The organism is Ruegeria sp. K3 (assembly GCF_056531845.1).
The window spans coordinates 277,493-391,055 of record NZ_JBQFMM010000003.1 but is presented as its reverse complement, the minus strand read 5'-3'; the positions used below and the strand labels follow the sequence as shown (position 1 = coordinate 391,055).

At 56.9% G+C, this 113,563-nt stretch carries 110 protein-coding genes and 2 tRNA genes (2 of these 112 cut by a window edge); 56 read left to right on the top strand and 56 right to left on the bottom strand.

Annotation, left to right across the window (positions count from 1 at the left end):
• Positions 1-772, top strand: the 3' portion of a protein-coding gene (locus ACR0MP_RS08500; protein ID WP_480886357.1) for an SDR family NAD(P)-dependent oxidoreductase. The gene continues 29 nt to the left of window position 1, outside the view; 772 of the gene's 801 nt are visible here — the last part of the coding sequence; its start codon lies off the left edge, out of view; the stop codon is at positions 770-772.
• 5 nt (positions 773-777) lie between these two features.
• On the top strand, positions 778-1,662 hold the full coding sequence (gene hemF, locus ACR0MP_RS08495) for an oxygen-dependent coproporphyrinogen oxidase (RefSeq protein ID WP_170664081.1): 885 nt from the start codon (positions 778-780) through the stop codon (positions 1,660-1,662).
• A 3-nt stretch (positions 1,663-1,665) separates the two neighbouring features.
• Here hemF and ACR0MP_RS08490 read toward each other — a convergent pair whose 3' ends face one another.
• Positions 1,666-2,082, bottom strand: coding sequence for a hypothetical protein (locus ACR0MP_RS08490; RefSeq protein WP_480886355.1), 417 nt, complete (start codon positions 2,080-2,082; stop codon positions 1,666-1,668).
• 188 nt (positions 2,083-2,270) lie between these two features.
• Here ACR0MP_RS08490 and ACR0MP_RS08485 point away from each other — a divergent pair, with 188 nt between their 5' ends.
• Both ACR0MP_RS08485 and ACR0MP_RS08480 read left to right on the top strand, forming a co-directional pair.
• Positions 2,271-2,783, top strand: a complete 513-nt coding sequence (locus ACR0MP_RS08485; protein WP_480868881.1) for a toxin-activating lysine-acyltransferase — start codon at positions 2,271-2,273, stop codon at positions 2,781-2,783.
• Complete coding sequence (locus ACR0MP_RS08480) at positions 2,780-3,703, top strand: Hint domain-containing protein (protein WP_480886354.1); 924 nt, start codon at positions 2,780-2,782, stop codon at positions 3,701-3,703. The genes ACR0MP_RS08485 and ACR0MP_RS08480 overlap by 4 nt, the downstream gene beginning before the upstream one ends.
• Positions 3,704-3,706: 3 nt before the next feature.
• On the opposite strand, the gene modC is transcribed toward ACR0MP_RS08480, so the two are convergent.
• From modC to modA, 3 genes are read right to left on the bottom strand one after another with little or no spacing between them, the layout of a single operon-like run.
• Positions 3,707-4,798 carry a molybdenum ABC transporter ATP-binding protein gene (gene modC / locus ACR0MP_RS08475; protein ID WP_170396032.1) on the bottom strand — a complete coding sequence of 364 codons (1,092 nt, stop codon included), beginning with the start codon at positions 4,796-4,798 and terminating at the stop codon, positions 3,707-3,709.
• Positions 4,795-5,487 (bottom strand): molybdate ABC transporter permease subunit, encoded by a 693-nt coding sequence (gene modB / locus ACR0MP_RS08470; RefSeq protein WP_170408879.1) that lies wholly within the window; start codon positions 5,485-5,487, stop codon positions 4,795-4,797. The genes modC and modB overlap by 4 nt, the downstream gene beginning before the upstream one ends.
• 4 nt (positions 5,488-5,491) lie before the next feature.
• A complete protein-coding gene (modA, locus tag ACR0MP_RS08465; RefSeq protein ID WP_170408878.1) occupies positions 5,492-6,256 on the bottom strand; it encodes a molybdate ABC transporter substrate-binding protein in 765 nt (254 codons plus the stop codon).
• Between the two features lie 408 nt (positions 6,257-6,664).
• On the opposite strand from modA, the gene ACR0MP_RS08460 reads away from it, so the two are divergent.
• The 3 genes from ACR0MP_RS08460 (at position 6,665) to ACR0MP_RS08450 (ending at position 9,930) form a co-directional block, all read left to right on the top strand.
• Positions 6,665-6,740: transfer RNA gene (locus tag ACR0MP_RS08460), tRNA-Val, on the top strand.
• Between the two features lie 130 nt (positions 6,741-6,870).
• On the top strand, positions 6,871-7,878 hold the full coding sequence (locus ACR0MP_RS08455) for a tyrosine-type recombinase/integrase (protein WP_480659387.1): 1,008 nt from the start codon (positions 6,871-6,873) through the stop codon (positions 7,876-7,878).
• A 540-nt stretch (positions 7,879-8,418) separates the two neighbouring features.
• A complete protein-coding gene (locus tag ACR0MP_RS08450; RefSeq protein ID WP_480659385.1) occupies positions 8,419-9,930 on the top strand; it encodes a hypothetical protein in 1,512 nt (503 codons plus the stop codon).
• Between the two features lie 591 nt (positions 9,931-10,521).
• Here the strand turns inward: ACR0MP_RS08450 and ACR0MP_RS08445 are convergent.
• Positions 10,522-11,472 (bottom strand): hypothetical protein, encoded by a 951-nt coding sequence (locus ACR0MP_RS08445; protein WP_480659383.1) that lies wholly within the window; start codon positions 11,470-11,472, stop codon positions 10,522-10,524.
• Positions 11,473-11,475: 3 nt separating this feature from the next.
• The gene (locus ACR0MP_RS08440; protein WP_480659382.1) at positions 11,476-12,396 is read right to left on the bottom strand and encodes a restriction endonuclease; all 921 of its coding nucleotides are present in this window, start codon (positions 12,394-12,396) and stop codon (positions 11,476-11,478) included.
• Between the two features lie 456 nt (positions 12,397-12,852).
• Between ACR0MP_RS08440 and ACR0MP_RS08435 the strand changes: the two genes are divergently transcribed.
• Positions 12,853-16,302 (top strand): class I SAM-dependent DNA methyltransferase, encoded by a 3,450-nt coding sequence (locus ACR0MP_RS08435; protein WP_480659381.1) that lies wholly within the window; start codon positions 12,853-12,855, stop codon positions 16,300-16,302.
• Positions 16,303-16,424: 122 nt separating this feature from the next.
• On the opposite strand, the gene ACR0MP_RS08430 is transcribed toward ACR0MP_RS08435, so the two are convergent.
• From ACR0MP_RS08430 to ACR0MP_RS08415, 4 genes are all read right to left on the bottom strand, one after another.
• A complete protein-coding gene (locus ACR0MP_RS08430; protein WP_480886352.1) occupies positions 16,425-17,033 on the bottom strand; it encodes an amidohydrolase family protein in 609 nt (202 codons plus the stop codon).
• Between the two features lie 70 nt (positions 17,034-17,103).
• Positions 17,104-18,282: a carbohydrate porin gene (locus ACR0MP_RS08425; RefSeq protein ID WP_170514100.1), complete on the bottom strand. Its 1,179-nt coding sequence runs from the start codon at positions 18,280-18,282 to the stop codon at positions 17,104-17,106.
• Entirely contained in the window at positions 18,279-18,983 is a 705-nt protein-coding gene (locus ACR0MP_RS08420; protein ID WP_480886350.1) for a DUF3299 domain-containing protein, read from the bottom strand. Before ACR0MP_RS08420 ends, ACR0MP_RS08425 begins: the two co-directional genes overlap by 4 nt.
• 86 nt (positions 18,984-19,069) lie before the next feature.
• The gene (locus tag ACR0MP_RS08415) at positions 19,070-20,467 is read right to left on the bottom strand and encodes an amidohydrolase family protein (protein WP_170408874.1); all 1,398 of its coding nucleotides are present in this window, start codon (positions 20,465-20,467) and stop codon (positions 19,070-19,072) included.
• Between the two features lie 139 nt (positions 20,468-20,606).
• Between ACR0MP_RS08415 and ACR0MP_RS08410 the strand changes: the two genes are divergently transcribed.
• On the top strand, positions 20,607-21,611 hold the full coding sequence (locus ACR0MP_RS08410; protein WP_480886348.1) for an AraC family transcriptional regulator: 1,005 nt from the start codon (positions 20,607-20,609) through the stop codon (positions 21,609-21,611).
• A gap of 111 nt (positions 21,612-21,722) precedes the next feature.
• On the opposite strand, the gene ACR0MP_RS08405 is transcribed toward ACR0MP_RS08410, so the two are convergent.
• Positions 21,723-22,058 carry a hypothetical protein gene (locus ACR0MP_RS08405; protein ID WP_170395976.1) on the bottom strand — a complete coding sequence of 112 codons (336 nt, stop codon included), beginning with the start codon at positions 22,056-22,058 and terminating at the stop codon, positions 21,723-21,725.
• A gap of 440 nt (positions 22,059-22,498) precedes the next feature.
• Between ACR0MP_RS08405 and ACR0MP_RS08400 the strand changes: the two genes are divergently transcribed.
• The gene (locus ACR0MP_RS08400) at positions 22,499-22,741 is read left to right on the top strand and encodes a TFIIB-type zinc ribbon-containing protein (RefSeq protein ID WP_170408258.1); all 243 of its coding nucleotides are present in this window, start codon (positions 22,499-22,501) and stop codon (positions 22,739-22,741) included.
• A gap of 225 nt (positions 22,742-22,966) precedes the next feature.
• Here ACR0MP_RS08400 and ACR0MP_RS08395 read toward each other — a convergent pair whose 3' ends face one another.
• The 4 genes from ACR0MP_RS08395 to ACR0MP_RS08380 form a co-directional block, all read right to left on the bottom strand.
• A complete protein-coding gene (locus tag ACR0MP_RS08395; RefSeq protein ID WP_170408259.1) occupies positions 22,967-23,356 on the bottom strand; it encodes a PIN-like domain-containing protein in 390 nt (129 codons plus the stop codon).
• Entirely contained in the window at positions 23,349-24,026 is a 678-nt protein-coding gene (locus ACR0MP_RS08390) for a hypothetical protein (protein WP_170408260.1), read from the bottom strand. The genes ACR0MP_RS08395 and ACR0MP_RS08390 overlap by 8 nt, the downstream gene beginning before the upstream one ends.
• A gap of 56 nt (positions 24,027-24,082) precedes the next feature.
• Positions 24,083-26,269, bottom strand: coding sequence for an excinuclease ABC subunit UvrB (gene uvrB / locus ACR0MP_RS08385; RefSeq protein ID WP_480737035.1), 2,187 nt, complete (start codon positions 26,267-26,269; stop codon positions 24,083-24,085).
• A 77-nt stretch (positions 26,270-26,346) separates the two neighbouring features.
• Positions 26,347-26,817 (bottom strand): SRPBCC family protein, encoded by a 471-nt coding sequence (locus ACR0MP_RS08380; protein ID WP_170566440.1) that lies wholly within the window; start codon positions 26,815-26,817, stop codon positions 26,347-26,349.
• Between the two features lie 154 nt (positions 26,818-26,971).
• Between ACR0MP_RS08380 and ACR0MP_RS08375 the strand changes: the two genes are divergently transcribed.
• Together ACR0MP_RS08375 and ACR0MP_RS08370 are read left to right on the top strand one after the other, a co-directional pair.
• The gene (locus ACR0MP_RS08375) at positions 26,972-27,283 is read left to right on the top strand and encodes an ETC complex I subunit (RefSeq protein ID WP_010442452.1); all 312 of its coding nucleotides are present in this window, start codon (positions 26,972-26,974) and stop codon (positions 27,281-27,283) included.
• Between the two features lie 13 nt (positions 27,284-27,296).
• Complete coding sequence (locus ACR0MP_RS08370; RefSeq protein ID WP_170736645.1) at positions 27,297-27,779, top strand: GNAT family N-acetyltransferase; 483 nt, start codon at positions 27,297-27,299, stop codon at positions 27,777-27,779.
• A gap of 102 nt (positions 27,780-27,881) precedes the next feature.
• Here the strand turns inward: ACR0MP_RS08370 and ACR0MP_RS08365 are convergent.
• Positions 27,882-27,959 (bottom strand) — tRNA-Arg (locus tag ACR0MP_RS08365).
• 211 nt (positions 27,960-28,170) lie between these two features.
• Here ACR0MP_RS08365 and ACR0MP_RS08360 point away from each other — a divergent pair.
• A complete protein-coding gene (locus ACR0MP_RS08360; protein ID WP_255612009.1) occupies positions 28,171-28,881 on the top strand; it encodes an ORF6N domain-containing protein in 711 nt (236 codons plus the stop codon).
• Positions 28,882-28,886: 5 nt separating this feature from the next.
• Here the strand turns inward: ACR0MP_RS08360 and ACR0MP_RS08355 are convergent, their stop codons facing one another.
• From ACR0MP_RS08355 to ACR0MP_RS08340, 4 genes are all read right to left on the bottom strand, one after another.
• Entirely contained in the window at positions 28,887-29,240 is a 354-nt protein-coding gene (locus ACR0MP_RS08355) for an MmcQ/YjbR family DNA-binding protein (RefSeq protein WP_170408264.1), read from the bottom strand.
• Between the two features lie 397 nt (positions 29,241-29,637).
• Positions 29,638-30,117, bottom strand: coding sequence for an excalibur calcium-binding domain-containing protein (locus ACR0MP_RS08350; RefSeq protein ID WP_480454280.1), 480 nt, complete (start codon positions 30,115-30,117; stop codon positions 29,638-29,640).
• A 36-nt stretch (positions 30,118-30,153) separates the two neighbouring features.
• Positions 30,154-30,561, bottom strand: a complete 408-nt coding sequence (locus tag ACR0MP_RS08345; protein WP_170408266.1) for a universal stress protein — start codon at positions 30,559-30,561, stop codon at positions 30,154-30,156.
• A 65-nt stretch (positions 30,562-30,626) separates the two neighbouring features.
• Complete coding sequence (locus tag ACR0MP_RS08340; RefSeq protein WP_170395957.1) at positions 30,627-30,953, bottom strand: antibiotic biosynthesis monooxygenase family protein; 327 nt, start codon at positions 30,951-30,953, stop codon at positions 30,627-30,629.
• Between the two features lie 155 nt (positions 30,954-31,108).
• Between ACR0MP_RS08340 and ACR0MP_RS08335 the strand changes: the two genes are divergently transcribed.
• A complete protein-coding gene (locus ACR0MP_RS08335) occupies positions 31,109-31,771 on the top strand; it encodes a hypothetical protein (RefSeq protein WP_170408267.1) in 663 nt (220 codons plus the stop codon).
• 38 nt (positions 31,772-31,809) lie between these two features.
• On the opposite strand, the gene ACR0MP_RS08330 is transcribed toward ACR0MP_RS08335, so the two are convergent.
• From ACR0MP_RS08330 to ACR0MP_RS08315, 4 genes are all read right to left on the bottom strand, one after another.
• Positions 31,810-34,095 (bottom strand): glycosyl hydrolase family 28-related protein, encoded by a 2,286-nt coding sequence (locus ACR0MP_RS08330; protein WP_480572227.1) that lies wholly within the window; start codon positions 34,093-34,095, stop codon positions 31,810-31,812.
• 136 nt (positions 34,096-34,231) lie between these two features.
• Entirely contained in the window at positions 34,232-34,633 is a 402-nt protein-coding gene (locus tag ACR0MP_RS08325; protein ID WP_170512952.1) for a DUF4864 domain-containing protein, read from the bottom strand.
• A 48-nt stretch (positions 34,634-34,681) separates the two neighbouring features.
• Entirely contained in the window at positions 34,682-36,256 is a 1,575-nt protein-coding gene (locus ACR0MP_RS08320) for a lysine--tRNA ligase (RefSeq protein WP_480886343.1), read from the bottom strand.
• Positions 36,257-36,492: 236 nt separating this feature from the next.
• On the bottom strand, positions 36,493-37,371 hold the full coding sequence (locus tag ACR0MP_RS08315) for a LysR substrate-binding domain-containing protein (protein ID WP_480886341.1): 879 nt from the start codon (positions 37,369-37,371) through the stop codon (positions 36,493-36,495).
• A 118-nt stretch (positions 37,372-37,489) separates the two neighbouring features.
• Here ACR0MP_RS08315 and ACR0MP_RS08310 point away from each other — a divergent pair, with 118 nt between their 5' ends.
• Entirely contained in the window at positions 37,490-38,239 is a 750-nt protein-coding gene (locus ACR0MP_RS08310) for an SDR family oxidoreductase (protein ID WP_170736652.1), read from the top strand.
• 93 nt (positions 38,240-38,332) lie between these two features.
• On the opposite strand, the gene ACR0MP_RS08305 is transcribed toward ACR0MP_RS08310, so the two are convergent.
• The gene (locus ACR0MP_RS08305; RefSeq protein WP_480886340.1) at positions 38,333-39,907 is read right to left on the bottom strand and encodes an arylsulfatase; all 1,575 of its coding nucleotides are present in this window, start codon (positions 39,905-39,907) and stop codon (positions 38,333-38,335) included.
• 154 nt (positions 39,908-40,061) lie between these two features.
• Between ACR0MP_RS08305 and ACR0MP_RS08300 the strand changes: the two genes are divergently transcribed.
• Positions 40,062-40,964: a LysR family transcriptional regulator gene (locus tag ACR0MP_RS08300; RefSeq protein ID WP_480893724.1), complete on the top strand. Its 903-nt coding sequence runs from the start codon at positions 40,062-40,064 to the stop codon at positions 40,962-40,964.
• A gap of 325 nt (positions 40,965-41,289) precedes the next feature.
• Complete coding sequence (locus ACR0MP_RS08295; protein ID WP_170395941.1) at positions 41,290-41,712, top strand: tellurite resistance TerB family protein; 423 nt, start codon at positions 41,290-41,292, stop codon at positions 41,710-41,712.
• Here the strand turns inward: ACR0MP_RS08295 and dacB are convergent.
• The 3 genes from dacB to ACR0MP_RS08280 all read right to left on the bottom strand — a co-directional run bounded on the left by dacB (position 41,709) and on the right by ACR0MP_RS08280 (position 44,378).
• A complete protein-coding gene (gene dacB / locus ACR0MP_RS08290) occupies positions 41,709-43,187 on the bottom strand; it encodes a D-alanyl-D-alanine carboxypeptidase/D-alanyl-D-alanine endopeptidase (RefSeq protein WP_170408275.1) in 1,479 nt (492 codons plus the stop codon). The genes ACR0MP_RS08295 and dacB overlap by 4 nt on opposite strands.
• A 67-nt stretch (positions 43,188-43,254) precedes the next feature.
• On the bottom strand, positions 43,255-43,875 hold the full coding sequence (locus tag ACR0MP_RS08285; protein WP_480886338.1) for a nicotinate-nucleotide adenylyltransferase: 621 nt from the start codon (positions 43,873-43,875) through the stop codon (positions 43,255-43,257).
• Between the two features lie 32 nt (positions 43,876-43,907).
• Positions 43,908-44,378 (bottom strand): MOSC domain-containing protein, encoded by a 471-nt coding sequence (locus ACR0MP_RS08280; RefSeq protein WP_170408277.1) that lies wholly within the window; start codon positions 44,376-44,378, stop codon positions 43,908-43,910.
• Positions 44,379-44,516: 138 nt separating this feature from the next.
• On the opposite strand from ACR0MP_RS08280, the gene ettA reads away from it, so the two are divergent.
• On the top strand, positions 44,517-46,184 hold the full coding sequence (gene ettA / locus ACR0MP_RS08275; protein ID WP_480886337.1) for an energy-dependent translational throttle protein EttA: 1,668 nt from the start codon (positions 44,517-44,519) through the stop codon (positions 46,182-46,184).
• Positions 46,185-46,236: 52 nt separating this feature from the next.
• Positions 46,237-46,773: a hypothetical protein gene (locus ACR0MP_RS08270; protein WP_170514035.1), complete on the top strand. Its 537-nt coding sequence runs from the start codon at positions 46,237-46,239 to the stop codon at positions 46,771-46,773.
• 201 nt (positions 46,774-46,974) lie between these two features.
• Here ACR0MP_RS08270 and ACR0MP_RS08265 read toward each other — a convergent pair whose 3' ends face one another.
• The gene (locus tag ACR0MP_RS08265; protein ID WP_480886336.1) at positions 46,975-47,502 is read right to left on the bottom strand and encodes an REP-associated tyrosine transposase; all 528 of its coding nucleotides are present in this window, start codon (positions 47,500-47,502) and stop codon (positions 46,975-46,977) included.
• A gap of 327 nt (positions 47,503-47,829) precedes the next feature.
• Between ACR0MP_RS08265 and ACR0MP_RS08260 the strand changes: the two genes are divergently transcribed.
• Both ACR0MP_RS08260 and ACR0MP_RS08255 read left to right on the top strand, forming a co-directional pair.
• Entirely contained in the window at positions 47,830-48,036 is a 207-nt protein-coding gene (locus ACR0MP_RS08260) for a cold-shock protein (RefSeq protein WP_010442474.1), read from the top strand.
• Positions 48,037-48,203: 167 nt separating this feature from the next.
• Entirely contained in the window at positions 48,204-48,758 is a 555-nt protein-coding gene (locus tag ACR0MP_RS08255; RefSeq protein ID WP_170408281.1) for a L,D-transpeptidase, read from the top strand.
• On the opposite strand, the gene ACR0MP_RS08250 is transcribed toward ACR0MP_RS08255, so the two are convergent.
• Positions 48,755-49,369 carry an SOS response-associated peptidase gene (locus tag ACR0MP_RS08250; RefSeq protein WP_170408282.1) on the bottom strand — a complete coding sequence of 205 codons (615 nt, stop codon included), beginning with the start codon at positions 49,367-49,369 and terminating at the stop codon, positions 48,755-48,757. The two genes, ACR0MP_RS08255 and ACR0MP_RS08250, sit on opposite strands and share 4 nt — an antisense overlap.
• 9 nt (positions 49,370-49,378) lie before the next feature.
• On the bottom strand, positions 49,379-49,999 hold the full coding sequence (locus ACR0MP_RS08245) for an arylesterase (RefSeq protein WP_170408460.1): 621 nt from the start codon (positions 49,997-49,999) through the stop codon (positions 49,379-49,381).
• Between the two features lie 69 nt (positions 50,000-50,068).
• Here ACR0MP_RS08245 and ACR0MP_RS08240 point away from each other — a divergent pair, with 69 nt between their 5' ends.
• Complete coding sequence (locus ACR0MP_RS08240; RefSeq protein ID WP_170395925.1) at positions 50,069-50,764, top strand: ATP-binding cassette domain-containing protein; 696 nt, start codon at positions 50,069-50,071, stop codon at positions 50,762-50,764.
• Entirely contained in the window at positions 50,761-53,289 is a 2,529-nt protein-coding gene (locus tag ACR0MP_RS08235) for an FtsX-like permease family protein (protein WP_170736661.1), read from the top strand. Before ACR0MP_RS08240 ends, ACR0MP_RS08235 begins: the two co-directional genes overlap by 4 nt.
• A gap of 2 nt (positions 53,290-53,291) precedes the next feature.
• On the opposite strand, the gene ACR0MP_RS08230 is transcribed toward ACR0MP_RS08235, so the two are convergent.
• Complete coding sequence (locus ACR0MP_RS08230; protein ID WP_170395922.1) at positions 53,292-53,738, bottom strand: RrF2 family transcriptional regulator; 447 nt, start codon at positions 53,736-53,738, stop codon at positions 53,292-53,294.
• Between the two features lie 94 nt (positions 53,739-53,832).
• On the opposite strand from ACR0MP_RS08230, the gene ACR0MP_RS08225 reads away from it, so the two are divergent.
• Positions 53,833-54,444, top strand: a complete 612-nt coding sequence (locus tag ACR0MP_RS08225) for a gamma-glutamylcyclotransferase family protein (protein WP_170736663.1) — start codon at positions 53,833-53,835, stop codon at positions 54,442-54,444.
• A 15-nt stretch (positions 54,445-54,459) separates the two neighbouring features.
• Here ACR0MP_RS08225 and gltX read toward each other — a convergent pair whose 3' ends face one another.
• A complete protein-coding gene (gene gltX / locus ACR0MP_RS08220) occupies positions 54,460-55,785 on the bottom strand; it encodes a glutamate--tRNA ligase (protein WP_170408285.1) in 1,326 nt (441 codons plus the stop codon).
• Between the two features lie 60 nt (positions 55,786-55,845).
• The gene (locus tag ACR0MP_RS08215) at positions 55,846-56,280 is read right to left on the bottom strand and encodes a DUF1801 domain-containing protein (protein ID WP_480886333.1); all 435 of its coding nucleotides are present in this window, start codon (positions 56,278-56,280) and stop codon (positions 55,846-55,848) included.
• Positions 56,281-56,396: 116 nt separating this feature from the next.
• On the opposite strand from ACR0MP_RS08215, the gene ACR0MP_RS08210 reads away from it, so the two are divergent.
• Positions 56,397-57,329 (top strand): MBL fold metallo-hydrolase, encoded by a 933-nt coding sequence (locus tag ACR0MP_RS08210; RefSeq protein WP_170408287.1) that lies wholly within the window; start codon positions 56,397-56,399, stop codon positions 57,327-57,329.
• A 3-nt stretch (positions 57,330-57,332) separates the two neighbouring features.
• Here ACR0MP_RS08210 and ACR0MP_RS08205 read toward each other — a convergent pair whose 3' ends face one another.
• The 3 genes from ACR0MP_RS08205 to ACR0MP_RS08195 all read right to left on the bottom strand — a co-directional run bounded on the left by ACR0MP_RS08205 (position 57,333) and on the right by ACR0MP_RS08195 (position 61,032).
• Positions 57,333-58,664: an NAD(P)/FAD-dependent oxidoreductase gene (locus ACR0MP_RS08205; protein ID WP_480886331.1), complete on the bottom strand. Its 1,332-nt coding sequence runs from the start codon at positions 58,662-58,664 to the stop codon at positions 57,333-57,335.
• A 149-nt stretch (positions 58,665-58,813) separates the two neighbouring features.
• Positions 58,814-59,155, bottom strand: coding sequence for a hypothetical protein (locus ACR0MP_RS08200; protein ID WP_170408289.1), 342 nt, complete (start codon positions 59,153-59,155; stop codon positions 58,814-58,816).
• Positions 59,156-59,373: 218 nt separating this feature from the next.
• A complete protein-coding gene (locus ACR0MP_RS08195; protein ID WP_170408290.1) occupies positions 59,374-61,032 on the bottom strand; it encodes an NAD+ synthase in 1,659 nt (552 codons plus the stop codon).
• A gap of 141 nt (positions 61,033-61,173) precedes the next feature.
• On the opposite strand from ACR0MP_RS08195, the gene ACR0MP_RS08190 reads away from it, so the two are divergent.
• Positions 61,174-62,679, top strand: coding sequence for a 2-isopropylmalate synthase (locus ACR0MP_RS08190; protein ID WP_170408291.1), 1,506 nt, complete (start codon positions 61,174-61,176; stop codon positions 62,677-62,679).
• Positions 62,680-62,686: 7 nt separating this feature from the next.
• On the opposite strand, the gene ACR0MP_RS08185 is transcribed toward ACR0MP_RS08190, so the two are convergent.
• Positions 62,687-63,352, bottom strand: a complete 666-nt coding sequence (locus ACR0MP_RS08185) for an SDR family NAD(P)-dependent oxidoreductase (RefSeq protein WP_170408292.1) — start codon at positions 63,350-63,352, stop codon at positions 62,687-62,689.
• Between ACR0MP_RS08185 and ACR0MP_RS08180 the strand changes: the two genes are divergently transcribed.
• A complete protein-coding gene (locus ACR0MP_RS08180) occupies positions 63,333-63,548 on the top strand; it encodes a hypothetical protein (protein ID WP_170408293.1) in 216 nt (71 codons plus the stop codon). The genes ACR0MP_RS08185 and ACR0MP_RS08180 overlap by 20 nt on opposite strands.
• An 80-nt stretch (positions 63,549-63,628) precedes the next feature.
• On the top strand, positions 63,629-65,200 hold the full coding sequence (locus tag ACR0MP_RS08175; protein WP_170408294.1) for a 2-isopropylmalate synthase: 1,572 nt from the start codon (positions 63,629-63,631) through the stop codon (positions 65,198-65,200).
• A gap of 172 nt (positions 65,201-65,372) precedes the next feature.
• Here the strand turns inward: ACR0MP_RS08175 and ACR0MP_RS08170 are convergent, their stop codons facing one another.
• Positions 65,373-66,158, bottom strand: coding sequence for a 23S rRNA (adenine(2030)-N(6))-methyltransferase RlmJ (locus tag ACR0MP_RS08170; protein WP_170408295.1), 786 nt, complete (start codon positions 66,156-66,158; stop codon positions 65,373-65,375).
• Positions 66,159-66,312: 154 nt separating this feature from the next.
• On the opposite strand from ACR0MP_RS08170, the gene ACR0MP_RS08165 reads away from it, so the two are divergent.
• From ACR0MP_RS08165 to ACR0MP_RS08140, 6 genes are read left to right on the top strand one after another with little or no spacing between them, the layout of a single operon-like run.
• Positions 66,313-67,359: a rod shape-determining protein gene (locus ACR0MP_RS08165; RefSeq protein WP_039523195.1), complete on the top strand. Its 1,047-nt coding sequence runs from the start codon at positions 66,313-66,315 to the stop codon at positions 67,357-67,359.
• Between the two features lie 56 nt (positions 67,360-67,415).
• Positions 67,416-68,318, top strand: a complete 903-nt coding sequence (gene mreC / locus ACR0MP_RS08160) for a rod shape-determining protein MreC (protein ID WP_170395896.1) — start codon at positions 67,416-67,418, stop codon at positions 68,316-68,318.
• Positions 68,311-68,847, top strand: a complete 537-nt coding sequence (locus tag ACR0MP_RS08155; RefSeq protein WP_170736858.1) for a rod shape-determining protein MreD — start codon at positions 68,311-68,313, stop codon at positions 68,845-68,847. The genes mreC and ACR0MP_RS08155 overlap by 8 nt, the downstream gene beginning before the upstream one ends.
• Entirely contained in the window at positions 68,844-70,793 is a 1,950-nt protein-coding gene (gene mrdA, locus ACR0MP_RS08150; protein WP_170736670.1) for a penicillin-binding protein 2, read from the top strand. Before ACR0MP_RS08155 ends, mrdA begins: the two co-directional genes overlap by 4 nt.
• On the top strand, positions 70,790-71,929 hold the full coding sequence (rodA, locus tag ACR0MP_RS08145) for a rod shape-determining protein RodA (RefSeq protein WP_170395892.1): 1,140 nt from the start codon (positions 70,790-70,792) through the stop codon (positions 71,927-71,929). Before mrdA ends, rodA begins: the two co-directional genes overlap by 4 nt.
• A 10-nt stretch (positions 71,930-71,939) precedes the next feature.
• Positions 71,940-72,872: a 2-hydroxyacid dehydrogenase gene (locus ACR0MP_RS08140; protein ID WP_170408299.1), complete on the top strand. Its 933-nt coding sequence runs from the start codon at positions 71,940-71,942 to the stop codon at positions 72,870-72,872.
• Here the strand turns inward: ACR0MP_RS08140 and ACR0MP_RS08135 are convergent.
• The 6 genes from ACR0MP_RS08135 to ACR0MP_RS08110 all read right to left on the bottom strand — a co-directional run bounded on the left by ACR0MP_RS08135 (position 72,869) and on the right by ACR0MP_RS08110 (position 79,444).
• Positions 72,869-74,884 (bottom strand): M3 family metallopeptidase, encoded by a 2,016-nt coding sequence (locus ACR0MP_RS08135; RefSeq protein WP_480886329.1) that lies wholly within the window; start codon positions 74,882-74,884, stop codon positions 72,869-72,871. The two genes, ACR0MP_RS08140 and ACR0MP_RS08135, sit on opposite strands and share 4 nt — an antisense overlap.
• 75 nt (positions 74,885-74,959) lie before the next feature.
• Complete coding sequence (locus ACR0MP_RS08130; RefSeq protein WP_170408301.1) at positions 74,960-76,006, bottom strand: molybdopterin-synthase adenylyltransferase MoeB; 1,047 nt, start codon at positions 76,004-76,006, stop codon at positions 74,960-74,962.
• Entirely contained in the window at positions 76,006-76,461 is a 456-nt protein-coding gene (dut, locus tag ACR0MP_RS08125; RefSeq protein WP_170408302.1) for a dUTP diphosphatase, read from the bottom strand. The genes ACR0MP_RS08130 and dut overlap by 1 nt, the downstream gene beginning before the upstream one ends.
• A gap of 26 nt (positions 76,462-76,487) precedes the next feature.
• Positions 76,488-77,684, bottom strand: a complete 1,197-nt coding sequence (coaBC, locus tag ACR0MP_RS08120; protein WP_170408303.1) for a bifunctional phosphopantothenoylcysteine decarboxylase/phosphopantothenate--cysteine ligase CoaBC — start codon at positions 77,682-77,684, stop codon at positions 76,488-76,490.
• A gap of 63 nt (positions 77,685-77,747) precedes the next feature.
• Positions 77,748-78,569 carry a ChaN family lipoprotein gene (locus ACR0MP_RS08115; protein ID WP_170395880.1) on the bottom strand — a complete coding sequence of 274 codons (822 nt, stop codon included), beginning with the start codon at positions 78,567-78,569 and terminating at the stop codon, positions 77,748-77,750.
• Complete coding sequence (locus ACR0MP_RS08110) at positions 78,566-79,444, bottom strand: RNA polymerase factor sigma-32 (protein ID WP_170408305.1); 879 nt, start codon at positions 79,442-79,444, stop codon at positions 78,566-78,568. The genes ACR0MP_RS08115 and ACR0MP_RS08110 overlap by 4 nt, the downstream gene beginning before the upstream one ends.
• 103 nt (positions 79,445-79,547) lie before the next feature.
• Between ACR0MP_RS08110 and cobU the strand changes: the two genes are divergently transcribed.
• The 4 genes from cobU to ACR0MP_RS08090 are packed head-to-tail and all read left to right on the top strand — an operon-like array spanning position 79,548 to position 83,149.
• Positions 79,548-80,069, top strand: coding sequence for a bifunctional adenosylcobinamide kinase/adenosylcobinamide-phosphate guanylyltransferase (gene cobU / locus ACR0MP_RS08105; protein WP_170408461.1), 522 nt, complete (start codon positions 79,548-79,550; stop codon positions 80,067-80,069).
• A complete protein-coding gene (locus ACR0MP_RS08100) occupies positions 80,066-80,644 on the top strand; it encodes a histidine phosphatase family protein (protein ID WP_170408306.1) in 579 nt (192 codons plus the stop codon). The genes cobU and ACR0MP_RS08100 overlap by 4 nt, the downstream gene beginning before the upstream one ends.
• A gap of 58 nt (positions 80,645-80,702) precedes the next feature.
• Entirely contained in the window at positions 80,703-81,587 is an 885-nt protein-coding gene (locus ACR0MP_RS08095; RefSeq protein ID WP_480886327.1) for a glutathione S-transferase N-terminal domain-containing protein, read from the top strand.
• Between the two features lie 47 nt (positions 81,588-81,634).
• Complete coding sequence (locus tag ACR0MP_RS08090; RefSeq protein WP_170408308.1) at positions 81,635-83,149, top strand: YifB family Mg chelatase-like AAA ATPase; 1,515 nt, start codon at positions 81,635-81,637, stop codon at positions 83,147-83,149.
• Here ACR0MP_RS08090 and gshB read toward each other — a convergent pair.
• The 3 genes from gshB to rsmI all read right to left on the bottom strand — a co-directional run bounded on the left by gshB (position 83,146) and on the right by rsmI (position 85,370).
• A complete protein-coding gene (gene gshB / locus ACR0MP_RS08085; RefSeq protein ID WP_170408309.1) occupies positions 83,146-84,078 on the bottom strand; it encodes a glutathione synthase in 933 nt (310 codons plus the stop codon). The two genes, ACR0MP_RS08090 and gshB, sit on opposite strands and share 4 nt — an antisense overlap.
• Before the next feature lie 61 nt (positions 84,079-84,139).
• Positions 84,140-84,511: a YraN family protein gene (locus tag ACR0MP_RS08080; protein ID WP_170664046.1), complete on the bottom strand. Its 372-nt coding sequence runs from the start codon at positions 84,509-84,511 to the stop codon at positions 84,140-84,142.
• Between the two features lies 1 nt (position 84,512).
• The gene (gene rsmI / locus ACR0MP_RS08075) at positions 84,513-85,370 is read right to left on the bottom strand and encodes a 16S rRNA (cytidine(1402)-2'-O)-methyltransferase (RefSeq protein WP_480886326.1); all 858 of its coding nucleotides are present in this window, start codon (positions 85,368-85,370) and stop codon (positions 84,513-84,515) included.
• An 87-nt stretch (positions 85,371-85,457) separates the two neighbouring features.
• On the opposite strand from rsmI, the gene ACR0MP_RS08070 reads away from it, so the two are divergent.
• The 3 genes from ACR0MP_RS08070 to murJ are packed head-to-tail and all read left to right on the top strand — an operon-like array spanning position 85,458 to position 90,947.
• Entirely contained in the window at positions 85,458-86,630 is a 1,173-nt protein-coding gene (locus tag ACR0MP_RS08070; RefSeq protein ID WP_170395865.1) for a penicillin-binding protein activator, read from the top strand.
• Positions 86,590-89,409 (top strand): [protein-PII] uridylyltransferase, encoded by a 2,820-nt coding sequence (locus tag ACR0MP_RS08065; RefSeq protein ID WP_170408311.1) that lies wholly within the window; start codon positions 86,590-86,592, stop codon positions 89,407-89,409. Before ACR0MP_RS08070 ends, ACR0MP_RS08065 begins: the two co-directional genes overlap by 41 nt.
• A complete protein-coding gene (murJ, locus tag ACR0MP_RS08060) occupies positions 89,406-90,947 on the top strand; it encodes a murein biosynthesis integral membrane protein MurJ (protein WP_170408312.1) in 1,542 nt (513 codons plus the stop codon). Before ACR0MP_RS08065 ends, murJ begins: the two co-directional genes overlap by 4 nt.
• A 6-nt stretch (positions 90,948-90,953) precedes the next feature.
• Here murJ and ACR0MP_RS08055 read toward each other — a convergent pair whose 3' ends face one another.
• A complete protein-coding gene (locus ACR0MP_RS08055; protein WP_170395859.1) occupies positions 90,954-91,640 on the bottom strand; it encodes a rhomboid family intramembrane serine protease in 687 nt (228 codons plus the stop codon).
• Positions 91,641-91,726: 86 nt separating this feature from the next.
• Between ACR0MP_RS08055 and trpS the strand changes: the two genes are divergently transcribed.
• Entirely contained in the window at positions 91,727-92,755 is a 1,029-nt protein-coding gene (gene trpS, locus ACR0MP_RS08050) for a tryptophan--tRNA ligase (protein ID WP_170408313.1), read from the top strand.
• Between the two features lie 66 nt (positions 92,756-92,821).
• Here the strand turns inward: trpS and ACR0MP_RS08045 are convergent, their stop codons facing one another.
• Positions 92,822-93,871 carry a Glu/Leu/Phe/Val dehydrogenase gene (locus ACR0MP_RS08045; protein ID WP_170408314.1) on the bottom strand — a complete coding sequence of 350 codons (1,050 nt, stop codon included), beginning with the start codon at positions 93,869-93,871 and terminating at the stop codon, positions 92,822-92,824.
• 129 nt (positions 93,872-94,000) lie between these two features.
• Here ACR0MP_RS08045 and ACR0MP_RS08040 point away from each other — a divergent pair, with 129 nt between their 5' ends.
• The 13 genes from ACR0MP_RS08040 (at position 94,001) to ACR0MP_RS07980 (ending at position 104,958) form a co-directional block, all read left to right on the top strand.
• On the top strand, positions 94,001-94,462 hold the full coding sequence (locus ACR0MP_RS08040) for an Lrp/AsnC family transcriptional regulator (RefSeq protein ID WP_170408315.1): 462 nt from the start codon (positions 94,001-94,003) through the stop codon (positions 94,460-94,462).
• Positions 94,463-94,521: 59 nt separating this feature from the next.
• The gene (locus ACR0MP_RS08035; RefSeq protein WP_480886323.1) at positions 94,522-95,385 is read left to right on the top strand and encodes a branched-chain amino acid aminotransferase; all 864 of its coding nucleotides are present in this window, start codon (positions 94,522-94,524) and stop codon (positions 95,383-95,385) included.
• Positions 95,386-95,458: 73 nt separating this feature from the next.
• Complete coding sequence (locus ACR0MP_RS08030; protein WP_074736907.1) at positions 95,459-95,914, top strand: universal stress protein; 456 nt, start codon at positions 95,459-95,461, stop codon at positions 95,912-95,914.
• A 9-nt stretch (positions 95,915-95,923) separates the two neighbouring features.
• Complete coding sequence (locus ACR0MP_RS08025) at positions 95,924-96,517, top strand: 2-hydroxychromene-2-carboxylate isomerase (protein ID WP_170408317.1); 594 nt, start codon at positions 95,924-95,926, stop codon at positions 96,515-96,517.
• Positions 96,518-96,586: 69 nt separating this feature from the next.
• Positions 96,587-97,150 (top strand): NifU family protein, encoded by a 564-nt coding sequence (locus tag ACR0MP_RS08020; protein ID WP_170395847.1) that lies wholly within the window; start codon positions 96,587-96,589, stop codon positions 97,148-97,150.
• Complete coding sequence (gene tsaB / locus ACR0MP_RS08015) at positions 97,140-97,730, top strand: tRNA (adenosine(37)-N6)-threonylcarbamoyltransferase complex dimerization subunit type 1 TsaB (protein ID WP_170408318.1); 591 nt, start codon at positions 97,140-97,142, stop codon at positions 97,728-97,730. The genes ACR0MP_RS08020 and tsaB overlap by 11 nt, the downstream gene beginning before the upstream one ends.
• On the top strand, positions 97,727-98,158 hold the full coding sequence (locus ACR0MP_RS08010) for a GNAT family N-acetyltransferase (protein WP_170408319.1): 432 nt from the start codon (positions 97,727-97,729) through the stop codon (positions 98,156-98,158). Before tsaB ends, ACR0MP_RS08010 begins: the two co-directional genes overlap by 4 nt.
• A 135-nt stretch (positions 98,159-98,293) precedes the next feature.
• Positions 98,294-99,292 carry a BMP family lipoprotein gene (locus tag ACR0MP_RS08005; protein ID WP_170395841.1) on the top strand — a complete coding sequence of 333 codons (999 nt, stop codon included), beginning with the start codon at positions 98,294-98,296 and terminating at the stop codon, positions 99,290-99,292.
• An 81-nt stretch (positions 99,293-99,373) separates the two neighbouring features.
• Entirely contained in the window at positions 99,374-100,903 is a 1,530-nt protein-coding gene (locus ACR0MP_RS08000; RefSeq protein ID WP_170395839.1) for an ABC transporter ATP-binding protein, read from the top strand.
• A gap of 3 nt (positions 100,904-100,906) precedes the next feature.
• On the top strand, positions 100,907-102,001 hold the full coding sequence (locus ACR0MP_RS07995) for an ABC transporter permease (RefSeq protein ID WP_170513031.1): 1,095 nt from the start codon (positions 100,907-100,909) through the stop codon (positions 101,999-102,001).
• Positions 102,001-103,011 carry an ABC transporter permease gene (locus tag ACR0MP_RS07990; protein ID WP_170408321.1) on the top strand — a complete coding sequence of 337 codons (1,011 nt, stop codon included), beginning with the start codon at positions 102,001-102,003 and terminating at the stop codon, positions 103,009-103,011. Before ACR0MP_RS07995 ends, ACR0MP_RS07990 begins: the two co-directional genes overlap by 1 nt.
• A gap of 260 nt (positions 103,012-103,271) precedes the next feature.
• Positions 103,272-104,192, top strand: a complete 921-nt coding sequence (locus ACR0MP_RS07985) for a sulfite exporter TauE/SafE family protein (protein WP_170395834.1) — start codon at positions 103,272-103,274, stop codon at positions 104,190-104,192.
• A gap of 1 nt (position 104,193) precedes the next feature.
• Entirely contained in the window at positions 104,194-104,958 is a 765-nt protein-coding gene (locus tag ACR0MP_RS07980) for a TIGR02186 family protein (RefSeq protein WP_170408322.1), read from the top strand.
• Positions 104,959-104,961: 3 nt separating this feature from the next.
• Here the strand turns inward: ACR0MP_RS07980 and ACR0MP_RS07975 are convergent, their stop codons facing one another.
• The 6 genes from ACR0MP_RS07975 to ACR0MP_RS07950 form a co-directional block, all read right to left on the bottom strand.
• Entirely contained in the window at positions 104,962-105,690 is a 729-nt protein-coding gene (locus tag ACR0MP_RS07975; RefSeq protein WP_480886318.1) for an SDR family oxidoreductase, read from the bottom strand.
• On the bottom strand, positions 105,687-107,219 hold the full coding sequence (locus ACR0MP_RS07970; RefSeq protein WP_480886317.1) for an AAA family ATPase: 1,533 nt from the start codon (positions 107,217-107,219) through the stop codon (positions 105,687-105,689). The genes ACR0MP_RS07975 and ACR0MP_RS07970 overlap by 4 nt, the downstream gene beginning before the upstream one ends.
• A gap of 60 nt (positions 107,220-107,279) precedes the next feature.
• Complete coding sequence (locus tag ACR0MP_RS07965; RefSeq protein ID WP_480886316.1) at positions 107,280-107,918, bottom strand: acyl-homoserine-lactone synthase; 639 nt, start codon at positions 107,916-107,918, stop codon at positions 107,280-107,282.
• Positions 107,919-108,001: 83 nt separating this feature from the next.
• On the bottom strand, positions 108,002-108,721 hold the full coding sequence (locus ACR0MP_RS07960) for a helix-turn-helix transcriptional regulator (RefSeq protein ID WP_480886314.1): 720 nt from the start codon (positions 108,719-108,721) through the stop codon (positions 108,002-108,004).
• A 367-nt stretch (positions 108,722-109,088) separates the two neighbouring features.
• The gene (gene ccrA, locus ACR0MP_RS07955) at positions 109,089-110,375 is read right to left on the bottom strand and encodes a crotonyl-CoA carboxylase/reductase (RefSeq protein WP_170395824.1); all 1,287 of its coding nucleotides are present in this window, start codon (positions 110,373-110,375) and stop codon (positions 109,089-109,091) included.
• 111 nt (positions 110,376-110,486) lie between these two features.
• Positions 110,487-111,869, bottom strand: coding sequence for a 1-acyl-sn-glycerol-3-phosphate acyltransferase (locus ACR0MP_RS07950; protein WP_170736682.1), 1,383 nt, complete (start codon positions 111,867-111,869; stop codon positions 110,487-110,489).
• A gap of 145 nt (positions 111,870-112,014) precedes the next feature.
• Between ACR0MP_RS07950 and ACR0MP_RS07945 the strand changes: the two genes are divergently transcribed.
• Positions 112,015-113,563, top strand: partial view of a methylmalonyl-CoA mutase family protein gene (locus ACR0MP_RS07945; RefSeq protein WP_480886313.1) — the 5' portion only. The gene runs 419 nt beyond the window's last position; only the first 1,549 of its 1,968 coding nucleotides appear in the window; it begins with the start codon at positions 112,015-112,017; its stop codon lies beyond the right edge, outside the window.

The window sequence follows — 113,563 nt, the reverse complement described above, 5'->3', positions numbered from 1 at the left end:
AATCGTCACCGGGGGTGCCAACGGCATCGGACTGGCCATCGGACGGCACTTTGCCGATGCAGGCGCCAATGTCATGTTCGCCGATATGGATGAAAAGCGCCTGTCCGATGAGCTGGGCGAACAGGCGGATGACAGCAACATCCGTTATTTCGCCGGCGACCTGCGTGAAAAGCTGACCATCGCCAATCTGCTTTCGGCCACGCTGGATGCGTTTGATCAGGTTGATATCCTGATCAATGGTGCGCGGCAGGTGATCCCGTCGGATCCGCTGGACGCCGATGACGATTCCGTGCGCACATTGCTGAACCAGAACCTGATGCCCGCGCTGCGACTGAGCCAACTAGTGGCTAAGCGATTTATCAAACAGGCTGATGGAGACGATGAGAACCCTGCCGGGTCAATCATCAACCTGTCCTCGATTGCCGCACGCCGCACCCATCCCGATCTGATGGCCTATTCCGTTTCGACCGCTGCGCTGGATCAGATGACCCGTTCGTTGGCGGTTGCACTTGCGCCCAGCCGCATTCGCGTAAACTCCATCGCACTAGGATCGGTCATGAGCGCTTCATTGCAGTCAACGCTGAAAGAAAACCGAGATTTCCGGGACGACATCGAAAAACATACTCCGCTTTCCCGGATTGCCGCTCCGAACGAACTGGTCGAAACCGCGCAATTTCTCGCGTCGGACGCTGCGGGCTTCATGACAGGCCAAATTCTAACCATTGACGGAGGCCGCACCCTGCTGGACCCTGTCGCAGCCCCGGCCCACTGATCCCAATGTTCGATAAAGAAAAAGCCACCGCGGCTGCCTGGTTCCGCCAGTTGCGAGATGACATCGTAACCGCCTTCGAAGCGTTGGAAGACAGCCACACCTCAGGCCCCTTCTCGGATTCTCAGCCGGGAAGGTTCGAAGTCAAAGAAACTAAACGGCAGTCTGACGATGGCTCCGACGCGGGCGGCGGGCTGATGTCGGTGATGCGCGGGGGCCGCGTGTTCGAGAAGGTGGGCGTTAATGTCTCAACCGTCTTTGGTACGCTGGGTGAGCGCGCGCAAAACGCGATGGCCGCGCGCAAGGGTATTCCGGGGATGAAGGACGACCCCCGGTTCTGGGCTTCGGGCATCAGCCTTGTGGCCCATATGCAGAACCCGCATGTGCCTGCGGTCCATATGAACACCCGGATGTTCTGGACCCCACATGCCTGGTGGTTCGGCGGCGGCTCCGACCTGAATCCCTGCATCGAATATGACGACGACACCGCCCATTTCCACGCCACCCAAAAAGCGCATCTCGACCCGCACGGACCCGGCCACTACCCGCGCCTCAAAGATTGGGCTGACGAGTATTTTTATATCCCCCACCGAAAGCGCGCTCGGGGTGTCGGCGGGATCTTTATGGATGACTATTGCACCGGCGACTGGCAGGCGGATTTTGCGCTGACGCAGGACATCGGTCGCGCCTTCCTGCCCGCCTTTCTGCCTCTGGTCGAAAAACGCCGGGTGCAAAGCTTTGACGACGCGGACAAAAACACCCAGCTGGTGCATCGTGGGCTCTATGCCGAATACAATCTGGTCTATGACCGGGGCACCAAGTTTGGTCTGGAAACCGGGCACGACCCCGATGCTGTTCTGATGAGTCTGCCGCCCTTGGCCAAATGGGTCTGACCGCTAAAACCCCATATCGATGGAATTATCAAAGCAGTAGTTTTGCGCCGAAGCGGCGGACAGGTTCTCACCCACCCTGTTGACGGTCAAAGAATATCCCGGATTGGTATCCGCACCGGGCGGTGGGGTTAGCGAAAACTGCACTGTGCGAACACCTTTCTCGTAAGCTTTGGAAACATAAATCCGCTGCGAGTTTGAAACTGCCAATGTGCGAACTGCATAATCCCCAATTCCACACCAATAGGTGACCGCGGCCGAGGATCCACCGACAGGCTTCACTTCATAGGTTCCATCCTTAAGCGGCGTGATCTGGGTTCTGAACTGCGGTCTTAGTTTATAGCCAAAACCAACGCCCTGAGACTGCGCAATGGTGGGGGCCAGTATGATGGCTGTCAAAGAGAGGCATGTAAGAAAACGCATATAAAACACCCTATGAAAAACGCGATCACGGCTGAGACGACGTGGGACCAACCAGCCTATACGAATCAATATAGTCAAACCGGGCCTCAGGTCTAACTCAACCCGTAACACATCAGCTTGAATGAAAATTCTTTCTTTGAATATGTGGTGCGCTATGATCTCTGCATCAGCAGTTTCCAGAGTGGCCCGTGGAAAAGTCATTTCCCAAAGACTGGTTCGATCTTTCCGGTGAAAAATACGCCGACTTCGGTGCGTTATTTTATCTGGCTGCCCTGACCAAAACGCATCGTAACCGCAGTTTGGCACAGGTTCTCTATGCGTTCGAAACGCCGCTGAGATTGGGCCAGTATCACATCTTCCGCCAAAACGGCTTTCCGCGCGGATTCGTGACATTTGCCGGTCTCAGCTCGGAAGCCGAATATCGCTATGCGGTGAAGGAAGAGCCGCTGAGAGATGTCGATTTCGCCAGTGGCTCATCCTTCTGGATCATCGATATGGTGGCACCCTTCGGCCAAACTCGTCAGATCGTCGACATGCTGAAACGGGACATCCCGCACCCACGCGTGCGCACCAATCGCCTCAGCAGCGACCTATCCACAAAACGGATCGTCGAATGGACACGCGATGACCAGCAACAGGTGCATATGCGCCTTTACCGCGATGCCGAATTTGCCAGAACGCTTGAGCAGGAAAACGGATGACTTCGGTTGTAACCATATCGGGCGATATCACGGGCGACGTGACCGGCTTTCCTCCTAATGTCGCTTCGGGTGACCTCGATGTCACCGCAACATCGGATTTCGGAACCTTCACCGGGGCCACCTGGGCAATCTCCGATCAACCGGATTTCGGCACCGCCTCAATAGATGCGAACGGTACGTGGACCTATACCGTCGACCCGGCCTTCTTCGATAGCCTCGATGACGGAGAAATCCAATTGGACTCGTTCGAGGTGACGGTCACCGCCAATTTCGCCAATGGTTTCTTCACCTTCAGTGGAACCCAGACCCAGATCATTGATATCACTATCGAAGGCGTTTGCTTTACCTCAGGTACTCTGATCGAAACGGCGGAAGGCCAGCGCGCCATTGAGACCCTGCGCGTGGATGACGACGTGTTGACTGCCGATCACGGAATACAGCCGATCCGCTGGATCGAAAGCAGCACCATGTCGCCCGAGCGATTGCGCGCAAATCCTGCGATGCGCCCGGTGCGAGTGACCGCAGGTAGTCTGGGACCTGGTGTTCCATCCCGCGATTTGCTGGTGTCTCAACAGCATCGCCTCCTGATCCGCGGCCCCAAGGTCGAGATGCTGTTTGGCGCGCCCGAAGTGTTGGTCGCCGCCAAACATCTGTGCTCGTGGCCGGGAATAGATATTGATACCGGTGATGAGCCGGTCGAATACCTGCATATCCTGCTGGACAGGCACGAGATTTTGTTTGCCGAAGGGGCTCAGGCCGAAAGCCTGTTTCTGGGTGAAGAAACCCTCCACACGCTGTCTTCTGACGCGCTGCAGGAACTCGCCGAGATATTCCCCGAGCGCGCCTCGGACGAACATATCGGCTTCGGCCTTGCTGCGCGGCTGATCCTGCGCGAACATGAGGCGCGTGCGCTTGCCTAGGTCCTAGACAACCCGCCCCCCGACATCCTGCGGAGCCAGCGCGACGGTCTTGATCACCGCATAGCATGTACTGCCCTGCTGCAAACCCAGCGCCGCGACCGAGCGTCGGGTCACGCGCGCCAGCACAACACCCGCAGTTGTTTTGACCGACACGATTGCACCGGGCCCCTCACCTGCCCGGATCGCCTCGACCTGCCCCGACAACACATTCAAGGCTGAAAGACCCTCGGGTGGTCTATTGGACAGGATCACCTCTTGCGCCGGAATACGAATACGCAGCTCTTCGCCGATTTGATGGGCAATCCGAGGCAGGTAAAGACGAGCGCCACCGGCATCAAGTTCGGACAGGCCATCGTCGTGATGCGCCGTAACACGGACCCGCAGAACGGCCCCCACCGCGCGCACGCCTGCAGGGGCCACGGATGGGTCCGACAGAACATCGGACGCGGGACCATGCCGCACGACACGCCCGTCCTGCAGCGCAACCACGGACGTTGCAAGCCGGGCAACCTCGGCCGCCGAATGGGTCACATAGAGTATCGGGACTGATACCTCGTCCCGCAACCGTTCGAAATAGGGCAGGATTTCAGCCTTTCGCGCGTCGTCGAGCGCGGCCAGAGGCTCATCCGCAAGGATCAGGCGCGGGCTGGCCAGCAGGGCGCGGCCAATGGCGACGCGCTGTTTCTCACCCCCCGATAGCATGGCTGGGCGGCGGTCCAGCAGATGGCCAACACCCAACATCTCGATCACCCGATCCGGGTTTTCGCGTCGTGCCCCGCGCGGTGCAAACCAGCGACCATAATTCAGATTCTGGCGTACGGTCAGATGCGGGAACAGACGGCCTTCCTGAAAGATATAGCCCAAGCGCCGTCTATGTGGCGGCAGCCATGCCCCACGATCCGTGTCGAACAACACCCAATCGCCGACCGCGACCCGCCCGGCCTCGGGCCTCAATAGCCCAGCGACTGCATTCACTACCGTCGTCTTTCCCGAACCAGAACGCCCAAACAGAACCGTTACACCGGAAGGTGCGTCGAAATCGAGGTCCAGCTTCATCCCGGGTAGCTGGTGTTGCAGGCGGACGGACAGGCTCATGATCCGGCCACGCGTTTGGCCACACGACGGCCCACATATTCCGACAGCAAAAGCGCGCCCATGGCGATGATGATCGAGATGATCACCAGCCGCGTCGCCGCCGCCTCACCCCCTGGAACCTGCAAAAACGCATAGACTGCCGAGGGCAACGTCTGCGTCTGACCGGGTATGTTAGAAACAAAGGTGATCGTGGCCCCGAACTCTCCCATCGCCTTGGCAAACGCCAGGATCGCGCCCGCAATGACCCCAGGCAGGATCATTGGCAGCGTCACCGTTCCAAAGACCAGCAGACGCGACGCCCCCAAAGTGGCGCCTGCCTGTTCCAGTTTTGGGTCTACTGCCTCGATCGACAGCCGGATCGCGCGCACCATCAGCGGAAAAGCCATGATCCCGGCAGCCAGCGCAGCGCCGGTCCATCGGAAAGCAAAAACGATCCCAAGCTCGGCCAAAGGCGCGCCCAACGGCCCCTGAATCCCAAAGGTCAGCAGCAGCAGATAGCCGGTCACCACCGGCGGCAGGATCAGAGGCAGATGAACCAGACCATTCAGCAACTGGCGCCCCGGAAACCGCCAGCGCGCAAGCGCATAGGCAATGAAAATCCCAAAGGGCAACGTGATCAGCGTTGCCCAGAACGATACGCGCAGCGACAGGCGCAATGCCTCCATCTCTGCCGGGCCCAACCATCCCATCGTACTAACCTTCGGGCAGGGAGAACCCCTGCCTCACAAATTCGGCCCGTGCGGAATTGCCTTGCAAATAGGTCAAAAGCGCGTGCGCCGTAGGTTCTGCAGTAGAAGTCAGGGCTGCTGGATACACAATTTTCGGGTGGATATCTGCCGGGATGACACCGATGACCCCGACCCGCTCATCAGCCACAGCGTCCGAGCGATAGACAATGCCCAAAGGCGCCGCCCCCGTCGCAACCAGCGCCAGCGCGGCGCGTACATTGTCCGTCTGGGCGATCTGGTCCTGAACATCGCCCCAAAGTCCCAGACCCTGTAACGCGGCCTTGCCATAGATGCCCGCAGGCACCGCATCGACCAAAGCCATGGCCAGATACCCACTGCCTAGACGGGTGCTCAGGTCAAACCCCGCCTCAATCTCGGCCGTGTCAGCCCCCGGCGCACCAATCAAAACCAGCCCGTTACCCAGCAACTCAATACGTGAAGCGGTATTGATCAGGCCCTCATCCTGCAGCACGTCCATCCAATCCTCGTTGGCCGAAATGAACAGATCGGCGGGCGCCCCCGCTTGTATCTGCCGCGCCAGCACCGAGGAGGCCGCGTACGACACCGTCACCTCTTGCCCGGTCTCAGCCTCATAACTTCTGGCAATCACGTCCAGTGCGGTCTTGAGGCTGGCGGCGGCAAAAACCAGCACGCCCTCGGCCCGAACCGGGACAGCGAGTATCGCGCAGAAGGCCAAAGCTGCGATCAGACAGCGACAGGCGCCCGTCATTCTTTGCCTCCGGATCAGAGGGTTGCAATCCCTCTGGGCATATCGGAGGCAACACGTGGCAGGCAAGGCCCTTTGGCCTTACAACCAAAGCTACGGCCCATATTGAACTCAGAATTCGGTGGAAAACGAGAATCGCCCAACCCAAGATCAATATGCTGTCGCGCTTCTCTAAAACCGGAAACTCCCGAGGTAGAGCGCTCAATCGCTAAACAACGTGTCTGATCCGCCTCGCCTGAACAGCGATATCCGCATTTCGCTATTCAACCACGATATGACACATGAGTTTGCTCGATTGGTAACCGCGCCCAGTTGCCTAAACGCTGATCTGAAACCTTGCGCGATTTTGCAAAAGAAATTGTGCCATACCCTCTTGCACCCACGCACGGGCTTAGCTACATGAGCCCTCACGGGTGATTAGCTCAGTTGGTAGAGCGCTTCGTTTACACCGAAGATGTCGGGAGTTCGAGTCTCTCATCACCCACCATTCTTTCCCCACGATGTATCAAGGCCTTACGCGACTAGCACCTTTTGCTGTGCTGCGCATGAAACTGTGTCCGCTGCGCCTCCGCTGCACTTAGACAGAAAAGATGTCTCCAACACAGGAGATATGGGCCATGGCAACAATCGTAAAACGGCCTAGCGGAAAGTGGCAGGCGACGGTTCGGAAGGACGGGCAATCCCGATCCAAGTCCTTTCTAAAGCGTGCTGATGCGACGAAGTGGGCTCGTAAGACGGAGTTGAGCGCCGACAGGGGATTGCTAACCCCAGACCTCAGTGAGAACGCATCCGAGATGACACTTGGTGAAGTGCTGCGAAAATACCGAGATAACATCACGAGCGAGAAACGGTGCGCGGACAATGAAAGTTATGCAATCAACGGGTTCCTGCGTAAGTACTCCAAGTTAGCCACTAAGAAGGTCGGCAAGCTGCGATCCGCTGACTTTGTCCACTATCGTGACCAGCGCATTAAATCCATGAAGGCGGCGACTGTGGTGAGGGAACTGGGTTGGTTGCAGCACGCCCTGGATGTCGCCTGTGAGGATTGGGGGCAGAACCTGCCACAGGGGAACCCAGTCAAGTCTGTACGGCGGCCCAAGATCGACAACCGCCGAGAGAGACGATTGCGGCAGGGAGAATGGCAGGCTTTGCTGGACGCCGTGAACCAAGCTCGGTCTCCGCTGATGAAGCCATTGCTGACGCTTGCTTTGGCAACCGGGATGCGCCGAGGGGAATTGCTGTCGATACAATGGAAGCATGTAGACCTTGAGCGTCGGACAGTGTTCTTGCCCCAAACCAAAAACGGTCGCGCCCGTACAGTGCCTCTCAGCCCGAATGCCGTTGCCGTTTTGATGAACCTGCCACGCGGGAACGACCGGTGTTTGCCCCTGTCTGGTAATTCTGTGCGATTGGCCTTTGAGCGCCTCAGGCAACGGGCAGGCGTGGTAGACCTTACATTTCATGACATTCGACATGAGGCGGTGTCCCGCTTTGTGGAAAGCGGATTATCGTTGGCGCAGGTCCAAATGATCAGCGGACATCGGGATTTGCGGATGCTGATGCGTTACACCCACCTGCAGACCGATGACATCGTGGCAAAGTTGGCAGCCGTCGAACATGCCTAAATCGGCGTGATGCGGTGCAGGGTGGTCGTAGTCTCTCGATGCGTCAGTTTTTGACCGCCCTGCTCCCTATCAAGCGACAACACTGCTCCCCTAGCCTTTTGGCTGTCCCGTGGCTGGCTTTCTGTCCCGCACACATTTGGAAATGGCATTAACCCTTCCTCTTGTGAACACACAGGCGCTAACCCTCCGTCTTGTGAACTAACAAGCGTTGCCAATCCCTCATTTGTGCAAAACCCCTCCCTCATTTGAGCATACAGGTTTCGCTTGGTCAGTGTTGATCGGGTTACTTTGACAACTTGGACCTACGTCACTCCAATGCGAGTGGAGTAAGTTGCCGTTAAAGGCATAGAAATAAAAGATAAATCACGACAACCTGTAAGCAAAGGTACTGAAAAGAGGGCTATTAATCCCTCTAGTTTAGCCATTGCGTGTTCACCGGGATTTTCTCCCACTCGCCCCAACGGGGCAATTCCATTTGCTCGGTATCCATCAGAGCACATTCCCCAAACTGGTCCAATGGGCCGAACACAGGAGGCTTATATGCCCCATATCACTATTGCCGATAAACCCTGTGGCTATGGCAAATCCACAGAAATCAACCGCAGCTTCAAAAAGTCGGAGAAGTATATCGCCGTTTTACCCTACCTAAGTGAGGTGGAACGCTTTATCAAAGGTGCTCGAAAAGATTCCGACTTCATCCTCACACAGCCTATTTGTAATGGCGGCAACAAAAGTGATCACTGCGAGAAGTTGATCCGAGCGGGCAAGTCAATCGCTTGTACTCACGCTCTTTTCTACCGGCTTGGAGCTATGGCAACCCAAAGCACGGGCGTTGCAAGATGTACTGAGTTCGACGGCAACGGCAAACCGACCATCGAAGTCGATCACTTACTTGATGGATACAACCTCATCATTGACGAGGTCGTAAACCCCTTCGAGGTAGACCAGACAGTCCGAAAGGTTGACTTTGACACAGCTTACCTAGGTCTTGGCATGGCAGTAGAGGAGCCTGACGGACGTATTGTTCCGACGGAAAAGTGGGATGAGCTGTACCGCAAAGGGAACAAGACATTTGACCGATCACTCTATGACAAAGCCAAGTCGGGCGCACTGTATCGCATAAGCGAGGCGCTGTTCGTCCTCGCAATTCCCAAAGAACTTCTGCTCAAGCCCAAATCCGTAACGATTTACACGTACCTTTCAGAAGGATCGGTGCTGCTGCAGTTCCTGCAAAAGCTGCAGAACGACCATCCCGACTCGTTCACTCTGGAGGTGCAGCGTCTAGACAAAGAAGTCGAAGCTGTGTGGCGAGAAGACGTTGCTGGCGCACTGACGGTTCTTTCCATACCGGAGTTGGAGACCCAAAAGTGGACACATAGCGCACAGCTAGACAAGATCAAAACGCATCAACAGTGTACTTCGATTGGCCACAAGCTACGCAAGTTCAAGGATAGAGAACTGTATGGCGTAGACCCCAGAACCGTTATGCTGACCTGCGCACGTGGTCTGTGGCATGACGCAGCGACAGGACAAAAGCCAAAGGCAGGCAGGCTCTCAAAGCATACGCGTATGTTTGGGCGCGCCTTGAAGGAAGAGGTGTACAACAAGGACACAGAGGTTGTTGATGAGATATGGACCACAAACGGCGTTAAATTCGTACCCAACACCACACGTGGGACCAATGACCACATAGGGTGCACAACAGCAGTGTATCTCTATGATCAACACCCCAACCCGCAACTGTTGACCTTCCTAGGCATGAAGCGCGACAGCAAGGAGGCTCATAGCTTCTCTGATGCTTATGCGTTGACCGAACTGGTGCAGTGGCTATTCCGGTCTGCAATACGTGTGGGTGGGCTAAATGGCACCGAACGCGCCTACACACCAAGACGTAGAGTTACGCTCTACATACCATCTCGGAGAATGCGGAACCTACTGCTGAACTGGCTGCTTTCGGGTGAGGTCAATAGTGCACAGGTTTGTGCCAACGGGCAGAGGCAGAAAGAGTTGCTTGCCCGGTTGGAAGGTCGTCAGGTGGCGGCAGCAGCATAATGCCGTTTGACATAGCAGCGGAACAGACGTTCCTAACTCGTGAAGAGGCCGCCTTGCGCGGCCTTTCTCGTTTCTGGACGGGTCGTCCTTGTAAGTATGGGCACATGGCCGAGCGGTACGTCAGCAATCGCCAATGTGTACAGTGCAACGCTGAGAAAACGGTCGAGCGGGATCGGAGGTGTCGAGCAATCGATCCATCTTACCGTATGTTCAGGTCAGTACAGAACCGGTCAGGTCAGGTTTTGAGGGGCGAGGCCAGCCCGTCTCGGGCAGTCGGTTGCTCGCATGCGGCCTTAAAGAGGCACATAGAGGCCCGGTTCACAGATGGCATGACTTGGGACCGGTATGGTCAATGGGAGGTGGACCACATAACCCCACTCTCGGCTGCACAGTGTTTGGAGCACCTCATCGAACTTTGCCACTACAGCAACCTGCAACCTCTTTGGAAGCGGGACAACCTAGCAAAGGGCGGGGCGTAAGCCTCGCCCGTGCGGGTTAGAATCTATCTTCTTTGTTCGCTGGGTGCGTCAGCAATCGGATAGGACCAGCCGCTGCCGACCCAAAAATTTATGGTTACTAAGAAAAACACTTTCACTGACTCAACGACGTGATCACCGCCTTCACTAAATCGTATGCCGCACCGCCGCAGACACCGGTCGCAACAACGGTGGCAACGCTTCGATGGATGAAGGCCCCCAATCGGCTACGTTTGTAATACTCCATTGGTGGAAATAGCCACCTAGCATATTGGAACAAGAACCGGGCTAGCAATAGCGACAGCAGCAACCCGTAGATGCCAAGGATAACGTTGAGGAAAATTGTCTGCTGCTCAAGCCACCCGCTGGCGGACGCCGCATATTTGTAGAACAGCCATATCACCGCAGGCAAGAAAGCGAGATAGATGATGTAGTCATAGGCTCCCGAACCATGGATGATAGGGCGAGCAGCCTTACGCTTTTTGAAGAAGCCATCAATCTTCTGAGCGGTTGAGATTACCCAATCCTCATCCCGCCCAGCAACATTAATCACACTGCGGTTCTCAGTCGGATTGGAAGGTAACGATTGCAAGTCGATCTTCAAAGACGGCTTCTCGAAGCTCAGGAATACTTCAACAGTATTTAAGGGGCGAAGGTTGATCGAACGCTCCGCATATGCCGCGTTCGAAGCGAACAGCGACTGCAGGTCGTCGGGGAAAGCTCTCTCGTCAGTCCTCGGTATTCCTAGGCCCTGCATCGAGTCGCCGTTGCTCGCCACGTAGTTGTACTCGATAGGCACTAGCTCATTAACACGGGTTTTTGCCTGCTCCGGGCTTTCAAAAGTACTGAGGTCGAGCCTGCTATACTCAATCTCCTTGGCTCTTTCATTCACCTCAACGAGCAGTTCGCAGAACTCTTTCAAGTCCTCAGCCGACAATACGAGGTTGGTGGGTTTGAGATCACGCCGATAAACCGGTACTCGGATCGGCTGATCTGCGTGTAACTGTGCCTGCTGTGGCACCTTTTCTTCGACGACATCAGGTAGTGTTTCTTCGTGCTCGTTCATCGGTCAGCTTGCCGCCTCATCGAAGTAGCCTTCGTCAATCTGCTTTATGTGAAGCACATCTTTGTCGCGGCATCCTATATTGTATTTGATCATCAACTTAGCGAGTTGCGGGCCATCAATAAGTACAATCCGCGACCCTAAGTCCTTGGCCGTCTGTTCCGCAGCATCCGTGAAATGTGACGTGGTCACGAAGATACCCTTCGTCGCTTTCTTAAGGTTCAATGCTCCGTAGAAGTCGCGAATATCGCCCGGCCCCACGCTGTTGGCAGAACTATAACGCTTCGCTTGAAGATAGATTTGGTCTACGCCAAGCGGGTCCTGATCAATTACACCATCCACACCATTGTCGCCCGATTGCCCGAGCGCGCGCCCTGCTTCCTCGGACGTGCCTCCGTATCCCATTGCGATCAGCAGGTCTATTATCAGGTTCTCAAAGAACACTGGCGACGCCAACCGCACGTTGTCGAGCAAGTTGGCAGCTAGGGCAGACTCAAGTTTTTTGTGCGCTGCCTGCAAGTCTTCATCGGGTGTATTGGCTGGTGTTTCGGCTCCTGCCTCCGAGCCAGTTTCTTGAGCATTTTCTTTCCCGCGTGCTTTGAATTCCTGAAACTCGTCGAACTGCTCAAGGTACTTTGAGTCCAGTGAAATCGTCGGATCAACCAGAACTGACTTGCCTCGATCCGTCAATTCGTACCAGCCCCTCCGAGTGTTGCGCACCAAGCCCGCTTGTTTCATATACGAGCGCGCCCAATGAACTCGATTTGCAATCGTTGTTTGCTTTCCGCTTGGCAACATTTGCTTGCGTTCTTCATCGCTTAATTCAAGACGCCTTGAAATCTCTTCAACCACGTCGGCCACTTTCCGTGGTCCATTTTGGGCGCACTCCAATACTGGGCGCATAAGCGACTGATAATCGGGGATCATACCTGCTCACCTCAAATTCTTTGTGCACATAATAGGGTGGCACCCGTCGCGCATAAACCTCTGGCGTGCAAGGGACTACCAAAAAAACAACTCAATCTGTACCAGATTCCCGAGTATCGGCAGTGAAGTCGACTAAATGTTTCTTCGCGCAAACACGTTTGCAAGAACATTTGGTCGAGAGGCCTGCTGGACTTCGACTTCATCTACCGTGGCCTCGGCACACACACCAATCCGCATTATACGGTTTGGACTGCCTAATAAAATTCCGCAATTTCCGTCTCTGCAATCTTTCTGGAGTCGCGGAGACCAGCAATACTATGCTGCAACAGCTTCGCCCGCGATGAGGAAAAGATCTTCTTTGAACTTCAAGCCTCGCGCGAATAATCCAAGAATTGCAGTATCCTAAGTTGCGTGTCTTAATGCGGGTTACGGATAAAGACTCTGAAAGTTGAAGATTTGGACATCAACCAATTTATTGAAAGATGGGCAGCGTCAGGAGGCAGCGAGATTGCGACTGCCCAAACCTTCGCCATTGAACTCACCGACCTACTGGGCGTTGCGCGACCCAACGTCTCAGACGCAGACGGGGATTTTCTGGACTACCGCTTCGAACGCCCCGTTACCTTGACCCACACAGGCCGCAAACGGAACGGACGGATCGACCTCTATAAACGGGGGCACTTTATCCTTGAGGCCAAGCAGTTCGTATCTGCCAGCACGTCAGATCAATCCACTCTCGAGTTGTTCCTCGAAAAAGACGCCCCCAAGCAGGCGGGACACGGCAAGCGTGGCACTACCAAGTTTGACGATACGATGCTCAAGGCCCGTAACCAAGCAGACAACTACGCAAGGGCAGTTGCCAAAGAGGACGGTTGGCCACCCTTCTTGATGATCGTTGATGTGGGCCACGTAATCGAACTCTATGCGGATTTCTCGGGACAAGGGCAAGGGTACAACCAATACCCCGACGGGAACCGATACCGAATAAAACTAGAGGACCTGCGCCAAGGTGAAACGCAGGACCTGCTGCGCAAGATTTGGACCGATCCCTACAGCCTTGATCCATCATTAAAGTCCGCCGAGGTCACACGAGAGATAGCAGGACACCTTGCGGAGTTGGGTAAGAGCTTCGAAGCTCAAGGCCATGAAGGACATGCTGTTGCCCGGTTCCTGATGCGCTGCCTGTTTTCCATGTTCGCCGAAGACGTGGACCTGATCCCCGAACGCAGCTTCACTGAGTTGCTGATCAAGCTGCGCGGGCAACCCGAGAAAGCCAAACCTATGCTTGAAGGGCTATGGCAGACAATGAACGCAGGTGGCTTTTCCCAAGCCCTGATGTCTGACCTCAAACGCTTCAACGGTGGTCTTTTCAAAGAGGCAGACGCACTGCCCCTCGACAATCTGCAACTAGGCCTGTTGATAGAAGCGGCGGAAGCGGACTGGAAGCAGGTAGAGCCTGCGATTTTCGGCACGCTGCTGGAACGCGCGTTGGACAAAAAGCAGCGCCACAAGCTGGGCGCGCATTATACCCCTCGGGCTTATGTGGAACGTTTGGTGACACCAACGATTATGGAACCTCTGCGAGAGGATTGGCGCAACGTGCAGGCCGGGGTGCAGCGCTTGACTGCGGATGGTAAGGACGGGGCCGCGCTGAAACTGGTTAAGGATTTCCACCACCAGCTCTGTGAAACAACTGTGCTGGACCCAGCATGTGGATCGGGCAATTTTCTTTATGTTGCGCTAGAGATGATGAAGCGGCTAGAGGGTGAAGTCACGGCCCTAATCCATGAGTTGGGGGAAAGTCAGACCAGTTTCATCACAATCGACCCGCACCAGTTCCTAGGAATCGAGTTGAATCCATGGGCAGCCAACGTTGCGGAACTGGTGTTGTGGATCGGTTATCTGCAATGGCATTTCCGAACTCACGGCACTGCGTCGCCCTCGGAACCTGTGCTTCGTGACTTTAGGAATATCACTAACGCTGATGCAGTGCTGGAATGGGAAGATCGTACGCCCCGTATGGATGATCAGGGCAACCCCGTGACCCGATGGGATGGGGTGACAACGATCATGCACAACGTCACTGGTGAAGAGGTGCCAGACCCTACCGCCCGCGTGCAGGTCTACGACTACAGCAAGCCTAAAGCGACGGTCTGGCCCGAGGCGACGTTTATCGTAGGCAACCCGCCGTTTATTGGGAAAGGCGCAATTTTGCGAGAAGCCTTGGGGGATGGGTATGTAGAAGCCTTATGGGAAGCTTATCCCAAGGTCCCACAAAGCGCCGATCTAGTGATGTATTGGTGGGAAAAAGCTGCACTGGCAACGCGAGCCTATGATTCAAGAAAGGGCGCGGGCACTCGTCGCTTTGGCCTTATCACCACCAACAGCCTGCGCCAGACATTTAATCGCCGAGTTCTGGAGCCGCATCTGAATGACCCGAAAAGGCCGCTCTCGCTGCTGTTTGTTGTGCCTGATCATCCATGGGTCGATACACTGTATGGGGCGGCAGTGCGGATTGCCATGACCGTGGGAGGGAAAGGCAGTCGGGATGGTAGACTTCTAACCGTAACCTCTGAGGGCAAACAGGATCGGGCCGAAGCAGACGGCAAGCCCGTCACATTTGATAGAAAATCCGGAAAGGTATTTGCCAATCTACAAATCGGTGCAGATGTTGCAGGAGCTAAGGCGTTGCAGTCCAACTCTGGATTATCATCGAACGGAATGATGCTAGCTGGACAAGGATTTATCATTAAGAAGAGCAATCGTGCTGCGATCGGTATCGGTCGCCGTTCCGGTTTGGAAAATTATGTCGGGCCATATGTAAAAGGTAGAGAATTTAACCAGCTAATGGCTGGCAACTATGTCATCGACTTTTTTGGGCTAAATGAAGAACAGGTCAGAGATCGATACCCAGAGGCATACCAACATCTCAAAGATCATGTTTGGCCGGAACGATCAGTAAAGTCGGATAAAGCATTCAGAGAAAAATGGTGGCTATTCGGGCGAGTACGAAGTGATTTTCGCCCGGCTTTGGATGGGGTACCCCGTTTCATAGCAACAACAGAGACCTCGAAACACCGCATGTTTCAATTTCTCGATGCAGGCACACGTCCAGATCATATGTTAATCGCGATTGCCTTGCCTAACGCAGAAGCACTAGCAGTTTTATCAAGCAGGCAACACGTTGTCTGGTCCTTAGCAGCAGGCGGACGGTTAGGCGTTGGGAATGATCCTCGCTACAACAAGTCGCGCTGCTTTGACCCCTTCCCATTCCCAGACCTCAAAGACGCCCATAGAGCCAAGCTTCGCACCCTCGGGGAAGAACTAGATGCTCACCGAAAACACCAACAGGCGGCGCATCCCAAACTGACGCTGACGCAGATATACAATGTCCTCGAGAAACTTCGTGCGAACGATGTGATCGAAGGCAAGGACAGAGAGATTTACGATCAGGGTCTCATCGGCATTTTGCGAGATCTGCATGATCAGATCGACGCCGCTGTGGCCGAAGCCTATGGCTGGCCTGCAGACCTCTCGGATGAAGAAATTTTGTTCAAGCTCGTCGCTCTCAACCATGAACGTGCCGAAGAAGAGGCACAAGGTCACATTCGCTGGCTGAGACCTGACTATCAGAACCCATCCGGCGCTGTGGCTGAGGTGGGCAAAACTTCGGAAATGGATTTGGGCGCAAAACCCAAGGCAGAGAAAAAACCTCCATGGCCAAAAACCCTGCCCGAACAAATCGCCTCCGTGCGCGAGGTATTGGAGCAGTTGGGTGAAGCAACCCCCGACCAGATCGCACGCAACTTTGCCAGAGGCCGCAAATCCGCCGTACAGCCCTTGCTGGAGGCCCTCGCAGCATTGGGCGAGGCCGAAGAGACCGAAGAGGGTCGCTACGCAGCTTGAGGGCGCGAGGTGATCATAAATTTCCGGCACATTTTTTCGTGCTCCTATCTATGACTTCCCGCACCCGAGTTTCCCCCATAGCCCCCTATTCCGCTGCGCCTCCGCTGCACTTACGCTGCAATCTAACCGATGGTCGATCCCACACCGAGTGCTCCAAGACGTAGTGCCTCATCCAGCTGGGCAGTGATTTCGTTCATCTGCTCACGGTTGCTTGGTACAGAAGACCACCCCTCGACGCCGTCTTCCACAGATTGTGCCCTCAGTGCGAAGAAGTTCCGGAAGTCTATATCTCCACCTTCAAGCACGAGCCCGTCATGGACCCGCATCCGTGCGAATTCTTGTCCAACCACCGTGCCATAATTTGCCTGCGTTGAGCCCTCTCGTGCTTCATACCATTCATCAATGTTAGCGGCTCCGACCTCAAAATCCATTTGAGTTGTGACGCCATCCCTAAGGTTTACTTTGATACCCCAAGGGTCCAACCCGTGTTGCTCAAGGTCGATAAATCCGGGTGCCACAACGTGCCCTGTCGCATCGATGGACTGGCTGCCGTTAATATCTTCGTCGGTGATCGCAGTGATCCATCCGTTGCTTATTCTAACGTTAGCAATCTGGTCGAACCCGGTTTCCGGGTCCATGACCCGACCGTTGAGAATGACGATGTCGTAAGTCTGCGCGGCGCCTAGTGTCGAAAAAACAGACAACGTGCCCGCCAGAAACAAGGTACGCATGGATGGATCCTCCCTTTTTATCGACAAAACTGAATGTTTTGTTATTTTTGGAGTCTGCTTTCGCCCCACCTCAGAAAACGATCCGAGTTCTTAGACCGAACAGCATAATGCTATCCTGCGTGGGGTTCAGCAGCGGGTCAGAAATGAACTGCAGTGATGGCGTGATCTGCAACTCGGGTGATATTGAAAAACGATAGAATGCTTCGAGCGTGAACTGATCACCGTCTATGCCCCTTGCCTCGGCCCAGTTCAGTCCCAGCCCGGCCAGATCGGTATTACGACCGTAATATCCCAGACCTGCAGAAACGGACCGATCATAAAGCGCCGCTGTCCCTTTTGAGGCCCCTGCCCTGAAGAATGGCATCCATTTATTGCCAACAAACCAAGCCGCTGAGAAGGCAGCCCCATAATCTTCAGGGCGGCTACCATCGTCGGCTGCATCCGCATGCCAAAGGGTCAAATGGATATTGTCAAAGTAGATGCGATCAAAGCCGGAGGTGTAACCAAGCTCGAGTGACTTGAAGAGATTGCCATCGCTAAACACATCAAAGTTTGGATCAGATGGGTCGGCGTTTGCGTCTGAGATGCTCGCAACAGCGTAGAAGTTTTCGCTCAGCTTTACCCCACCGGCAATGCCAAGGCCTTGATTGGGTGTGTTAATAGTCGGATTGGTATTGAAAGACAGGTTCTGGAAACCGCTGTATGGGCTGACCAACCCATAAATGTCCACAAAGTCCGTTACATCAATCTGCCCGACTTGCAGTGTCCACGCGCCGTTCTCGGCCCTTTGCGTCCAGAACAGATTGGTCAGCAGCAAACCATTATCGTTGAAGGCTGTCCCAGTGATCGAAAGTGCTCCGCCATCCAGCCCAAGAAACTGTGGGGCAACATCAGTGTAACTGTGCCGATCTTCGATCTTGAATGTCAAAGAGCCGCGTTCAGTTGCCTGCCAACTACCGTAAAAACGCGCAATTCCGCTTGCCGCTTCGCCGGTTCCAAGATCAGCATTCGTGGATTGGCCCAATGCCAGGTAATCAATATTGAAGCGAAAACCGTCCTCGGCCAGTCGGTCTTTCCACTGAAACCAACCTGGTGCGATATTGCGTGGAAAATCGGAACGGTATTGCGGATCGGTTAGCCCATCTCCGGGCTCTAGATCAGCTTCAACCGAAGATGGCCCGGACAGTCCCTGAGCCGACGCTGCGCCAGCAAAGGCAATACTCAATGCGGCAAACAGAAGTCTTATCATTCAGACGTCTTTGCCCCGCTGGTCTTGCGAGCTCCCGCCGCCCGGATGCGATCGGCGGCGCGCTGCCTCCATTCAAGCCTGTCTGCTTCAGTCTCCAGAGTTTCGACACGTTCCGTCTCCAACTGGAACGTCGCATTCATAGGCATAAGGCCGTCCACAACCATCATGTTCTGAACAGAAGGATTGATGGTCAAAGTGCCCGTTAGCCGAACAGGTTCGTGGAAATAGCTGGGCGTCCAGTCTCCATTCAACCGCACACGGATCATCTGGTTGGGCGGAGGAGGAGGCATGTGACTACACATCCCGCGTTCCGGCACCAGATACGCGACAGGTCGCCCGTCCGGATCACTCGGAGCGGGAATGGCAAAGCCCGCGAGTGTGATTGTTTGACCGTCGAATTGCGGATTTCCGTTTGTACCAGCCTTTCTTCGACGTTCTGTTACGACCTCTCGCTGATCGAGTAGCCAGTCGACATCAATACCATCTGCCACCAAGGCATCCTCAGTCTCGGTCAGAAGCTCTTGCCATTTCTGCCTTTCTTCATCGCTACCAGATTCCCGCTGCAATCTGCCGCGCAGCCTTACGACGTAAAGAACATCGTCGAACTGTTCAGCGCTAAGTTCGCGATAGGGGTCTTCAAAGACCTGCGCGGACGGGTCAGGCAGGTCAGACCAGTCTAACGCGGTTCCTGGCGTCGCCATGACAGGATGAGCACACCAAACCAACCCTGCGAATACTATGGAGCGGAAGCAATGTCGCATAAATACTCTCCGGCTGTTCAGACAGGTCAATCCAGTGTGTTTTTATAGATGACGCCGTCCTTCATGATCAGGCGGATCGTATCTGGGCTTTCAGGCCTCGGGTCGGCACCGAACCATTGATCACCCGTGCCAACAACCGAGAAGTCTTCAAGTGGGTTACCATCGATGAGCAGGATATCCGCATAAGCTCCTTCCTCGATAACGCCGAGTTTTCCGGCGGTATACGGGTTCATAAAGTCACCTGACAAAGCGACCACCTCACCACCCGTCGATGTCAACGTCACCATCGACGTGTAGGGTCCAAAAAACTCATTGTTCAGGTGCTTCTCGTAGGCAATCTGGATATTGCATGCCTCGACCGAACCAACACAGTCGGTCTGGAACCCTCGCTTCACCGGGCATTCCTTCATATTGTCGATGTAGCCCGCAAATGTGGCCGAGGCGGATTTTGCTTTGGCAAGGCTCGACGGGACATTTGCCACTGCCGGAATATCAAGCAATCCGGGATCGAAGGCCGTCAGGTTGGTCGTAATATATGCCCCTTTTTCGTTCATGACTTGGGCAATTTCACAGTCAAACGAGAAGCCGTGTTCGATCGACATCACACCCGCCTCTAGCGCGCTCAGGATTGCTTCCTTCCGATAGGAATGCGCCATGACATAGCTGCCATACTCGTTTGCCACCTGTACCGCAGCTTTGATTTCCTCAGGCGATCCAGCCAGCAACTGCCACGGATCGAAGGCCGATACGACGCCACCAGATTGCATGAACTTCAACTGCGTCGCGCCCATGCGGAAATTGTTGCGTGCGAACTTGTAAACGTCATCAACACCGCTAATTTCCTGCGCCAAGTTCAGCCTGCTCATGTTTGTTTCAGACCCGGGCGGTGCGGTGAAATTCGCGAAGTCAGCGTGACCACCTCGCGTTCCGATAAATGCACCAGATGGAAAGTAACGCGGGCCGTCAATTTGGCCTGCGTCAATTGCGCGACGTAACCCGCCATTGGCGCCACCCGCATCCCTGACTGTGGTGAAGCCCTGCATCAAATACATCTCGGCCATCCGTGCACCGTGTATGGCAAAGTCCTCCCACGTTGTGTTGGCCTCCATCGCAGGTAACGTAGGCCCCATCAGCATGAGATGCGCGTGCAGTTCAATAAACCCGGGGGTCAGTGTCCGTCCCTCTCCGTCAATGACCGTAGCATTGGGGGCATCGATCGCATCGGTTGATACGGCCTTAATCAGATTACCCTCGACCAATACGCTGGCATTCTCGATACGCTGTTCATTGACGCCATCGAAGACATGCACGTTGGTAAACAACGTTTGAGGTTCTTCTTGATCCTGAGCATGCGCGGACGTTGAAAAAGAAAGAGCTGCAGCGACAATTACCGTCGAGCAAAGGGACAATCGTAGGCCGGACATAAGTACTCCCTTCATATTCGTGTTTTGCAAACTGTAGTCCGGAAAATCTTGGCTCGGTTGCCACTTTCGAATTAGGATGTTCGAATGTGATTGAAAAAATGGCCACTTCTTAAAACTAATCCAGACAAGGGTGACGAGCTTGCCTTTCAACTCCACCTCTCAAGAGCATAGCGAGGGCTTTATTCGCCTCTCATTAGCTGCTCCGTTCCTGCAATATCTCACCGAACGTAAGATCAATCCGCAACCAGCATTGGATCAGGTTGGCCTGAAAGCCGAACTGTTGTCTGACCCAGCCGTGTTCGTGCACTCAGAGTTGGTCTACGGTTTGGTAAATGCCTTCTCAGAAGTGTCAGGAGATCGATACCTTGGACTGAAAGTAGGGGAGACGTTTGACCTGCAAGAGTGGCCTCCGTTCGCTCAGGCCCTGCAATCGACAAAGACGCTGTTCGAGTTCTTTACCCGTTTCGTGGGGCTTGTACCGCAGGAATCCAATTCTGTGCGACACAGCCTTGTCGTAGAAGCGGACAAAGCGACTTATCGAATCGAAAGACAACAAGAGCCTACTGTACCGCCGATTCAGGTGACCGGTTTTGGTGCCGCAATCTATGTACGCCTATTGCAGACCGTCGTCGGAGATGCCTGGGATTCTTCGCGTGTGCGATGGGAAAGCAGATACATCAACGGACTACCTATCGATTACAAAGGGATCGAGGTCGGCCTTGGGAACGATCCCGGAATGCAAATTAGTTTCCCTGTAGAATGGTTGTTTTTGCACCATGTCTCTGAGGGCTCTGCCAAGCCCATCGCCTCACCGCGACAAGATGAAGAAGTAACCGTAGTAGCTGCTTTGCGATCTGTTTTACGCGATAAGCTGGATGAAACCGATTTGGGACCAGAGGTGGTGGCTGGATTGTTGGGAATACAGCCGGAACGGTTTCTGAAAGCGCTTCAGCAACAAGGCACAACGCTGCCCCGCGAAATCAAACGGCTGCGTGTCGATGTCGCCAAGGAACACCTCGGAGAAGACAAAATGACAATAGCTGAGATCGGTCTAATGCTCGGCTACTCCGACAAATCCCATTTCACACGCTTTTTCAGGGGCCAGACCGGAATGACACCGACTAAGTACCGCCTTGGCTCGTAATTATGTTGCAAATGCTTGGATCAGCTGTGCGAACTTGATTTCGGAACAAAAGCAAAGGCGCGACCAGACTGCCGTCCCGACCGCGCCTTAAACCATTCTATTCGAACGCCATTATTGGCCGGTGGTCTCTACGCACGTTCCCTTGCCCCATCCGGACTTGCTACCAGAGGCAGAGTAATCAAACGTGCCCTTCTCAGGGTGAACGTTATAATTCAGCGTGTAATCCTCACCGACATACAGATAGGTCAGGGTGTCGAGACCGGGAAACACATCCACATCCTTGTCGATGTCCCCGATCGTAATGTGGCCCTTTTGCTGGCCATCATACTTCACAAGCCGAGCGGCCATTTCCGGGTGTTCCGCATCCGGTGCCTCACATTCAAACACCCGTTCCTCGGCGAATGCGGCTGCAGGCAATAGGGTAAGAAGCAGAGCTGCCTTTTTCATTGATTTCCAATCTGTATTCGATCTGTTGCACTGCGGCGGCTATTGACGATTTTGGGCGGAATTTTGTCCAAACTCGGGTCGTTCTGCGGTCTCGTTACACGCATCTCGTTAGACCAATTCACGTTTGGGTTTCGCCTGCGTTTTGAGGTGAGCCCTAAGCAAATTTCTATCGCGTTTTAGGGAGTATCCAACCCAGCATTGAGGGCTCGAAGACAGAGACAATGGGTCTATGCACCCATCAGCTGCTGAGAAATTTCTTAGGGTTCGTCATGGCAACCATTTGGAACCTCAATTTGTGAATTCCAATGCTGAAGAGGGCAGCGCGGGACCGGGTCAACTCTGCCCTACAGCTTTGCCCATAGAGGGACGTGCGGTCGCAGTAGGGTGAAAAACCCTGCGCGCGCTCCCATCTGTTCAGGACAGAAAAAGGAGAGCGTCTGATGCAATGTCCGATTGATGGAACTCAGCTGGTAATCACCGAACGGAGCGGGGTTGAGATTGATTATTGTCCGCAATGTCGTGGCGTGTGGCTGGACCGTGGAGAGCTGGACAAAATCATTGATCGCTCTGCCGACCATACGCCGCCGCCACCGCCGCAGCGGGGTTATGATGACCGATCTGATCACGGATACCGGAAAAAGAAGAAACGCGGCGGCTTTCTGGACGAGCTTTTTGATTTTTAGGACGTTTCAACAACCCATCACATTGTGACGGAGTCCGTGCGGTCTGATGTAGAGTCTCAGCTACGGCAGAGCGCACCAGTGGATCGAACATTAGCTTTCATGCGTACAGGGCAGGGTGTTGGGGTTCGTCATGGCAACCGTTTGGAATCACAATTTGTGATTTCAAACGTGGAGGAGAGGGCGCTGGGCTGCAAGGGTGGAGTGTTGCTACACTAACGCCGAATTTCACAAGGATTTAAACTTCGACCTGTTTTCAGGTAGTTGAAACAGTCCGCTTTTTACCGTGGATCGTTGCAGGAGAATTTTATCCCAGTGCCACAAAATTGCAGCGGCTTGTTCTCCGACTTTTTTCTTTTGCAATGATGGGGCGAGGTAAAATGCCACGACATTATTCCTCAAAATAGCAGCTCTTTCGGCTTTCTTTTTACTATTTTGAAGGTCTTTTGAAACAACGATCCAATCGCTGCCAAGCCTATTGAAGTAATCAATGTCAGAGATGTTCTTCGGGAAAATATCCCGCAGTGCGCAGGCCTCGTGACTATCGACTTTGATCAGTTCATGAAGCGACCGAGCGATGCAGGGTGGCATGTTATGATCAAAAAGTACTTTAACCATTTGCCTCGTCTAAGCTGCGCTCAAACTTAATGCACTTGCGAATAAGTTTTTCCGGAATTTCGTAAATCTTCGAAAGATAGTTTGTGTCGTTAAACTCACCAAATTCTTTGTAAATTGTGCCCGTCGAAATTCCGAACTCATCTAAAATTGGATCGCCAAAATGACGCGTTGGGTCCAAGACTACATCGACGTGATTTCGCGGTCGCCACCTTGCTACTACTTCTCCCTCGTACTCGAGGTCATTTAGAGACTGTGAAATGATGTCCTTAAAGACCTTTTGACCGGGTCTTTTTTTCGAAAGGCTTACGTATTCACCGTCATTTTCAATCGCTTCCATAAGAATTTCGGAGCCATCAGTTTTGAACGATTGAGACGCCAGTGGTCTCTCAATGCCAAACTTGTCTTGGGCGAACGAAATCGCAAATCGGATGGATTGTAGAGATATGTTTGCGTTTCGCATCGCGGCAACAACACGGACTTCAATTAAGTCCAAAAAACTAATCTCGGTAATGTCATCATCCAAGAACTGATAATGTGCATTCCAAAGCGGTAGGTGGGGGCCACTGCCGCGTGTCCAACGCAGGACCTGCTGCACATTGGTTCCAACCAATCGTGCTGCTTCCCTAGGTGTATAAACACCCTGTCCTAGTATCGCGTGGTCAAGCGGCATCAGTGTCCTCCTGTAGCCTATCTAGCTCGGAAATCGCTACAGGGGAATCCGGTAAATTATCTTTTCCTTCTCTTCACATTCCCACCCCGCTGTCCCGGCCGCCCAGCCGTCGACCGTCCACGCGATTTCACGGCGTCTTCCGAGGCTTTCTCGACCGCCCATTGGCGCGCCATGGGGTCGTCGGCGACGGCCAGATCGACCGCTTCCAGACGTTTGATCTCATCCCGGATGTTGGCGGCTTCTTCGAATTCAAGATTCTCGGCGGCCTTGCGCATCTGGTCGCGCAGCCCGTCCAAGTGCGCTTCCAAATTCGCGCCGTGCATCGGTTTGTCGATGGTGGCGGTGACGCGGTTCATGTCGACATCGCCTTCGTAGAGACCGGCCAGAACGTCCTCGACGTTTTTCTTCACGGTCTCAGGCGTGATGCCGTGTTCTTCGTTATAGGCGAGCTGTTTGGCGCGGCGGCGGTTGGTTTCGCCCAAGGCGCGCTCCATCGAGCCGGTGATCTTGTCGGCATACATGATCACTCGGCCATCTGCGTTCCGCGCAGCGCGACCGATGGTCTGGATCAGTGAGGTTTCCGAGCGCAGGAAACCCTCTTTATCCGCGTCCAGAATGGCGACCAGCCCGCATTCTGGGATGTCGAGCCCTTCGCGCAGCAGATTGATGCCGACCAGCACGTCGAATGCGCCAAGCCGCAGGTCGCGCAAGATTTCGATGCGTTCCAGCGTGTCGATATCCGAGTGCATGTAGCGCACTTTGATGCCCTGTTCGTGCAGGTATTCGGTCAGGTCCTCGGCCATGCGTTTGGTCAGCGTGGTGACTAGCGTGCGGAATCCGTTGGCGGCCACCTTGCGCACCTCGTCCAGCAGGTCGTCCACCTGCATCGAGACGGGTCGGATTTCGACCTCGGGGTCCAAGAGGCCGGTGGGGCGGATGACCTGTTCGGTGAAGACGCCTCCAGTCTGTTCGATCTCCCACTTCGCCGGGGTGGCCGAGACAAAGACGGATTGCGGGCGCATGGCGTCCCATTCCTCGAACTTCAGCGGGCGATTGTCCATGCAGGATGGCAGGCGGAACCCGTGTTCCGCCAGCGTGAACTTGCGCCGATAGTCGCCCCGGTACATGCCGCCGATCTGCGGGACGCTGACATGGGACTCGTCGGCGAAGACAATCGCGTTGTCCGGAATGAATTCGAACAGGGTCGGGGGCGGTTCGCCCGGCGCGCGACCCGTGAGGTAGCGCGAATAGTTCTCGATTCCGTTACAAACGCCGGTGGCTTCGAGCATTTCCAGATCGAAGTTCGTACGCTGTTCCAGCCTTTGAGCTTCCAGCAGCTTGCCCTCGCCAACCAGCTGATCCAACCGGATGCGGAGTTCCTTTTTGATGCCAATGATCGCTTGATTCATTGTTGGCTTCGGCGTGACGTAGTGCGAATTCGCATAGACCCGCACCTGCTCCATCGTTGCCGCGCGTTCGCCGGTCAGCGGGTCGAACTCGGTGATGGTTTCCAGTTCCTCGCCGAAGAACGAGAATTTCCAAGCACGGTCCTCAAGGTGGGCCGGCCAGATTTCCAGGGAATCGCCACGCACCCGGAAGGACCCGCGCTGGAAAGCCTGATCGTTGCGGCGATACTGTTGGGCAACCAGATCAGCCATCACCTGCCTCTGGTCATACTCATGACCCACCTTCAGATCCTGTGTCATCGCTCCATAGGTCTCGACCGAACCGATACCGTAGATGCACGAGACCGAGGCGACGATGATCACGTCATCGCGTTCCAGCAGCGCCCGCGTGGCCGAGTGGCGCATCCGGTCGATCTGTTCGTTGATCTGCGATTCTTTCTCGATGTACGTGTCCGACCGCGGCACATAGGCTTCTGGCTGGTAATAGTCGTAATAGGAAACGAAATACTCGACCGAGTTCTCTGGGAAGAAGCCCTTGAATTCCCCGTACAGCTGCGCTGCCAGCGTCTTATTTGGCGCCAGGATGATCGCAGGCCGCTGCGTTTCTTCAATCACCTTGGCCATGGTGAAGGTCTTGCCCGTCCCGGTCGCACCCAGCAGGACCTGATCTCGCTCACCATCATTCACACCGCCTGCCAGCTCTTTGATCGCCGTCGGCTGGTCGCCAGCCGGTGCGAACTCTGTATGCATGACGAACTGCTTGCCGCCCTCCAGTTTCAGACGCGCGCGCACGTCGTCTGCGGTCAGTTGAGTCTTGTCGGAATGGGCATAAGGCATGGGCGGGCTCCGGGTCAGGCCCCTACATTTGTTCTTATTTTGTCCATCTGCAAGGGCTGATCTGGATTCATTTTCAGCTAAGCGGTCCGGGGTTGGGCGTCGGGGTGCGTTTGAACCTTCGCCGCCAAGGCCGACAGGTTCTCGGCCAGTACGCAACCCATCATCATCTTCAACAGGGTTTGTCCCATTAACCAGCCCAACGGTCCATATTTCATACGAAAATCCATACTCCAGATAACACGGCTGCGCGTGTCGGACAGCGGTGTGATGGCAATCGCCGCCTGTGCTTCGCGCAGAGGCATCGCCATCTGCGACAACCGCACGGTGTAGCCGCGGTCAACCTGCCAATCCGTCACCTCTTCGACCAATGATGTGCCGTTCGCGAAGTGACACCGGCGCTGTGATCCAACACCATCCGATCCGGCAGTCAAAGCATCAACCGATATCACCTGCGGGGCAAACTCATCGATATGCATAAAGCGGCGGAGGATAGCCCAAATCTCATTGGGTCGGGCGTTGATGTCGAGGTGGCGTTCTTGGTGAAGCATCCTGCTGTCCTTTTATGTCTGCGCGCTTTCTACCCCGAACTAATGACAATACCTGTCATTAGGCAGTCCATGCGACCCGCGACAATTGTCATCTTGTCCCGGCGCGCGCTCTGACGCATAAACAGCTTCAGCCAAGTGAGTACGGAGAGGCGACATGCGCGCACGGATTTACCAGCCTTCGCGAAACGCGATGACCTCGGGGATGGCCAAAACCCGCAAATGGGTTCTGGAATACGCCCCGGCTTCTGCGCGTGAGGTCGATCCGCTGATGGGCTGGACCTCGTCCAATGACACCCAAACGCAGGTGCGTCTGAAGTTCGATACCAAGGAAGAGGCGCTGGACTACGCCAAAGACAACGGTATCGACGCGCAGGTAAGCGAGCCGCACAAGCGCAAGCCGAACCTGCGGGCGCGCGGCTATGGTGAGAATTTCGCCACTGACCGGCGCGCTCCCTGGACCCACTGACAAGGCCCAGTGAATGATCGACATCCGCCAAGCAGACCCCGGCGCCAAGGATCTGCGCCCGATCATTCTAGCGCATCTCGCCCATAGCTGGGACGCGACACCGCAAACCTCAAATCATACGCTGGACATTGATGCCCTGCGCGAGCCGGGCATTCGCTTTTGGGCTCTTTATGAGGCGGGTAAGCCCTTGGGTTGTGGTGCGCTTAAGGCGCTGCCGGATGGCACTGCCGAAGTTAAATCGGTGCACGTGGTTGCTGCTGCGCGCGGCCGAGGATTGGCGCGTGTGATCATGAACCATCTTGCCGATCTGGCCCGAGCCGAGGGCGTTTCCGCACTTGTCCTGGAAACTGGCGCAAATCATCTCTCGGAATATGACGCAGCACGCAAGCTATATGAAACATTGGGATATTCCTATTGCGGTCCGATCTATGGCTATGACGCCGATCCAAACAGCGCGTTTATGCGGTTGGACCTTACGTCCAGCCCAAAACGCTGAGGGAAAAGCTGAATGCACCCGCTTGGTGCAGTCTGACCGACCGCTTTGAATTCAGATATAAGGGCCGTACCCTTGCCCCGTTTCGAAAAACATCTGAAAAAATGGCGAGCCGTGGAGGACTCGAACCCCCGACCTGAGAATTAGAAGTTCCCTGCTCTAATCCAGCTGAGCTAACGGCCCGGTCTTGTTCCGTTTGTATCAGTCAATCCATTAGGATTGTCAACTTGATAGGGGGCAAGCTTGTTCTTTCAAAAAGGTTATTTCCATCAGGGTATTGGCCGAATCTGGCAGACCTCTCGGCAAGAGACATCGAACCTACCTGCAGTTCAAACTTGCAGCCCAGCGCGCCCTGCGTCACGTTTGAAATCACAAATTGTGATTCCAAACGGATATGATGACGAACCCGGAAAACCTGCCCAGCCCTCAAGAGGTCCAAAACGCCATTCATCGGGTGCGCGGTGTACGCGTGGTTCTGGCAGAAGATCTGGCGCAGTTTTACGGAAAATCCGTCAGCGCCTTCAATCAGGCCGTCTCGCGCAATAAGGATCTGTTCGAAGGCTACCGCTTTCAGCTTTCCGACGCTGAGGTCGCGGATTTGCAATCACAGAATGTGATCTCAAAACCCGAAGGCCGCGGTGGCCGACGGGTCAATCCCTGGGTCTATACCGACTACGGCGTAGCTATTGCCTCGACTTTGTTTAAAGATCCGCGCGCGATCAGGATCACGCGGATGATCACCGAAGCCTTTGTTGACGGCACCAATGCGCTAGCGGAAACCCCGCGCAACCCGCCTGAGATTCTGCCACCGCAAGATGCCCCTACGCCGTTGCTTCCAAATGGGGATCAACTGCGTGATCTGGCCGAAAACATCCTTGATTCCGGACAGCAAAGCCTTGTGGACTACATCGCCAATCCCACCACCAAACGGCAGCAGGCGGTGGCAGTGATCATGAAGACCCTCGCTGAAACGGCGGGCGAAGAGGTTCGCACACAACATGACCGTCTGCGCCTCAGCATCGCCGAACGGCTGGCCAGCGGAGACTATGCCGACGATGATGACCGGAAAAAACTGCTTGAGCTGCTGCACGCCATGAAAGACTGACCGCCTTAAAGGCCCAGCTCTGCCCGCGCCTTTCTGGTCAGCTTAGCTACGACCAAATCGTATGAGATTACAATATGATCTCGCAGCGACGCGTCGCTCATGCCACGTTCATCGTAAACCTGCAGCCATTTCATACCTCGCGATGCCAGATAAGGCGCTGGGCGGATACCTAGCTCATCTCCGAGGACCTCAAAGGCAAGATCGGTGGCCTTGAAGGTAAACGCATCCTTTCCGTCGTTCCAACCACAGATGGCAAAGACTTTGCCGCCTACTTTCCAGACATCTGCGTTGCCCCACTGCACGACATGGCTGGTGGCTTTGAGGTCCGAGCAAAAGGCATTGAATTCATCACGAGTCATCGCGGCGACTGTGGCGCTCTGGTCAGGACAAGGCAAGACCCGCTTTGCGGGCGCAACTTTCTTTACCCGGCATTAACCTAGCTGCGCCAAATCATAGGTGATGTATAACTGCAATTCTCCCCTCTCGCCTGAGGTTTGGCTCAGTGATCTATTCGCCTCCAAGGCGGTGCAGCAAGGTGGCGTAATCCGTCGCAAGGCGCGCGATATAGAGCGATTTGCCGGGATGGAGCGTTTTATGGCCGAAATCAATCGTCGCGGTTATCAAGTGGCGGAAAACTCGGGCCAGATCGTAATCTTCTGCAACCGCGAACCCTTGCGTTGGCTCACCTGAGCCACGCAACGCTTTCTTGAAAAGAAAGCGCCCCGAAATCTTCTCAAGATTTCGCCCCCCTCCGATTCAAGGCTTCAAAAATTTTGCCGTTCCGACAGTGCGCTGTTTCGGGGTCTGAAGATTCCGGGGATTGGCTTGGATATCTCCCGGCATCGCGACATTGCGTGGTTTCTGCAAGGCAAACGAGCCACAGGCGACACCATCGCCATCGGGATCATTGCGCTTATGGTATCCGGGCCTTCCTTCGCGAAAAGGCCCGAAACCCAGCATCTCCACAGCATCACACCCAGCCAGCGCCACCAGATGGATCACCGCTTCATGACGTTCGTAGTCTGAAACGCGCAGGTAGACACCGATTGCGATCATTCCTGTGGTTAAGGGCAAGGCCAGCACCATCAGTAGAATACGCACCGGAGACAGAGCCTGCCTGCGCAACGCGTCTGCCCGCCGTTGCCGCCGTGTAAGACGAGGGTTCGGATCGGTGTCTTTCGTTGGTTTCCCGGTTGTCATGCCATAGGTCTTACACGCGGTATGTGGCAAAGCCATGGCCGCAATCGGGGTCGGCTTGGAAAAAGCTCGACTTTATCGCACCACATGCACGGCACATTTGGCGTGGCGCACCACATGGGTCGCGGTTGAACCCAACAGCAGGTCCTGCATCCCCGGGCGGTGCGAAGCCAGGATTATCAGGTCAGGCTTATTCACTTCGGCCCAGTCCAGAATCGTTCGCCCGGAATGGCCTTCAACCACCAGCCCCTTCGCATTCGGGACGCGCGCCGCCAGGGCATCAAGCTCGGCCTGGATGGCCTTGCGGGCTTCGGACAGATACTCGGCGGGCATGTACGAGATCGCATAATCCGGAATGTGCTCTACCACATGCAGCAGCGTAACCGCAGCCTCGGGCGTCGACAGTAGCTCTGCCAGCTTCAACGCTGCCGAGCTGTCCCGTTCGGCATCAAAGGAAATGGGAACAAGAATGTTATGATACATGGCTCGCGCCTCCGTAGTTGTGCCGCTATACTGCGCGACCGGTGGTGGCCGTGCATTGACTCAGATCAGGTCTCACCGAAGGTCTCGGCGACGTCGTACATCACGGGTTCAAAGCTCTTGCACAGCTCGTTAACCCTGCGATTCCGCTCTCGCATTTCCGGTGTGCGCAACATCGCCAGGAAATCCTCGCGGCGCTCCCATTGTGAATAATTGGCAATCCGCGTCTGGGCATCATTCACATGCAATCCAGCTGAAATGAAACCCGGCTGTTTCGAAATGAACTCGGCATAAGCATCGGTCAGCGCCTCAAGAAGGTCCTGGCAGGTTCCGGGGGTCATCTCGAAGGTGGTGATGACAGTCTGATAGCTGTTGGTTTTGGAAATCTGCGGCATAAGGCTCCTCCTTTATAGCTGACCCGAGCCTAGCACAGCTTTTGAAAACGCCACCCTTTTCCTGCACATAGACAATGTTTTTGGATCAAAAAATCTTTCTCAAAGATGAACAAGAAACTAACCATCCGTTAACCATGTCTGCCGATGCTGCCCCCATGGCTCGTCTGGTTCTCGTCATTCCGCTGCTTTTTATGGTGTGCACTCCGGCATGGTCCGGTGCGTGGCTCCGCGAGAAGGGGTCAAGCTTCACCGCGTTATCTGTGACCGCTTTCAAAGAGGAAGACGTCTACAAGTACAAATCCTCGCTTTATACCGAGTGGGGATTGCGGCCGAAACTCACGATCGGACTGGATGCCGAGGAGCATCAGGATTTGTATGGGCACGCGCTGGTCTTTGCCCGCGTGCCGGTTGCAGACATGGGGTCAGCAGGGCGTCTGGCGGCTGAGTTCGGCGTTGGCGCGCACCATCGCCAGTACAGTAGTTGGGCAATGTACAAAGCAACACTTTCATACGGCAAAAGCATTCAAACCGGATTGGGAGGCGGATGGATCAATGTCGACGCCGCGCTCGAAAACCGCACCCATGAGGCAGTGATCCGCAAATTGGATTTCACGGCCGGTCTGTCCTCGGGTCGACGGTTTGACCCGCTCCTGCAGATCGAAACTTCTTATGTTTCGGACCGACCATGGTACTGGAGGGTGCGACCTTCGCTGATGTATCGCCCAAAGACGGGCAGACTCACCTGGATTCTGGGTGCCGAGCGCAATTCGGCTGATGATAACATCGGGATCAAATTTGGATTGTGGCGCAGCTATTAAAGATGGGCCGCCTACATTCAGGCGGCCCACCGCATCAATCAGGTATCAATCCGCAGAATGGTCGAAACCGCACCACGCAAGCCTTCGGACCAGCGCAGGCGGATATCGCTCTGGCCCGATCCCTGTCGCAACTCGACATATGGCGCGGTATAGCGCACCGCATTCAACGATGTCCTGAGGCTTCCCAGGGCAACAACCGCATCACACCCGCGCGCCCTGCCCCCGAACGGCAATTGGCCCTGCGAACTGACGGTCCAGGCTGATGACGGTGAGCTTTGCGTGTGCTGCAGCCGCAATGGATTGGCGCAAGGCGTATCGATGCCGTGAAACGTATTGTTCTCGAAACACACCCTCTTGTGCCTTTCCGGGTCGAGATCGGCAAAACTGGTATCGACCCGGTCCACTCGGTCGATCCGCACGTTGTTGACACGGAACTTGTTGCCGGTGACGGTCAGCCCGTTCAAGAAATGCCCTGTGCCATGGGGGCGGATCACCAGATAGCTGAACCAGGGGGCAACATCGCTGGCATAAAAGATGTTATCCGTGATGCTCAGCGCGCTGAACGAGAAGCTGGTGAAGTAATCCGGGTTGGCATCGTGCTCGTTGGTCCATTCGATAAAACAGTTATCGACATAGTTCTCGGCGATGGACGAACTGTTATAGCCGCCGATGATCACCAACCCGGCGTTGCGCACCCCGTTCGCGACGTTGTCGCCCTGGAAGAAGTGGTTGCCCAGCACCAGATTGTTGTCGCCGCTCAGCACCGCGAAATGATGGAACCGCGTGGCCCGGTTGTGGCGCAGCTTGACGTCGTTGGCATTGGCGTTCAGCGCGATTGAGCTTCGGTCCGGCACGTCCAGACTTTCCTCGGTCGATAGGAACTGACAGCCATCGATCAGCATCCCCTGACATCCGCGCCCGATTGATGTGATACCCCGGTCCTTCGGGCGACTGATGAAACAGTCTTTCAGTACAAAAGTGTTCCCGCCCGGAGACAGCCGGATCGCGCTGCACCGACCGTTACACTGGAACTCGATCCCTTCCATGTTGAACTTCTGCAGCGCACTGAAACCGCTGAAATCTAGCAGGTACTTGAACGATGTGAAGGTGAAGGTCTGCGTCCCTGCGGCATCATAAGTCGGCGCACTCAGCGTGATTTCACCGGTGCTTTCGTTTTTCGACCGCACATAAACCTCACGCCCGACCCCGCTGCCGGTGACCAGCGAACCCACCGGTATATTCACCACATTGGCCACGTTGGTCAGCGTATCAGGATCAGACGGGCTGTAGGTCGCGACCGAGGTGAAGGTTTCGGTATCCCAATTCGAACTACTTTTGACGTCAAACTGCCCGTTGCGCACCACTCGACGGGTGGCATAGCCCGTCCGGTTCGGCACTGCTGCCGCCATATCGATGGGCTCAGTCACTGCGATCTTGCGCCCGCCCAGATCCAGCGATTCATGGTCCGAGCTGTTCAGCAACGCCTGAAACGCCTTTTTAAACGCCAGCATTTCATCACCAAAGGCGGTGATATAGGTGGGCAGATCGAAATTCTTGGTCAGCAGCAGCATTTTGTCGACCGGCATCGTGACGGTGCCGTCAAATGCGACCTCGGACGCCATGTTAGTGTTCTCTTCCAGCCGGAACTCACCTTGCGGAATATAAACCTTGCGCCCGTTCGCTGCCTGATCCGCCGCCTCAAACGCTGCCGAGTCATCGGTGACCCCGTCACCCACAGCGCCGAAATCGCGCACGTCGACCAGACCAATCAAATCGCGCAGGAAGACCGAGGTCACATCGGTGATCTCGATATCATCCACCCGCACCACCGCGCCGTTGGTGCCTTCGATATCCAAACCAAAGTGTCCATAAAGCGCCGCATTGCCCCATGGCATGTCCACGCCGGGGCGCAGGCCCGTGCCCACGATGGCCGTCACCTCATGCACGGTGCCATAGCCGGTCAGCTGCACCGCCGGACCCTGCTCGGCCAATCCGTCCACGTGCGCATCTCCGGCTCCTCCGGCCCAGCCGGCAATCCGCACCTCGGGAAGCGGCCCGCTGATCGCCTTCACCCGCGCCTTGATCTGCAGATAGCAGCCCGGCAAAAAAGGTGTTTGCCCCATATAGCGCAGCCGCTGCGGTTCTGCCGTCTTATAAATCTCCAGACAGCCTGCGAAATCCGCATCCGCCGGAACGAACACCCCCGTGCCCGACCCCTCATAGGTCGGAGAGCCCGGCGTGCCGTCGCCACTGGACCAGACCCCAAGACCAGCCGCATAGGCGGGCGGCATGAACACGATGCCGTCGGTGATTGCCTTGTTCATGTAAAATCCCTTTCCCAATCGCGCCAAGCACGCGCGCCAAAACCCGATAACGTCCGGGCCCTGAGCCCAAACGCATGGGTCTGAGTATCGAAAAGGAATTAAGCGCGGCTCTTACCACCGTGACGGTGGTGTTGCCTCAGGCCGCCGGGTCAGAATTGCCCAGCAACTGTACACCGTTGATCTTCCAGCCGTTTTCCTGCTGGATCATCTGGTAGTCCAGCAGATGCACCCGTCCGTCACCATCAGTGATCATGACCTTCTGCCACAGGGCTCCGCTAATCTCGCGCAGCTCCAGAAACCTCACATCCGCAGGCCGCCAAACCATAGGATAGCCGCGGCGCACCATGGTCCCGAAATTCTCGGGATCGCCGAACAGCCGCTGGATATTGGGGCTGGCAAAGGTGAAGGCGGTGGCAAAGTCATCCGCCTTGAAGGCCTGAATCTGCGCCGAGATATTGGCCTCAATCTCGTCACTCTGAGCAAAAGCTCCGGATGCCAGTCCGGCACTCAGGGATACAGCAAGCAATAGTCGACGCATGGGGCCACCTCCTGATGCAAGGGTAGCCCCACACTGGATCAGGTCAAATCAGACTAATTCCCCGGCCAGCGCCTTGTCGATCAGAGCAATCGTCTCTGGCACGCCATAAAGCGCGATGAACCCACCAAACCGAGGCCCCTGCGACGCCCCCAGCAGCACTTCGTAAAGTGCCGTGAACCAGCCGCGCATCGGATCGAACCGCTCACGCCCGATGGAATAGACCACCGATTGCAGTGCCTCGTCTTCCATCGGCCCGTCATAGACTTCCAAGGCCGCCCTCAATGCTTCCAGCGCCTCACGCTCCTGATCCGTCGGCGCGCGATGCTGGCGCGTCGGCTTGACGAAATCGTTGAAGTACCTCACTGCAAAGCCCGCCGCCTGATCCAGATCGGGATGGGTCTCGGCAGTGGCCTCGGGCGCATAACGGCGGATAAAGCCCCACAGCGCCTCCTTGTCCTCGGCCCCAGACACGGACGCCAGGTTCAACAGCATCGCAAACGGAACCATCAGGGTGGATTCCGGAACGTCGCCACCATGGATATGCCAGACGGGATTATTCAGCTGAGCCTTCAGGTCCTGTCCCGGATAGGCCCGCAACTGTTGATGATATTCATCATACGCCTTTGGGATCACATCGAAATGCATCCGCTTCGCGGTCTTGGGCTTTTGATACATGAAATAGGCCAGCGACTCGGTGGGCGCATAGGTCAGCCATTCATCGATCGAAACACCATTGCCCGACGACTTCGAAATCTTCTGCCCGTTCTCATCGAGGAACAGTTCATACGAGAAATGCTCAGGCGCACGACCTCCCAAAGCCCGGCAGATCGCGTCATAGATCTTCTCGTTGGTGGCATGTTCCTTGCCATACATTTCGAAATCAACGCCCAAAGCGGCCCAGCGCGCGCCAAAATCAGGCTTCCACTGCAGCTTCACATTGCCGCCAGTCACGGGCAGCGTCCATTCCTTGCCATCCTCGTCATCGAAGGTGACAGTGTAGGTATCGGCGCAAACCTTCTTCATCGGCACATACAGAACCCGCCCGGTCTCGGGATGGATCGGCAGGAAGATCGAGTAGGTCTGCTGACGTTCTTCGCGCAGGCTTTTCAGCATGATGGCCATCACGTCGTCATACTTCTCAACGGCGCGCTTCAGGATCTCGTCGAACTGGCCCGAGCGGTAAAACTCGCGCGCCGAATAGAACTCATACTCGAACCCGAAAGTATCGAGGAAACGGCGCAGCATCGCATTGTTATGCTCACCAAAGCTGTCATATTCACCAAACGGGTCCGGCACCGAGGTCAGCGGACATTGCAGATAATCCTGCAGCGCCTCGGGGTTCGGCACATTGCTGGGCACTTTCCGCATCCCATCCAGATCGTCCGAGAAACAGATCAGCTTGGTCGGGATATCCGACAGCGCCTCAAACGCGCGCTTGACCATCGTGGTCCTCGCGACCTCACCAAAGGTGCCGATATGCGGCAGACCTGAGGGGCCATAGCCCGTCTCAAACAGCACATATCCCTTTTCCGGAGCGCCCTGCTTATACCGTTTGAGCAACCGCCGCGCCTCTTCAAACGGCCACGCCTTGGACGTCATCGCGGTTTCACGCAGGTCAGACATTTGGATACTCCATCGGGAAACGTGCCAGACACCCCATGCGCCCGGACCGGCCCCTGTTATTGTGCAGGTGCAGTATGAGTCAATAAAGGGTGGTGATTTTCATGCCTCTATGAGCATGAACAGCGTGCAATCCATATCTGGTCTTGGTTACAAGTGTCCGCAGCACGGGGCATTGCGGCATTCTGAAAAACGTAGTCTGTTGATCGCTCTCGCGGATTTGCAAGCAAGGCAAAAGATTAAATCGACATAAGCCATTTCCTGAAAATTCTCACGGTGACCCGTTCCTGATCGCCGGGGCGGCAGACGAAGTAGAGCCCCCGATCCAATGGAACCCGGCTTTCATCGAGGCGGATCAAGCGACCAAGTTCCAAATCCCTCTCCGCCAAGAGATGTCTTGCCAACGCTACACCTTGCCCGTCAATCGCAGCCTCCAACAGAACCGCGCTGTCCACGTACTTGATGCTCTGTGAATTGATCCGGTCAGCGCCCAGCCCTACCTGCGCAGCCCAGCTTTCCCATCCGACATTGTAGGCATCATGCAAGAGTGGAAGATCAGCCAAATTCTCGGCGGGCATCGGCAGTCGGGTTTTACCAACAAGGGATGGCGCTGCTACAACAATCAGGTCCTCTTGTCTTATCTGCTCATGATAGAGCCCGTCCCAACCGGGTTCCCCGAACCGCAGGGCGACATCGACCTCAGACGCATCAAAATCCGCAAATCGATCATTTGTGTCCAGCAGCAACGCGATACCCGGATGTTCTTGCTGAAATGAACTGAGCAACGGGACAAGCCATTTAAGCGCCAACGATGTTGACAACGACACCGTAATCGACTGGCGGTGATGCAGCCGCTTCACCTCCATCACGCCCAGTTGCAACGCCGAAAATGCCCCGCGCGTCGATTGATGCAGAAGCTCCCCGGCACTGGTCAGTTCAACCCCATTTGGGCGGCGATGAAAAAGCGTTACGCCAAGATGCAGTTCCAGCAGCTTAATTTGCCGACTGATCGCCCCGTGGGTGACGTTCAGAACATCTGCTGCCTTGGACAGGCTGGAGTGGGTTGCGGTTTCATCAAAGGCCTGAAGGGCACGTAGATGTCTAAGGTTCTCCGGCATGTGAGAAAACCTAACAGCATTGCCCCAAAAACTCGATAGGTCTGCTTTGTTTCCGGCAGTTACACTGACCACAGATCAATAAACCTCACACACTGTGCGCCCAAAGAAAGGACATACCATGGCCGATACCAAAGTTGCTTTGATGACAGGTACAGGACAGGGAATTGGCCGGGGTTGTGCCATTGAAATGGCGAAAGCCGGCTATAAGGTTTCGCTTATGTCTCCGTCCAACCGCTCGGTTGAATTGGCGGAGGAACTTGAGGGCATTGGCCGTCGCGGCTCTGTATTAGATGTCGATGATTTGCAAGCGATGGTCGACGACACCATGAGCAAATATGGACGGATTGATGCAATCGTCAGTAATATGGGTCACGGTGGAACGGTGCCTGAAGCCATCAAAACCGTCGGTTTCGATCCTGATTTTGACGGACCGCTATTGGAACTCAGCGACGAGTTATGGCACGAAAGTCTGGACATGTATGTGCTAAATGTCGTCAAGATCGCCCGTATCGTCACGCCAATTCTGATCGAACAAGGCGGTGGCGCATTCGTAAATATCTCATCCATGAACACAATCGAACCACGTGCGCCCTATCCCATGAGCATGCTGCGTGGTGCATTGCATAGTTTCTCAAAGCTTTACGGGGACCGATATGCACGGCACAACATTCGCATGAACAACCTGCTGCCGGGGTTCTGCGAAAACGTGAACCTGTCCGAACAGGCTCGCCGGGAAATCCCCGCTCAGCGGCCCGCAACGTTCGAAGAAATTGGACAAGCTTGCGTGTTTCTCGCCAGCGATGCAGCCCGGTATATCAACGGTCAGAGTATACTGTCCGACGGCGGGATGAACCGGGCAGTGCGATAGCAAAGAGGCGGTGAAGCGTGATTTTCGCGGCCCTCGATGAAATCCTTGACACAGATCGGGAGGCAACAGGTGATGCCTCCCGAGGTTTGTTTTCTACTGCGACATCCCACCTTCGGTCGATATCTGCTCTTCGACATGGCCCTGGTTGGTTATGTCCGACCCCCGCGGAGGATAGTCAATGAAGGTAGACAGGTGGTTTTGGACGAATTTAGCAGCAGGGCCAAAGGCCCACATTTTGTTGCCCATCCAACGGGTATACATCCCCGACTCCTCAGCTGCCTTTTCATAGGGATCGCGGCGCAGGTTGAACAGCAGGGGCGCGTTCAGTTCCTCTTTTGGACCTGCCCATCCTTCGGTTTGTATCGTGAAATGTGCTTTCCAATCACCATGGCGTACAGCTTGCAGGTCCGGACCTTCGTAGTAGATAATCTCGTCCCGGTTGCTCTCACCCTCGCCAGTCAGGAAAGGCAGTTGGTTGTAACCATCCAGATGCACCTGATAGCCCTCATAGCCCTTCAGTAGTGATCCAGGCAGATCGTCAGGTCCTCCGGCGGCGGCGACGAGGGTAGGCATCCAATCAAGACCGGCAAAAATACCGTTGCTTACGGTCCCGGCGGAAACTCTTCCGGGCCAGCGAACGATAGCAGGAACGCGGAAGCCGCCTTCCCATGTCGTACCTTTTTCGCCTCGGAACGGTGTTGTTCCACCATCAGGCCAAGTCATGGTTTCGGGGCCGTTATCCGAGGTGAAGACTACAATAGTGTTGTCCGAGATGCCAAGTTCGTCCAGACGGGCCATGACCTTGCCCACGTTGTCGTCAAGCTCTTTCATTACGACATCCTGCAAACCGCGCCCGTCGCCCAGCATTGCCTCGTATTCGGGGCTCAGATGTGTCCAGACATGTGCTCGGGCCGGGGCCATCCAGACAAAGAAGGGCGTGTCGCTATCGACCGCGCGGTTGATGAAGTCCAGAGTATGGGCCGTCACCTCATCGTCGAGCGTTTTTTGCCGTTCGGGCGGAGCTGGGCCATCGTCTATTATACGCTGCTTTCCAACCAGCCCCCAGCGTGGATCTACGGTTTCATCAATTGTATCAGTGGCATAGGCGTGGATGATGTTCCGTGGGCCAAATGTGTCGTTGAATTTCTGATCTTTGGGCCAATCGGGGTCAGAGGTGTATTCCATCGCATTCAGGTGGTAGAGCCAGCCCCAATATTCATCGAAACCTTTCACAGTTGGCAGAAACTTGTTCATATCGCCCAAGTGATTTTTTCCGAATTGCCCGGTGGTGTAGCCTAGAGATTTAAGGATGTTGGCCAGAGTAGGGTCTTTTTCATTCAGACCTTTTTCCAGATCTCCGGGCAGCCCGACTGTGTGCATCCCCGTCCGAACAGGCAATTGTCCGGTGATAAAGGCAGATCGCCCGGCGGTGCAGCTTGGCTGTGCATAGTAATCCGTAAGGCGCATACCATCCGCAGCAAGCTGGTCAAGGTTGGGGGTTTTGATACTTTTCACACCCTGATGATAGCTGCCCAGACTGGCCCAGCCGACATCGTCGGCCATGATGACAAGGATATTGGGCTGGTCGGTTTCGGCCAAAACTGGCAGGGCACAGACCGAAGCTGTAGCCAGCGTGGCGGAAACCACAATAGATCGAAAAATGAACATTTTTACCTCTGCGAACGTAGAAGACGATACCGATGAAGGGAATATCGAAAGTCCGATCAGGGATAGCGGTCGAAACTTTCGCGTCGCAACAGAGCTTTACCGGAATTTCATATTGTGAAATCTAAAGAACAAAACCTGAAATGTGGTTGACGGCATGATGAACGAAAACTCTTTGACCGCTTTTCTTACATTGGCTGAAATCGGCAGTTTCCAAAATGCTGCCCGTGCGATGGGTGTGTCCAACGCATCATTGTCCCGCTATGTCGGGCAGGCCGAGGACTATACGGGGCTTGTTTTGTTTCATCGAAGCCGAAACAACAGCACTCTGACACGCGCAGGGCAGGAGTTCTTGCCAATCGCCCAGGCGCTGCGCGAAGACCTGAACCAGTATGCGACGCGCGTGGCCGCTTTGCGCGAAACCGGGCCGGGCACTTTGCTGATCGGTTGCGGGCCTCTGACCACGAGAACCCTGATCCTGCCCGCCCTGCGATCAGTGCGGCAAGTGATGCCTGATCTTCGTTTCCGAATTCTGGTAAGCGCCTACGCACGACCGCTTGATTTGTTGCAGGCGGGAAAGTTCGACATGTTCCTGGGTGACCTGACCTACACACCCGAAGCTGACAACGTCGAGATTATGGTGATGGAGAAACAACAAATCCAGTTTGTGGCACATCGCGACCATGAGATTCATCAGCGTGGCCCGCAAACGATGGCGGGCATATTCGATTTTCCCTTTGCATCTCCGCATCTCCACAAACACTGGAAAGCCGCTTTGACAAAAGCACTTGGTGGCGGTGCTGAAGCCGTCGAAAAGGTGAATGCACAGCCGCATATCGAATGCGACGACTACAACCTCCTGACCGGATTGTTGGCAGAACCGGACTACATCGTGGGAGGGATGGCGGACACATTTGCGGATCTGATCCATGCAAAGACGGTGAAACCCGTGTCTATGGCACAGAACCTTACGTGGAACATCTGCGCAGCGCGTAAGTCACAGAACACTTCGGATGCTGTAGAATTATTCTGGAGTGAGCTTGCTAAATATCGGGCATGACCGGCGGTGCAAGGCATAGAAAAACGCCCAACTGAAACGCATCTTAGCTAGTGCCTGGTCGTTTCCGTATGGCCAATTAACTTGGCGAAGTTCTGCTTTGGAATGCTGGCGGTGAAAGTCCGAAACGCTTGGTTCGCGACGCGCAGCACATGCAAAGAATAGAAGCCTGGTCGACGGCAGGTGTAAGCTCTCAACGGACGTTTACATCGCAGCCGAAATCACCCACCCTCATCGATCGCATTCATTGCACCCCAAAACTACCAGTTGAACCTCCTTGCACCCGCTCCTATCGTGCGGCAACAAACGTTTCATTCAGGACGACACCATGACCGAGCAAACCCCACATCCGATGTCCCCGCAGGATTGCCTTGTGGCGATCATGGTGGCGATTTCCGCTTCGGACGAGAACATCCGAACCGCAGAGCTGGTCAAGATCGAAGGCGCGGTCAACATGCTGCCGGTGTTTGCAGGCTACGACATCGACCGAACCCGCCGCGTCTCGCAGATCGTGTTTGATTTGTTTGAGCAGGTGGACGGGCTGGATGCCCTGTTCGGACTGATCCGTGACAACCTGCCCGAACGCCTGAACGAAACCGCCTACGCGCTGGCCTGTGATGTCGCCGCCGCTGACGGCACTCTGGCCGAAACCGAATTGCGACTGCTGGAAGAAATCCGATACGAGCTGAGCATCGACCGCCTGCACGCTGCCGCTATCGAACGCGGGGCACGGGCGCGGCATACGACCTAGCTGCCGTAGAGCGTACCCCACCGCTCAATCAGATTGCGCTGCAAAGTGCGAGACCGTCGGTTCCAGGCCCGCGCCCCGTCCGGGCGCTCGCGCGACGCACGCGGGATCGTGGCGCGGTGCGCGGTGTCGGCGGTGAAGATCGCAAAGGCCAGATCCACTCCATCTGCCGTTGTCATGTAACCGCCAAGACCCGAGACGAAGTTCAAAGTACCCGTTTTTGCGTCGACCTTGATCGGATGATCCTTGACCGGCTGCCCGTTTTTGTCGGCCAGCGTAAAGGACCGAAGCAACGGCCGCAGCTCCTCTGACTGCCCCGCCGCCACCAGCGTATTGACCAGACCGAAGGGGGCCATACGTGAGGAACCGCTAAGTCCGGAATGATCGACCATCGCGATCCCATCTGCGCCAAAACGCTCTGCCGCCCATAGGTTCATTTCTGCGGCCGAGTCCTCAAGGCTCTGCGGCGCAACCCCGCGCGCCTTGGTGGCCGCCAAACCCACCATTTCGGCGGTTATATTGGTCGAATATCTCAGCATCCCCTTCAGGATGCTTTCCAACGGATCGCTCTGATGCACCACCAGTTCGGTCCCTTGCGGTGCTTGCCGCGTCACCTGCACCCGGCCCAGCACGATCCCATTCACGCGTGCCAGCGTGCGGAACACATCTCCGGCATAAAGCGCAGGCTTGCGTACCGGCAGCCAGCGTGCCCCGCCATTGCCTAGCGCGCCTTTGGCCACGGTCCAGCGATCCTGCCGCGCGCTTGGCTGATAGGTGTAGATCGGCAGGCTGCGGTTCTCGACCCGCATTGATGCCATATCCACCGACGGCCTGTAACTTGCGCTGCGCGCATCCATGGTCACGTCATAGCCGGTGCCCTCGCGTTTCCACTCGAAATGCACACGGTTGAAATTCAGGGAAATCCCGCTGATCGACGGGCTATAGCCCAGATGATCCGGCTGCCCCGGATCAATGCTGAAGACGTAGGGCAGCGCACCATCATAGACCTTGAACGCGCCCTTCACCTCGGTGATCCCGGCCTTGCGCAGATTGGCTGCCATTGTGGCCAGCGCGTCTGTATCCAGCAGCGGATCACCGCCACCCGCAAGGATCAGGTCGCCTTTCAGAATACCATTTTCCACCGGTCCATCCGCGATCAAGCGGGTTTCGAACCGATACTCCGGACCCAGCACATCCAGCGCATAAAGCGCGGTCAGCGCCTTGGCGACGCTGGCTGGTGGTAGGCTTTGGCCCTCGCCGAACACCTCCAGCGGCGTTCCGGTTTCCACGTCGGCCACGGCAAAAACAACCTCGCCCTTCAACCCCGCCGCCTGAACCAGTCGCTCAGCCCCGCTGGGCTGCGGGCCACGCAGCACAGGGCGCAGAGACACCGAAGGCGCCTCGGCCAGACCTGTGCCCGGAACCAGAGACGCCCCTAATCCACCCAGAAACAAACGACGCGAAATTCGATCGACCATGGGTCTATTAGAATCCCAGAGCTTAAATGCAGACAATCACTTGATTAAGATTATGCGCCAAGTGGAGTCATTCGGGCAACACCCCATCGCTCCAATTCCCGCGATTGCGCAACTCGGTCGAACTGACGTCAACCATCTGCACGTTCACAAAACACCACGCCGGAGCATCCGCCCGCCCCAGCAAATGCCGCGCCTGCCCGTCGATACGGTACTTGGCATAAAGCCGAGCCGCCGGGGACATCCGAGCAGAAATCCGGTCCCCAGGCCGCGCCACAACGCCCACCGGCACGCTGTCCATGATCTGTCGCCAATCTTTCCAGCGGTGAAACTGCGCCAGATTGTCGGCCCCCATCAGCCATACAAACCGAACCTGCGGATAAAGTCGCCGCAGCGCCGCCAGTGTATCCGCCGTCGCCCGCGTCCCCGTCAGCGCCTCAATATCCGTCACATCAACGCGCGGATGCTGCATCACGTCCCGCGCCGCCGCAACCCGCCGCGCCAAAGGCGCAGGCCCCCGCTCCTTCAACGGATTGCCCGGCGACACCAGCCACCACACCCGATCCAGCCCGAACGCCTTCATCGCTTCGCGCGTCACATGCACATGACCTTGATGCGGAGGATCAAATGACCCTCCGAACAACCCCACGACCTGCCCGGGCCCCGCATATGGAATGGTACTGCGTTCCATCCTCTGCTGATGTTCAGAACTGAGAGGTGTTGTCAATCAATCGGCTGCACCACATCGCCAAGCCTGACTTGCCCCGGCTGCACTACTTCGGCACACCAACCCCCATGCCCCCGCACAGCAGAATAGCCGCCTTTGCCCAACGCCTCCTCCATCCGACTGCATGGAGCGCAGATCACGGTAAAGCGTAAAATGGCCTCCCCCACCTGCACCTCCCGCCCCTTTAGCGCCGCCAGATTGATCCCCGAAACCACCAGATTGCGCCGCAGGATCTCAGGCATAACCGATCCTTGCCCCAGATAAGAGCCAATCGCCGCCAGATGTTCCTGCTGGATCAAAGTCACCGCCCGCTTGCCCGCCCGGCTGCGGTCGCCGTCGAGCCCATCGGCTGAGACCCAAACCTCGTTGCGCCCATCCAATTCCGCTCTGCGGCCAGGACGTACACCGATCCATGTCACCCGGCCCGGTTGCGCCCAACCGGCAATCAGTTCCGCAAGTTCTGCCAAAACCCCACCACTCCTTGTCGTGTTGGTTCTACCGGATCAAACGACCACAGAAAATTCACAATACCACCAGCTTGCCCCGCCCGCTCGCCTCGGATATCCAGCGTTCCAACTTGATTTCCCCGACCCAGAGGACGCGACATGGCCGCCTATCAATATGTCTACCACATGCAGGGTGTCTCCAAGACCTATCCCGGTGGCAAGAAGTGCTTTGAAAACATCCACCTGAGCTTCCTGCCCGGCGTGAAAATCGGTATTGTCGGTGTCAACGGCGCGGGTAAATCGACGCTGATGAAGATCATGGCGGGCCTCGACACCGACTTCACCGGTGAGGCATGGGCCGCCGAGGGCGCCAAGGTCGGCTATCTGCCGCAGGAACCTCAACTGGATGAATCGCTGACCGTCCGCGAGAACGTCATGCTGGGCGTGGCCGCGAAAAAGGCCAAGGTCGACCGGTTCAACGAGATTGCCATGGAGATCGCCGAGAACTACTCGGATGAGCTGATGGAGGAAATGACCACCCTGCAGGACGCGATCGACGCGGAAAACCTGTGGGACCTCGACAGTCAGATCGATGTCTCGATGGAAGCGCTGCGCTGCCCGCCGGACGATGCCAACATCGCAAACCTATCGGGTGGTGAGAAACGCCGCGTGGCGCTCTGCAAGCTGCTGCTCGAAGCGCCCGATATGCTTCTGCTCGACGAACCAACCAACCACCTCGACGCCGAGACCATCGCCTGGTTGCAACAGCACCTGATCGACTACAAGGGCACCATCCTCATCGTCACCCACGACCGGTATTTCCTGGACGACATCACCGGCTGGATCCTCGAACTCGACCGCGGTCGCGGCATTCCGTACGAGGGGAACTATTCCGCATGGCTGGAACAAAAAGCCAAACGGCTGGAGCAGGAAGCCCGCGAAGACAAGTCCAAGCAGAAGACCCTGCAACGCGAACTGGAATGGATGCGTCAGGGCCAAAAGGCCCGTCAGGCCAAATCCAAGGCCCGGATCAACGCCTATAACGAACTGGCCGAGCAGTCCGAACGCGAAAAGCTGACCCGCGCCCAGATCGTCATTCCCAACGGCCAGCGCCTTGGCGGCAAGGTGATCGAGGTCGAGGGCCTGTCGAAACATATGGGCGACAAGCAACTGATCGAAGGGCTGGACTTTGCCCTGCCCCCCGGCGGCATCGTTGGCGTCATCGGCCCCAACGGTGCAGGTAAATCGACCCTGTTCAAGATGCTCACCGGTCAGGAACAGCCCGACAGCGGCACCATCACGCTGGGCGACACGGTCGAGCTGTCCTATGTCGACCAGTCCCGCGACGACCTGAAAGACAACGACACCGTGTGGGAGGCGATCACCGGCGGTGCCGAGATCATCCAACTGGGTGACGCGCAGATCAATTCCCGTGCCTATTGCTCGTCCTTCAACTTCAAGGGCGGCGACCAGCAGAAGAAGGTCTCGCTGCTATCGGGTGGTGAGCGCAACCGCGTCCACATGGCCCGCCTGCTGAAAGAGGGCGGCAACGTCCTGCTGCTCGACGAACCGACCAACGATCTCGACGTCGAAACCCTGCGCGCGCTGGAAGACGCGCTGGTCGATTTCGCCGGCTGCGCCGTTGTGATTTCCCACGACCGCTTCTTCCTCGACCGCATCTGCACGCATATTCTGGCCTTCGAGGGTGACGCCCATGTGGAATGGTTCGAGGGCAACTTCGAGGATTACGAAGAAGACAAAAAGCGCCGTCTGGGACCAGACGCGCTGGAGCCCAAGCGATTGAAGCATAAGAAGTTTGCGCGGTGAGGCTGGGTGGCAGCTGTATTGCTGAAAAAGCAGAATTGGGGATGCTTTCTTAATGATTAGGTTTGCGACGCGCTGCGCACAGATTTCTGCTTTCCTAGTTTGCGGCGCAAGTGGCGCATTGGCTGAAGCGCCAAAGAGGGTCACCACCTTTGCCGCGCCAGCGGATTTCACCTATTTCTTGCAGAAGCACGACGGTGAGCAGGAGAAGTTTGATTTCTCAGACAAATGGGTAGATCCAGAAATGTCTGATGTGATTGTTGCTTTCATCGAAAACCGCGAAGACATCGATTTTGTTCCGGCAAAACTGTACAGTTCATTCCAAACTGTCTTGTCAATTGTTGATACGCATTTCTATCAGTTATCGAGCAGGGTTTTCGGCGAAACGTTGGACTCTGACGTTTACATTGTGTCTGTTTCCAGATTGCACGACAAGTTGGTTGAGGACGGATTTTCGATAGAGCAGGCTCAAAAGGGTGCATTTGTTTCCTGCTTCGCAGCTGGCTTGGTCGAGGATTTTTATCGCCGAGGAAATCTAGATGCAAACCATCGCAAAATCGGTGACACATGTGCGGAACTTCTAGAAAAATAGCAAGTAGGCCGGGCTTCAGCCCGGCAAGCCGCGCAACAGCCGCGACTTCAAATTTATTTACTATTGAATGGAATCAAACCAGTTAATCCAAGGTTCATGGTGGATGCCGGGCTTCAGCAAGCGTAGGATGGGTGCTCGCACCCATCACTCCTCAATTCTCCAATATCCCACCACATAAATTGATGGGTGAAATCACCCATCCTACGCTTCCCCAAACGCTCCTTCGGTGACAACGCCACTCCATTCCGGATCAACCCGGCCTGCGCGGATATCACGATAAATCGACGAATACGGCCAATCGGTTGGATGCTCCACCAACCCATGTTTGACCGGATTGCCCCAACAATAAACCACATGATTGCGGTAATCTCGTTCGTCCCGAATGGTGTGCTCCCAAAATCGGCGTTGCCAAATCCCGCGTTCCTGTTTGACAACCTTGGACTCGCTTCGCGGACCGAATTCTCCGACGGCACGCACAAATCGGCTTTTGATTAACCGCCACCGCGTCGAATAATCCGCATCCCCTGGCGGCAAGGTCCACACCGCGTGCAAATGATCCGGCAACACAACAAACGCATCGCACCAGAACGGCCGCTCCCTCTGGGTCACTGCAAAGGCGGCCCGCAAATGCGCCACCTCTCGCACTAACAAATCCGACGACCGGTCGGCCAAAGACACGGTGAAAAAATACTTGGCTCCGGGAATGCGGACGCGTCGATAATCGCTCATGCTGCAACTTGATCATGACCAGGGTTAACGGATTCTGAATGCCACTCCGACGCGCCAGACAAATAACCGGGCCTTATCATTGGCACGCAAACCAATAACCAAAACCATCGGCGGATTCTTGTACAAGTCGGACGATTGCCCCTCAAACCCCTGTACAAACCGTACAATCCGCCCTTGCCACACCGCCTGACCGATGCCATATCCATGAGGCTTACGTTTTTCTATTTCGACCTGCAGTCTCCTTCTACGGCGCTCAGTCTATCGATACAGACAACGACGCCGGGCTGCCGCATCCACGTGGGCAGCACTAAACAGGAGACAACGGATATGCCCGCAGGCACCGTAAAATGGTTCAACACCACCAAAGGCTATGGCTTTATCGCACCCGAAGATGGCGGCAAAGACATCTTCGTACACATCTCGGCAGTCGAGCGTTCGGGCCTCACCGGTCTGGCCGACAACCAGAAAGTCACGTACGAGCTGCGCGCTGGTCGTGACGGCCGCGAAAGCGCCGACAATATCGAACTGGCCTAAGCCGTTCAAAGGGCGGGATTTTTCCCGCCCACTCCGCTATGCCCTTGTTGATTGTGTGGCATAGGGAATACATCACAATCGGGTTATTCCTCCCCGGTGATTGACCAAATCCGCTATCATTTCAAAACTAGCGTTATGATTTCTTTGGTCATTTGAGGGATGTCACCATGTTCACACGCCGCGTATTTCTGGCCGGTACTGCCGTCAGCCTGCTTCCGGGCGTTGTCAGCGCCAAGAAAGCGGTCGAATATGATCCCACGCCACAATTCGTGCGGGTCAAAAAGCAATTCCTACCCGGTCAGCTGCTGGTCGTTCCCCGTTCCTTCTACCTTTACTATATAACCGAACCCCGCAAAGCGATCCGTTATGGCTGCGGCGTCGGCAAGGCCGGACTGGAGTTCACAGGAACCGCAACTATCGACGTCAAGAAGGAATGGCCCACCTGGCGACCGACCGATGAGATGATCGAACGCGACCCGGTGGCCTATGGTCGGTTCAAGGACAACGACTATGTCCAACCCGGAGGGAGCGATAATCCACTGGGCGCGCGCGCTTTGTATCTGTTCCAAAACGGAGTCGACACCTATTTCCGCATCCATGGCACCACACAACCGCAAACCATCGGTCGCGCGGCCTCGAACGGCTGCATACGGATGCTGAATCAGCATGTAATCGATCTGTACAACCGGGTGCCGATTGGAACCGTGGTGACCGTGGTCTAAGCCGCCGACCAATCCACATCGTCGGCTTGTTCAATCCTCAGGCGACCTTCTGGCCATGGGCGCATCAGCTTCTGCGCCTCTTCTTCGGATCCATGTAACCAGCAATCCACATCCTGCGACCCCAGCAACACACCCATACGGTGGTGGATCGGCTTTACATCGGCATTTGGCTCGCAGGTGACTGCGGCGACCTGATCCACACGCTGCCCACCAGGGGCCTCCCAACTATCCGTAATTGCAGCAAATAACAGCGGTATGCCATCCTTCGCTGCGATACGCCATGCAGTTTTGCGCCGTTTCTCTCCGGTCCACTCGTACCAGCCATCAACTGGTATAACTGCGCGCCCAACACCTTCGAATGCGCTTTTGTCAAAAACCGTTTCAGAGCGAGCGTTGATAATGGTCTCCATCACCGGACGTCCGCGCGCATTGACCCTGCCGACCGGGATCATCCCCCAACGCATCATCTTCAAGCCTTCACCGGTCAATACCGTCACCTCCTGACCCGGTTGAATGTTCTTGCGCGGGGGTTGAGGCCCTACGTTATCTTTCACGTTCAGGAACTTAGCAATCTCGCCAATTGGTCGTGTGAGAAAAAACCGGCCTGGCATAGGACCCTCCTAATCGGCAGCGCGCTCCGCTAAAGCCAGTACAATAGGTCCTAGCGCGTCAACGATCAGCGCAACGCCTTGGGCATTTGGATGGATGCCATCAGATTGCATGAACTGGCGCGCGACTGCAGGATCGCCCTCGGTCGTGAGCCCGTCAAAGAAGCTTTCCGCATAGATCGCGCCATACTGCTGCGCCAGTTCCGGATACATGGCATCGAAACTTTGCTTGTAATCCGTCCCATAGTTCCCGGGGGCTTGCATGCCGATCAGCAGAACTTCGACATTCGCAGCTTCAGCGGTGTTCAGGATTGCCTCAAGATTGGCGCGCGACACATCCGGATCGATACCGCGTAACAGATCATTGCCGCCGAGGGCTACAATCATGCCATCGACCTCTGGCGTCAGAGTCCAATCAACGCGGGAGGCTCCTCCTGCGGTCGTATCCCCGGAAACGCCGGCGTTGATAAGCTGAATATCCGCCCCTTCCTCCTGCAACCAGCGTTGCAGTTGGGGCACAAACCCGTCTTGTTGCGGAAGTCCATATCCTTGTGTCAGGGAATCTCCGAGCGCCGCAATCACCACCGGCTCAGCCGTCGCGGCAAATCCGCAACAGATGAACACGCCTGACATCAAACCCTTGCGCAGCTTCTGTATCGCGCCATATCCCAATGGACTGTACCCCTCTTGATGGCCTGATCGATGACGACACCCGTTCTCACCCTCCAAGATGCCGCATTATCGCTGGATGGCAATGCCGGAAGAGTGGATATCCTGCACGACATCACTTTGACTGTGAGCAAGGGTGAAACTCTGGGGCTTATCGGTCCCTCTGGTTCCGGAAAGTCTTCGCTACTGATGCTGATGGGCGGCTTAGAACAGGCAACTGGTGGACGCGTTACCGCATTGGGCCAAGATTTGACGAAAATGAGCGAGGATGCGCTGGCACGGTTCAGAAGAGATGCCATGGGCGTAGTGTTTCAGAATTTCCACTTGATTCCGACGATGACCGCGCTTGAGAACGTGGCGACCCCGTTAGAACTCGCGGGACACAAAGATGCTTTCCAGCGCGCCGCGGCCGAGTTGGAGGCCGTGGGCCTTTCACATCGTATCGATCACTACCCGGCGCAGTTGTCAGGCGGCGAGCAACAGCGTGTGGCGCTGGCCCGCGCTTCGGCCCCGCGCCCGCATATATTACTGGCGGATGAACCAACGGGAAATCTGGATGAAACCAACGGTTCAGCAATCATTGATCTGTTATTCGGACTGCGGGACCGTCACGGGGCAACTCTGGTTCTGGTCACGCACAGCCATACACTGGCTCAGAAATGCGACCGCGTTGTGCGCTTGCGCGATGGGCGTATCGCCGAGGAATCCCAGCGTGAGGCCGCCGAATGAGCCTGCGTCTGGCCGGTCGCCTGGCCCGGCGCGAACTGCGCGGTGGGTTGCGCGGGTTTCGAGTGTTTCTGGCCTGCCTGGCTTTGGGTGTTGCAGCAATTGCTGCGGTTGGCATGGTGCGCCAAGCCATTCAGACCGGATTGCAACAAGAGGGCGCGTCGCTCTTAGGCGGCGATGCCCAGCTGGAGTTCACCTATCGCTTTGCAAACGATGAGGAACGTGACTGGATGGCGGACACCGCGCAAGCAGTGTCAGAGGTCGTCGATTTCAGGTCCATGGCCGTCACGGGTGATGGCGCAGGCGCGCAACGGGCGTTAACTCAGGTGAAGGCCGTGGACGGGGCCTATCCGCTGCTGGGATCGGTGGCTCTGGAACCCGCAGTTTCTTTGCCCGAGGCCTTGGCGGGCGCCGATGGGCTGCCCGGCGCCGTGATGGCTCCGTCCCTGATTGACCGCCTGAACCTTGCGATTGGGGACCAATTTGATCTCGGCACGCAGAGGTTCGTTTTGATGGCCTCGCTGGAACACGAACCGGATGGTGCGGCAGATGGGTTCTCGCTGGGACCGCGCACGTTGGTTCGAACCGAGGATTTGCAATCATCGGGCCTGCTGGCTCCGGGTACTTTGTTTTCCACCAAATACAGGATGAACTTGCCGCAAACCGCCGAGTTGGAGGCGCTGTCGCAGCAGGCCAGGCAGGCCTTCGAGGGAACCGGCATGCGCTGGACTGATGCCCGCAATGGTGCGCCGGGGATATCCGAGTTTGTAGGGCGCCTCAGCGCGTTTCTGGTGCTGGTTGGTCTATCCGGATTGGCGGTTGGGGGGATCGGCGTATCGGCTGCCGTGCGCGCCTATCTGTCCCAGAAAACGGAAACCATTGCGACATTGCGGACTTTGGGCGCTGATCGGGCCACAATCTTTCAGACATACATGATCCAGATCGCCGTTCTTTCAGGCGTTGGTATCGTCATGGGTTTGACCCTGGGCGCGGCGCTTCCAATGCTGCTGGCACCGGTTATCGAAACCCAACTGCCGATCCCTGCTGTATTCTCGCTATATCCGCAGCCCCTGTTCGAGGCCGCACTTTATGGTGTGCTAACCGCGTTCCTGTTTACGCTTTGGCCTCTGGCCAGAACCGAGGAGGTGCGTGCGGCAACATTGTTCCGGGATGCGCTGACTTCGGCAAGCAGCTTCCCGCGCTTGATTTATGTAATTGCGACCGCAATTGGCCTGGCCGTACTGATCGGAGCCGCCGCTTGGTTCAGCGGTTCAACCCGGTTGACTCTCTGGACAAGCGCAGGTCTGGCGGGGGCACTCACTTTGCTGACCCTTTCTGCCTTTGCCATTCGCAAATTGGCCCGCGCGGGCGCTCCTTGGGCCAGAGGGCGTCCAGCCCTGCGGTGGGCGTTGTCCGCCATCTCTGACCCACGCGAAGGCGCAGCGTCGGTGGTCCTGTCCCTTGGGCTCGGCCTTTCGGTCCTTGCGGCGGTGGGGCAGATCGACGGCACGCTACGCAATGCGATTTCGGGCAACTTGCCTGAGGTCGCACCCTCGTATTTCTTCGTCGATATCCAGAAGGATCAGATGCCCGGGTTCAGCGAACGTCTCGACACTGACCCTGCCGTCAGTCGGGTAGAAAGCGCTCCGATGCTGCGTGGGATCATTACCAAAATCAATGGGCGACCCGCGCGCGAGATTGCAGGCGATCACTGGGTTCTGGACGGCGACCGGGGCGTAACCTACTCTGCCCGCCCCCCACGGAATGCCCGCGTGACTGACGGGGTTTGGTGGCCAGAGGACTACAGCGGCCCACCGCAAGTCAGCTTTGCCGCAGAAGAGGCCGACGAGATGGGCCTGAAACTGGGCGATGAGCTGACCGTTAATATCCTGGGCCGCGATATCACAGCTGAACTCACATCGCTGCGCGAAGTTGATTTCTCCACTGCAGGAATGGGTTTTGTCATGTCGATGAACCCCTCTGCCTTGGCTGGTGCCCCGCATAGCTTCATCGCTACCGTCTACGCCGAAGAACAGGCCGAGGCCGCCATTCTGCGTGATTTGGCCGGTCAATTCCCCAACATCACGGCAGTCCGGGTCAGAGACGCCATCGACCGGATATCAGGCCTGCTGGCAGGGCTTGCGGCAGCCACGTCATATGGCGCAGGGGTTTCTCTGTTGACCGGGTTTTTAGTGTTGATCGGTGCGGCGGCAGCGGGCGAACCGGCGCGTAGGTACGAGGCAGCGATCCTCAAGACTCTGGGTGCCAACCGTGGGCGCATATTGCGCAGCTTTGCCCTGCGGGCAATCCTTTTGGGAGCAGCCGCAGGTTGCGTTGCTTTGCTGACCGGAATTCTGGGCGGTTGGGCCGTGGCTACTTATATATTCGACACAGAGTTCGCGGTCATCTGGCCATCCGCGCTTGGGATCGTCATCGCCGGTGTTGGCGTTACCTTAGGCGCGGGGATGGTCTTTGCCCTGCGCCCGCTTTCAGTACGCCCTGCGCGTATACTGCGCGCCAGCGACTGAGTTCAGCGCATACAAGCGACAGGCTGCAATATTTTCAGCAATTGGTCATTGTCGCAAACCAACGCATCGAGCGTGATTTCGTCCAGCGACGCATAAAACACCTCAGCCGCATCTTGCAGCGCCAACCGGAGGCGGCAGGCATCGGTCAGTGGGCAGGTGTTGTCAGCATCCGCAAAACACTCGGCAATCGGCAACCCGCCTTCGACATGGCGAAACACGGACCCGACCCGGATCTGATCCGCCGGGCGTGCCAGCGTCATGCCGCCATTGCGGCCGCGTTGTGTGCTGAGATAGTCTAGCTGGCTCAGTTGGTTGATCACCTGTGCCAGATGGTTTTCTGAAATATTACAGACATCGGCGATCTCGGCCTTCGTGACCAGCCGTTCCTGATGTGCGGCGCAATACATCAAAACACGCACCGCGATATTCGTCCGTTTGGTAATCCGCATTAGGGCCTCCCGAATCTCAAGGTGAAGCTTTATTGCATGTCTCGTAAAAAGACTGTTTGACATACATCAATCGTCAAAGAAGGACGCGACCCGCATGGCAGACCCTTATTTCTTCGGCTATGGCAGCCTCGTGAACCTGTCGACGCATGATTTCCCCGACCCGCGCCCAGCGCGACTGAAAGGTTGGCGACGCGCATGGCGGCACACGGATCTGCGCCCGGTGGCGTTTTTGACCGCTGTGCCGGATGCTGATTCCGAGATCGATGGTATGATCGCCCATGTTCCTAAAAACGACTGGGCCGCGTTGGATGAAAGAGAATGGGCCTATGACCGCGTTCCAGCCACACGGTCGATCACGCACACTCTGACGCAAGAGGTGGAAATCGCTGTCTACGCAGTCCCGCATGATCGACACACCGCGCCCAGCAATCACCATCCCCTATTGCTCAGCTATATTGATGTTGTCGTGCAAGGGTATCTGCGGGCTTTTGGACCAGAGGGCGCCGATCGCTTCTTTGCAACAACCGATGGTTGGGATGCTCCGATTTTGAACGACCGCGCCGAGCCCCGTTATCCTCGTCACCAACAATTGGAGCAGGCCGAGACCGAATTCGTGGATGACCGCCTGCAACGCGTTTCGGCGCAAGTTTTGCGACCCGGAGAACAAAGAAAGGCAGGTGATTTACCTGCCTCCTTCGTATTCTAAGCACTGACCCTGAAGTCAGCCGCGAGCGCGGATCACCTGCAATAGCGGCAGCAAGGTCGCCATTTCGGGCCCGCGCTCCATCCCCGTCAGCGCTTTGCGCAGTGGCATGAACAGGCCTTTGCCCTTGCGACCAGTTGCTTCTTTAACTGCCTTGGTCCATGTGCCCCAAGTTTCCCCATCGAAAGGGCCTTCGGGCAGCAACGAGACAGCCTGAGCGATGAACTCACGATCCTCGTCAGCGATCATGGGTTCGGCCCCATCACGGCACAATTCCCACCATCCCTCGAGATCGCTCAGCGTGGTGATATTTTCGCGCGCCATGGTCCAGAAAGGCTCGGCCAGTTCAGCGGGAACGCCTGCTTCAGCAACGGCATCGGTCACATCGGCCAGCGGCAGCGATTGTAGATGCTTCGCAGTCAGCGGGAACAGGTCCTGCACGTCGAACTTGGTTGGGGCCGCACCGAAGCGTGTAACATCAAAGCCGTCGATCAACTCTGACATATCCGAGCGCAACTCAACCGGATCTGACGACCCCAGACGCGCCATCAGGCTCAGTAAGGCCATTGGCTGCACGCCCTGCTCTCGCAGATCGCGCAGGGCCAGAGTGCCCAAGCGTTTCGACAACGCCTCTCCCTGCGGGCCAGTCAGCAACGAGTGGTGCGCAAAACGCGGACAGGTCCCGCCCAAGGCCTCGATGATCTGAATCTGCGTTGCGGTGTTGGTGACATGGTCCGAGCCGCGCACGACATCGGTTACGCCCATTTCGGTGTCATCGACCACAGAAGCAATCGTATAGAGAACCTGACCATCGCCCCGAATCAGCACCGGGTCGGATACTGAAGCTGCATCGATCGAGATGTCGCCCAAAATGCCATCGTTCCATTCGATACGCTCGTGGTTCAGTTTGAACCGCCAGACGCCATTGCCACGCTCAGCGCGCAGGGCTTCTTTCTCGGCATCGCTGAGGTTCAGCGCGGCACGGTCATAGACCGGCGGCTTGCCCATGTTCAGTTGCTTCTTGCGCTTAAGGTCGAGCTCGGTGGGCGTCTCGAACGCCTCGTAGAACCGGCCCATCTCGCGCAGCTTGTCGGCGGCCTCGGCGTAGCGGTCCAGACGCTCCGACTGTCGCTCGACCCGGTCCCAATGCAGGCCCAACCACTCCAGATCCTGCTTGATCGCGTCGACATATTCTTCCTTCGACCGCTCGGGATCGGTGTCATCAATGCGCAGAATGAACGTACCGCCAGCCTTGCGGGCGATCAAATAGTTCATCAGGGCGGTGCGCAGGTTGCCCACATGGATGTAACCGGTGGGCGACGGGGCAAAACGGGTCGTGGTCATGGAAGTCTCCTGTTGGCGCGGCTCATCTCACATGGGCGCGTTTTTGTCCAGAAGAGGCTTTCAGGTTGGTTCAACCGGCCAAATGCCATCTAGGCGTTCGAGCCCGGCTTTGATGAGTTCACCAAGCACGTCGAGATCGATATCCGGTAGCTTATTCACGTAGAGGCAGGATTTCCCCAGCTTGTGTTTGCCCAGTCGAGACAGGATATTTTCGAAATCAGCATAACCCGGCATGATGTAGATAGAATGCGCCGCCTTACGCGGAGAGAACCCAGTTGCGAGAAAGTCACCCTCACGCCCTGACGCATAGCAATAATGATATCGACCATAGCCAATGATCGACGGGCCCCACATTACGGGCGCATAACCTGTGGTTTCACGAAACAGCCTGTCCAGCACGTGCGCCTCTTCCGCCTTGCGGGTCGGCTGAATGCTCGCCAGTAAATCAGCAACGTTTTGCCCGGTGGGTACGGTTTTATTCGCAGATCGCGGCATGAACAAAAATTAACACGTAATGTTCAACCACGCAGCCCATATAACAGTGCCATAGTATGGCCACAGGCCCAGACTGACCTAATTCAGTCAAACATGCTCTGACAGGGAGAACGACCATGACCATCAGATTGACTCGCCGGGCGGCGCTTGGAACGGTTGCGGCTCTGCCGCTTGCGGCAGCTACTTCGCCTGTTCTGGCCGCAGGTACCGAGACCAAAGCCAACTCTACAATAGCAAAATCGTTTCAACTGGGCGATTTCACCGTCACCACCTTGTTGGATGGCAGCCTGCCTCGTGATGGTGCGCAGGACATTTTCGGCGGCGGCGCCTCGGATGAAGATTTCGCCCGTGTATCGGCTGACAACTTCATCTCGCCAGATGTTGCGCAGTTCTTCTTCACACCAACGCTGGTTAATACGGGGTCCGAGATGATCCTGTTTGATACTGGGCTTGGCCAAGGTGGAATTCAGGCCGCGTTGGCCGACGCCGGCGTAACGCCTGATCAGATCGATGTGGTGGTCATTACCCACATGCATCCCGATCATATCGGTGGTATGACAACCAATGATGCCGCGACTTTTGCCAATGCGCGTTATGTAACAGCAGCACCCGAATACGACTTTTGGTCAGCGCAAGACGCGGGCAACCGAGTGGGTGATATGGTTGCAGCCAAAGTCACCCCGATGGCAGAGAAGATGACTTTTATCGGGGATGGTGGTGAAGTCGCATCCGGCGTCACCGGTATGGCAGCGTTTGGGCATACTCCGGGCCATATGGTCTATCACCTAGAAAGCAACGGTCAGCGTCTGGTCCTGACGGCGGATCTTGCAAATCACTATGTCTGGTCTTTTGCACATCCTGAATGGGAAGTGCGATTCGACATGGACAAAGCCGCTGCCACGGAATCGCGCAGGAATGTGCTGGGCATGCTGGCTGCGGACAAAGTGCCTATGATCGGCTATCACATGCCTTTCCCAGCCGCTGGTTATGTCGAATCCCGTGGCGAAGGGTTCCGGTTCGTGCCGGTCAGCTATCAAATGATGGGCTAGGAGCTAAATACCAGCATCCGGCCGCACTTTTGACCCATCCGTGAAACGGGACAGGCGAAAGGCGGTCGGATCAACGCAAGGCGTGCTTTCCGTAACAAGGTCCGCCACCAATCGACCTGCGGCAGGACCGATGCCAAAACCGTGGCCGGAGAAACCGGTCGCAATATGCAGGCCCTGCACCGCGTCCACTTTCGAGATGACCGGGATCGCATCCGGGGTCACATCGATCAGGCCGGCCCAGCTTTGCACGATCTCCGCACTATCAAGCGCAGGCAACGCCTTGCGGGCGTTGGCCCACGCCCTTCGCAACACTTTCTGGGAAGGTTCCGGGTCGAGTACTCGGCAATGTTCAAACGGTGTCACATCGGTCGGCAGCCAGCTTCGATCCTCATTCGCCTCGACCATCCAGCGTCTCGAAAAGCGAAACCTTAAGGACCGCCACTCTTGCCGGAATGCGGGCAGAAACTGCAACCCGAGTCGGAAACTGTCAGGAACGATATCCACTGTATTCTCGTGACCCGAAGCTATAGTGTATCCCCCGTCCGAGCGCTTTCGAATGGCAAAATCATCACTCCAAAGCGACACCTCTGGCCCTGCTGCAACCGGAGAAGTCCGCATGACCGTATTGAGCACTTTGAGCTGTGGCAGAGCGATTCCAGCGTTCCCCGCAAACAGCCGAGACCAGGCTCCGCCTGCAAGTACGACTTGACTACACCTTACGCGGCCGCGTTCGGTGAAAACACCTGCGATCCGGCCCGCAGCAACATCGACACTTCGCACCGCGCATTGCGTCATGATCGCGGCACCACGGTCGCGCGCCGCCTCGGCGATTGCGGGGGCCGCCCATTGCGGCTCGGCGCGCCCGTCCTGCGGCATGTAAAGCGCTGAGCGCAGTTTCATACTGTTATCCGACAGCAACCCGTCCAGTTTAGGGCCGGATACCATGCGAGCACCTGTTTGCAGCCCTTCAACATGGTCCAGCCATCGCGTCAGGTTTTCATCGTCTCGTGCGCCAGACGCGCCAAACACGATTCCTGATTGAACATAGCCTGTGGCGCGTCCCAATCGCGCATCCAGCCCTTGCCAGATTCTAAGCGCCTCTTGTATCAGGGGGATCTCGCGCGGATCACGTGTCCCAAGGCGCACCCAGCCCCAATTGCGCGAGCTTTGCTCGCCCGCAATCCGGCCTTTCTCGCACAACAGAACGGAAACACCTCGCTCAGCAAGCTCGAAGGCAGCCGAAGCCCCGATGATTCCACCACCTATGACGACAACATCTACGTGTTTGGGAAGTGTGAGATCAGATTCGACGGGTGTCGGTGTGGGGCCTGGCATTAACCGCTCGGTGCTCGTTCATCGGAGCGACATCCAGCCTGAAGGCGATTTCACTGGCAATGTAGAAAACGATTGGTCCCGGGCAATTGCCGGAACCTGTGGCCAATTGGCCAATGCGCGGCGAATTACACCGCGCAGATGCGTTCAGATTACGCCGCCCCGGAAAGTTGCGCCCATTTCTGGCGCAGTACCGTGCTGAGCTTGGGATCGGACTTTGATGCAAGCGATTCCTGTGGCTGCAACACCGGAAATTCCGATCGCAACGGAACCGGGCCTGCCACCGCGTCGGGCGTCGGCTCTTCCTGGCTCATAATGTCTGCAATCGCAGCATCCAGCGCCTGTTCATCCAACTTGCGCGGCGCTGATTCCATAGGCTTCAACTGCAACGGAGAATGAAGCGGCTTATCGTATCCATTCGTCATTTGACCACCAATACCTTTACTGACATCCCAAACACGGATGCCTTTTCCCAGTTCCACAATCCCGGTCATCGGCTCTGAAAATGGCAGGACAACCTACCGGATTGCGTCACATCCGCCCCATATGAGGCAGACCCCTGTCGTAAATGTGGCAAAAAAAGGACGCGCGTACAAGCGAAACATAGTCTTTTCACCGCACAACTGGCTGAAATGGATAAACAAACTGCCGCAGAAATCCGCATTACCATGCACTTTCGAAACAATGGTAAATTCTTCAACCAGAGCGGTGCTTACGTTCTATCCCGCCAGCGATTTACAATCGGATAGCGACGATCCAGCCAGAAGGCCCGTGGCGTCAACCGTGTGCCAGGCGCGGACTGGAAGCGCTTGTATTCACTAATGTAAATCAGATGTTCGACCCGCCGGGCCTCGGCCTCGTCAAATCCGGCTGCAACGCAGTCGGCGATTGAGCCATCCTGATCCACCAAAATATCAAGAATCGCATCGAGAACGGGGTAGTCCGGCAGGCTGTCGCTGTCTTTCTGGTCTTCACGCAATTCAGCACTTGGCGGCTTGTCGATCACCGAAGGGCGTATGACCTCACCCTCGAGACCCATCATCCAATCGCGATGATTGGCGTTGCGCCAGCGGCAGGTCTCGAACACGCGGGTTTTGTACAGATCCTTGATCGGGTTATAGCCACCGTTCATGTCACCATAGATAGTGGCGTAGCCGACTGCGACCTCGGACTTGTTGCCGGTGGTCAGCAGCATCTCGCCAAACTTGTTCGAGATCGCCATTAGCAGAAGACCGCGCAGGCGAGACTGGACATTTTCTTCGGTCAGGTCCTCATTCCGCCCTGCAAAAAGCGGAGCCAAAGTGTTGGTTACCGCTGCGCGTCCCTCAGAGATCGGCACAAAGTCGTAGTGCACGCCCAGCGCCATGGCGACGGCTTCGGCATCATCCAAAGAACTTTGGCTTGTATATTCCGAAGGCAGCATTACGCAGCGTACATTTTCCGCACCGATCGCATCCACGGCTATTGCGGCCACCAGCGCCGAGTCGACGCCGCCCGACAACCCCAGCACAGCTTTGCCAAACCCCGTCTTGCCCATGTAATCGCGCAGAGATTGCACCATCGCGCGATAGTCCTGCTCCCATTCGTCGGGTTGCGGCACGACTTCACCAGCCACAATACGCCATCCGTCATCTTGGCGCGACAGATCGATATGGCTGACGGCCTCATCGAAGACGGGCATGCGGAACGCAAGCTCTCCACCCGGGTTCAATCCAAACGTAGCACCGTCGAAAACCTGATCATCCTGCCCGCCGACCATGTTCAGGTAGATTACCGGCAGACCCGTTTCGACCGTGCGAGCCACCATGTGGTTCAACCGGATATCGTATTTGTTTCGAAAATAGGGCGAGCCGTTGGGGATCAGCAGAAACTCGGCCCCGGTTTCTTCCAGTGTCTCGGCGACATCCTCGTGCCAGCCATCCTCGCAAATCGGGCTACCGATACGGACATTTCCAACGGCATAAGGGCCGCCCATAGGACCCGCATCATAAAGACGGACTTCATCAAAGACGGTTTCATTGGGCAAATGATGTTTAAGAACTTTGCTGACAATCCGCCCACCTTTGAGGATCAGGTAGGCGTTATAAAGCTTCCCATCTTCAACCCAAGGACCGCCGATGGCCAACGCCGGGCCGTCGGCACAGTCTTCAGCCAACGCCTGCACCGCATTCATCGCGGCCCGATGAAACGCGGGCTTCATCACCAGATCCTGGGTATTGTAGCCGGTTATGAACATCTCGGGCAGCGCCACAAGATCAGCCTGCGCCGCGCACCCTTGCTGCCAGGCTGCAGCAGCCTTGGCGGCATTACCGTCGATATCCCCAACCGTTGGGTTCAATTGCGCCAGAGTGATGCGGAAACGATCGGCCATTTTTGCCCTCTTGCCCTCATGTCTTTCAGGGATTTAGCAGATCACACCGCGAGTGAAAGGCAAATGCGCCAAAAGCCGTTGCTCTGCCCTCGGCGGTATCTTAGTTTTGCGCCAACACAAACACCGCAGGCAGGTACAAAAATGAAAGCGATCCGCACATCCCTTACCGCTGCAACGCTTACAATGCTGGCGTCTTTTGCGATCGCCCAACAGGACGGTCAGATTGTCATCGCTGATGATGATGTCGGAGGTGTCTACGAGGGCACGTTCGAAAACGGGCTGCGCCATGGCACCGGCACTTACCGCCTGCCGAACGGTTTTGAATATTCCGGTCAATGGGTCGAGGGCGAGATTCAAGGACAAGGCACCGCGCGCTACGCCAATGGCTCTGTCTATGAAGGGACATTCACCAAGGGCCAACCAGAAGGGCGCGGCAAAATCGTCTATTCTGATGGCCAGTCCTATGAGGGCGAGTGGGCCAACGGCACGATAAACGGTACCGGTATCGCGACATATTCCAACGGCTCGCGATACGAGGGCGGCTTCAAGGACGCCAGATATCACGGTCACGGCGTGCTGACCGGCCCGGATGGCTCGGTTTATGAGGGCGACTGGGTAAACGGCCAGAAAACCGGAAGCGCCAAGATCACCTACGCCGATGGAAGTACCTATGAGGGCGACTTGAATGGCGGGCAACGGCATGGTCAGGGTAGTCAAGTCTGGGTCGACGGCATGACTTATGCTGGGTCCTGGGCCAACGACCAGATGGCCGGAACAGGCCGTTTGGTTCAACCCAACGGAGATGTCTACGAAGGCGAAATGGTCGAAAATCGCCGACAGGGCAAAGGCAAGTCCATATACGCCAACGGTGCGACCTATGAAGGCGACTATGCTGACGACCAGCGCCATGGTCAGGGCACCTACAAGGGCAGCGACGGGTTTGCGTACACAGGTGCCTGGCAAAAGGGCCAGATTGAGGGCCTGGGCGAGATGCTCTATCCCGATGGTTCGGTTTATATCGGCGACTTTCTGGATGACCTGCCTCATGGCAAGGGGCAAACGACATACCCCGACGGATCAGTTTACGACGGCAACTGGATCGCCGGGATTTTTGAGGGCACCGGCACGGCAACCTATCCCAACGGAACGGCTTATACGGGCCGGTTCAAAAACGCCCGCTTCGACGGCAAAGGTATTCTGACCTTTGCAAATGGCTATCGCTATGATGGCGATTGGGTAGACGGCGTCCGACAGGGGAAGGGCAAGGCTACGTTTCCGGACGGGATCATTTACGAAGGCGATTTTCTGAATGGCAAGCGTCACGGCAAGGGAACACTGACCCGACCGGGCGGATACAGCTACACAGGCGACTGGGCCGACGGCAAGATCACTGGCTTTGGAACCGCCACCTATGAGACCGGGGATGTCTATGAGGGCAATTTCCTGGAAAACAAACGCCATGGTGACGGCACGATGCGTTTCGCAGGCGGCGAGGTTGAGACCGGCGTCTGGGAAAATGACACGCTGGCGACCGAAAAAGAGACTGCCCCCGAAACCCCCGCTGCGGGTGCTGAAACCACTGAGCCAGACTCTACCCCCGACGCGCCCGCCCCTGACGCGACAGACCCGGATATAAACGACGGCTAAATCAGCCCTACCAAGGCACGCGCTTGCCAGCCCAATCGTAAAAACTGCCCGAGTCAGCGGGGGTGAGTCCATTGATGACGGACAGCAGATTGGCTGCGGCCTCATTGGGTTCAACAGCCGGGTGGCGGGCAAGGTACTTTTCGGTAAAGGCCGTTTTGACTGTTCCGGGGTGCAAAGCGACACAAACGGCTTGTTTGTGAGTGCGCGCCAATTCGATGGCAGCCGTATGTACTATCTGATTCACAGCCGCCTTGGCCGCACGATAACTGACCCACCCACCCAGCCGGTTGTCCCCGATTGAACCAACTCGGGCCGACAGCACGGCGATCACCGATCTGCGGTCGCGTGGCAGCAGGCGGTGCACGTGCTTCAACACCAAGGCCGGGCCAACTGCGTTCAGTGCGAACTGGTCCATCATCGCCTTCGCGGACAAGGCGCGCATAGATTTTTCCGGACCCATACCGTTAATCTCAAGCGCCCCTGAGGCCACCATGATCAGATCAAACGGATCAGAAAGGGACGCCAGCATACGCTCTGCGCCATCCGGGTCGGTCAGGTCAAACCCATCCGTTGATCTGGCCAGTCGGGTGACTTTGACACCATCCGTTGTCAGGTGATCGTTCAAAGCGCGCCCGATACCGCCAGAAGCTCCGATGATTAATGCAGTTTTCATGCTCGAGAAGTTAGCCGAAAGCTTCATCGCTTCAACTCCACCGTCATTTTTGTTCCCCCTTAAATTTCCCGCTTTTCATTCGCCGCGCGCCCTGTATAAGCTGATCCCCATGATCAACCGCGCAGATATCGCTTTTGCAAACGCCGCACTCAGCGGCGCGTTGCTGCGTGGTCTACTGATCCTAATCCGCCTCTGAGCGTGCCATCCGGCGCGCCCGCTCAGAGGAGGACGCCCGCGCGCCAAGAGGCTTTAGGACAGAAGAAGAAAGAGAACCCCATGACAAACGTGACCGACCAAGACCGCGTCGTGATCTTCGACACCACCTTGCGCGACGGCGAGCAGAGCCCCGGCGCGACCATGACCCATAACGAAAAGCTCGAAATTGCCGAGCTTCTGGATGAGATGGGCGTCGACATCATCGAAGCCGGATTCCCCATTGCATCGGAAGGCGACTTCAAAGCGGTGTCCGAGATTGCCGAGCGCTCGAAGAACAGCCGCATCTGTGGTCTGGCCCGCGCCAATTTCGCCGATATCGATCGGTGTTGGGAGGCGGTGAAACACGCCGAGAAGAACCGGATCCACACCTTTATCGGAACCTCTCCGCTGCACCGGGCGATACCAAATCTGACGCAAGACGAGATGGCCGACAAGATCCACGAAACGGTCAGCCACGCGCGCAACCTTTGCGAAAACGTGCAGTGGTCGCCGATGGATGCGACCCGGACCGAATGGGATTATCTGTGCCGTGTGATCGAGATTGCAATCAAGGCTGGCGCCACCACGATCAATATCCCCGATACTGTCGGTTATACTGCCCCGGTCGAGTCTGCAGATCTGATCAAGCGCCTGATCGAGACGGTTCCCGGCGCGGATGAGGTAATCTTTGCCACCCACTGCCACAACGACCTTGGCATGGCGACAGCGAACTCTCTGGCAGCGGTCGCAGGTGGTGCGCGTCAGATCGAATGCACCATAAACGGGTTGGGTGAACGCGCAGGCAACACCGCGCTGGAAGAAGTTGTGATGGCGTTGCGCACACGCAACGACATCATGCCGTGGCATACTGGCATCGACACCACCAAGATCATGCATATTTCGCGCCGGGTCGCGACCGTGGCCGGATTTCCGGTGCAGTTCAACAAGGCCATCGTTGGAAAGAACGCATTTGCCCATGAAAGCGGCATCCATCAGGATGGCATGCTGAAGAACCGCGAAAACTTCGAGATCATGCGCCCTGAAGACATTGGGCTCTCTGGCACCTCTTTGCCGCTGGGCAAGCATTCGGGCCGCGCTGCACTGCGCGATAAGCTCGAAACGCTCGGGTATGAGGTTGGTGACAACCAGCTCAAAGACATTTTTGTGCGCTTCAAGGATCTGGCCGACCGCAAGAAAGAAGTCTTTGACGATGACCTCATCGCGTTAATGAGCGTCGACGACGAAGCGGACGATCATCTTCAGCTGGTGTCGATGAAAGTGACCTGCGGTACCGGAGGTCAGGCCGAAGCGACGGTCGAACTGGAGATAGAGGGTGCAGACAGGATCGCCACGGAAAACGGTGACGGCCCAGTCGACGCAACCTTCCGGGCGATCCGGGCGATCTATCCCAACACTGCGCGGCTGCAACTGTATCAGGTGCATGCGGTAACCGAAGGTACGGACGCGCAAGCCACGGTTTCGGTCCGTCTGGAAGAGGATGGTATGATCGCCACCGGTCAGTCTGCAAATACAGATACGGTGGTTGCGTCGGCCAAAGCCTATATCCACGCGCTGAACCGCCTGATCATGCGTCGTGAAAAGGCCGGTCCGGGGGCAGATACACGCGAGATCAGCTACAAAGACCTGACCTGATCGAAGGGTAAGGCGAATGGCTCCCGCGCCCGCTGCGGCCCGGCTTCGCCGACCCTTCTTGGGTTTTGGGCCCGGCAGCGCGCCACTGGCGCGCTGCCGGGCCCAACGCGTTTGACGGCATCGTTGATGCGGGCAAACCGGACGGGAGCTTTCCCTGTGTAATTCTTGCTTATCAAAGCTGAGCGAACAGCTCCGACAAGCGGCGCGTTTCGTCTTCGATCCCGAAGGGTGCATTCAACATGAACATACCTGATCCGACCATGCGATGACCTTCCCGCGCCGGAGGGAACGTGGCCTCATGGCAAATCGTTTTGGGATATCCAGCGGATTTCAGAGACGAAATCATAGCCTTGTGACGTGCATCCGTCAGGATTGGATACCAAAGTGCGATCACACCCACATTCCATTTGCGGTGCAGCTTCGCGATCACCCCAGGCAAACGGTCATACTCGGCTTTCACTTCATAACTGGGATCGATCAGCATCATGCCCCGCCTCGGGGTCGGAGGCAGCAACGATTGGGCCAACTCAAACCCATCCTGCCGATAGACCTTCGCCCCGAAAGGAGACAGCGCCAGTGAAAGTGCCGTATGTTCCTGCGGATGCAGCTCGGCGAAATGCAGGCTATCCTGTTTTCGCAGCAGGTTGGCCGCAATCAGAGGTGAACCGGGATACGCTTGCACGCCGTGACTGGCCTGTATGGTATCCAGCACCCGCGCCATTGGATGATCGGAATCAAACCAACCTTCGCGCCTGACGCGCCCGATCCCGGCGACAGCTTCACCCGTTCGAACCGCCTCAGCCGCGTCAAGGTGATATAGTCCACGCCCGGAGTGCGTTTCGATATAGCTGAGGGGTTTGTCCTTTTGGGTCAAATAACGCAGCGTCCACGCCAATAAAGCGTGCTTTTGTACATCAGCCAGATTTCCTGCGTGGTAAATGTGTTGATATGAGAGCATCTTGCCTTCTAAAGTCCCCATCAATAAGGCGGAAAGGTGCTGACTGTCGCGGAATCAGCCCTTTAACCGGGCGAGTTGGCACCCTATAAGGCATCCGTCCCGGAACCGTCGAGTCGCGGGCAGTGGAAATTCTGACAAACGGGATCAGGGAAATATGGGCATCTTTGGCAATCTGGGCGGCCTGTTCACAGCGGACATGGCTATCGACCTTGGAACAGCGAACACGCTGGTTTATGTCAAAGGGCGCGGAGTGATCCTGTCTGAGCCCTCGGTCGTTGCCTACCACGTCAAGGATGGGGTCAAGAAAGTCCTTGCTGTTGGCGAGGACGCCAAGCTGATGTTGGGCCGGACCCCGGGCTCCATTGAAGCCATCCGTCCGATGCGCGAGGGTGTCATCGCGGACTTCGACACCGCCGAAGAGATGATCAAGCATTTTATCCGCAAGGTGCATAAACGCTCGACATTCTCGAAACCCAAGATCATCGTTTGCGTCCCTCATGGCGCAACCCCGGTTGAAAAACGCGCAATCCGCCAGTCGGTTCTGTCCGCAGGCGCGCGCCGCGCGGGCCTGATTGCCGAACCAATTGCGGCTGCGATTGGCGCGGGGATGCCGATAACCGATCCGACCGGCAACATGGTTGTCGATATCGGCGGCGGGACCACCGAGGTTGCGGTTCTGTCGCTGGGCGATATCGTCTATGCCCGCTCGGTCCGCGTTGGTGGCGACCGGATGGATGAAGCGATCATATCGTATCTGCGGCGTCAACAGAACCTGCTGGTGGGTGAATCAACTGCGGAACGGATCAAGACCACCATCGGTACCGCACGGATGCCGGACGATGGCCGTGGCCAGTCGATGCATATCCGGGGTCGCGACCTGCTGAACGGTGTGCCCAAGGAAATCGAGATCAGCCAGGCTCAGGTGGCCGAAGCGCTGTCTGAACCCGTGCAGCAGATTTGCGAGGCGGTGATGACCGCGCTGGAAACCACGCCGCCCGATCTGGCGGCGGACATCGTGGACCGGGGCGTGATGCTGACCGGTGGCGGTGCGCTGCTGGGTGATCTGGATCTGGCGCTGCGCGAGCAAACCGGTTTGGCAGTTTCTATTGCTGATGAAAGCCTGAATTGTGTGGCTTTGGGCACGGGCAAAGCACTCGAATACGAAAAACAACTGCGCCACGCGATTGACTACGAAAGCTAAGGCGCGCACCCTTATGGGGTGAAAACTCGGGCACGAGCAGCACGGGAAGGTAACCTGTGGCAAAGGACCGATCACAGCGCGATGAATACACGACACCTCTGCGTCGACTGTTGCTGGGGATTGTTGTACTGTGCCTGCTTGGTATCTTTCTGGTCTGGCGCATCGACAGCCCGCGCGTCGAAAGGTTCCGCGCACAGGTGGTGGACAAGGTTGTCCCCTCGATGGAGTGGGCAATGGTCCCGGTCACTGCGCTGGTGAACCTGTCTCGTGATTTCCAAAGCTATCAGCGACTCAGCGAGCAGAACCAGGAATTGCGCAGCGAGCTGCGCCTGATGCGCGCCTGGAAAGAGGCCGCGCTGCAGCTGGAACAGGAAAACGCCCGCCTGCTGGACCTTAACAATGTTCGGCTCGATCCGCGCCTGACCTATGTCACCGGGGTGGTGATGGCGGATAGCGGCTCACCCTTCCGGCAATCTGTGCTGCTGAACGTGGGGGAGCGTGACGGGATCGTGGATGGTTGGGCAACAATGGACGGGATCGGAGTGGTCGGGCGCATATCGGGTGTTGGCCCGGATACCGCGCGCGTGATCCTGATGACCGATGCCTCAAGCGCGATCCCGGCGACGATCCAGCCTTCGGGGCAGACGGCGCTGATCGCAGGTGACAATACTTCGGCCCCTGCAGTGGAGTTTCTGGAAAACCGGGAACTCGTGCGCCCTGGTGACCGGGTTGTCACGTCGGGCGATGGCGGTGTGTTCCCCGGTGGCTTGCTGATCGGTCAAATTACGGTTGATCCCGGCGGCAGGCTGCGTGTGCGGCTGTCGGCAGATTTCGAGCGGCTCGAGTTTCTGCGCGTACTACGCTATCAGTCGGCCCCACCGATCACGGAATCCGGTGATATCGTCGGCCCCCGTCAACCCGAAGCATCCTTGACCCCATCCGAGGTCAATGATGGATAGGTCGGTCTCAGATCTGTGGGCCAAGCGCGGTCTCTATGTCGCTCTGGCGGTATTTGTGGTGTTTCTTCACCTGTTGCCGCTGGATACAAAACCTGATCGCCTGCCCTTTCCTGACATACTGATCGCTCTTACCTACGCATGGGTGCTGCGGCGGCCGGAATATATTCCGATCCTGATCATTGCCATGGTCATGTTCATGGCCGATTTGCTGTTGCAACGCCCACCCGGGTTGCTTGCTGCGTTAGTGGTTCTGGGTGCAGCCTATCTTCATTCCACTGCAGCTGGCATGAAAGACAGCGGGTTTGTGGGCGAATGGGCAACCGTCGGGGCCGTGATCACGGTTGTGTTTGTGCTCAATCGCCTCATTCTTGCTATCCTCTCGGTGCAACAGGCAACTCTGGGACCGGTAGTGGTGCAAGTTATTCTGACAATCGCAATCTATCCTGTGATGGTTTTGTTGAGCCAAACTGTGTTTGGCGTAAGGCGCAGATCTGTTGCCGACAGCACGATGCCACGGGTGCGGCCATGAAGCAGCGCAAACCAAAGCCCAAGGGCCTTGCTTACAAACGTTTGCCGCGCCGCGCCTTGATCCTCGGTGGGCTACAAGCGGCCTTTATCGGGGGGCTGGCAGCCCGGATGCGGTTCATGCAGGTGGATCAAGCGGATGAATACCGTCTGCTGGCCGAAGAAAACCGGATCAACATCCGTCTGATCCCACCAACCCGGGGCCGGATATATGACCGGAACGGGCAGATCATAGGATTAAACTCTCAGTCCTATCGCATCGTCATCGTGCGCGAGGATGCAGGCGATATCGACAAGGTCATCGCCAAGCTTTCGGAACTGATCCCGTTGACCGGGGATGAGATCGAGCGTGCCAAAACCGAAATGCGCCGATCGGCCCCGTTTCTGCCGGTCACGCTGGCCGATCAAGTAACGTGGGAGGATATCTCGAAAGTCGCGGTCAATGCCCCCGCACTGCCTGGTGTCACGCCCGAGGTCGGCATGACACGCCAGTATCCGCGCTATGAAGATTTCGCCCATGTAGTCGGCTATGTCGGCCCGGTCAGCGACTATGATCTGAGCCAGATTGAAGACCCCGAGCCGGTACTGCGCATCCCACGGTTCCAGATCGGCAAGGTCGGGCTGGAAGCCAAGCAAGAGATCACCTTGCGCGGCAAGGCCGGGGCCAAGCGGGTTGAGGTCAACGCCACAGGCCGGGTGATGCGCGAGCTGGACCGCCAGGTCGGCGAAGCCGGGGCAGATTTGCAATTGTCAATCGACGCCAATCTGCAGCAATACGCGCAGGCGCGATTGGCTGGGGAAAGCGCCGCTGCGGTCGTGATCGATTGCGAAACCGGCGACATTCGCGCCATCAGCTCGGCCCCCAGCTTCGATCCGAACCTGTTCGTGCGTGGGATCTCGGTGGCGGACTATCAGATGCTAACGCAGGACAAGTATCGCCCGCTTGCCAATAAGACGGTGCAGGGCACCTACCCTCCTGGATCGACTTTCAAAATGATTACCGCCATGGCTGCGCTCGAAGCCGGGGTGATCAGCCCTTCCAGCACAGTGTACTGTCCGGGTCACATGAAAGTGGGCAGCCGCCGCTTTCACTGCTGGAAACGCGGCGGGCACGGGACGGTTGACCTTGAAACCTCGCTGAAGCGCAGTTGCGACGTCTACTATTACGACGTGGCAATACGTGTCGGGATCGACAAGATTTCCGAGATGGCACGCACCTTCGGACTGGGTATCAAACATGACATTCCGATGTCTGCCGTTGCTGCCGGGCTTGCCCCCAATCAGGAATGGAAGCAGCGGGTTCACGGACAGGACTGGCTGGTGGGTGACACTGCAAACGCTTCGATCGGTCAGGGGTTCATGCTTGCCTCACCGCTTCAATTGGCCGTGATGACGGCGCGTTTGGCGACAGGTCGTGCCGTGCAACCACGCCTTGTTCGATCAATCAATGGGGTTGAGCAACCCACGGGCGCGGGTGAACCGCTGCAGGTCAATCGCAACAACCTTGAGCAAGTGCGCAAAGCCATGTTCACGGTCTCGAATAACAGGCGTGGCACCGCGTATCGCAGTCGCATCATTGCCGATGAGTTCCGCATGGCAGGCAAAACCGGCACCAGTCAGGTGCGCAATATTACCAAGGCAGAACGCGCCGCAGGTGTGATTCGAAACGAAGACCTGCCATGGGAGCGTCGAGACCATGCCCTGTTCGTCAGCTTCGCCCCCTATGACAATCCGAAATACGCTGTGGCTGTGGTGGTGGAACACGGCGGCGGCGGCTCCAAAGCCGCGGCCCCAGTGGCGCGCGATATCATGCTGCAGGCACTCTACGATGGCACGCCACCGCTCGAGGCGTATCCGGCCGGAGACCGAGAGCGCATCAAAGAACAACAGAAACGGCTGGAGGGTGACCGTCGCCCCAAAGCGCGTCCTGACGAGAAGGACCGCGCATGAGCTATCTTGAATATGCCGTCAAATCCACGCCGTCGGGGTTTCGCAAGTTCCTTTATATGAACTGGCCGCTCACCCTGTTGCTGATCAGCGTGGCAAGCGCGGGGTTCCTGATGCTCTACTCGGTCGCGGGTGGATCCTGGATGCCGTGGGCGGAACCACAAATGGAACGGTTCGGTCTGGGCTTGGCAGCCATGTTTATCATTGCGCTAGTGCCTATCTGGTTCTGGCGGAACATGTCGGTTGTGGCCTATCTGGGCGCGATCGGTCTACTGATCGTGGTCGAACTGTTTGGAACGATCGGCATGGGGGCGCAGCGCTGGATTGATCTGGGCTTCATGCGGCTGCAACCCTCAGAAGTAATGAAAGTGGCGTTGGTGATGGTGCTGGCCGCCTATTACGACTGGCTGCCGGCGCACAAAACCTCGCGCCCGCTCTGGGTGATTATCCCGGTCATTCTGATCCTGATCCCGACATTCATGGTGCTGCGCCAGCCCGACCTAGGCACATCGATCCTGTTATTGGCTGCTGGTGGTGGTCTGATGTTCCTTGCCGGGGTGCATTGGGCCTATTTCGCTGCCGTGATTGCAGCGGGGGTTGGCCTAATTGCTGCGGTGTTCAACAGCCGAGGGACTGAATGGCAGTTGCTCAAAGATTACCAGTTCCGACGCATCGATACGTTTCTGGATCCTTCAACCGATCCGTTGGGAGCGGGATATCACATCACGCAATCGAAGATCGCTCTGGGTTCGGGGGGCTGGAATGGGCGCGGTTTCATGCAGGGAACGCAATCACGTCTTAACTTCCTGCCCGAAAAACACACCGATTTCATCTTCACCACCTTGGCCGAAGAGTTCGGCTTTGTCGGCGGCATCACACTGTTGATCCTTTACGGTCTGATCCTGATCTTCTGCATGGTCACGGCGCTGTCGACCAAGGATCGTTTCTCGTCTCTGGTGACACTTGGGATCGCGCTGAATTTCTTCCTGTTCTTTGCCGTCAATATGTCGATGGTGATGGGGCTGGCCCCAGTGGTCGGAGTACCGCTGCCGATGGTCAGTTATGGCGGCTCGGCCATGCTGGTCCTGATGGCCGCCTTTGGCATCGTTCAAAGCGCCCATATACATCGTCCCCGCTGAAAGGTTTCCCATGCCTGTGAATGTCCTGTTTTCCGCGCGCCCTGAGTTGTGGCCCGAGTATGAAGCTCTGATGCATCAATACTTGTCGGACGCAGGGCTAGATTTTCATCTGGCCACGGACATCCCTGCAGATCAGGTCGACTACATCGTTTACGCCCCGAACGGAGGGGTACAGGATTTCACGCCCTTCACACGGCTCAAGGCGGTGCTGAGCCTCTGGGCGGGGGTTGAGAAAATCTCGGGCAATGAAACCTTGACCGTTCCGCTGGCGCGTATGGTTGACGGGGGGTTAACGCAAGGCATGACGGAATGGGTGGTGGGCCATGTGCTGCGCTATCACCTTGGGATGGACCAACACATTACGCTACAGGATGGGGTCTGGACACCTGATGCGCCACCACTGGCCCAGCAACGCACCGTCTGCATCTTGGGTTTGGGCGCATTGGGTGAGGCATCGGCCCACGCGTTGGCAGCGTTGAATTTCCATGTCATCGGTTGGAGCCGTACCGCCAAGACTATTCCCGGCGTGACCTGTCTGCATGGTAAGAACGGGCTGCGCGATGCACTGTCCCAGGCCGAGATAGTGGTTTTGCTGCTGCCAGATACTCCGGCGACCGAAAACACGCTCAACGCCGAAACACTGGCGCTGTTGCCGGAAGGGGCCAAGATCATCAATCCGGGTCGCGGGCCGCTTATCGATGATGAGGCCCTGCTGGCCGTGCTGAATTCAGGGCAGGTCGGGCACGCCACGCTGGATGTCTTCCGCACCGAACCCCTGCCGACCGAGCATCCCTATTGGGCACATCCCAATGTGACGGTGACGCCGCATATCGCCTCGGAAACTAGACCTGTTACCGCAGCTCAGGTGATCTGCGAGAACATTCGCCGAGGTGAAGCGGGTGAACCCTTTCTCCACCTCGTCGACCGAAAGCTTGGGTACTAGGCCGCGATCAGCCCGCGGCCTTTCAGCAAGGCTTCGACGCGAGGCAGACGTCCACGGAAGGCCAGATACAGCTCTTCCGCCTCGCGGGATCCGCCAGTTGACAGGATGTGTTCCTCCAGTGCCTTGGCGCGTTCGGGATCAAACGCACCGCCCGCTTCTTCAAAGGCAGCAAAGGCGTCGGCATCCATGACTTCGGACCACATATAACTGTAGTAACCCGCGCTATAACCGTCGCCTGCAAAGACATGGGCGAAATGCGGGGTGGCGTGGCGCATTCCAATGGCCCGAGGCATGCCGATTTCGGCCAGCACCTCGGCCTGTTTCTCCATCGGATCAGCGGGGGCAGCCCCCTCATGAAACGCCAGATCGACCAGGGCCGAGGCAACATATTCCACCGTCTGGAACCCCTGATCGAAATTGGTGACCTGTAGCACCTTCTGCAACATCTCCTGCGGCATCGGCGCGCCCGTTTCGGCATGAGTGGCGAACTCAGCCAATACCTCGGGCACTTCCAGCCAGTGTTCGTAAAGCTGGCTGGGCAGTTCAACGAAATCACGCGCCACCGAGGTGCCCGAGATACTCTCATAGGTCACATTGGACAGCATCTGGTGCAGGGCATGGCCGAACTCGTGAAACAACGTTCGGGCGTCATCATAGGACAAAAGCGCTGGTTCACCTTTGGCAAAGTTACAGACGTTGATCACGACCGGAGCCTGTTCTTTCGGGTATTTCGCCTGCCCGCGCATTGCGCTGCACCATGCACCCGACCGTTTCGATCCGCGCGCAAAGTAGTCACCGATGAACACCGCAATATGCTGCCCTTCACGGGTCACCTCCCATGCACGGCAATCGGGATGATAGAGCGGCACATCAAGCGGCGCGAACACCAGCCCGAACAGCCGTGTGGCGCAGGCGAAAGAAGCCTCGATCATCCGGTCCAGTTGCAGGTACGGCTTCAGCGCCGCTTCATCGAGATCATGTTCGGCCTTGCGGCGTTTCTCGGCATAGTAGCGCCAATCCCACGCCTCCAGCGGGCCATTTACGCCATCCTCTTGCATCATTGCCGTCAGCACCTCGGCATCTGCGTCGGCGCGGGATTTGGCGGGCCTCCACACATCCAGCAGCAGCTCTCGCACGCGATCTGGTGTGCGGGCCATCTCGGTCTCAAGCTTGTAGGCGGCGAAGCTGGCATACCCCAGCAGCTTGGCGCGTTCTTCGCGCAGGCGCAGGATGTCCGCCGCAATCTCGCGGTTGTCGGTCTCACCTCCATTTGCCCCCCGTGCAGTCCACGCGCGATAAGCCTTTGCACGCAAATCCCGGCGGGGCGAGAATTGCAGAAAGGGCACGATAATCGACCGAGAGAGGGTCACCACCGGGCCATCCGCCCCCTTTTCCTGACCCGCTGCGCGCGCTGCATCGATAACAAAATCCGGCAAGCCTTGCAGGTCTTCTTCGGTCAAATCCATGAACCAGTCGCGTTCATCCGCCAGCAAGTTCTGCGTGAAGGACGTGCCCAGAGACGCCAAACGGGCCTTGATCTCTTGCATTCTCGCATCGTCCTCGCCGGTCAACGCCGCCCCCGCCCGCACGAACCCGCGATGAGACAGCATCAAAACGCGCGCCTGTTCATCGGTCAGGTCCAGATTATCGCGCCGGTCCCATAAATCCGCCACGCGCTTAAACAGTGCTTTGTTTGATGAGATGCGCGAGTAGTGTGCCGCCAGCTTGGGCGAAAATTCGCGTTGCAGTTCCTCACGCTTGGGGTTGCTGTCCGCACCTGCAACGGTGAAAAAGACCGATAGAACCTTATCCATCTGCTCGCCTGCAGCCTCCAGCGCTTCGATCGTATTGGCGAATGTGGGCGTGTCCGGACTCGCTGCTATCGCCTCAATCTCGGCATCATGTGCGTGCATCGCCTGTTTCAGCGCGGGGGAAAAAACATCATCCGAGATTGTGTCAAACGGTGCGATTTCGAAGGGCGTGTTCCAGTCAGAAAGGATCGGGTTGGTCATTGAGGTCTCCTTTGACCTCATAGCTAAGACCGCCCGTCGAAATGATCCAGAGCTACCCGAAAATTTGAGCCCGCCTTAATGAGATGCCCCGCAGATCGGGCAATCGGTGCGACGCGCCAGGGTGATCTTGCGGCTTTCGCCGTATAGCGCATCGTAGATCAACATCTCACCTCGCAATGCCTGCCCGGCGCCGGTGATCACCTTGATCGCCTCAACCGCCATCATCGAGCCGACCACACCCGGCAGTGGGCCGATTACTCCAGCCTCGGCGCAAGAAGGCGCAAGGCCGGCGGCAGGCGCTTCGGGGAAAATGCACTGATAGCACGAGCCGGTTGTGGCGGGATCGAACACACTCAGCTGCCCTTCCCATTGCGAAAGCGCCCCCGAGATCAGCGGTTTGCCCAACGCAACGGCCGTTCGGTTGGCCAGGTAGCGGGTATCGAAATTGTCAGTGCCATCAAGGATCAAATCGAAATCAGCGAACAGATCTGTTGCAATCTCTTCGGTCAGACGGCGATGATAAGGCAAGACAATCACATTGGGATTCTGCGCCAACATAGACTGCTGGGCTGAAAACACCTTGGGCATACCGATATCAGCATCGCGGTGAATAACCTGCCGCTGCAGGTTCGCGTTCTCGACCTCGTCATCGTCGATTACGCCGATTGTTCCCACTCCGGCGGCGGCCAGATATTGCAGGGCGGGTGCGCCAAGGCCCCCGGCCCCGATCACAAGCACCCGCGCCTGTTTCATTCGCTTTTGGCCGGGACCGCCCAGTTCACGCAGAACGATGTGGCGGGCATAGCGTTCAAGCTCGGTCTCGCTGAACTGATCGGATGGCTTGGCGGGCTCCGACGTCTGGCCGGACGCGGCGCGATTTCGCAACGCCTTCAAACCCCGCCCATAAAGCAGCACCAGCACAGCCGCTCCAGCGAGGATCAGCCACATCGCTGCCGACCCGCCGGTTGCCTGACGCAACGGGTTACCCTCGGGCAGCAGAAGTTGAGCAATAATCACGCCTGTCAGGAGCGCGCCAACAGAAACCAGCCGCGCGCTGCGCGACACCCCGGCAATATAGCCAACACCCCAAAGCCCGGCAGCAAGGATCAGAACCAGCAGCATCAGCCCCGCCCGGTTGAACCGAACCCGCCCGCGCCGCGATCAGTCTCGGTCAGTGCCTCAACGTCCTGGAACATGGCCTGCACCACCGGTGCGACGATCAGTTGCGCGATACGTTCGCCATGCGTAATCTCGAACGGTTCCTGACCCGCATTCATCACGATCACGCCCAATGGCCCGCGATAGTCGCTGTCGATTGTACCCGGAGTGTTGGGCAAGGTGATCCCGTGTTTCAAGGCAAGGCCCGATCGTGGACGCACCTGAACCTCGAACCCCTGCGGAATTTCGATCCTAAGGCCTGTCGGTATCAGCGCACGACGGCCCGGTTCAAGAATAACAGACTCACCATCCGGCAGATTGGCGCGCACATCCGCCCCGGCAGCACCCGCGGTTTCGTATGAAGGCAATGGCACCAACGGGTCAGCCCCCTCCTCTCGGATCACGCGAATTGCCACCATACCTATACCTCTTGTCGTTATGGCTGTTATCTGGTCAGCGCGCCGGCGATCTTGGCTGCTAACCGCTTTGCCACATCATCCTTGCCCATACGCGGCCATTCTTCGGCACCTTGCTCTGAGATCAGGATCACCGCATTCTCAGAACCGCCCATGATACCTGTCGCGGGACTGACATCATTCGCAACGATCCAGTCACAGCCCTTGCGGGCACGTTTGGCCGTAGCATGTTCGATCACGTTGTCTGTTTCGGCGGCAAAACCCACCACCAAAACGGGCCTGCCACTTCCCATTCGCGCGATGCGCTTCAAAATGTCGGGATTCTCGGCAAACTCTAGCGCGGGCACCCCGTCGCGGCTTTTCTTCAGCTTCCGGTCCGAGGCACTGGATACCCGCCAATCGGCCACTGCAGCTGCAAATACCCCCGCATCCACCGGAAGCGCTGCGTCGACCGCATCCGACATTTGCAGCGCGGTCTCTACACGCACGACCTTTACGCCGTCTGGAGGAGGCACGTCAGCCGGACCCGTGATAAATGTAACATCGGCCCCCAGCGCAGATAGCGCGCGTGCAACAGCTGTTCCCTGAGCGCCCGACGATCGGTTGGCGATGTATCGTACCGGATCAATTGGTTCATGTGTCGGGCCCGAGGTCACCAGAATACGTTTGCCAGCCAAAGGCCCATCCCCGAACTGCGCCTCGATCGCCGCGACAATTTCAAGTGGCTCCGACATGCGGCCCGGACCGTATTCACCGCAAGCCATATCGCCTTCGTTCGGGCCGACAAATCGCACCCCGTCTGCTTCCAGTTGCGCATGGTTGCGCCGGGTTGCGGGATGCTCCCACATGCGGACATTCATCGCAGGCGCACACAGAACCGGCGCATCGGTCGCCATCAAAAGGGTCGAGGCCAGATCATTAGCCAACCCGCCTGCCATCTTACCCATCAGATCGGCCGTTGCCGGAGCAACCACGATCAGATCAGCCGAACGGGAAAGCTGAATATGACCCATCTCAGCTTCATCGGTCAGATCAAAGAGATCTCGATAGACCTTTTCACCGGCCAGGGCAGACACGGATAACGGAGTTACGAATTCTTCGGCAGCACGCGTCAAAACCGGCGTGACCGCCGCACCACGTTCCCGCAACCGCCGGATCAGGTCCAGCGACTTGTAGGCCGCAATCCCACCGCCGATAATCAGCAGAATACGTTTCGATGACAGCATGGCTCGCCCTTCCCGTCCCGGTCGGCCCTGACCTTAGGCAACGCTGGCGGGCAGTTCCAGCAGTTAATTCTGCACCTCAAAGGCTTTGCAGGGGTCTTCTCGCTCGACTGTGGGGCTATCGATAACAGCATCAAAATCCCCGCTCACGACCCCATCTTCGGATTGTCCAAGCACAAAGACCTTCAAACCGGGGCGCAGTCGCGACAGAAAAGTCGGAATTCCGCGATCCTTACGGGCATGGCCATTGCCAGTGATGACCGCGACAGGCCCACCAGTTTCGTCGGTGGCGCGCAGAATGGCTCGGGTCAACACAGCGTCCCTCAGACGTTGAATGGCTACCATCTGCGGTAGAACTTCAGCGGGCAATGCGTCGCAATGTGCCGCCAGTTGATCAGCCTCGCGTGCGGCTTGATCTTCATCCGACAGAGGTACAGTCAATCCATATCTGGCCGCATCAGCCCCCAACGCTGTGGCCGCCCCGCGTTCCATAGCAGCGCGGGCCGCTTCACGCGGAACCATCGCGCCATACACCGGCACATCCGCGGCCTGAAAAATGGGGTAGTACATTCTGAGAGGCGGCCAGCCGGATTCTGCCCAGCGCAGAATTCGGGACAGCTCCTCGGGATTGGTTGCCGCTTTTTGAGCCAACCGCTGAGCACCTTCTTCGGTCACCATCTCCCAGACAACCGCCGTGGGCGTGATTGCCTCAACTGCTTCGGCTTGGACCAGATGATGCTGAGGGTTGTCATGTATCTCGCCCAGAATGACGACATCCGCGGCCCGCATGTCGGCCAACACGTCCTGAGGGATAAATTCAGCAGCTCGAACCGTTTGAGGCAAAGTGGCGAGCAACACAAAAGCTGTAAGAATCGCAAGAGGTTTCATGCGAAGAAGTGTTGCACCTCGCGCGATTGCGCTTCAAGGTTCTTGCGCATCTTTGTGAATGCTGCCGCCTCGAGCTGGCGCACACGCTCTTTCGACAGGCCAAGCTCTTTCCCAAGACTTTCCAGCGTCCGGGCAGGCTCACGCAGTTTTCTTTCGCGAACGATAAACCGCTCGCGATCGTTCAAAGCTTGCATCGCCGCCACCAGCCATTCGCGCAGTTGCTGGTTGTCGTGGCTGTTCTCTACTACCTCAGCGGCTTGTTCGCTGTCATCTTCCAGCGCATCAATCCACTCGCGCCCGTCCTCATCTGCAGACTGCACCGCATTCAGCGAGAAATCGGACCCTGTCAGACGGCCTTCCATCATCTCGACATCACGCAGCGGGACTCCGATTTCGGCGGCAATCTTCTGATGCAACTGATGGCGATCCAGCTCCAGCCCCTCAGTCGCGGCTTCGCGCTCCAGACGCGCCTGTACCCGACGCATGTTGAAGAACAGCGATTTCTGGGAAGAGGTCGAACCAGTGCGCACCATCGACCAATTGCGCATCACGTAATCCTGAATGCTGGCCTTGATCCACCACACTGCATACGTTGAAAACCGCACACCCCGATCCGGATCGAACTTGTCGGCGGCTTTCATCAAGCCCAGTCCCGCCTCCTGAATCAGATCATTCATCGGCGCGCCGTAGCGTTTGAATTTCGCCGCCATTGATATCGCCAGCCGCATATAAGCCGTAATGAGGCGATGCAGCGCCTGTTCATCGCGTTCATCGCGCCAGGCATAGGCCAGTTTCAGTTCTGTCTCGGCATCCAGCAACTCGGCCTTCATTGCCTTACGGGACATCGAAAAATCATGTGCGTTGTCGAGTGCCATGCAATTCTCCCCTTTTATCACAGGCGATGGGCCGGGCTTGCCTTGCCGACTTGTGGTCGATACGCAGGACAAAACCGGGTGGATCACCAGAAAGGTAATAAAAGTGCATGCCGATTTAACCTTTATCCTAGGCGGCGCTGCATCCGGAAAATCTGCTTTTGCGGAGCAACTTGCTGTTTCAACTGGGAAAAGTCGCGTTTACCTTGCGACATCACAAGTGTTTGATGACGAGATGCGCCTAAAAATCAGGCAACATATTGCACAACGCGGCAGCGGGTGGACGACGATCGAAGCGCCATTTGATCTATCGCCGGAACTCGCCAAGCTGACAAATGATCAGATTTGCCTGATCGATTGTGCAACCATGTGGCTGACAAATCACCTGCTGGCAGAGAATAACCTAGAGGAAGCACAGGCCGGGCTGCTTGAGGCGATGAAGACCTGTGCCGCCCAGATCGTCGTGGTATCAAACGAAGTCGGCCACGGGATCGTCCCCGACAACGCCTTGTCCCGTCGATTCCGCGAGGCGCAGGGACGGCTGAACATCGCTTTGGCTGCGCAGGCAGATCGGGTGGTGCAGGTTACGGCCGGGCTGCCGCTGGTTCTCAAAGGGCAACCCCTATGACGCGCCTGCATTTGGTACGGCACGGCCCCACCCATGCTAAAACTATGGTAGGCTGGTCCGACCTTCCTGCCGACTTGAGTGATAAGGCCGCGATTGCACGGCTTGATGCGCATCTGCCTTCCAATGCCGTCGTAATCTCATCAGACTTGTCACGCGCCAGCGATACGGCCAGCGCCATTCAAGGCACGCGACTCCGCCTTCCGCACCACCGCGATCTGCGCGAAATTAATTTCGGCAACTGGGAGATGCGCCCCTTCGCCGAGATCGAGGCGGAAGACCCCGAGCTTTGCTTTGCCTACTGGGATAATCCGGGCGAGGTCAGGCCTCCAAACGGGGAAAGCTGGAATGAGGTCCGCGCGCGTGTCGATAGGGTCGTCGACACCCTGATCGCGGCCCATACCGGATGTGACCTAGTCCTGGTCGCCCATTTCGGAGTGATCCTGACTCAGGTCCAACGCGCTCTGGACGTGGACGCCCAACACGCGTTTGGTCACCGCATCGACAACCTGTCCGTCACCGAGATCACGCGCCATAACGATGGTTGGACTGTAGGTCGGATTAATCACCGACCGTGATAAGGTTGCGCACAAATCTCTGATTTACCGACGCGTCTCTGTCCGACATCGTTGCCGCATGACATATGATCTCTTTATCGGTGACCGGTTGTTCTCGAGCTGGTCCATGCGCGGATGGCTGATGCTTGAGAAATTCGGCCTGCCATACCGCACCCACATGATTGGCCTTTATTCCGGCACAATGGCGGCGGATATGGAACCACTGGCCCCGGCGCGCCTTGTTCCTGCGCTGCGTCTACCAGATGGAACCGTGGTCGGCGAAAGCCTCGCGATGGCAGAGACATTGGCCGAACGCCACCCCGAAGCAGGGCTTTGGCCGTCAGACCCCGCCGCGCGCGCCACAGCCCGGTGGCTTTGTGCTGAAATGGTTGCCGGTTTCACAGCGCTGCGGGGGCAATGCCCCATGCAGTTGAAACGTTGCTGGGAAGGGTTCAAACCTTCACCTGAAACGATGACTGATTTGCAGCGGATCGAAACCCTCTGGGCCCATGCACGGAAGGTCTCTGGCGCCGCGTCGGGCCCGCTGTTTGGTGCCTATTCTCTGGCTGATATTTTCTACACGCCGGTCGCTGCGCGGATTGTCGGCTATGGCCTGCCCGTGTCCGAGGTCAATCGTGCATACTGCATGCACCTGCTCTCTGATATCGCAGTTCGGCAATGGCGCGCCATGGGCATGACGGTCGCGTATGAGCCCTTCCCGTATCCGCAAGACCTTCCCGCACACAGTTGGCCAATTGGCGGGGGTTCAGGGGCATTGGCAGTCAGCACAGGCCCCTCGGTCAACACAGCCTGCCCCTATTCCGGCAAGCCTGTACAAGACTATCTGGAACTCGATGGCAAGATTTGGGGCTTTTGTAATCCGTTTTGCCGAGACCAGACCATTGCCGACCCTGAGGCGTGGCCGAAATTTACGGCGATGGTTGCTGACGTTAACGATTCTTAAACTGCAGCCATGGCAGCAACGTCCTGTTAACCAAGAACAGGATTGCCATGGTCGCCCGCGCCCACACCGTTGCCTTTCAAGGGGTCGATGCCCGCCCGGTCGAGGTGCAATGCGCCGTCTCACCGGGCCTTCCGGCCTTTTCCATCGTGGGATTGCCGGACAAGGCAGTCTCCGAAGCACGGGACCGTGTTCGTAGTGCGCTAAGTTCGATGGCGATCGCGCTGCCGTCGAAACGGATCACGATTAACCTTTCGCCTGCAGATCTGCCCAAAGAGGGCAGCCATTTCGACCTGCCTATCGCCGTCGCTTTGTTGACTGCGTTGGAAATCATTCCAGCGGATGCTGCCGAGGGCGCTGTCGCGTTGGGCGAGTTGTCTTTGGATGGTTCTCTGGTACCCGTCGTCGGCGCGCTGCCCGCAGCCATGACAGCAGCCGCCGATGATCGCAGCTTGCTTTGTCCCAGCGCCTCTAGCGCCGAAGCCGCGTGGGTGGATGCCACGCAGGTAATCGGAGCGGGCTCGTTGGGGGATGTGGTGCGGCACTTTACCGGTCAGTCTGCGCTGCCCGCTGCGACACCGGGCGAAGTGAAACTATCACCCAACGCACGGGACCTGCGGGACGTGAAGGGGCAAGAGCGCGCCAAACGCGCCTTGGAAATCGCCGCAGCCGGGCGGCATCATTTGATCATGATCGGGACACCGGGTTCCGGCAAATCCATGCTGGCGGCGCGTCTGCCGAGTATTTTGCCGCCTCTGAGCCCGGTCGAAGCTTTAGAGACATCGATGATCCAGTCGCTTTGCGGCTTACTGGACGAAGGTGGCATCAGCCGCGCCAGACCGTTTCGCGAGCCGCACCATACCGCTTCGATGGCCGCGATCGTGGGCGGTGGCAAAGGCGCGAAACCCGGTGAGATTTCACTGGCGCATAACGGCGTCCTGTTCATGGACGAGTTTCCCGAATTTCCGCGCACAGTTTTGGAAACCCTGCGCCAACCTATTGAAACCGGAGAGGTAATGGTCGCCCGCGCCAACGCCCATTTGAAATACCCATGCCGCTTTATGCTGGTAGCCGCCGCGAACCCGTGCAAATGCGGATACCTGACGGACCCATCCCGCGCCTGTTCACGCGCGCCGGTCTGTGGTGAGGATTACTTGGGGCGTATCTCAGGGCCGTTGATGGACCGGTTCGATTTGCGCATCGAAGTCCCTCCGGTCGGATTTACCGATCTCGATCTGCCGCCTACCGGCGACAGCTCTGCGACCGTCGCAGAGCGGGTCGAAGCGGCGCGCGCCATACAAGCAGATCGCTTTCGCGACACGCCAAATACCCGTCAAAACGCAGATGTCGAAGGCAATGTGCTGGAAGAAATCGCCGCCCCTGATGCCCAGGGCAAAGAACTATTACTGAAAGCCGCGGAACGCTTTGGCCTGTCGGCCCGCGCCTTTCACCGCATCCTACGCGTGGCCCGCACCATTGCCGACCTCGAAGGTGAGCCGGATGTGCGCCGCCCCCATGTCGCCGAGGCGCTGAGCTTTCGCATCAGCGCCAAAGCAGGAGCTTAAAGTTTCGCCTCAATCGCTTGCCAGATTTTCTCGGCGATGTTCACGCCATTGAACCGCTCAAGCTCCTGAATACCAGTGGGTGAGGTCACGTTGATCTCGGTCAGGTAGTCGCCAATTACATCGATCCCCACAAAGATCTGACCACGTTCCTTCAATAACGGTCCGATCGCAGCGCAGATTTCCATATCTCGCTCGGACAGGCCGATTTTCTCGGGGCGCCCGCCCACATGCATGTTCGAGCGGGTCTCGCCCTCAGCCGGAACCCGGTTGATGGCGCCCACTGGCTCTCCATCGACAAGTATGACCCGCTTGTCGCCATTGCGCACATCGGGCAGGAATTTCTGCGCGATCAGAGGCTCACGAGAAAAGCCGGTGAACAGCTCATGTAGCGATGTCAGGTTGCGGTCATTCGCATCAAGACGGAATACGCCAGCACCTCCGTTGCCGTAAAGCGGCTTGAGGATGATATCGCCATGCTTTTCCTTGAACGCCTTGATGGTTCGCAAATCCCGCGCAATCGCGGTGGGCGGAGTCAGTTCAGGGAAATCCAGAACCAGCAGCTTTTCGGGATAGTTTCGCACCCAAAACGGATCGTTAACCACCAGGGCCTGCCCCTTTAGCCGGTCAAGCAAATGGGTCGAGGTGATGTAGTGCATGTCAAACGGGGGGTCTTGGCGCAGCCAGACGACATCAAATTCAGCAAGGTCCACTTCACGCTCAGGGCCCAACACTGCCGGGTTGCCAGCGACTCGTTGCACCGTCATGTCATGGCCGCGCGCCGTGATCTTGCCTTCCTGGTAAGCCAGTTGATCCGGGCCATAAAAAAACAGCTGGTGGCCGCGCACCTGAGCCTCTTCTGCCAGACGGAAAGAGCTGTCGGCGTTGATATCCACGGCCCCGATTGGGTCCATCTGAAAGGCGATCTTCATGGTGTATCCCTCAATTCCACGCTCGATACATGGCGCAGAGGCTTGACGGGTTCAATGGGGGTCAGTCCAAACCAAAGGCGTTTTCGATGATTTGAACAGTTCCAGTGTCATCAACCAGTGCCGCATCAAACCGAGTATTCGTCAGCTGACCAGCAGGCTCCTGTTCAAGATACTGGGCAGCGGATGCACAAATTCGATCCATCTGTCGGCGACTAATCCGGGCGGCTGCGCGGTCAAAACTACGGCTTTTCTTAACCTCAATGAAGACCAACCCATCTGCGTTGCGCGCGATCAGATCTATTTCACCGCCAGCACCGCGCCACCTGCGTCTTGCGATTGAATAACCCCGTCGCTCGTATTCGGCGGCCACGCAAAGTTCGGCGGATTGTCCAGCGTGATAAGATACAGAACCCCGAACGGATCTCTGTGCCATATCATCCCTTTCCCAGCTTCAGAGCCATCTGATAGACCGGGCGGCGCGGCAGGCTGAACATCTCTGACACCAGATCTGCCGCATCACGCACCGAATGCGTTTGCAATGCTTTTATCAATGCCTCTTCTACGTCAGAGTCCTTAACAGATTGCGAATGGGCGCGATCCACAAGCAGAACCACCTCGCCCTTAACCGATAAGCCCTCGTACTCTGTTGCCAGATCAGCGAGCGTGCCACGACGCGTTTCTTCGAACTTCTTCGTGAGTTCACGGCACAGGGCCGCCTGTCGGTCTCCACCCAAAATATCCGCGAGATCAGAGAGGCAGGCAGCCACACGCTTCGGCGATTCATAGAAGACAAGCGTTCCGGGGACGCTGCGCAGGGATTCGATTCGTGAACGCCGTGCGCCTGAGGCATTGGGCAAGAACCCGGCGAAGAAAAATGCATCCGTGGGAAGCCCCGCCAACGTCAGCGCCGTCAAAACAGCAGACGGTCCCGGTGCACATGTCACGTTGTGCCCAGCCTCAGCCGCCTGGCGGCCTAAATCATAGCCGGGATCGGCGATCAGCGGCATTCCCGCCTCGGACGCGTAAGCCACCGATTGCCCTTGTTCCAGCGCCTCAAGTATTTTGCCCCGCGCGCCCACGCCGCTGTGATCATGGTAGGCCAATATGCGGCGCCCTTTGAGCGGCACGCCATGGATTTCCATCAAACGTCGCAAGCTGCGTGTATCTTCGGCAGCAATCATGTCTGCCGAGGCCAAAACATCGAGCGCCCTGAGCGTAATATCGCGTGCCGTCCCGATTGGGGTGGCAATAAAGTACAGCCCAGCGGCCAATCTGATCTTTTGGAAATTCAAAGCTGGACCCTCACAGCGTGACGTTTATTATCGCGGTTCAATAGACCAAGGTGCCCTCAGACGCCGGATCAGGGAGTTTTCTTTTAGATGTTTACCGTTTGCAAGCCCGCACGCAAACTGGCGAAATCCGCCATTGTACTGGCCACGGCCGCTTTTCTGGCCGCCTGTGAAGTCGGCGGCATCAGCGGAGGCCCCTCGATCGACACCTCTGACCCGGTTCCGGTGGCCCTGTTGGTCCCAAGCGGATCACCTCAGTCTGGCGATGCGGCCCTTGCCCGTAGCCTTGAGAACGCGGCACGGCTGGCTATAGCGGATTTGCCGAACGTCAAGATTGATCTGCGCGTCTACGACACGGCCGGCAATGCCGGAACGGCCTCGGCGGTTGCACAGCAAGCTGTAGCGGACGGGGCCAAGATCATTCTTGGGCCAGTGTATGCACAAGCCGCAAACGCGGCAGGACTTGCGGTGCTAAACAACAATGTGAACGTGCTGTCCTTCTCGAACAACACCAGCATTGCGGGCGGCAATGTCTATGTGCTTGGCCCCACTTTCCAGAACACGGCCAACAGGCTGGTGAACTACGCCGGACAGCAGGGCAAAAACAGTACTGTCATTGTGCACAGCAATGACTCAGCGGGCCAGCTAGGCCAGTCTGCCATCGCTGCCGCGCTCAGCAACAGCCGCGTCAACAATGCGGGCACAGTTGGATATGACCGGTCTCAGCAGGGCGTGATCGATTCGGTTTCGGCGATCAAAGCAACGGTCGATTCGACCGGCGCGGATTCAATTTTCCTGACCGCGACGACGGCGGGCGCGCTCCCCCTTTACAGCCAGTTGTTGCCCGAGGCCGGTGTATCTCCTGCGACAACTCAGTATATCGGCCTGACACGCTGGGACATTCCGGCCCAAACGCTGGAATTGCCTGGCGTACAAGGTGGCTGGTTCGCACTTCCCGATCCGGCAAAGGCACAGGCTTATCGCCAGCGTTACAACAACACCTACGGTGAGGCACCACACCCGATCAGCGGGCTTGCCTATGACGGAATCGCTGCGATCGGAGCCTTGGTTAGCCAGGGCAAATCGAACGCGTTGACAGGTGCAGCATTAACCCAGAACGCCGGTTTTCAGGGTGTCGGCGGTATTTTCCGCCTGCGACCGAACGGTACGAACGAACGCGGTCTGGCTGTTGCCACGATCCAGAACAAACAGGTGGTTGTGATTGACCCTGCCCCACAAAGCTTCTCTGGCGCCGGATTCTAATCGACCGGCGCAGGGCTCTGCGCCCGATGTCAATCTGATCTGCGCGGCTGACGAGATTTTTAACAACGCCGAGGTCAATGCCAACCTGTCCGCCGCTGTTGAAAACAGTTCGGACAACGCAGCCTTGCGCGCCGAGACGGTGCGCATTCTGCGAGAGGCGCAAAAGACAGGCCGCAAGGCGATTGCGGACGCCTTTGCCGAGCGCCCATTTGATGCACTGCCGCTGACGCATTCCTATACCTATCTGACGGATCAGATGGTCGGGACAGCAATGCGCATCGCCAGCGAGCATCTGCATCCGCTGGCAAATCCAACGCAAGGCGAGAAAATCGCTGTGCTGGCAGTGGGAGGTTATGGCCGGGGTGAGATGGCCCCGTCATCCGATGTAGATCTGCTTTTTCTGACGCCGTACAAAATCACCGCCTGGGCCGAGAGCGTGATCGAATCCATGCTCTATATTCTCTGGGATCTGCGGCTGAAGGTCGGTCACTCTTCACGCACGATCAAAGATTGCCTGCGTCTGGGGGCCGATGATTTCACCATCCGTACCGCCATGCTGGAACAACGGTATCTCGTCGGGGATCAGCCCCTTGCGCAAGAACTTGAAGCGCGCCTGAAGACCGATCTTTTCAAAGGCACCGAGCGGGAATTTATCGAAGCCAAGCTGAAAGAGCGCGATGAGCGGCACCTGAAGCAGGGTGAACGCTATATGGTCGAACCCAATGTCAAAGAGGGCAAGGGCGGCTTGCGCGACCTGCAATCGCTCTACTGGATCGCAAAATATATCTATGGCGTAACGGATGTGGCCGAACTGGTCCCTATGGGCCTCTTTACGCCCGAAGAGTTTGACGAGTTCGCGCAAGCCGAAGAATTCCTCTGGGCCGTCAGGTCTCATTTGCATCTGGTGACGGGCCGCGCGACGGAACAACTGACCTTCGATCTGCAGGTCGAGGTGGCCGATCGTATGGGATATCAAGACCGCGCCGGTCGGCGCGCCGTCGAGGTGTTCATGCAACGCTATTTCCGCGAAGCCACCCGTGTGGGCGAATTGACACGGATTTTCCTGACCAAACTGGAAGCCTCGCACATGAAGGGCGCGGCCTTGCTGGAACGTATTTTCCGCCGTCGCCCCCGCGTCAAGGCCGGTTACCGCGTGGTCCATGGCCGCCTGGATATCGCGGACCCTGACACGTTCCTGTCAGACAAGGTCAACCTGTTACGGTTGTTCGAAGAGGGTTTGCGCACGGGTATGCTGATCCATCCCGACGCAATGCGGTTGGTAACGGCCAACCTGAACCTGATCGACGATGAGATGCGCAACGACAAAGAGGCGCGGCGCATCTTTCTTGATCTGATGCTGAAACACGGCAACCCCGAACGTGCCCTGCGACGCATGAACGAGTTGGGGGTTCTGTCAGCCTTTTTGCCCGAGTTTGAGCACATCGTGGCGATGATGCAGTTCAATATGTATCACAGCTATACGGTGGACGAGCATACGATCCAGTGCATTGTCAATTTGGCGCAGATCGAGCGAGGAGAGTTAATCGAGGAACTGCCCTTGGCGTCATCCATCCTGGAGGGTGGTGTTAGCCGAAAGGTTCTATACGTGGCTCTGTTGCTGCACGACATCGGCAAAGGACGCCCCGAAGATCATTCGATTCTGGGTGCGCAAATCGCGCGCAAAGTGGCACCACGATTGGGGCTGAGCAAGGCGGATTCTGAAACCGTCGAATGGCTTGTACGCTATCACTTGCTGATGTCCGATATGGCGCAAAAACGCGACATCTCAGACCCGCGCACAATCCGCGATTTCGCGAAAGCTGTTGCAACCGTCAAACGGCTGGACTTGCTGACGGTGCTGACAGTCTGTGACATCCGCGGTGTCGGACCAACGACCTGGAACAACTGGAAGGCTACATTGCTGCGCGCTTTGCATGCTGACACCAAACACGCACTGGAATCCGGGATGGAGGCGCTTAACCGAGCCAATCGTGGAGATGGGGCGAAAAAGCGGTTGCGGGCCGAATTGGAAAACTGGTCCAAATCTGACCTGAAAACCGAAACCGGGCGGCATTATGATCCGTATTGGCAGGGACTGAACCTTTCGACACATGTCGAATTCGCGGAAATGTTGAAATCGCTGGAGGACAGCGGCGATCCGGGTGCCGTAGAAATCCGTCTGCATCCGGATGAGGATCGCGACGCCACCCGCGCGTGTTTTGCCATGGGTGATCATCCGGGTATTTTTTCTCGCATAGCGGGGGCACTTGCCCTTGTAGGAGCCAACGTGGTTGATGCCCGCAGCTATACGACGAAAGACGGATATGTAACTGATGCGTTCTGGGTTCAGGACGCCGAGGGCCATCCCTTCGAGGCCACGCGCCTGCCTCGGCTGACCCAGATGATTCACAAGACACTCAGGGGTGAGGTTGTCGCACGGGACGCATTGAAATCCCGCGACAAGATCAAGAAGCGCGAACGCGCCTTCAACGTCCCGACCCATATCACCTTCGACAACGAAGGTTCAGAGATTTACACGATCATCGAAGTCGACACCCGCGACCGGCCCGGACTGCTATATGATTTGACGCGCACGATGGCAGCCGCCAATGTCTATATCGCGAACGCAGTGATCGCCACCTATGGAGAACAGGTGGTCGACACGTTCTATGTCAAGGATATGTTCGGCCTGAAATACCACTCTGAGGCCAAGCAACGCGGGTTGGAAGCCAAGCTGCGCGCGGCCATCACCGAAGGTGCCGAGCGGGCCGCATCATGAAGCCGATCCGCCTGATTTCGGGCTTTTTCACCGTTGGGTTCTGGACCTTGGCAAGCCGCATTCTGGGCTTTTTGCGGGAAATCCTGCTGACCGCTTATATCGGGCCCGGACCGGTGATGGACGCTTTCGTCGCAGCCTTCCGACTACCCAATATGTTCCGCCGCTTCTTTGCCGAGGGCGCATTCAACGCAGCCTTTGTTCCAATGTTTTCAAAACGCCTTGAAGGCGGCGAAGACGCCGAAGGTTTCGCACAGGATGCGTTTAACCTGTTGGCGGTGGCGGTGTTGGCGCTAGTCGGTCTGGCGATGGTCTTCATGCCCGCGTTGGTTTGGATAACCGCCGAAGGATTCTATGGTGATGAACGCTTCGATCTGGCGGTGGATTATGGTTACGTCGTGTTCCCCTACATCCTGTTTATGTCCCTCGCTGCGCTGTTTTCCGGAGTATTGAACGCAACCGGACGCTTCGCCGCTGCAGCCGCCGCTCCTGTGCTGCTGAACATATTCGCCTGCTCCGCGTTAATCTTTGGCGCGATATCTGGTGGAGAAATCGTACGCTGGCTCATCGCGGTCATCCCAGTCGCAGGCATCGCGCAATTGGCGCTTGTCTGGATTGCGACTGAACGCGCCGGAATTCGCATTCGGCTCGGTCGGCCAAAGCTCAGCCCGGAAATGCGCCGCATGGTGCGGATCGCGGTTCCTGCGGCGCTGGCCATGGGCGTAACGCAAGTCAATCTTGTAGTCGGACAGCTTGTGGCATCAAAAACCGAAAAGGCAGTCAGTTGGTTGTTTGCCGCAGATCGTTTGTATCAACTGCCGCTCGGAGTGGTTGGCATTGCCGTCGGCATCGTGCTGTTACCCGACCTGTCGCGCCGCCTGCGCGCAGACGACAAAGATGGAGCACGCAACGCCTTTTCAAGAGCCGGAGAGTTTACTCTGCTTCTGACCTTGCCTTCAACGGTTGCCTTTATGATCATCCCCGGCCCGTTGGTCTCGGTCCTGTTCCAACGCGGCCAGTTCAGCGCCGAAGATACAGCGGCGACCGCCTTGGCCGTGGCCATCTATGGTATCGGGCTGCCCGCATTCATGCTGCAGAAGCTGCTGCAACCGTTGTTCTTCGCCCGCGAGGATACCAAATCACCGTTTCGATACGCTGTGGTTGCAATGGTGGTGAATGCCGGGCTTGCCTTTGGGCTTTATCCCATTTTCGGGTGGATTGCGCCCGCAATCGCAGCGTCGACTGCTGGCTGGGCCATGGTTGCGCTGCTTGCAATCGGCGCGCGCAGAATGGGCGACGAAGCCCGATTTGATGACCGGTTCAAACAGCGGATCTGGCGGGTCGTGGCGGCATCGGCTGGCATGGGGGTGGTGTTGATTGCGGCCATTAACCTCTTCGGCTGGACGTTCGAAGTACCAGGCTGGCGTTACCTTGCGCTGCTCGTGCTCATTGTAACTGCGGCGGTGGCCTACTTCCTGTTGGGGCACATCTTTGGCGCCTTCCGGATTTCGGAGTTCCGCACAGCGCTGCGCCGAAGCTAATGCGCATCAATCGCGTCGCGTTTTGCTGAGGATGCGTGCCCAGCCACCCGGAGCCAGAAAGAAAGACAAACCAAAACCGGTGGCAAAACCGCCCAGATCGGCGACCCAATCCGAGGTCCCACCGAAGATCAGACCGAACAGCAACTGAATGCCCATAAGAACCGCGATCAGGCTGAATGCGCGCGATTGGTTTTCACCCACCAGAGAAAGCTTGCGCCACAGCAGCCAAGTGAACGCGCCGATCAGCCCGTAAACCGGAGGAAACCCGCCAACCAGAGGATAAGGCGGGTTCAGCAGCACCGCGTAGGCCAGCGCTCCGCCTACGCCAGACAGCACGAAAATGATCAGCATGGCGACACTGCCAAAGACCTCGGCAACCATCTTACCCATCGCCAGCACAAACACGCAGACAAACACTGCTTGCGTGAAATTGGCCTGAACAAAGGGATAGGTGACAAAGCGGATCGCATGTTCGAACGGCCAGCGCCCGTTCTGAACCATCCAATCGAAGATATCGGGCGAAAACGTATATTGCTGCAGCGCATCCAGCCGCCAACCAACGGCGGTTGGCCCACCGACCAAGCCCCTGCTGCCAAGCAAGAAGATCAGTTCAATCCCGATGATGAACAGAACCAGCGCCACCACGACCGGCGGCAGAGGGTTCACGGGCGGTGTATAATGCTCACTGCTCATTGGGCTGGCCTTTCGCGGCTGTTGACGTCCCTTGGCCTCATGGGTAAGCGACGGGGGCTGATTTTTCCAGACAGGAGTTTCCTTCGATGACCGAGACCCAATTCACGCCGCGCGTGTTTTCCGGCATCCAGCCTTCAGGAAACCTGCACTTGGGTAATTACCTGGGTGCACTTAAACGTTTCGTGGATATGCAGGGGCCGGAATACGAGACCGTCTACTGCATGGTCGACCTCCACGCGATTACTGTCTGGCAAGATCCGGATCGTCTGCGTGAAAAGACCCGCGAAGTTTGCGCGGGGTTCATTGCCGCTGGTCTGGATCCCGAGAAATCCATCCTGTTCAATCAGAGCCAGGTGCCCGAGCACACACAGCTGGCATGGATCTTCAACTGCATCGCCCGTATCGGCTGGATGCAGCGAATGACACAGTTCAAGGACAAGGCCGGTAAGAATGCGCAGAATGCTTCGCTGGGTCTGTTCGCCTATCCTGCCCTGATGGCGGCAGACATTCTGGTCTATCACGCGACCCATGTGCCTGTTGGTGAAGACCAGAAGCAACATCTGGAACTGACGCGCGACATCGCAATCAAGTTCAACCATGACTATGGCGTCGATTTCTTTCCGGTAACCGAACCGGTCATCGGTGGGCCTGCGCCCCGTGTGATGAACCTGCGTGACGGGTCCCGGAAGATGTCGTCGTCAGACCCGTCTGATATGACGCGGATCAACATGACCGATGATGCCGACGCCATCGCCAAGAAGATCCGTAAAGCCAAGACCGATCCGGACGCTTTGCCATCGGAGGTCGATGGCCTTGAAGACCGTCCCGAGGCGCGCAATCTGGTGAATATCTATGCCGCGCTTAGCGACCAGACGGCCGCACAAGTGCTGGCTGAGGTCGGCGGGAAGCAATTCGGTGAGTTCAAGCCATTGTTGGCAGAACTTGCGGTCTCGAAACTCTCGCCCATTTCAACCGAAATGGCGCGCCTGATGGGCGAAGAGGCCGAGATTGATCAGATTCTCGCCCGAGGTGCTGAACGGGCACGTGCAATCGCGGCCCCGATTCTGCAGCAGACCTACGAGATTGTAGGGATGGTCGGTGCGGGCAAGTCCTGACCACGCGATCGCAATCCAAAAAGAACGCCGCCCTTTCTCGGGCGGCGTTTTTCGTTCCGTCGGCTCTTATGCCGCCTGCAGGCTCAGCATCTCGTGCACGATGGATTCCGCAACTTCGTGCGGGCTGACCGCTTCGGCTTTGGCCCGTGTCAGGATGCGATCCATCGTCTGCTCCAGCGCCTGCAACCTACCGGCGACCCAAGCTTCACGCTCTGCGACACGGAGGATTTCCGTCGCCACATTCACGATACCACCGCCATTGGCGACGAAGTCAGGGGCGTAAAGAATGCCACGCTCGTGGAGCAACTGCGCGTCTCGATCGCTGGACAACTGATTATTTGCCCCTCCGGCCACAGCGCCGACTTTCAGTAATGGAATACTCGTTTCGTTCAGGATGCCGCCGATCGCACAAGGCGCAAAGATATCCGCTTCAACGCCGTAGATCGCATCGGGTGCAACGACCCGTGCCGCAAACCGTTCGGCCACGCGGGCCGCTTGCCGGGTGTCGATGTCAGTTACGATTAACTGCGTACCAGAATCGTGCAACAACTGGCACAAATGCTCGCCTACATGGCCAAGGCCCTGAACCGATACCGTCTGGCCTTTAAGGCCAGAAAGCCTGAACCGGTGCTGCGCTGTCACCCGGATAGCATTGAATATCCCGCGCGCCGTTATCGGAGACGGATCACCGCTGGCGAACTCACCTTCCGCCAGCCCAGCCACAAATTCGGTTTCAGACCCGATATGCGCCATATCTGCAGGCGTCATACCCATATCTTCTGCCGTCCAGTACAGACCGTTCAAACCTTGAATCACGCGCCCAAAGGCCTGCAAAAGTTCAGGTGATTTATCCTCATGAGGATCCCCGATAATGACAGCCTTGCCTCCCCCGAGCGGCAGATCTGCCGCGGCGTTCTTGAACGTCATGCCCCTTGCCAGTCGCAAAGCATCGTCCAGGGCCTCGGCTGGGTGGCCATAAGGGCGCATGCGCACACCGCCCGCAGCGGGGCCACGTTGCGTTGAGTGGATCGCGATGTAGCCCAATAGACCAAGTGAGTTATCTTTGAATTCAACCACGCGCTCGTGCTCTGGCGCGTCTACGATGGTGATGTCCATTCTTCTCCTCCGGAATGCTTCCGAGAGTTTGCCACCTATCGTCGAGTGATTTTCACCCTTTTGTCACTATATTAGGGAAATTTTTGGTGCTAACATCTAAAATTGAAAACTTTTGTGGAGTTTTTCGCCATGGATGATATCGATTCCAAGATAGTCCGCGCCCTTCAAAACGATGGCCGTATGACTGTCATTGATTTGGCGGAGCATGTCGGGCTGTCCCCGACACCCTGCGCACGGCGTTTGGATCGGCTGCAGCGGGACGGGATTATCACCGGCTACGCCGCACAGGTCGACCCCGAGCGGCTTGGATTCGGCGTCACAATCTTTGTGTCTGTCGAGTTGGAGAAACAGGATCGCAACGCCATCGATTCCTTCGAAAAGGCCATTCGTCGCTGCGACGAGGTGATGGAATGCTACCTCATGACCGGATCACGCGACATTCTGCTGCGCGTGGTTGCCAAAGACCTCAATGCGTTTGATGCATTTCTGGAAAACCGGCTTATGAAAATTTCGGGCATTCGAAACCTACGATCAAACTTCGCTTTGCGCACAATGGTCAAACGCGAAGCGCTGCCCCAGCATCACGGATAATCTGCTGGACCTTGCGTCAGCCCCAACCTAGGTTTCCCCGAAGCTTGAGGGAGGGCGCAATGGCAGTCGGCAAAAACATCCGCACCTATTTCAACGCCCAATGGCATGACGGGGACGCACCGATCATGCGCGCTGCTGACCATGGCGCATGGCTGGGCTCATCGGTGTTTGACGGTGCCCGGTACTTTGATGGAATGACCCCGGATCTGGATGCCCATTGTGCCCGCGTGAACCGTTCAGCCGAGGCGCTGATGCTGACACCTTCTGTAACAACCGAACAGATGGTCGATCTGGTTTACGAAGGGTTACAGAGTTACGCACCAGACACCGCCGTTTACATTCGCCCCATGTATTGGGGCATCGACGGGGATCACACCGCCATCGTCCCTCAGGAAAACAGCACTGGCTTTGCCATCTGTCTTGAAGAAATCCCAATGGCACCCGAAACCGCCTCGGCGACGCTGACAACCACTCGGTTCCGCCGTCCTGTCCTGGAATCCGCTGTGGTCAATGCAAAGGCAGGGTGCCTGTATCCGAACAATGCCCGGATGTTGCAGGAGGCACGCAGCAAGGGCTTTTCGAACGCCCTTGTGGCCGACGCGATGGGGCATGTGGCCGAGACTGCGACCGCAAATATCTTCATGGCGCGCGATGGTGAGGTTTTTACTCCAATCCCCAATGGGACATTCTTGGCCGGGATTACACGCGCGCGGCATATTAAAAACCTGCGCGCCGACGGGGTAACCGTGCATGAAACCGTGCTGAGTTTCGATGACTTTCACGACGCGGACGAAGTGTTCATGAGCGGTAACATGAGCAAAGTGACGCCAATCACCGCGCTGGATGACACCCAGTATCAGGTGGGCCCAATCGCCCGTCGCACACGCGAGATGTACTGGGATTGGGCTGCAAGCAATTGCTGATCTGCTCCCTTTCTGTTTCAGTTGCCACTGCTTACCCTGTGGGGCATGATCCCGAAAACAAACGAGGACAAACATGCGCAAGTTCCTAGTCGTTCTGGACGACAGCCGTGAATGCCTGAACGCCATGCGCTTTGCCGCTATGCGTGCGGCACATACTGGCGGCGGGGTTACGGTTCTTTCGGTAATTCCACCGGACGAATTCAACCACTGGATCGGTGTTGCCGAGGTGATGCGCGAAGAAGCGCGTGAACGTATTCACGCCCATTTCGAGGTGTTCGCCAAATGGATGCGCGACAAACAGGGTGTCGAGCCCGAATTGGCAATCCGTGAAGGCGATCCGGTGGCCGAAATCATTGAACATGTCCAATCCGATCCCGAGATCGGCGTATTGGTTCTGGGTGCAGGTACTGACAAAAAAGGCCCCGGACCGTTGGTGACACAACTGACCCGGAACTCTGGAAGCTTGCCCATTCCTATTACTATCGTGCCCGGCGATCTGAGCAAAGAGAAGCTGGAAGCCATCACCTGAGGTGAATTTATGTCCGCGAAGCTGCAGTTCTGGTTCGACTTCGCATCGACCTATTCTTATCTCAGCGCGATGCGTATTCAGCAGGCGGCTTCGGAATATGGAGTTGCCGTAGAATGGCACCCATTCCTTCTGGGGCCGATCTTTGCTGAACAGGGATGGAACAACTCGCCGTTCAACCTCTACCCAGCAAAAGGTCGGTACATGTGGCGAGACATGGAACGGCTTTGCGCCGCGCGCGATTTACCTTTTCGGCGGCCTGAGCCATTTCCGCAAAACAGCTTGAAAGCAGCAAGGCTAGCGCTGGCGATCGAACCAGCTGATCAACGGGCAGCCTTTGTACGCACTGTCTATTCTGCGCAGTTTGGTTCCGGTCGTGATATATCGAATCCGGCGGTTCTGGTTGAGTGCCTTACCAAATCTGGCGTTTCGACTGATCTGATGGATCGGATAAGCGACCCCGCGATCAAGGCTGCCTTGTTCGAGCAAGTTACTCAGGCCAAGGCTAAACACATCTTTGGTGCGCCGAGTTTCGTTATTGGGGACGAGCTGTTCTGGGGTGATGATCGTCTGGATGATGCGATTTCTTACGCCGCCACAATTTAGAACGGTTCCAAATCTTGACTTCCCCCGCACGGACGCGCATATCAGGTGCATCTTAGACGGAGCCGCGCCATGTTCATTCAAACCGAATCCACACCCAACCCGGCCACACTAAAATTCCTACCCGGCCAGACGGTTCTGGAAGCAGGCACCGCTGATTTTCCAAGCGCCGACGCTGCAGAAAAATCACCGCTCGCCAAACGCATATTCGGTGTAAACGGCGTAACAGGCGTGTTCTTCGGCAACGATTTTGTCACGGTAACCAAATCTGATGACGTGCAGTGGGATCACATCAAGCCCGCAATTCTCGGTGCTGTGATGGAGCATTACCAGTCCGGCCAACCGGTTATGGGCGCAGGTGCAGAGACCGCCTCGGGCCACGCTGAACACACCGGTGAAGATGCAGAGATTGTCAACCAGATCAAAGATCTGCTGGATAGCCGCGTGCGTCCTGCTGTGGCTCAGGACGGCGGTGACATCACCTTCCACGGCTTCGACCGCGGCGTTGTTTATCTGCACATGCAGGGAGCCTGCGCGGGCTGTCCGTCCTCGACCCTAACGCTGAAAATGGGGATCGAGAACCTGTTGCGTCACTACATCCCCGAAGTGACCGAGGTTCGCCCTGTTGCCGTCTGATCCGACGATTTTGGCATTCGATACATCGGCCGCGCATTGCGCGGCCGCTTTGCTGCGAGGGGGCAAGATTATCGCATCGCACGCCGAGGCGATGACTCGTGGGCAGGCGGAACGGTTGATGCCCTTGCTTGAAGAAATCCTGACCCGGAACAATTGCACATGGCGGCACCTTGACGCGATCGGCGTCGGAATCGGCCCCGGGAATTTCACCGGCATCCGAATCTCGGTATCCGCAGCGCGCGGGTTGGCGCTTGGGCTTGGTGTGCCGGCGGTTGGGGTGTCGGGGTTTGATGCAGTTGCGAAAATTGCGCCCGACGGGCATCTCCCGGCGATAGCTGCACCGCGCGATCAGGTTTATGTGCAGCCTAAGGGGCGCGCGCCTTACCTAACCTTACGTCATGCCGCTGACGATATTGGTCCCTTGTATTTCTGCGAGGACCCAGAACAGCAGGCCCGTGCGATCGCCCAGGTGGCTGCTGGTCGTTGGACGACAGTTCAAGCGCCACCTGCTCCGCTTTATGTCCGCCCTGCAGATGCGGCCCCTTCCAGCGATGTACCACCGGTGCTTTTGGACGAATGACACCACAGGACATGGCAGAAACCCACGCCGCAGCCTTCACACAGTCACGTCCGTGGAGCGCTGAAGAATTCAGCAATCTGATCGCCAATCGCTTTACCCATGTTGTTGGCGACAAACGGTCTTTCGCCCTCATTCAAGTGATCGGCGAAGAGGCCGAGCTGCTGACCATCGCGACACACCCAAACTATCAAAGACGCGGGCTGGCGCGGCGCATCATGGCAGACTGGCACGCCAAGGCACGAGAACTCGGTGCAATGCGTGCATTTCTGGACGTTGCCTCAGATAACCATTCGGCGATCTCTCTGTACCAAACCTGCGGATACACGCCATGCGGCAATCGCGCAGCCTATTATCATCGCAAAAGTGGCCTAAACGCCGATGCGATCGTCATGGAACGCCCCCTGAGCGAAAAATATTCGCTTTTTTAGACCATATGGTCAAAAATGTGTTGACCGAAGCTGTTGCAAACAGCTTCAATTCCCGCCATCACAACAGGTATGCTCGCTCTGAGTGGGTACCGGGCGATTAAGCCCCGGACCGATAACAGCCAACGGGAGTAACAAATGACATTTATGAAATCCTTGATGGGCGCAGCCGCTGCGGTTGCACTAACAGCAGGTGCTGCTATGGCAGAACCGGCCCTTATCTTTGATCTGGGTGGCAAGTTCGACAAATCGTTCAACGAAGCCGCGCATAATGGCGCTCAGCGTTGGGCGGAACAGACCGGCAAAAGCTATCGCGAGATCGAGCTTCAGTCGGAAGCGCAACGCGAACAAGCGCTTCGCCGCTTTGCCGAAGCGGGCGCAAACCCGATTATCACAATGGGCTTCGCCATGGCCGATCCATTGGCTGCAGTGGCAGGTGACTATCCGGATACCAAATTCGTTGCGGTCGACGTGACCTGGCTGGAAGCCCCGAACATTCGCCAGATAGGATTTGCCGAACATGAAGGATCATACCTGGTCGGCATGATGGCGGCGATGGCGTCACAATCCGGCACAGTGGGCTTTATCGGTGGTATGGATATCCCTCTGATCCGTCACTTTGGTTGTGGTTATGCACAAGGCGCGAAGTCCGTGAACCCGGACATCAACGTTGTTGCTAATATGACAGGCACCACCCCTGCAGCATGGAACGACCCGGTGAAGGGCTCGGAGTTGACCAAAGCACAGATCAGCCAGGGTGCTGACGTGATTTACGCCGCTGCGGGCGGTACCGGTGTTGGCGTTCTGCAAACCGCAGCCGACGAAGGCATCCTGTCAATCGGTGTCGATAGCAACCAGAACCACCTGCACCCGGGCAAGGTCCTGACCTCGATGCTCAAGCGTGTGGACGTTGCTGTATATGACGCCATGAAAGCTGGCGAAGACGTCCAGACCGGTGTTTACACCATGGGTCTTGCACAAGATGGCGTTGGCGTTGCGATGGATGAAAACAACGCGGAACTGGTGAGCGAAGAAATGAGCTCGGCCATTGAAAGTGCCCGTCGCGACATCATCGATGGCAACGTAAGCGTTGTCAGCTACTACGAGAACGACAGCTGCCCTGCACTGCAGTTCTGATGTAACTGGGGGCGGGGGCCATGGCCTCCGCCCTGCACCACTCTGCCGCATGCGGCCCTTTCGGCAACCCAAGGACAAGATATGACCGTCCCCGCCATTGAACTCAAAGGGATTTCCAAAGCCTTTGGGCCGGTTCAGGCTAATAAAGATATTTCCATCAGCGTCGCCCGCGGAGCGATCCACGGGATCATCGGTGAAAACGGAGCGGGCAAATCCACGCTGATGAGCATCCTCTACGGATTTTACAAAGCCGACAAAGGCGAAATCTGGATCAACGGTACCAAGACCGACATCCCTGACAGCCAGGCGGCGATCGCCTCGGGCATCGGGATGGTGTTTCAGCATTTCAAACTGGTCGAGAATTTCACCGTTCTGGAAAACATCGTTCTGGGTGCGGAAGACGGTGGGCTGTTGGCTCCGTCGCTGGCGAAAGCCCGGAAAGAGCTGAAAGACCTAGAAGAAGAATACGAACTGTTCGTCGACCCTGACAAACGCATCGATGAGATCGGTGTGGGCATGCAGCAGCGGGTTGAGATTCTCAAGGCGCTCTACCGCAAGGCCGAAATTCTGATTCTGGACGAACCCACGGGCGTTCTTACCCCTGCCGAGGCGGACCAGCTGTTTCGCATTCTCGACCGGCTGCGGTCCGAGGGTAAAACAATCATCGTGATCACGCACAAGCTGCGCGAAATCATGGAGAACACCGATACGGTTTCGGTTATGCGCCGTGGTGAGATGACCGCCACCGTAAAAACAGCTGACACCAATCCGCAGGCCCTGGCCGAATTGATGGTTGGTCGCAAGGTCTTGCTACAGGTTGATAAGGTGCCTGCACAGCCGGGCAAACCGGTTCTGGAAATCGAAAACCTCAGTGTCACCGATTCGGCCGGTGTCGAGCGTGTCAAAGGCATCGACCTAACCGTTCGCGCAGGTGAGATCGTTGGCATCGCGGGCGTTGCTGGCAACGGGCAGTCCGAGCTGCTTGAAGTTTTGGGTGGTATGCGACCCGGGGTAGGCTCGATCAAACTGAACGGCGAACCTCTGGCGTTGCACGGCCCCGGATCGGACGGGCAAGCGCGGCGCGCCCGACATATCGCTCATGTCCCCGAGGATCGGCAGCGCGAAGGTCTGATCATGGATTTTCACGCGTGGGAGAACGTGGCGTTCGGCTACCACCGCGACCCTGCTTACAAACGCGGGCTGTTCATGGACAACGCTGCCCTGCGTGCCGACACCGAAGCCAAGATCGAGAAGTTCGATGTGCGCCCGCCCAATGGCTGGCTGACGGCAAAAAGCTTCTCGGGCGGCAATCAACAGAAAATCGTCGTTGCACGAGAAATCGAACGCAATCCCGATCTGCTGCTGGTGGGTCAGCCCACACGCGGCGTGGATATCGGTGCCATCGAGTTCATTCACAAACAGATCGTCGCCTTGAGGGATCAGGGCAAAGCAATCTTGCTGGTCTCGGTCGAGCTGGAAGAGATCTTCTCACTCTCGGACCGGATCGCGGTCATGTTTGACGGACATATCATGGGCGAGCGTCTGCCCGCCGAGACGGATGAAAAAGAACTAGGCCTGCTGATGGCCGGTGTTGCAGGAGAGGCCGCCTGAACCATGGAAAAAATGCCCAAATGGGCCGATGTGGTACTGATCCCGCTAATCAGTCTGCTTCTAGCCACAATCCTTTCGGCAATCGTGATCCTGGCCATCGGGGAAGATCCGCTTGAGGCGGTAAATCTGATGGTCACTGGGGCCCTAGGGTCAACCTACGGCTGGGGCTATACACTTTATTACGCAACGAACTTCATCTTCACCGGGCTCGCGGTTGCAGTTGCCTTTCACGCGCGCTTGTTCAACATCGGCGGCGAGGGTCAGGCCATGCTGGGCGGACTGGGCGTTGCCATCGTCTGCCTATCGGTTCCTTGGCCGCATTGGACAATAGCTTTGCTGGCCGCCTGTGCTGCTTCGATGATCTTCGGTGCAGCCTGGGCCGCGATCCCGGCCTATCTGCAGGCGAAGCGGGGCAGCCATATCGTGATCACCACGATCATGTTCAATTTCATCGCTGCCGCTTTCCTGAATTACATGCTGGTCAACGTCATGCGCCCGCAAGGGTCGCAAGATCCAGCAACGGCTCGTTTCCCCGAGGCAGTGCATCTCCCGACTTTCCAGTCGATGTTCTCGAGCGCCGAAAACATCGTTTTCCGAGGTGCGCCTGCCAACATCTCGTTCTTCGTCGCAATCCTTGCGTGTTTTGTTGTCTGGGCGCTGATCTGGCGAACTCGGCTGGGCTATGAAATCCGCGCCTACGGTCATTCGGAAACCGGTGCCGTCTACGCCGGTATCTCGCCTGTACGCATCACGATTATTGCCATGCTGATCTCGGGCGCTCTGGCGGGCCTGATGGCAGTCAACAACGTGATGGGCGAAGCCGAGCGGTTGGTGCTGAACGCAACCGAAGGCGCGGGTTTCATTGGAATTGCCGTGGCACTGATGGGTCGGTCGCATCCATTCGGGGTATTTCTAGCCGCTATTCTGTTTGGGTTTCTGTATCAGGGCGGGGCCGAACTGGCGCTTTGGACATCGATTCCGCGCGAACTGATCGTGGTCATCCAAGCGCTGGTCATTCTGTTTACCGGAGCACTGGACAACATGGTGCGCATGCCGCTTGAAAAGCTGTTCATGGCGCTTCGGAAGGGGTCGGCCTGATGGATTTCTTCCTGACACTCATCCAGGTTCTGGATTCGACCATCCGACTGGCTACGCCTTTGCTGCTTGCCTGCCTGGCCGGACTATACTCCGAGCGCGCGGGCATCTTCGACATCGGCCTTGAAGGCAAGATGCTGATGTCAGCATTCTTCTCGGCTGCCGTCGCTGCCGTAACCGGTTCGGTGTGGCTGGGATTGCTGGCCGGGATCGCGGCATCTCTGGTCCTTTCGGCGCTACACGGGTTTGCGTCGATCACGTTCCGGGGCAATCAGCTGATCTCGGGGGTTGCGATCAACTTTCTCGCTTCAGGTATGACCGTTCTTGTCGCCCAAAGCTGGTTCAAGCAGGGTGGTCGTACGCCATCATTGTTCGGTGAAGGGCGGTTTGAATCTGCAGAATTCCCTTATGCGATCGGTCCGGCTGACGCCGAACTGACAGGCCGTCCGGTTTCCGAGCTGATGTCTGAAACCAATCCCCTGCATATGGCCTATTCCGAGCTTCTGTCTGGCCATTCCATTCTGGTGTACGTGGCTTTCCTTATGGTGCCACTGACTTGGTGGATTCTGTTCCGCACCCGGTTCGGGCTGCGTCTGCGTGCGGTCGGAGAGAATCCTGCGGCGGTGGATACTGCTGGAGTTTCGGTTGTAGGTCTCCGCTACGCAGCGGTTGCGATTTGCGGCGTACTTTGCGGCATCGCAGGTGCCTACCTGGCCACCGCGCTGCAAGCAGGCTTTGTGAAAGAGATGACCGCTGGGCGCGGATTTATCGCACTGGCTGCTCTGATCTTTGCAAAATGGCGTCCGTGGCACGCGATGTGGGCATGCCTCTTGTTCGGGCTGTTGCAGGCCATTGCCTTGCGGTTCCAGAACATCGATTTGGGCGGGGTCGTGATCCCGGTGCAGGTCATGGACGCTCTGCCCTATATCCTGACCGTGGTGATTCTTGCCGGGTTCGTCGGCAAGGCCATACCGCCACGCGCAGGCGGCGAACCATATGTAAAGGAACGCTGATAGAGCCAGTTCAGGACTGCCCCTCAGTCCTGTTTGCTGCAAAGCGGCATACAGAGTTGATTTTGTATGCCGCAACCGCTCTAAGGGGGTATGGACGTGTCCCGCATCAGTTCCGCAGCCATGCTATCGACTATTTTCAGGTTGAGCCACGGAAACAACTAGATGGCCCCACCTGGCACGCGCGCTTCGTCTGTTGAGATTTATGTTACCAATGGCTTTGCCACACCGCGTGGTACGGCCTCTCCTGTCTAGAAGAAGCCATGCAGATTTACCTCCCGATTGCCGAAGTATCCGTAAACGCGTTTCTACTGTTTGGACTGGGTGGAATGGTGGGCATTCTGTCTGGAATGTTTGGCGTTGGCGGTGGGTTTTTGATGACTCCACTGCTGTTCTTCATCGGCATTCCGCCTGCGGTTGCGGTCGCAACCGAGGCAAACCAGATTGTTGCTTCATCATTTTCTGGGGTGCTGGCGCATTTCAGGCGCCGAACCGTGGACCTTAAAATGGGTACAGTCCTTTTGGTCGGAGGGCTGACAGGCGCTGCGTTGGGTGTTGTTGTCTTCAACTATCTCAAGAGCCTCGGTCAGGTCGATCTGCTGGTCAAACTTTGCTATGTCGTATTTCTGGGCATCATCGGCAGTCTGATGTTTGTCGAAAGCCTGAACGCGATTAGAAAAACGCGGAAAGGCGGCACGCCGCCTCCGAAACGACGCCAGCGCGGTTGGGTGCACGCCATGCCGTTCAAGATGCGGTTTCGGACGTCGGGCCTGTACATCTCGGTCATTCCACCGCTTGTCGTAGGCCTGTTTGTCGGTGTCCTGTCTGCTATCATGGGTGTCGGCGGCGGGTTTATCATGGTGCCCGCGATGATCTATCTATTGGGCATGCCGACCAAGGTTGTTGTCGGAACTTCGCTGTTTCAGATCATCTTTGTAACCGCCTTCACCACGATGCTGCACGCCACCACCAACTATACCGTTGATGTCGTGTTGGCGGTTCTTCTGCTCGTCGGTGGCGTAGTTGGCGCCCAAATCGGAACAGTCATAGGCGCCCGAATGCCGGCAGAACAACTGCGCGTTTTGTTGGCGGCTTTGGTACTTGTTGTCTGCGGCAAGCTGGCGCTTGATCTTCTTCTTCAACCCGCCGAGTTGTATTCGCTTGGCGATGCGGGAGGGCACTAAGATGCTGCGTCTGATTGCTCTTCTTTGTCTGATCTACATGCCAGCCTACGCTGCCGAAGAACAGGTTGTTCTGGGCCTAAGTCAGGATCGGGTGTCGATTACCGCCAATTTTGACGGGTCCGAAATACTGGTTTTCGGCGCGGTAAAGCGCGAAGCCCCAATCCCGGACGGTCCACCGCTTGAGGTCATCGTATCGGTGGTCGGCCCATCCGAACCTGTCACCGTACGCCGCAAAGAGAAACGGTTCGGTATCTGGGTGAACACCGACAGCCTTGTTGTTGATCTGGCACCAAGCTTCTACGCCGTTGCCACCAGCGCCCCGTTTTCCGAGGTTCTGACCCAGACCGAAGACCTACGCTATAAGGTTTCGATCGAGCGTGCCATCCGGTCGGTCGGTGCGGACATGAGCATTCAGGGCGCACAGGATTTTTCCGAGGCGGTCATCCGCATCCGCGAAGATGAAGGGCTGTACTCGATCCGGGAAAACACAGTGGCTGTGGACGAACAGACGTTGTTCCGCACATCAATCGACATGCCGTCGGACCTGACCGAAGGCGACTACAGCGCCCGTATCTTCCTGACACGAGACGGAAAGGTGGTCTCGACCTTTGAAACCTCGATCGGAGTACGCAAAGTCGGGCTTGAGCGATTCTTGTACGCGATGTCGCGTGAACAACCCATTTGGTACGGGCTCATGTCACTGGCCATCGCGATTGCCGCCGGTTGGGGCGCTTCGACAGCCTTCCGCCTACTGCGCGAGAACTGATCGTCACCCGCGACCGATATAGGGCATGGTCGTGGCCATAACGGTCATGAACTGCACATTCGCCTCAAGCGGCAGTTCGGCCATATGCAGTACCGAGCGGGCGGCATCCCCGACATCCATGGTGGGATCAGGATCGCGGCCTTCGGCAAGTGCCTCATCGACCAGCCCTTGCACCATCGGGGTGCGCGCATTTCCGATGTCGATCTGACCACAGGCAATTCCAAAACTCCGCCCGTCCAGAGACAGGCTGCGCGTCAGACCGGTAATCGCGTGTTTCGTCGCAGAATAATGCACCGAGTTCGGGCGCGGCACATGAGCAGCGATTGAACCGTTGTTTATGATACGCCCCCCCTGCGGCGCCTGAGCCCGCATCGCAGCAAATGCAGCCCGTGCACACAGGAACATGCCGTTCAGGTTCACATTGACCGAGCCGTACCAATCCTCAAGCGCGATCTCGTCGATGGTGCCACCAGGGGCAAAAATCCCGGCATTGTTGAACAGCACGTCCAGTCGCCCGGTCTGTCGGGTGAATGCAGTAAAGGCGTTTGCAACGGCATCCGGGTCAGTCACATCGGCAACCAGCGGGATCGCCGAGGCGTTATGCTGTGCTATAGCATGAAGTTTGTCAGCGCTGCGGGCCAGAAGCCCGACAGTCCATCCTTCAGACAGAAACAGCTCGGCGGTGGCGCGGCCTATGCCCGAGCTTGCGCCGGTCACGATGATCGTCTTCATGTCTCTTCCGCCTCCAATGTCAGGGATGGTGCCGCAACCGCACGCAGGTCATCCACACGCAACGGGTGGGTCGGTTTCGACAAGCGGTTCCGCACTACCCAGATTAGCCTCTCCTGTGCGCGGGTTATGGCCACATAAGCTAAGCGCTTCCACGACGGTTGCCCGGCCTCAGTACGGCCCATGCGGGCGGCTGCGTAGATGTCTGGCGCAAAGACCTGAACCGTGTCCCATTGCGACCCTTGCGCCTTATGGATCGTCACAGCGGCACCATGCAGGAACGTTGCCCCCATACGGGCAGCATAGGGAATGAACGGCTCCTCCTCATCGGGCTTTTCAATCTGCACGATCGACGCCGCCGAGACCTGAGGGTCTTCGGCCCCCATCACATGCAACCGCGAAAAACCCGGCTTGCGACCAGGGCCAAGATAGATGACCTGTGCGCCTTTGATCAGCCCGCGCGCCTCAAGGTCCAGCCGCTTTTTGCGGTGCTTCAACGGCAGCTCAATGCCGTCACAAATCAACGGTTCCCCTTCCAGTAGTTCAGTTTCCGGCGCGCCATGTACGGTGCGGAACGCCTGAATCAGCCGGATTCGGGTCGTATTGCGCCAGACAAGAACCGGGCTGCGCGCCATCAGATCAACTTCTACCCGCTGTCCCCAGACAACGCGGTCATCCTTTCGGGCAGTGTCCTCGATCAGACGTTCGAAATCCTCAAACCCCATGACCGGATCGGACAGAGCATGGGCGAGGTCTAGGATCGGGTTGTCCGCAGTTTGCCGATGCACTCGATGCAGGATTTGTTTGCGCGGCTCTGGCAACCCGTCGAACACCATCGAGCCCGATTGATTGACCGGCGCCAACTGCGCCGGGTCACCAAATAGCAACAAGGTTGGAAAGATTTCCTTTAGATCCTCGAATTGCCGGTCGTCTAGCATCGAGGCTTCGTCCACAAAACCGATATCCAGCGGCTCTTCCCGACGTTTCCAGCCGGTGATGAAATCCGAACCGCGCAACCCAGCAGCGGCCAGCGCACCGGGGATGGATTTGTTGTTGGCATAGAACGCGGCTGCGCGGTCCAGCGCTTCGTCTGTCAGCCCTTCGATCTCGGGCCGTTCGTCATTACCCGCTAGCCATTCGGCGATCCGCTCGTATTCAGGGTCGTAAACAGGCGTATAGAGGATACGGTGGATCGTGGTCGCGGGCACCCCACGCAGCCGCAATACGCTGGCGGCCTTGTTCGTCGGCGCGAGGATCGCAAGGCTGCGCTTGTCGCGGGATTTGCGGCTTTCGAAATCACCCGAGATCAGGTTGACCCCCGTCTCGGCCAAAGCTTCGTAAAGCTCTGCCAGCAACAGGGTTTTGCCCGATCCAGCCTTGCCAATAACAGCCATCACACCAGACTTTCCGTTGCCGGGCAGTTTCAGCAGAGCGTCGTCTTCAAGGTCTACTCCGGCACCTCGCAACATCTCGGCAATGTTGTCAAAAGCGGCAGCCTGATCTTCGGAAAATGTGACTTGGGGCAAGGACATGGCGCGACCCTACAGGGACGCGCCGCGCGCTGCCAGATGCCGATTGGTTTTTCCGTATGCTTATGCCGACAAAGCGAACCGGTGCTGTGCGCCATGGCCAAATACTGTCTTGAACCACAGGCGCGACAACTCTCGCGGGATGCCTGCGCGGGCTGCTACACGGTTGCAATCATCCGCTGAATAAGGCCACAGGCCGACCGAGATCTGATCGCGCCCTTTCCCTTCGGTGCCCAAAACCACCGGAGACGATCCGATCATACGGTAGATCCGGATCATGCGGGCATCAAAAACGCCCGCTATGTGGGTCAGGCCAAACCCTTCCATCACCTCACCGCCGCTCAGCATGATGGCCCCGGCGGTATGAGCGCTGGCGTTGCGCGAGAGGCAAAAGCGAGTGACCTCCCAGATTAGTGGGCTTCGGATCGGACTGCCCCCGGTGAGATGTCCGAATATGTCGTTCACCATGACCGGACCGGTCGTCGGTAGGATCCGCATGGACCCGCCATGGCTGCCATCTGCCTCTTCCCAAATCACATAGAGCGGGTTCAGGTCATCGTACTGATCCCGCTCTTCCCCCTTTTCATTAACCTTGACATCCCAGCCAAGGCGGGTTTTGAACTGATCCGCGCGATCCCTGAACATCCCCCTGGCCAATTCCGGAAATTTATGCAGCTCATCGGCATACAAATAACGCAACATGACGTGTTCCCCTTATCGTCCATAGTTGGAACAAAGGGGGTACGAACACGTGGTTAATTTAAGGTGAGACCACCGTACGGTCGTTAAACGACTATTAATCCTCTACTGAGTGCAGTGGCGATTGCATGAGTCGTATTTTGCGCACCGAGTTTTGATCGTGCGCTTTCGATATAGGCCCTGAGCGTATGCTCAGAAATGGAAAGCGAGTGCGCCACATGCGCTCGGCTATACCCCAGCGCCAGCAATGTCATTGCATCGATTTCGCGGGGCGAGAGCCCCCGCATGTTGTCCGGCTGCCGTTCTTTTGCAAATTCCAGCGCTTTTCGATTGAGGAAATGCGCCACCAATATGAGATCGCGGCCATACGTTTCGACAAATGCCTGCCATGCGATGTCATCGCAGCTGTTGTTGACCGTAAACAGCGCGAATTGCCCGCCTGGCCCCCGCAGCGGGATCGAATAGCCCTGATTGCCGACGCCATGTTCCTGCGCGTCCTGCAGGAAGGCCTTTACTGCTTTGCCCGACCAATTCAGCTGTTTCCAGTCCACAGCGTGAAATCGCTGAAAACAACCCAGAATAACCGGATCAATACGATGATAATTCCTGTCTCGATACCGTTCATCCCAGGCATCCGAATAAGTCGTGAACCCGTATTGATCCCCGGCCCCATCAACCCAATGATATGTCATGTGGTCAATTTGCAGCTTGTCCCGCAACTGGACTGCTACGCTGGTCAGCTCGTCAAGCGTGCTGGTGCTTTCCAAATCCCCTAGGATCTGGCTCAAATCGAATTTTCTTCCCATTCGCGGGCGCGCAAGCCTCATCCTTTGAGGACGCAATCTCGGCCGCGGCGATCAGTCTTGTGTCGTCAAGCTGCTCGGCCAGCGCGCTCAACCCATTCGCCACAGCAAAGGCGTTGAGGTCCGACAGAACGTCCAAAATCCACTCATTTTGCGCCATCAGGGTGTCCCCGAAATAGTTAACGAAGGGTTAACACAACCATAACATGTGCAGACTAATTCGGCCTACTCGCTGCTTTCTACTCCCCAGAAATAGCGGGGGGCGATTTCTTAAAGCATTGAAAATACATAATCATCGATAGAAACGATGAACACCCGCAAGGCGTGTGTGCGCCCTGCGGGTGTTGCAGCTGCTGTTCGCCTGAGACCGTTAGTCGCGGGCAGCCAATACTTCTTCAAGGGTGCGCATGCCTGTATGCGGAGCCTGAACCAGCACCGACATGTTGCCCGGCTTGTGTTCGTTGCGCATCATCTTCATGTGCGCCTCAGGCAGATCCTGCCAAGTGAACACTTCGGACATGCACGGATCCAAGCGGCGCTCGACCATTAGCTGGTTTGCAGCCGAGGCCTGTTTGAGATGCGCAAAATGCGAGCCCTGCAAGCGTTTCTGGTGCATCCACATGTAACGCACGTCGAAGGTCAGATTGTAGCCAGTGGTCCCGGCGCAGATCACAACCATACCTCCCTTTTTCACGACAAAAGTGGACACCGGGAACGTGCTTTCGCCGGGGTGCTCGAACACCATGTCGACGTTCACACCTTTGCCGGTAATATCCCAGATGGCCTTGCCAAACTTGCGGGCTTCTTTGAACCATTCAGCATATTCCGGAGTATTCACCGTGGGCAGCTGGCCCCAGCAGTTGAAATCCTTGCGGTTGATGACGCCTTTGGCGCCAAGGTCCATCACAAACTCACGCTTGCTTTCATCCGAAATCACGCCGATCGCATTGGCACCCGCAGTGTTGATCAGCTGTATCGCGTAAGAGCCCAGACCGCCCGATGCGCCCCAAACCAGGACGTTCTGGCCCGGCTTCAGATCGTGCGGCTCGTGCCCAAAAAGCATCCGATAGGCTGTTGCCAAGGTCAGCGTGTAGCAGGCGCTTTCTTCCCAGGTCAGGTGCTTGGGACGCGGCATCAGCTGCTGTGCCTGAACATTTGTAAACTGCGCGAACGAGCCATCAGGTGTCTCATATCCCCAGATGCGCTGGCTGGGCGAATACATCGGATCACCACCATTGCAGTGTTCGTCATCGCCATCGTCCTGGTTGCAGTGAATCACGACTTCATCGCCGACTTTCCAGCGCTTCACTTTGTCACCAACCGCCCAGACGATGCCCGACGCATCTGAACCTGCGATGTGAAAGGGTTGGCCGTGGCCATCAAACGGGCTGATCGGCTTGCCAAGCGATGCCCAGACGCCGTTGTAGTTTACACCCGCCGCCATAACGAGAACCAGCACTTCGTGGCTGTCCAGCTTCGGGACATCAACGACTTCCAACTGCATCGCTGTGTCTGGCTCACCGTGGCGCTCTTTCCGGATGGCCCAGGCATACATTTGCTTAGGAACATACCCCATCGGGGGGATTTCACCCATCTCGTAGAGGTCCTTTTCCGGCGCCTCATACGACGCGATACCGCTGTCGACATCCAAAGCCATGCTGGCCTCCTTTTTCCAACTGTTGCCGCGCCGCAGAATCGCGGCTTTCCAAAGACGAAATATTAGCCCCTGAGTAATATTGCAACCGTTTTTGGTATCTATTTTGTAATTTTATGACCCAGCAGTTGCAGAAATACTTTCTGCACTTGCATCATTCTCAGCCCGAACAACGGGTTCTGATGCTGCCGCGTAATAAGCAAGCAGCTCTGATCGCTCGCCTGATGGGCGCAACACTCCAGCCTCACGACGCAGAATCCGTCGCTCGACCAACTGATTGATGGCATCGTCAACAGCCTCTCCATCATCCTGGGCAACCGCGTCGCCGCCCAACGTCAGCAAACGCGCCTTCAACTCCTGCTCTGACATCTCACCTTCTTCCTGAACCAGCCGACACGCAGCAGGCACTGGAACAAAGGGAATTGCGGCGCCGATCCTGCGCATCAACTCGCGGGCCAGATCGGTTGTTAGGTCCCGTTCGTGCGCGTCTCGAAATTCCTTCAGGGAAATCGGTGTCGCATACCGCACCGAGGCAATCCCGAATCTCTTGTAGCGCCCGACGAGCTTGCGCCAAATCTGCTTGAGCGACCAGCGGGTGATAACCCCGATCCGCGCGCGGAAGCGGCGTTCACTATCCTTCGCTGCCGCTGTTAATACGGTATCTTCAAGCACCCGATCATAGTTCAAAGCAACCGGAACAAACACCACATCCCGCCCCTGCGGTTCGACTCCGTCAAGGATATACTTCAACAATCCCAGCTTGGGGCGCCCCAGTTTGCCAGTCAGACTCAGCCCGCCCTCAGGGAACATGGCCTGCGTCACGCCCGCTTCGGTCGCGTGTCTTACATAGCTTGCAAGGACCTGTCGATATAGGTCGCTACCCGACTTGCGGCGAATGAAATAAGCCCCCATCGCGCGAATCAATCGACTTAGTGGCCAGACACGGGCCCACTCGCCCACAGCATAGGATAAGGTCGAATGGTCTGCCGCCAGATAGGTGACCAGTACGTAATCCATATTGCTGCGGTGGTTCATGACATAAACGACCGTCGCATCGGGATCGATATTGTCCAGCGCGGCTTTGTCCTCGTAACCCAACTGCACCTTGTAAAAGGCGTTGCTCAGCATGCGGGCAAAACGGATCGCGATGCTGAAATAGGCCACTGTCGAGAATGAGGGCGCAATCTCGCGCGCATATCGCCGTGCCAATTCTGAGGCAACAGCGTCAGGCACACCTTCTTCTTTGGCATGCTGCTGCACCGCCCGGCTAACCTGCGGGTCATAGATAAGCCGTTGAATCATGTCATGCCGCCCCGCCAATTTGAACGGTTGGATCGGGCGCTGAAGGCGCTTGTTCAACCGTGCGACGGCGCGCTCAAGGCGGCGGCGGAAAAACCAGCGCACCGACGGAAACAAAAAATGCGAGGCAAATGTGACCGCGGCAAACAGCACGATCAGCACAAACAGCCAAAGCGGGATTTCCACAGTCTGCATCATTCGGGCACAGTGCCATCAAACGCGACCACCCACAATCTGCAGAAACCGTCGATGCCGCAACGCAGCGAATTGACATGTACTGAAAATTACTATTTACCACCATAGAACGTAATTTTGTTACCCACCGATCCGCGAGGCACGACCCATGACGCAGTTGCAGAAAGATCGCCCCTGGCTCATCCGTACATATGCCGGTCACTCAACGGCCAAAGCGTCAAATGCGCTTTATCGTGCGAACCTGGCCAAAGGTCAGACCGGCCTGTCCGTGGCCTTCGATCTGCCAACCCAAACAGGGTATGACAGCGATCACACTTTGGCGCGCGGCGAAGTTGGAAAAGTTGGGGTTCCGATCTGCCATCTGGGGGACATGCGGGTTCTGTTCGATCAAATTCCGCTGGAACAGATGAATACCTCGATGACGATCAATGCGACTGCTCCTTGGCTTTTGGCGCTTTATATCGCAGTTGCCGAGGAACAGGGCGCGGATGTCTCGAAATTGCAGGGGACCGTCCAGAACGACCTGATCAAGGAATACCTGAGCCGCGGCACTTATGTGTGCCCACCAAAGCCATCGCTGAAGATGATCGCGGACGTGGCCGAATATTGCTACGATAACGTGCCCAAATGGAACCCGATGAATGTGTGTTCGTACCACCTGCAAGAAGCAGGCGCGACGCCTGAGCAAGAGCTGGCCTATGCTCTGGCGACTGCCATTGCAGTGCTGGACGAACTTCGCCCGCGCGTTCCAGCTGAAGACTTCCCGGCACTCTGCGGGCGGATTTCGTTTTTTGTGAATGCGGGCATCCGGTTTGTCACCGAAATGTGCAAAATGCGCGCCTTTGTGGATCTTTGGGACGAAATTCTGCAGCAGCGCTATGGCATTGAAGACCCCAAGTTCCGCCGATTCCGTTATGGCGTTCAGGTAAACTCGCTGGGGCTGACCGAACAGCAGCCGGAAAACAACGTTTATCGCATACTGATTGAAATGCTTGCGGTGACGCTATCCAAACGTGCCCGCGCACGTGCGGTGCAGTTGCCTGCATGGAACGAAGCGCTCGGCCTGCCTCGTCCCTGGGATCAGCAATGGTCGATGCGGATGCAACAAATCCTCGCCTATGAAACCGATCTGCTGGAATATGGCGATTTGTTCGACGGCAATCCGGTTGTCGACGCCAAAGTCGAAGAACTTAAAAATGGCGCACGAGCCGAATTGGCTAATCTCGAATCAATGGGCGGCGCAGTAGCCTCGATCGAATACATGAAATCGCGGCTGGTCGAGTCCAATGCCGAGCGCCTGAACCGTATTGAACGCAATGAAACCGTCGTCGTTGGCGTAAACAAATGGACCGAGGGCGAAGCCTCGCCTTTGCAGACCGAGGATGGCGGCATCATGGTCGTCGACCCGGCGGTTGAACAGGAACAAATCGGGCGCTTGAACGACTGGCGTGCGGATCGGGATGACGCAGCAGTGGCCGCGGCGCTACAAGCATTGCGCGAAGCAGCGCGATCCGGTGCCAACGTGATGGCACCTTCAATCGCTGCGGCCAAGGCCGGTATCACAACTGGCGAATGGGCCGAGGAAATGCGCAAGGCCTACGGTACATATCGTGGACCAACCGGCGTCTCGGGATCTGTTTCGAACAAAACCGAAGGACTGGAAGACCTGCGCGCAGCCGTAGATGCGGTAAGCGACC

Bases quoted from the DNA above. Each gene is read 5' to 3' on its own strand.
- hemF (WP_170664081.1), top strand. From the start codon at position 778: ATGTTCGATAAAGAAAAAGCCACCGCGGCTGCCTGGTTCCGCCAGTTG.
- ACR0MP_RS08490 (WP_480886355.1), bottom strand. From the start codon at position 2,082: ATGCGTTTTCTTACATGCCTCTCTTTGACAGCCATCATACTGGCCCCC.
- ACR0MP_RS08480 (WP_480886354.1), top strand. From the start codon at position 2,780: ATGACTTCGGTTGTAACCATATCGGGCGATATCACGGGCGACGTGACC.
- modC (WP_170396032.1), bottom strand. From the start codon at position 4,798: ATGAGCCTGTCCGTCCGCCTGCAACACCAGCTACCCGGGATGAAGCTG.
- modB (WP_170408879.1), bottom strand. From the start codon at position 5,487: ATGGGATGGTTGGGCCCGGCAGAGATGGAGGCATTGCGCCTGTCGCTG.
- modA (WP_170408878.1), bottom strand. From the start codon at position 6,256: ATGACGGGCGCCTGTCGCTGTCTGATCGCAGCTTTGGCCTTCTGCGCG.
- ACR0MP_RS08455 (WP_480659387.1), top strand. From the start codon at position 6,871: ATGGCAACAATCGTAAAACGGCCTAGCGGAAAGTGGCAGGCGACGGTT.
- ACR0MP_RS08450 (WP_480659385.1), top strand. From the start codon at position 8,419: ATGCCCCATATCACTATTGCCGATAAACCCTGTGGCTATGGCAAATCC.
- ACR0MP_RS08445 (WP_480659383.1), bottom strand. From the start codon at position 11,472: ATGAACGAGCACGAAGAAACACTACCTGATGTCGTCGAAGAAAAGGTG.
- ACR0MP_RS08440 (WP_480659382.1), bottom strand. From the start codon at position 12,396: ATGATCCCCGATTATCAGTCGCTTATGCGCCCAGTATTGGAGTGCGCC.
- ACR0MP_RS08430 (WP_480886352.1), bottom strand. From the start codon at position 17,033: ATGCGTACCTTGTTTCTGGCGGGCACGTTGTCTGTTTTTTCGACACTA.
- ACR0MP_RS08425 (WP_170514100.1), bottom strand. From the start codon at position 18,282: ATGATAAGACTTCTGTTTGCCGCATTGAGTATTGCCTTTGCTGGCGCA.
- ACR0MP_RS08420 (WP_480886350.1), bottom strand. From the start codon at position 18,983: ATGGCGACGCCAGGAACCGCGTTAGACTGGTCTGACCTGCCTGACCCG.
- ACR0MP_RS08415 (WP_170408874.1), bottom strand. From the start codon at position 20,467: ATGTCCGGCCTACGATTGTCCCTTTGCTCGACGGTAATTGTCGCTGCA.
- ACR0MP_RS08405 (WP_170395976.1), bottom strand. From the start codon at position 22,058: ATGAAAAAGGCAGCTCTGCTTCTTACCCTATTGCCTGCAGCCGCATTC.
- ACR0MP_RS08400 (WP_170408258.1), top strand. From the start codon at position 22,499: ATGCAATGTCCGATTGATGGAACTCAGCTGGTAATCACCGAACGGAGC.
- ACR0MP_RS08395 (WP_170408259.1), bottom strand. From the start codon at position 23,356: ATGGTTAAAGTACTTTTTGATCATAACATGCCACCCTGCATCGCTCGG.
- ACR0MP_RS08390 (WP_170408260.1), bottom strand. From the start codon at position 24,026: ATGCCGCTTGACCACGCGATACTAGGACAGGGTGTTTATACACCTAGG.
- uvrB (WP_480737035.1), bottom strand. From the start codon at position 26,269: ATGCCTTATGCCCATTCCGACAAGACTCAACTGACCGCAGACGACGTG.
- ACR0MP_RS08380 (WP_170566440.1), bottom strand. From the start codon at position 26,817: ATGCTTCACCAAGAACGCCACCTCGACATCAACGCCCGACCCAATGAG.
- ACR0MP_RS08375 (WP_010442452.1), top strand. From the start codon at position 26,972: ATGCGCGCACGGATTTACCAGCCTTCGCGAAACGCGATGACCTCGGGG.
- ACR0MP_RS08370 (WP_170736645.1), top strand. From the start codon at position 27,297: ATGATCGACATCCGCCAAGCAGACCCCGGCGCCAAGGATCTGCGCCCG.
- ACR0MP_RS08360 (WP_255612009.1), top strand. From the start codon at position 28,171: ATGATGACGAACCCGGAAAACCTGCCCAGCCCTCAAGAGGTCCAAAAC.
- ACR0MP_RS08355 (WP_170408264.1), bottom strand. From the start codon at position 29,240: ATGACTCGTGATGAATTCAATGCCTTTTGCTCGGACCTCAAAGCCACC.
- ACR0MP_RS08350 (WP_480454280.1), bottom strand. From the start codon at position 30,117: ATGGCTTTGCCACATACCGCGTGTAAGACCTATGGCATGACAACCGGG.
- ACR0MP_RS08345 (WP_170408266.1), bottom strand. From the start codon at position 30,561: ATGTATCATAACATTCTTGTTCCCATTTCCTTTGATGCCGAACGGGAC.
- ACR0MP_RS08340 (WP_170395957.1), bottom strand. From the start codon at position 30,953: ATGCCGCAGATTTCCAAAACCAACAGCTATCAGACTGTCATCACCACC.
- ACR0MP_RS08335 (WP_170408267.1), top strand. From the start codon at position 31,109: ATGGCTCGTCTGGTTCTCGTCATTCCGCTGCTTTTTATGGTGTGCACT.
- ACR0MP_RS08330 (WP_480572227.1), bottom strand. From the start codon at position 34,095: ATGAACAAGGCAATCACCGACGGCATCGTGTTCATGCCGCCCGCCTAT.
- ACR0MP_RS08325 (WP_170512952.1), bottom strand. From the start codon at position 34,633: ATGCGTCGACTATTGCTTGCTGTATCCCTGAGTGCCGGACTGGCATCC.
- ACR0MP_RS08320 (WP_480886343.1), bottom strand. From the start codon at position 36,256: ATGTCTGACCTGCGTGAAACCGCGATGACGTCCAAGGCGTGGCCGTTT.
- ACR0MP_RS08315 (WP_480886341.1), bottom strand. From the start codon at position 37,371: ATGCCGGAGAACCTTAGACATCTACGTGCCCTTCAGGCCTTTGATGAA.
- ACR0MP_RS08310 (WP_170736652.1), top strand. From the start codon at position 37,490: ATGGCCGATACCAAAGTTGCTTTGATGACAGGTACAGGACAGGGAATT.
- ACR0MP_RS08305 (WP_480886340.1), bottom strand. From the start codon at position 39,907: ATGTTCATTTTTCGATCTATTGTGGTTTCCGCCACGCTGGCTACAGCT.
- ACR0MP_RS08300 (WP_480893724.1), top strand. From the start codon at position 40,062: ATGATGAACGAAAACTCTTTGACCGCTTTTCTTACATTGGCTGAAATC.
- ACR0MP_RS08295 (WP_170395941.1), top strand. From the start codon at position 41,290: ATGACCGAGCAAACCCCACATCCGATGTCCCCGCAGGATTGCCTTGTG.
- dacB (WP_170408275.1), bottom strand. From the start codon at position 43,187: ATGGTCGATCGAATTTCGCGTCGTTTGTTTCTGGGTGGATTAGGGGCG.
- ACR0MP_RS08285 (WP_480886338.1), bottom strand. From the start codon at position 43,875: ATGGAACGCAGTACCATTCCATATGCGGGGCCCGGGCAGGTCGTGGGG.
- ettA (WP_480886337.1), top strand. From the start codon at position 44,517: ATGGCCGCCTATCAATATGTCTACCACATGCAGGGTGTCTCCAAGACC.
- ACR0MP_RS08270 (WP_170514035.1), top strand. From the start codon at position 46,237: ATGATTAGGTTTGCGACGCGCTGCGCACAGATTTCTGCTTTCCTAGTT.
- ACR0MP_RS08265 (WP_480886336.1), bottom strand. From the start codon at position 47,502: ATGAGCGATTATCGACGCGTCCGCATTCCCGGAGCCAAGTATTTTTTC.
- ACR0MP_RS08260 (WP_010442474.1), top strand. From the start codon at position 47,830: ATGCCCGCAGGCACCGTAAAATGGTTCAACACCACCAAAGGCTATGGC.
- ACR0MP_RS08255 (WP_170408281.1), top strand. From the start codon at position 48,204: ATGTTCACACGCCGCGTATTTCTGGCCGGTACTGCCGTCAGCCTGCTT.
- ACR0MP_RS08250 (WP_170408282.1), bottom strand. From the start codon at position 49,369: ATGCCAGGCCGGTTTTTTCTCACACGACCAATTGGCGAGATTGCTAAG.
- ACR0MP_RS08245 (WP_170408460.1), bottom strand. From the start codon at position 49,999: ATGTCAGGCGTGTTCATCTGTTGCGGATTTGCCGCGACGGCTGAGCCG.
- ACR0MP_RS08240 (WP_170395925.1), top strand. From the start codon at position 50,069: ATGACGACACCCGTTCTCACCCTCCAAGATGCCGCATTATCGCTGGAT.
- ACR0MP_RS08235 (WP_170736661.1), top strand. From the start codon at position 50,761: ATGAGCCTGCGTCTGGCCGGTCGCCTGGCCCGGCGCGAACTGCGCGGT.
- ACR0MP_RS08230 (WP_170395922.1), bottom strand. From the start codon at position 53,738: ATGCGGATTACCAAACGGACGAATATCGCGGTGCGTGTTTTGATGTAT.
- ACR0MP_RS08225 (WP_170736663.1), top strand. From the start codon at position 53,833: ATGGCAGACCCTTATTTCTTCGGCTATGGCAGCCTCGTGAACCTGTCG.
- gltX (WP_170408285.1), bottom strand. From the start codon at position 55,785: ATGACCACGACCCGTTTTGCCCCGTCGCCCACCGGTTACATCCATGTG.
- ACR0MP_RS08215 (WP_480886333.1), bottom strand. From the start codon at position 56,280: ATGCCGCGATCTGCGAATAAAACCGTACCCACCGGGCAAAACGTTGCT.
- ACR0MP_RS08210 (WP_170408287.1), top strand. From the start codon at position 56,397: ATGACCATCAGATTGACTCGCCGGGCGGCGCTTGGAACGGTTGCGGCT.
- ACR0MP_RS08205 (WP_480886331.1), bottom strand. From the start codon at position 58,664: ATGCCAGGCCCCACACCGACACCCGTCGAATCTGATCTCACACTTCCC.
- ACR0MP_RS08200 (WP_170408289.1), bottom strand. From the start codon at position 59,155: ATGACCGGGATTGTGGAACTGGGAAAAGGCATCCGTGTTTGGGATGTC.
- ACR0MP_RS08195 (WP_170408290.1), bottom strand. From the start codon at position 61,032: ATGGCCGATCGTTTCCGCATCACTCTGGCGCAATTGAACCCAACGGTT.
- ACR0MP_RS08190 (WP_170408291.1), top strand. From the start codon at position 61,174: ATGAAAGCGATCCGCACATCCCTTACCGCTGCAACGCTTACAATGCTG.
- ACR0MP_RS08180 (WP_170408293.1), top strand. From the start codon at position 63,333: ATGATTAATGCAGTTTTCATGCTCGAGAAGTTAGCCGAAAGCTTCATC.
- ACR0MP_RS08185 (WP_170408292.1), bottom strand. From the start codon at position 63,352: ATGAAAACTGCATTAATCATCGGAGCTTCTGGCGGTATCGGGCGCGCT.
- ACR0MP_RS08175 (WP_170408294.1), top strand. From the start codon at position 63,629: ATGACAAACGTGACCGACCAAGACCGCGTCGTGATCTTCGACACCACC.
- ACR0MP_RS08170 (WP_170408295.1), bottom strand. From the start codon at position 66,158: ATGCTCTCATATCAACACATTTACCACGCAGGAAATCTGGCTGATGTA.
- ACR0MP_RS08165 (WP_039523195.1), top strand. From the start codon at position 66,313: ATGGGCATCTTTGGCAATCTGGGCGGCCTGTTCACAGCGGACATGGCT.
- ACR0MP_RS08155 (WP_170736858.1), top strand. From the start codon at position 68,311: ATGGATAGGTCGGTCTCAGATCTGTGGGCCAAGCGCGGTCTCTATGTC.
- mrdA (WP_170736670.1), top strand. From the start codon at position 68,844: ATGAAGCAGCGCAAACCAAAGCCCAAGGGCCTTGCTTACAAACGTTTG.
- rodA (WP_170395892.1), top strand. From the start codon at position 70,790: ATGAGCTATCTTGAATATGCCGTCAAATCCACGCCGTCGGGGTTTCGC.
- ACR0MP_RS08140 (WP_170408299.1), top strand. From the start codon at position 71,940: ATGCCTGTGAATGTCCTGTTTTCCGCGCGCCCTGAGTTGTGGCCCGAG.
- ACR0MP_RS08135 (WP_480886329.1), bottom strand. From the start codon at position 74,884: ATGACCAACCCGATCCTTTCTGACTGGAACACGCCCTTCGAAATCGCA.
- ACR0MP_RS08130 (WP_170408301.1), bottom strand. From the start codon at position 76,006: ATGCTGCTGGTTCTGATCCTTGCTGCCGGGCTTTGGGGTGTTGGCTAT.
- dut (WP_170408302.1), bottom strand. From the start codon at position 76,461: ATGGTGGCAATTCGCGTGATCCGAGAGGAGGGGGCTGACCCGTTGGTG.
- coaBC (WP_170408303.1), bottom strand. From the start codon at position 77,684: ATGCTGTCATCGAAACGTATTCTGCTGATTATCGGCGGTGGGATTGCG.
- ACR0MP_RS08115 (WP_170395880.1), bottom strand. From the start codon at position 78,569: ATGAAACCTCTTGCGATTCTTACAGCTTTTGTGTTGCTCGCCACTTTG.
- ACR0MP_RS08110 (WP_170408305.1), bottom strand. From the start codon at position 79,444: ATGGCACTCGACAACGCACATGATTTTTCGATGTCCCGTAAGGCAATG.
- ACR0MP_RS08100 (WP_170408306.1), top strand. From the start codon at position 80,066: ATGACGCGCCTGCATTTGGTACGGCACGGCCCCACCCATGCTAAAACT.
- ACR0MP_RS08095 (WP_480886327.1), top strand. From the start codon at position 80,703: ATGACATATGATCTCTTTATCGGTGACCGGTTGTTCTCGAGCTGGTCC.
- ACR0MP_RS08090 (WP_170408308.1), top strand. From the start codon at position 81,635: ATGGTCGCCCGCGCCCACACCGTTGCCTTTCAAGGGGTCGATGCCCGC.
- gshB (WP_170408309.1), bottom strand. From the start codon at position 84,078: ATGAAGATCGCCTTTCAGATGGACCCAATCGGGGCCGTGGATATCAAC.
- ACR0MP_RS08080 (WP_170664046.1), bottom strand. From the start codon at position 84,511: ATGGCACAGAGATCCGTTCGGGGTTCTGTATCTTATCACGCTGGACAA.
- ACR0MP_RS08070 (WP_170395865.1), top strand. From the start codon at position 85,458: ATGTTTACCGTTTGCAAGCCCGCACGCAAACTGGCGAAATCCGCCATT.
- murJ (WP_170408312.1), top strand. From the start codon at position 89,406: ATGAAGCCGATCCGCCTGATTTCGGGCTTTTTCACCGTTGGGTTCTGG.
- ACR0MP_RS08055 (WP_170395859.1), bottom strand. From the start codon at position 91,640: ATGAGCAGTGAGCATTATACACCGCCCGTGAACCCTCTGCCGCCGGTC.
- trpS (WP_170408313.1), top strand. From the start codon at position 91,727: ATGACCGAGACCCAATTCACGCCGCGCGTGTTTTCCGGCATCCAGCCT.
- ACR0MP_RS08045 (WP_170408314.1), bottom strand. From the start codon at position 93,871: ATGGACATCACCATCGTAGACGCGCCAGAGCACGAGCGCGTGGTTGAA.
- ACR0MP_RS08040 (WP_170408315.1), top strand. From the start codon at position 94,001: ATGGATGATATCGATTCCAAGATAGTCCGCGCCCTTCAAAACGATGGC.
- ACR0MP_RS08035 (WP_480886323.1), top strand. From the start codon at position 94,522: ATGGCAGTCGGCAAAAACATCCGCACCTATTTCAACGCCCAATGGCAT.
- ACR0MP_RS08030 (WP_074736907.1), top strand. From the start codon at position 95,459: ATGCGCAAGTTCCTAGTCGTTCTGGACGACAGCCGTGAATGCCTGAAC.
- ACR0MP_RS08025 (WP_170408317.1), top strand. From the start codon at position 95,924: ATGTCCGCGAAGCTGCAGTTCTGGTTCGACTTCGCATCGACCTATTCT.
- ACR0MP_RS08020 (WP_170395847.1), top strand. From the start codon at position 96,587: ATGTTCATTCAAACCGAATCCACACCCAACCCGGCCACACTAAAATTC.
- ACR0MP_RS08010 (WP_170408319.1), top strand. From the start codon at position 97,727: ATGACACCACAGGACATGGCAGAAACCCACGCCGCAGCCTTCACACAG.
- ACR0MP_RS08005 (WP_170395841.1), top strand. From the start codon at position 98,294: ATGACATTTATGAAATCCTTGATGGGCGCAGCCGCTGCGGTTGCACTA.
- ACR0MP_RS08000 (WP_170395839.1), top strand. From the start codon at position 99,374: ATGACCGTCCCCGCCATTGAACTCAAAGGGATTTCCAAAGCCTTTGGG.
- ACR0MP_RS07995 (WP_170513031.1), top strand. From the start codon at position 100,907: ATGGAAAAAATGCCCAAATGGGCCGATGTGGTACTGATCCCGCTAATC.
- ACR0MP_RS07990 (WP_170408321.1), top strand. From the start codon at position 102,001: ATGGATTTCTTCCTGACACTCATCCAGGTTCTGGATTCGACCATCCGA.
- ACR0MP_RS07985 (WP_170395834.1), top strand. From the start codon at position 103,272: ATGCAGATTTACCTCCCGATTGCCGAAGTATCCGTAAACGCGTTTCTA.
- ACR0MP_RS07980 (WP_170408322.1), top strand. From the start codon at position 104,194: ATGCTGCGTCTGATTGCTCTTCTTTGTCTGATCTACATGCCAGCCTAC.
- ACR0MP_RS07975 (WP_480886318.1), bottom strand. From the start codon at position 105,690: ATGAAGACGATCATCGTGACCGGCGCAAGCTCGGGCATAGGCCGCGCC.
- ACR0MP_RS07970 (WP_480886317.1), bottom strand. From the start codon at position 107,219: ATGTCCTTGCCCCAAGTCACATTTTCCGAAGATCAGGCTGCCGCTTTT.
- ACR0MP_RS07965 (WP_480886316.1), bottom strand. From the start codon at position 107,918: ATGTTGCGTTATTTGTATGCCGATGAGCTGCATAAATTTCCGGAATTG.
- ACR0MP_RS07960 (WP_480886314.1), bottom strand. From the start codon at position 108,721: ATGGGAAGAAAATTCGATTTGAGCCAGATCCTAGGGGATTTGGAAAGC.
- ccrA (WP_170395824.1), bottom strand. From the start codon at position 110,375: ATGGCTTTGGATGTCGACAGCGGTATCGCGTCGTATGAGGCGCCGGAA.
- ACR0MP_RS07950 (WP_170736682.1), bottom strand. From the start codon at position 111,869: ATGATGCAGACTGTGGAAATCCCGCTTTGGCTGTTTGTGCTGATCGTG.